This is a genomic window from Streptomyces sp. NPDC043996 (genome assembly GCF_056435225.1).
The window spans coordinates 57,672-173,014 of the sequence record NZ_JBWKEY010000019.1; the positions used below are offsets into that span (position 1 = coordinate 57,672).

Below are 115,343 nucleotides of genomic sequence, written 5' to 3' on the forward strand. Positions count from 1 at the left end.
AACACGCCGGTCGAGGTGGAGCGCGCCGTCGCCGGGTCGATGCCCGCCCGCTCGAACGCCTCCCAGGTGGTCTCCAGGAGGAGCCGCTGCTGGGGGTCGATGGACAGGCCCTCGCGCGGGGAGATGCCGAAGAACGCCGGGTCGAAGTCGGCGGCGTCGTACAGGAAGCCGCCCTCGCGCGTGTAGAACGAGCCGGGGCTCTCCGGGTCGGGGTCGTAGAGCGCGTCGATGTCCCAGCCCCGGTCGCCGGGCAGGTCGCCGATGGCGTCGACGCCGTCGGCGGCCAGGCGCCACAGGTCCTCGGGGGTGGTGACGCCGCCCGGGTAGCGGCAGCTCATGGAGACGATCACGATGGGGTCGTCGTCCTCGGCTGCGGCCGGTCCCGTGGCCTTGCGGGCCGTGCCCGCGGGCTGTGCCGCCGCGTCCGTGCCCAGGAGCTCTTCGAGGATGTGGCGGGCCAGGACGGTGGCGGCCGGGTAGTCGAAGGCGAGGGTCGCGGGCAGGCGCAGGCCGGTGGCGGCGGTGAGGCGGTTGCGCAGTTCGACGGCGGTGAGGGAGTCGAAGCCGACCTCGCGGAAGGCGCGGTCGGGCGCGATGGCATCGGCGGACGGGTAGCCGAGTACGGCGGCGGCGTGGCCGCGCACCAGCGTGAGGACCTCCTGCTCGCGGTCCTCCTGCGGCAGCGCCGCGACGCGCCGCGCGAGCGCGGAGCCCTCCTGCTTGTCCCCGGCGGCGGCGGTGCGCCGCCGCGGCGCGCGGACCAGGGTGCGCAGCAGCGGGGGCACGCCGTCGGAGGCGGCCCGGGCGCGCAGGCCCGCGAGGTCGAGGCGGACCGGCACGGTCAGGGCGTTGCCCGCCGCGTGGGCGGCGTCGAAGAGCGCGAGGCCCTCGTCGCTGGTGAGCGGGGCCGCTCCGGCGCGGGTCCTGCGGTCGAGTTCGGCCGTGCCCAGGTGGGCGGTCAGCTCGCTGGCCTGCTCCCACAGGCCCCAGGCGAGCGAGGCCGCCGGGAGGCCGTGGGCGCGGCGGCGCTGGGCCAGGGCGTCGAGGAAGGCGTTGGCGGCGGCGTAGTTGGCCTGGCCGGGGGTGCCGAAGACACCGGCGGCGGAGGAGAACAGGACGAACGCGGACAGGTCGAGGCCGGCGGTCAGCTCGTGCAGGTGCAGCGCCGCGTCCGCCTTCGGCCGCAGCACCGTGTCGATGCGCTCCGGCGTCAGGGCGGTGACCACGCCGTCGTCCAGGGCCCCGGCCACGTGCACGACCGCCGACAGTCCGGCGCCGGTGTCGGCGAGGAGCGCGGCGAGCGCGGCGCGGTCGGCCGTGTCGCAGGCGGCGACGCGGACGCGGGCGCCCGACTCCGCCAGCGCGGCGAGGAGTTCGGGGGCGCCGGGCGCTGCGTCGCCCCGGCGGGACACCAGGAGCAGGTCGCGCACGCCGTGCCGGGCCACCAGGTGGCGGGCCACGAGGCCGCCGAGGGTGCCGGTGCCGCCGGTGACGAGGACGGTGCCCTCGCCCCAGGCGGTGGCGTCGGGGGCGGTGTCCGGGAGCGGCACGCGGGTCAGCCGGGGCGCCCGCAGCGCGCCGTGGCGGAGCGCCAGCTCGGGCTCGTCTGTGGCGAGGGCGGCGGCGACCAGGGCGTCGGTCTCGGGCGTGTCGTTCGGGGCCGCGGGGTCGAGGTCGAGCAGCACGAACCGGTCCGGGTGCTCGGACTGCGCCGAGCGCAGCAGGCCCCACGCGGCGGCGGCCACGGGGTCCGGGTCGGTGTCGTGGGCGGCGACCGCGCCGCGCGTCACGACGGCGAGCCGGGACGCCTCGAACCGCTCGTCGCCCAGCCAGCCGCGCACGGCCTCCAGGGTCTGCTCCAGCAGGGGCCGGACGGCGTCGAGCGCGACCGGGGGCGCGCCGTCGGCGGACGGCGCGTCCGTCAGGAGCGGAAGGAGCGGAAGGAGCGGGAACAGCGGAAGGAGTACGGTCGCGGGCGTTTCGGCGCCTTCGTCGAGCGCGGCGGTGAGGGCGTCCAGGTCCGCGTACGCGCGCGGTACGGAGGTCAGGGCGCCGGTGGCGGTGCCGAGGAGCGCCGCCGACGCGAGCGGCGCGTCCGCGGTGGCCGGGGCGTCGACGGGCGTCCACTCCACCTGGAAGAGCGCGTCGAGGCGGGGGCCGCCGGTCAGCTGCTCCTCGGACAGGGCGCGCAGCGCGAGGGAGCCGACGGACACGACGGGCCGTCCGGTGGCGTCGGCGGCCAGCAGGGCCACGGTGTCCGTGCCCGCGGGGGTCACGCGCACCCGCAGGGTGGTGGCGCCGGTGGCGTGGAGGGTGACGTCGGACCAGGCGAAGGGCAGGTGCGCGCGGTCGGTGCGCGCGATGAAGTCGCCGAGGCCGATCGCGTGCAGCGCGGCGTCGAAGAGCGCCGGGTGCAGCCCGAAGGACTCGGTGTCGGCGCCCGCCTCCTGCGGGAGTCCGATCTCCGCGTAGACGTCGTCGCCCTGCCGCCAGGCGGCGCGCAGGCCCTGGAAGAGCGGGCCGTAGCCGTGTCCGTTGGCCGTCAGGCGCTCGTACAGGTCGGACACGTCGACGCGCTCGGCCCCCGCGGGCGGCCACGCGGCCAGGTCGGCGGTGTCGGCGCCCGTCTCCGCGGGGGCGGCGGGCAGCAGGGTGCCGGTGAAGTGCCGGGTCCAGGGGCGATCGTCGGTGTCGTCCTGGGGGCGTGCGAACAGGCTCAGCTCGCGGCGTCCGGTGCCGTCGGGGCCGCTCACCGAGATCTGGATCTGGACGGCGCCCTGCTCGGGTACGACGAGGGGGGCCTCCAGGGTCAGCTCTTCCAGGAAGCCGCAGCCGACCTCGTCGCCCGCGCGCAGGGCGAGTTCGACGTAGGCGGTGCCGGGCAGCAGGATCGCGCCGTCCACGGCGTGGTCGACGAGCCACGGGTGGGTCTGCGTCGAAAGGCGCCCCGTGAAGAGGTAGCCGTCGGCGTCCGCGAGGGCCACGGCGGCCCCGAGCAGCGGATGCCCGGCGGCGCGCAGCCCCGCGAAGACCACGTCTCCGGCACCCACCGGGGCCGCCTTCGGCCAGTAGCGCTCGCGCTGGAAGGGGTAGGTGGGCAGGTCGACGACGGTTCCGGCGCCCGGGAGGAACGCCTTCCAGTCCAGCTCGGCGCCGTAGGCGTGCGCTTCGGCGAGGGAGGCCGCGAGCCGGTCGGCGCCGCCTTCGTCGCGGCGCAGGGAGCCGAGGGTGGCGGCCGGGCTGTCGGTGGCGTCGATGGTGGCCTGCACGGGGACGGTGAGCACCGGGTGCGGGCTCATCTCGATGAACAGACCGTGGCCTTCGGCGAGGAGACCTCGGGTGGCGTGCTCGAAGAGGACCGTCTGGCGCAGGTTGCGGTACCAGTAGCCCGCGTCCATCGGCGTGTCCGCGTCCAGCCACGCCCCGGTCAGGGTCGAGAAGACCGGAACCTCGGCGGCCTGCGGGGTCACACCCGCAAGCGCCTCGCCGATCTGCGCCTCGATGTCTTCGACGTACGAGGAGTGCGAGGCGTAGTCGACAGGGATGGTGCGCGCCCGGATGTCCTTGGCCACGCACTGCGCGACCAGCTCTTCCAGCGCCTCCGGCTCACCCGAAACGACCACCTGGGCCGGGCCGTTGACGGCGGCCAGCTCGATGCGGCCCTGCCAGCCGGTGATCAGTTCGCGCACCTCGGCCTCGGGCAGCGGCACGGACACCATGCCGCCCTTGCCGGACAGCTCGCGGATCGCGATGCTGCGCAGGGCGACGACGCGAGCGGCGTCCTGGAGCGTGAGCGCGCCCGCGACGCACGCGGCAGCGATCTCACCCTGGCTGTGACCGACGACAGCAGCGGGCTTCACACCAGCCGCCTGCCACACCGCAGCCAGCGACACCATCACCGCGAAGAGAACCGGCTGAACGACATCGACACGGTCGAAGTGGTCGCCGCTCAGCTCCTCAAGGAGGTCCCACTCCACGAACTCCGCCAGCGCGTCCGCGCACTCCCGCATCCGCTCAGCGAACACGGGGCTGGAGTCGAGCAGTTCACGGGCCATGCCCGCCCACTGCGAACCCTGCCCCGGGAACACGAAGACGGGGCGGCCCGCACCGGTCACCGTGTGTCCGGTGACGGTGGCGGTGCCGGCCGCCGTGCCGTCGTTGTCGGCCAGGCCCGCGAGCCCGGCGATGAGTTCGTCGCGGCTCCGGCCGAGGACGACGCCCCGGTGCTCGAACCGGGAGCGTGCCACGGCCAGGGACCAGGCGACGTCGCCCGCCGCGAGGGCGGTGTCCGCGAGGAGGCGCTCGCGCAGCTGGGCGGCCTGGGCGCGGACGGCTTCGGGGGTCTTGGCCGACAGGGTGAGCGGGACCACGCCCGCGAGGACCGGGGCGGCGTCCGGGGCAGGCCGCTCGGCGGCGTCGGTGCGGGGCTCGGCCGCCGGTGCCTGCTCGACGATGACGTGGGCGTTGGTGCCGCTGACGCCGAAGGACGAGATGCCGGCGCGGCGCGGGGCCCCGCCCTCCCGCACGGTCCACTCGCGGGCCTCGGTCAGGAGTTCCACGGCGCCCGCCGACCAGTTGACCTCGGGGCTGGGCGCGTCGACGTGGAGGGTCTGCGGCAGGACGCCGTGGCGCATGGCGAGGACCATCTTCATGATGCCCGCGACCCCGGCGGCGGCCTGCGTGTGGCCGATGTTGGACTTGATGGAGCCGAGCCACAGCGGCTCGCCGTTCTCCGGGCGCTCCTGGCCGTACGTGGCGAGCAGCGCCTGCGCTTCGATGGGGTCGCCGAGCGTGGTGCCCGTACCGTGCGCCTCGACCGCGTCGACATCGGCCGCCGTGAGGCGGGCGTTGGCGAGGGCCTGCATGATGACGCGCTGCTGGGAGGGGCCGTTGGGGGCGGTCAGGCCGTTGCTGGCGCCGTCCTGGTTGATGGCCGAGCCGCGCACGACCGCGAGGACGGGGCGTCCGGCGCGGCGCGCGTCGGAGAGGCGCTCCACGAGGAGCATGCCGACGCCCTCGCCCCAGCCGGTGCCGTCGGCGGCGGCCGCGAAGGCCTTGCAGCGGCCGTCGGCGGCCAGGCCCTGCTGGCGGCTGAACTCGGTGAAGACACCGGGCGTGGAGATGACGGTGACGCCCGCCACCAGGGCCATGCCGCACTCGCCCTGGCGCAGCGCCTGCACCGCCAGGTGCAGCGCCACCAGGGACGAGGAGCAGGCCGTGTCGACGGTGAGGGCGGGGCCCTCAAGGCCGAGGGTGTAGGCGATGCGGCCGGACTCGACGGCGGCCGCGTTGCCGGTGCTCACATAGCCCTCGACGTCCTCCTCGGCTTCGAAGAGGAGCGGGGCGTAGTCCTGGCCGTTGGTGCCGACGAACACGCCGGTCCTGCTGCCGCGCACCGTCGCGGGGTCGAGGCCCGCGCGTTCGAACGCCTCCCACGCGGTCTCCAGGAGGAGCCGCTGCTGCGGGTCCATCGCGAGGGCCTCGCGCGGGGATATCCCGAAGAACGCGGCGTCGAATTCGGCGACGCCGTTCAGGAAGCCGCCGTGGGCGGTGGAGCTTGTGCCCTGCTTTCCAGCCGCGTCCGGGTCGTAGAGCGCGTCCAGATCCCAGTTGCGGTCGGTGGGGAGACCGGAAATAGCGTCGCGGCCTTCGGAAAGAAGGCGCCACAGATCTTCAGGACCGCCCACGCCGCCGGGGAAGCGGCAGCTCATCGCGGTTATCGCGATGGGCTCCTGAGCAGCGGCCTCGATGTCCTTCAGACGTTGCTGCGTCTGATGCAGGTCCGCCGAAACCCACTTGAGATAGTCGCGCAGCGTCTCTTCATTCGCCATCAAATGTCACCTGTTCAGGACGTGTGCCGCACCTGCTGGCATACAACGGACCTGTCCGCAGCCGTTTTCTCGATGACGCTATGAGGGCGCTATAAGACCAACAACCCCTACCCTCCCCCTACCCGCCCCTAGTGGATTCTCTTGGAATCCACCGCGGGTGGGCGTGCGATAAGGGGGGTGGGTAGGGGCTGTCGGTTCAATTAACTACCGTTACCTAAGACTCCTGTTCCTTTCAACCCCGGCCGAGCTGCTTTTTAATGAATTCGAGCATCTCGTCGTCGCTGGCGGCCGCGAGCTGCTCGCTGACGTCGCCGCTCTCGCCGCCTTCGGGGCCCGCCTCTGCGGGGTGCGCGGCGCCGTTCTTCCAGCGGTCGAGCGCGGCCTGGAGGCGTACCGCGACCTTCGTGCGGGTGATCTCGTCGGCCGTGCCGACCGCCGCGATGCTGCCTTCGAGCCGCTCCAGGTCGCCGAGGAGCAGGGTCGCCGGGTCGGCGGCGTCCGGGGCGAGTTCGGTGCGCAGGCAGTCGGCGAGGGCCGTGGGCGTCGGGTGGTCGAAGACCACCGTGGCGGGCAGGACCAGGCCGGTGAGCGCGTTGACGCGGTTGCGGAGCTCGACGGCGGTGAGGGAGTCGAAGCCCAGCTCGCGGAAGGCGCGGGTGGGTTCGACGGCCGCCGCGCCGCTGTAGCCGAGGACGGCGGCGACCTGTTCGCAGACCACGTCGAGAAGCAGCCGGTCCTGCTCGGGCCTGGCCAGCGGGGCGAGCCGCGCCGCCAGGTCGGGCGCCTGTCCGGCGGCCGTCGTGCCGCCCGCGTCGGCGGCCGCGGACAGCCTCCGCACCTCGGGCAGTTCGGCGTACAGCCTGCTCGGGCGGACCGTGGTGAAGGCGGGCGCGTACCGCGGCCAGTCGATGTCGGCGACCAGGGCGGCCGTGCGGTCGTGGGCGAGGAGCCGCTGGAGCGCGATGACGGCCTGGTCCGGGTCAAGGGGCGGGATCATGCCGCCGCGCAGCCGCTCGGCGACCGCTCCCCCGGCGGCCATGCCGCCGCCCGCCCACGGGCCCCAGGCCACGGCGGTGGCGGTGCGGCCCCGGGCGCGGCGGGCGTGCGCGAGCCCATCGAGGTAGGCGTTGGCGGCGGCGTAGCTGCCCTGTCCGGGGCCGCCCGCGACGCCCGCGAAGGACGAGAACAGGACGAACGCCGTCAGGTCGAGGCCGGAGGTCAGCTCGTCCAGGTTGCGGGCGGAGCGGGCCTTCGCGCGGAACACGGTGGCGATGCGCTCCGCGTTCATGCCGTCGAGTACGGCGTCGTCCAGAACGCCCGCCGCGTGGAACACGCCGGTCAGCGGGGCGTCTTCGGGGATCGTGCCGAGGAGCCGTGCCAGGGCGTCCCGGTCGGCGGCGTCGCAGGCGGCGAGGGTGACGCGGGTGCCCGACTCTTCCAGTTCCGCCTTGAGTTCGGCGGCGCCGGGCGCGTCGGGGCCCCTGCGGCTGGTGAGGACGAGGTGCTCGGCGCCCTCGCGGGCCAGCCAGCGCGCCAGGTGGCCGCCGAGCGCGCCGGTGCCGCCGGTGACGAGGACCGTGCCGCGCGGTGTCCACTCGGTGGCGCCGTCGCCGTCGAGGGGCGCCCGTGTCACGCGGCGCCCGAGGGCGCCGGAGCCGCGCACCGCGACCTGGTCCTCCCCGGCCCAGGCGCCGCCGAGGACGCGGGCGAGCCGGGACACGGCGGCGGAGTCCGCCGCCTCGGGCAGGTCGACGAGGCCGCCCCAGCGCTCGGGGTACTCCAGGGCGGCGACGCGGCCGAGGCCCCACAGGGCCGCCCGCTCGGGCGAGGTGGGCGCGTCGGCGTGGCCCACGGTGACGGCGGACCGGGTGGCGCACCACAGGGGCGCGCCGACGCCGGTGTCGCCGAGGGCCTGGATCAGCGCCAGGGTGAGCGTGACGTCCGCCGGTGCGGCGGACTCGCCGTCGTGGTCCTCGGGTGCGGTGGCCGCGAGCAGCGAGAGGACGCCGTCGTAGGCGGCGGGTCCGGCCGGGTCCGCGAGCGCCTCGCGGAGCAGTGCGGTGAACGCGTCGCGGCCGGTGGTGTGCGCGGGCACCGCCACCGTCGTGGCGCGCACGCCGCGCTCGCCCATCAGTGCGGCGACGGCGGTGCTCCAGGGGTCGTCCGCGCCGCCCTCGGGGACGAGGACGAGCCAGCTGCCGGACAGTTCCCCGGCGGCGGAGTCGGCGAGCGGCGTCCAGGACTCGCGGTAGCTCCAGCGGTCGATGGCGGAGCTCTCGCGGCGCTGCCTGCGCCAGGCCGTCAGCGCGGGCAGCACCTCGGCGAGCGGGGCGTCGTCCGGCACCGACAGGGTCTTGGCGAGTCCGGCGAGGTCCTCGCTCTCCACGGTCTCCCAGAACCGCGCCTCCACCTCGTCGGCGGGCACGCCGTTCGCCGTGGTGTCCGTCGACGCCTCCAGCCAGTAGTGCTGGTGCTGGAAGGCGTAGGTGGGCAGGTCGATGCGGCTGCGGTCCTCGACGGGCCCGTACAGCGGTGTCCAGTCGACGTCGACGCCGCGCACGTGGAGCCGTGCGAGCGCGGTCAGGAAGGCATCCGCTTCGGGGCGGTCCTTGCGGACGGCTCCGATCAGGCCCGCCTGTGCGGCCGGGTCGGTGACGGTGTCGTGGGCCATCGCGGTCAGGACGGAGTCCGGGCCGAGTTCGAGGAGCGTGGAGACGCCCTGCTCGGTGAAGGTGCCCACGCCGTCGTAGAAGCGGACGGCGGCGCGGATGTGTCGGACCCAGTAGTCGGGGTCCTTGAGCTCGTCGGGCCGCGCAAGCGCGCCGGTGAGGTTGGAGACGACGGGCAGCGCCGGGTCCTGGTAGGTCAGCTTCTCGGCGACCTTGCGGAAGTCCTCCAGGGCCGGGTCCATCAGCGGCGAGTGGAAGGCGTGGGACACCTTCAGCCAGCGGACCTTGCGGCCCTCGCCACGGAGGGTCTGCTCCAGGCCCTCCAGGACGGCGCGGTCACCGGAAAGGACGAGCTGCGCCGGGCCGTTGACCGCCGCCACGCCGATACGGTCGGACAGGCCCTCCAGCAGCGGAAGAACGTCCGCCTCCGATGCCTGCACGGCCAGCATCGCGCCGCCCTCGGGCAGCGCCTGCATCAACTGGCCGCGCGCGGCGACGAGTTGAGCCGCGTCCTCAAGGGACCACAGCCCGGCCACGTACGCGGCGGTCAGTTCGCCGATGGAGTGCCCGCCGACGATCTCCGGACGTACGCCGAAGGACTCGGCGAGGCGGTAGAGGGCGACCTCGACGGCGAACAGCGCGGGCTGCGCGTACCCCGTCTGCTCAAGGAGCTCCGCGTCGGTACCGAACATCACGCTCTGGAGCGAACGTTCTATCCACGGATCGATATGAGCACACACCTCGTCCAGCGCGTCCGCGAACACCGGGAAGGCCTCGTACAGCTCCTTGCCCATGCCGGTCCGCTGGCTGCCCTGGCCGGTGAAGACGACACCAAGGCGACCCTCGACGACCGATCCCGACACCGCGCCCGTACCGCCAGCCGTCAGCGTCTCGAGTCCGGCCAGGAACTCGTCCCGGTCCCGGCCGAGGAGCACGGCCCGGTGTTCGAGGAGGGAGCGGCCCTCGGCGAGGGACCAGCCCGCGTCGGCGAGCCCGGTGTGGTCCGTGGCGAGGGCGGGGTCGGCGAGCAGCCGCTCGCGCAGTCGGCCCGCCTGGGCCCGCAGGGCGTCGGCGCTGCGGGCCGACACCTGCCACGGCACGGTGGCCGTGGCGGCCGCGCGCGGGGCGGCGCCCGATCCGGCGGCCTTGGCGGTAGCGGGCCTGCCCCTGCGGGGCGCCTGTTCGACGACGACGTGCGCGTTGGTGCCGCTCACGCCGAACGAGGAGACACCGGCCCGGCGCGGCGAGCCGTCGCGGTCGGGCCAGGCGCGGGCCTCGGTCAGGAGCTCGACGGTGCCCGCCGACCAGTCGACGTGGGTGCTCGGCCGGTCGACGTGCAGGGTGCGCGGCAGCAGTCCGTGCCGCATGGCGAGCACCATCTTGATGACTCCGGCGACACCGGCGGCGGCCTGGGTGTGCCCGATGTTGGACTTCACGGAGCCGAGCAGCAGCGGCCGGTCGTCGGGCCGCTCCTTGCCGTACGTGGCGATGAGGGCCTGGGCCTCGATGGGGTCGCCGAGCGCGGTGCCCGTGCCGTGGCCCTCGACGGCGTCGATCTGCTCGGGCGCGAGGCGGGCGTTGGCGAGGGCCTGGGTGATGACGCGCTGCTGGGAAGGCCCGTTGGGGGCGGTGAGGCCGTTGCTGGCGCCGTCCTGGTTGACGGCGGAGCCACGCAGGACCGCGAGGATCTCGCGGCCGTTGCGGCGGGCGTCCGAGAGGCGCTCAAGGAGCAGCAGGCCCGCTCCTTCGCCCCAGCCGGTGCCGTCGGCGGCTTCCGCGTACGGCTTGCAGCGGCCGTCGGTCGCGAGGCCGCCCTGGCGGCTGAACTCGTCGAAGGCTCCCGCGGTCGCCATCACGGTGACGCCGCCCGCGAGGGCGAGGTCGCACTCGCCCTGGCGCAGGGCCTGCGCCGCCAGGTGCAGGGCGACCAGGGACGACGAGCAGGCCGTGTCGACGGTGACCGCCGGGCCCTCCAGGCCGAAGGCGTACGACAGGCGGCCGGAGATGACGCTGCCGGACGTGCCCGTCATGAGGTGGCCCTCGACGCCTTCGGGGACGCTGTCGAGGCCGGTCGCGTACCCCTGGAAGCCGGATCCGACGAATACGCCGGTCGGGGTGGAGCGCAGGGACTTGGGGGCGATGCCGACGCGTTCGAAGAGCTCCCAGGAGGTTTCAAGCAGGAGCCGCTGCTGCGGGTCCATGGCGAGGGCCTCGCGCGGGGAGATGCCGAAGAGAGGGGCGTCGAACTCGGAGGCGTCGTAGACGAAGCCGCCCTCGGGCTTGTAGCGGGCGTCGCCGTCGAGGTCCCAGCCGCGGTCGGAGGGGAAGACGGAGACGGCGTCCGTGCCGTCGACCAGGAGCCGCCAGAGCGCCTCGGGGGTGCTGGCGCCGCCGGGGAAGCGGCAGCTCATCGACACGATGGCGATGGGGTCGTCGGCGGTGTCGGCGGCCCGGACCACCGGCGCCGGTGCGGCCGTCGCGCCGGTGGTGGCGCCGGTGAGCTCGGCGAGGAGGTGGCGGGCGAGGACCTCGGGCGAGGGGTGGTCGAAGACGGCGGTCGCGGGCAGCTCGACCTCGGTGGCGGCGGTGAGCCGGTTGCGGAGTTCGACCGCGGTGAGCGAGTCGAAGCCCAGCTCGCGGAAGGCGCGGGCGGGTTCGACGGCTTCGGCGCCCGCGTAGCCGAGGGCGGCGGCGGCCTCGGCGCGCACCAGGTCGAGGACCAGGCGCTGGCGCTCGGCCTCCGGGTGGTCGGCCAGGCGCGCGGCCCACTGCGACAGGGGCGCGCCGGTGCCCGCGGCCTCGGCCTTCGGGCGGGGCTTTGGCCGCAGCTCGGGCAGGGCGGTGAGCAGGGCGCTCGGCCGGGCGGCGGTGAACGCGGGCGCGAAGCGCTCCCAGTCCACGTCGGCCACGGTCAGGCACGTCTCGTCGTGGGCGAGGGCCCGCGCGAGGGCGCCGACGGCGAGGTCGGGGTCGAGCAGCCGCACGCCGCGGCGGCGCAGGTGCTCCTCGGCCTCGGCGGTGGCCGCCATGCCGGTGCCGCCCCAGGCGCCCCAGGCGAGCGAGGTCGCGGGGAGGCCGCGGGCGCGGCGCCGCTCGGCGAGGGCGTCGAGGTAGGTGTTGGCGGCGGCGTATCCGGCCTGGCCGCCGCTGCCCCAGACGGCGGCGATGGACGAGAACAGGACGAACGCGTCGAGGTCGGCGCCCGCGAGGAGTTCGTCGAGGTGGGCGGCGCCCGCGGCCTTGGCGGCCAGGGCGTCGTCGAGGTCGGCGGGGGCCGTGCCAGCGAGGGCGAGGGCCGGGCTCACGCCGGCGGCGTGGAAGACGGCGCGCGGGGTGTGCCCGGCCGCCGCGAGCTCGTCGAGGAGGCGTACGACGGCCGCGCGGTCCGCGACGTCGCAGGCGGCGACCGTGACGGCGGTGCCAAGGCGCTCAAGCTCCGCCTTCAGTTCGGCGGCGCCGGGCGCGTCGAGGCCGCGGCGGCTGGTGAGGACGAGGTGGGCGGCGCCCTCGCGGGCCAGCCAGCGGGCGACGTGCGCGCCGAGCGCGCCGGTGCCGCCGGTGATCAGCACGGTGCCGCGCGGCGTGAACTCCGCCGCCGGGCGCTCGTCGAGCGGCGCGTGCGTGAGGCGGCGTACGAAGACGCCGGAGCCGCGCACGGCGAGCTGGTCCTCGAAGCCGGTGCCGCCGTCGACCGCCGCGTCGGCGGCGATGCCCGCGAGGGCTGTGGCGAGGCGGGCGCCCGCGCGGGCGTCGTACGCCGGCGGCAGGTCGACCAGGCCGCCCCACCGGTCGGGGTGCTCCAGGGCCACGACGCGGCCAAGTCCCCAGAGCTGGGCCTGCGCGGGGCTTGTCAGGCGGTCGCTGCGGCCGGTGGAGACGGCGCCTTGGGACAGCGCCCACAGGCGGGCGTCGACGGCGGCGAAGTCCAGGGCCTGGACGAGGGCGACGGTGCCCGCGAGCCCGGCGGTGACGGCGGGGTGGTCGGCGAGCGGCGCCTCGTCCAGGGCGAGCAGGGAGACGACACCGGCGAGCGCGGTGCCGTCGGCGGTCTGCTCGCGCAGGCGCCCGGCCAGGGCGTCACGGGTCAGCTCGGCGCCGGTGACGTGGAGTTCGACGGGCTCGGCTCCGGCGTGGGTGAGGGCGTCGGTGACGCCCGCCGTCCACGCGTGCGCGGCGGCCGCCTCGGGGACGACGACGAGCCAGCGGCCGGTGAGGGCCGGTGCGGGCAGGCCGCCCGGCAGGGGCTTGAAGGTGACCCGGTAGCGCCAGCCGTCGACGGTGGAGCGCTCACGGCGCCCGCGGCGCCACGAGGACAGGACGGGCAGGACGGCGCCGAGTTCGTCGGCGGAGCCGCCGGTCACGTCCAGTTCGGCGGCGAGCCGCTCAAGGTCCTCGCGCTCGACGGCCTCCCAGAACCGGGCGTCGGTGTCGTCGGCCGCGGTGGGGGTCGTCTCGCCCTGGGCGCGCCCGTCCACGAGCCAGAAGTGCTCGTGCTGGAAGGCGTACGTGGGCAGGTCGACGGTGGTGCGGGCGGCGGGGAACAGCGCGTCCCAGTCGAGTTCCACGCCGTGGACGTGGGCCTCGGCGACGGCGGCCATGAGCGCGTGCGCACCGGTCGTCTCGCCGTGGGCCTCGCTGTGTACGCCGAGCACGACCGCCGTGCTTCCGGCGGCGTCGACGGCCGCGCGAAGGGCGGTGGTGAGGGCGGCCCGCGGGCCGATCTCGATGAGCATGCCGTGCCCGGCGGCGAGCAGCGCGCCGACGGCCCGCTCGAACAGCGCGGGCTGCCGCAGGGCGCGGTGCCAGTACGCGGCGTCCATGGGGGTGGCGTCGTCGAGGCGCTCGCCGGTGAGCGTGGAGTACAGCGGCACCTCAGCCGGGAGCGGTGTCACGACGGCGGGCGCGCCGTCCTGGCCGCCCTCGGGCAGCGCCGCGACGCGGGCGGCGTCGCGCAGCGTCAGGGCACCGGCGACGTGCGCGGCGGCGATCTCGCCCGCGCCGTCACCGGCCACGGCGGCGGGCGTGACGCCCGCCGCGCGCCAGAGCGCGGCCAGGGACACCGTCACGGCGAACAGGGCGGGCCGGGCGACGTCCGCCCGCTCCAGCTGGCCGCCGTCCGCCGTGCGGAGTGCGTCGAGCAGGTCCCAGTCGACGAACTCCTTGAGGGCGTCGGCGCACTCGCGCATGCGGGCGGCGAACACCGGCGACTCGTCGAGGAGGGCGCGGGCGGTGGCGGCCCACCCTTCGGCCCGCGCGGGGAACACGAAGGCGGGGCGGACCGTGCCGTCGGCGGCGCGGCCTGACACGGCGTGCGGGGCGTCGGCACCGGCCGCGAGGCGGTCGAGCGCGGCGAGCGCCTCGTCGCGGTCCTGGCCGAGGGCCACGCCGCGGTGCTCGAAGCGGGAGCGGGTCAGGGCCAGGGAGCGGCCCACGTCGGCGAGGTCCAGGCTCTCGTCGGCGCGCAGGAGCGCGCGGAGGCGGTCCGCCTGGGCGCGCAGCGCCTGCGGGGTCTTCGCGGAGAGGGCGAGCAGCGCCACCGGCGTCGGCGGCTCGACGCCGTCCGCGCGGGCGGGCTCGGCCACCGGGGCGGGCGCCTGTTCCACGATGACGTGGGCGTTGGTGCCGCTCACGCCGAAGGCGGAGACACCGGCGCGGCGGGGGGTGCCGTCGTGGTGCGCGGGCCAGTCGCGGGCGTCGGTGAGGAGTTCCACGGCGCCCGCCGACCAGTCGACTTCGCCGCTCGGGGCGTCCACGTGGAGGGTGCGCGGCAGGACGCCGTGGCGCATGGCGAGGACCATCTTCATGATGCCCGCGACACCGGCGGCGGCCTGCGTGTGGCCGATGTTGGACTTGATGGAGCCGAGCCACAGGGGCGCGCCGCCGGGGCGGCCCTTGCCGTAGGTGGCGAGGAGGGCCTGGGCCTCGATGGGGTCGCCGAGGGTGGTGCCGGTGCCGTGCGCCTCGACGGCGTCGACGTCGGCGGGGGTGAGGCCCGCGCTGGCGAGGGCGGCCTGGATGACGCGGCGCTGGGAGGGGCCGTTGGGGGCGGTCAGGCCGTTGCTGGCGCCGTCCTGGTTGACGGCGGAGCCCCGTACGACCGCGAGGATCTTGTGGCCGTTGCGGCGGGCGTCGGAGAGGCGCTCCACGAGGAGCAGGCCGACGCCCTCGCCCCAGCCGGTGCCGTCGGCGGCGTCGGCGAAGGCCTTGCAGCGGCCGTCGGTCGCGAGGCCGCGCTGGCGGCTGAACTCCACGAAGGTGGCGGGCGTCGACATCACCGAGACGCCACCGGCCAGGGCCATGGTGCACTCGCCCTGGCGCAGCGCCTGCGCGGCCAGGTGCAGGGCCACGAGGGAGGACGAGCAGGCGGTGTCGACGGTGACGGCGGGGCCTTCGAGGCCGAAGGTGTACGAGATGCGGCCGGAGGCGACGCTCGCGGCGTTGCCGATGCCGAGGTAGCCCTCGACCTCGTCGGGGACGTGGTCGACTCCGGCGGTGTAGTCCTGGCCGTTGGTGCCCGCGAACACGCCGATCTGGCTGCCGCCGAGTGCGGTCGGGTCGATCCCGGCGCGCTCGAAGGCCTCCCACGCGGTCTCCAGGAGGAGCCGCTGCTGCGGGTCCATGGCGAGGGCCTCGCGCGGGTTCACGCCGAAGAACTTGGCGTCGAACTGCCCGGCGTCGTAGAGGAATCCGCCTTCGCGGACGTACGAGGTGCCGGTCTGTCCGGCGTCGGCGTGGTAGAGCGCCCCGGTGTCCCAGCCGCGGTCGGCGGGGAACTCGGCGATGGCGTCGACGCCGTCGGCGACGAGCCGCCACAGGTCCTCGGGGCTGGTGACGCCGCCGGGGAAGCGGCAGCTCATGCCGATGATGGCGAGGGGTTCGTCGCTGGCGGCGGCGCCGGTCGCGGCGGGCGAGGCGGCGGCGGTGTCGTCGCCGAACAGCTCCTCGCGCAGATGGGCGGCGAGGGCCGCGGGCGTGGGGTAGTCGAAGACGAGGGTGGTGGGGAGCTTGAGGCCGGTGGCGGCGCCGATCAGGTTGCGCAGTTCCACGGCGGTGAGCGAGTCGAAGCCGAGTTCGCGGAAGGCGCGCCCGACCTGGATGTCGTCGACGCCCGCGTAGCCGAGGACGTCGGCGGCCTGCTGGCGCACCAAGTCCAAGAGGGCGCTCTCGCGGTCGGCGGGGTCGAGGGCCGCGATGCGGTCGGCGAACGCGTTGGCCGGGGTGGCGGGCGCGGCCGTGGCCTGGCCCGCGGCCGGGGTGAGTGCCGCGTGCGCCTCCGGGACGTCCGCGAACAGGCGGCTGGGCCGGGTGGCGGTGAAGCCGGGCGCGTACTGGGTCCAGTCGATGTCCACGACGACGGCGAGCGTCTGGTCCTGGCCGAGTGCCTGGCGCAGGGCGGTGATCGCGAGGTCGGGGTCCATGGGCGGCATCACGCCGTGGCGGAGGCGCTCGGCGGCGGCGCCGTCGGCGGCCATGCCGCCGCCGCCCCAGGGGCCCCAGGCGACGGAGGTCGCGACGCGGCCCGCGGCGCGCCGGGTCTCGGCGAGGGCGTCGAGGGCGGCGTTGGCAGCGGCGTAGGTGCCCTGTCCCGAGCCGCCCGCGACACCGGCGAAGGACGAGAACAGGACGAACGCCGACAGGTCCAGGTCTGCGGTGAGCGCGTCGAGGTGGCGGGCCGACTCCAGCTTGGCCCGGAAGACGGTCGCGACGCGGTCCTCGGTCAGGCCGTCGATGACGCCGTCGTCGAGGACGCCCGCGGTGTGGAACACGCCGGTCAGCGGGGTGTCTTCGGGGATCGCGGCGAGGAGGTCGGCGAGCGCGCCGCGGTCGGAGGCGTCGCAGGCGGCGACGGTGACGCGGGCGCCCAGGTCCTCAAGTTCCGCGGCGAGTTCGGCGGCGCCGGGCGCTTCGGGGCCGCGGCGGCTGGTGAGGACGAGGTGGGCGGCGCCCTCGCGGGCCAGCCAGCGGGCGACGTGCGCGCCGAGCGCGCCGGTGCCGCCGGTGATCAGCGCGGTGCCGCGGGGGCTCCAGTCGCGCCCGGGCGTCTCGCCGGTGGCGGCGCGCACCAGGCGCCGGGCGAGGACGCCGGGGCCGCGCACGGCCAGCTGGTCCTCGCCGTCGGCGGTGAGCGCCTGGGTGAGGCCGGTGATCACGGCGGCGTCGGCGGCTTCGGGCAGGTCGACGAGGCCGCCCCAGGTCTGCGGGTATTCGAGGGCGGCGACACGGCCGAGGCCCCAGACGGTCGCCTGCGCCGGGTCGGCGGCGGCTTCGGAGGGCGTCGTCGACACGGCCCCGCGGGTGGCGGCCCAGACGGTGGCGGTGGAGCCCGCGTCGCCGAGGGCCTGGAGCAGGGTGGCGGTGCGCAGGACGGCGGTCGGGGCCACCCCGGTGCCGGTCGGCCCGGTCAGGGCGAGCAGTGACAGGGCGCCGTCCCAGGCGGCCGCCTCGTGCCGCAGGAGCAGCGCGGTGAGGGCGGCGCGGTCGGTGCTCTCGGCGGCCGGGACGCGGACGACGGTGACGCGGGCGCCGCCGCTCGTCAGGGCGCGCTCGGCGGCGGCGCTCCAGGCGTCACCGGCGGTGTCGGTGTCGTCGGCGGGCACCAGCAGGGCCCAGGTGCCGGTCAGGGCGGGGCCGCCCGCGGCGCGCGGCGGCAGCGGGTTCCAAGTGACGCGGTAGCGCCAGCTGTCGAGGGTGGAGGTGGTGCGCTGCTTGCGGCGCCAGGCCGTGAGGGCGGGCAGTACGGCGCTGAGGGGGGCGTCGTCGGCGACGTCGAGGGCGCCGGTGAGCTCCGCGAGGTCCTCGTGCTCGACGGCTTCCCAGAAGCGGGCTTCCCCGCCGCCGTCGGCGGACGCCGTGCCCGCGGCGGGTGCGGGCGTGCCGGGGGCGGTGTCCAGCCAGTAGCGCTGCTGCTGGAAGGCGTACGTGGGCAGGTCGAGGCGGCGGCGGGCGGTCAGCGGGGTGTAACGGGAGGTCCAGTCGACGGTGGTGCCGCGCACGTGGAGCCGGGCGAGCGCGGTCAGGAAGGTGTCGCTCTCGGCGCGGTCGCGGCGCAGGGCGGCGACGAGTCCGGCCTGGGCCTCCGGCCCGGTGAGGGTGTCGTGGGCCATGGCGGTGAGGACCGCGTCGGGGCCGAGTTCCAGGAGGGTGGTGGCGCCGAAGTCGGTGAGGGCGCCGAGGCCGTCGTGGAAGCGGACGGCCTCGCGGACGTGCCGGACCCAGTACTCGGGGTCCTTCAGCTCGTCCGCCGAGGCGAGCCGCCCGGTGACGTTCGAGACGACGGGCAGCGCCGGGTCCTGGTAGGTGAGGCCCTGGGCGACCTGCCGGAACGCGTCGAGCATGGGGGCCATGAGCGGCGAGTGGAAGGCGTGGCTGACCTTGAGCCAGCGGGTCTTGCGGCCTTCGGCGCGCAGCTGGGCGGCGAGGTCCTCCAGGACGCCGCGGTCGCCGGAGAGCACGACCTGGGCGGGGCCGTTGGCGGCGGCGAGGCCCGCCCACTCGGCGACCTCCTCAAGCAGCGGGGTGACCTCGGCCTCGGCGGCCTGGACGGCGAGCATGGCGCCGCCCCGGGGCAGCGCCTGCATCAACCGGCCGCGCGCGGCGACCAGTTGGGCGGCGTCCGCGAGGGACCACACTCCGGCGACGTGCGCGGCGGCCAGCTCGCCGATGGAGTGGCCGCCGACGATCTCGGGGCGTACGCCGAAGGACTCGGCGAGGCGGTAGAGGGCGACCTCGACGGCGAACAGCGCGGGCTGCGCGTACCCCGTCTGTTCCAGGACCTCGGCGTCGGCCCCGAACATGAGGTCCTTCAGGGGGCGGTCGAGGAGCGGGTCGAGGTGGGCGCACACCGCGTCGAGGGCGTCCGCGAAGGCGGGGAAGGCGGCGTACAGCTCCTTGCCCATGCCGGGGCGCTGGCTGCCCTGCCCGGTGAACAGGACGCCGAGGCGGCCCTCGGTGACGGAGCCGGTCACCGTGCCGGGGGCGGCGGGGCCTTCGGCGGCGAGGGCTTCGAGGGCGGTGAGGAGCTGCTCGCGGTCCTCGCCGAGGACGACGGCCCGGTGTTCGAAGGCGGAGCGGCCGGTGGCGAGGGTCCAGCCGAGGTCGAGGAGTCCTGCGCGGTCACCGGCGAGGGTGGTGTCGGCGAGGAGCCGTTCGCGCAGCCGGGCCGCCTGCGCCCGCAGTGCCTTGGGGGTGCGCCCTGACAGCGGCCAGGGCGTGGCGCCGATGGCGGCGGGCGCGTCGGTGTCCCCGGCGTCTCCGGTGTCCCCGGCGTCCTTGGCGGGGGCGTCCTGCGCTTCGGGCTCGGGGGCGGCGGGCGGTTCCTCGATGATGACGTGGGCGTTGGTGCCGCTGACGCCGAAGGAGGAGACGCCCGCGCGGCGCGGCGCGTCCTCGCGCCCGGGCCACTCCCGTGCCTCGGTGAGGAGTTCGACGGCGCCCGCGGACCAGTCGACGTGGGTGCTGGGCCGGTCGACGTGCAGCGTCTTCGGCAGGACGCCGTCGCGCATGGCCAGGACCATCTTCATGATGCCCGCGGCGCCCGCGGCGGCCTGGGTGTGCCCGATGTTGGACTTGACGGAGCCCAGCCACAGCGGCCGGGTGCGGGGCCGCCCCTGCCCGTAGGTGGCGAGCAGGGCCTGCGCCTCGATGGGGTCACCCAGCGTCGTGCCCGTACCGTGCGCCTCGACCACGTCGACATCCGCCGCCGTCAGGCGGGCGTTGGCGAGCGCGGCGCGGATCACGCGCTGCTGGGCGGGGCCGTTGGGGGCGGTCAGGCCATTGCTGGCGCCGTCCTGGTTGACGGCGGAACCCCGTACAACAGCGAGGACCTCATGCCCGTTACGGCGGGCGTCCGACAGACGCTCAAGCAGCAGCAGGCCGACGCCCTCGCCCCAGCCGGTGCCGTCGGCGGCGTCCGCGAAGGCCTTGCAGCGGCCGTCCTCGGCCATGCCGCGCTGGCGGCTGAACTCCACGAACGCGGTGGGCGTGGACATCAGGGACACGCCGCCCGCGAGCGCGAGGGAGCACTCGCCCTGCCGCAGGGCCTGCGCGGCCAGGTGCAGGGCCACCAGGGACGAGGAGCACGCGGTGTCGACGGTCACCGCGGGGCCTTCCAGGCCGAGGGTGTAGGACAGGCGGCCGGAGACGACGGCGGCGGTGTTGCCGGTGCCGGAGAAGCCCTCGACGCTGTCGGCGGCCTCGGCGACGACGGCCGTGTAGTCCTGGCCGTTGGTGCCGGTGAACACGCCGGTGCGGCTGCCGCGCAGGCTCAGCGGGTCGATGCCCGCGCGCTCGATGGCCTCCCACGCGGTCTCCAGGAGGAGCCGCTGCTGCGGGTCCATGGCGCGCGCCTCGCGCGGCGAGATCCCGAAGAAGCCCGCGTCGAACGCGTCGGCGTCGTACACGAACCCGCCCTCGCGGGTGTACGTGGTGCCCTGGTGGTCGGGGTCGGGGTGGTAGAGCCCGGCGACGTCCCAGCCGCGGTTCGCGGGGAACGCGGACACGGTGTCCACGCCGTCCTTGACCAGGTTCCACAGTTCTTCCGGGGTGCTCGCGCCACCGGGGAAACGGCAGCTCATGCCGACGATCGCGAGGGGCTCCGCGTCCTTCGACTCGAGTTCGCGCACTTTCCGACGAGTCGTGTGCAGATCCGCCGTCACCTGCTTGAGAAGGCGGCGGATTTTGTCGTCGTTCACCATCTGGCCTAGCTCCTAGAGACAAGTCGGGGAGAGCGGTGCGCCCGCGTACCGCGGCGGGTCCTGCGCGTGGGGGAAGAGCGGGGGCGGCCCATCAGGAGATCCCGAACTCTTTGCTGATGAAGTCGAACATCTCGTCGTCCGTGGCGGACTCCAGCTCCTCGGCGACCTGGGTGTCGTCCTCGTCGGCCGCGCCGGGGGCGCACCGGTCGAGCAGGACCCGCAGCCGCTCGGCGATCGTCGCGAGCTCCTCGCCGGACGGGGCGCCCGCGGTGAGGCCCGCCTCCAGGGAGTCGAGTTGCGCGAGCAGGCCCGCCGACTCTCCCGCGCCCGGTGCCAGTTCGCCCTTGAGGTACGCGGCGAGGGCGGCGGGGGTGGGGTGGTCGAAGACGAGGGTGGTCGGCAGGGGCAGGCCGGTGGCCGCGCCGAGCGCGTTGCGCAGTTCGACGGCGGTGAGGGAGTCGAAGCCCAGCTCCCGGAAGGCCCGGGTGGGTTCGACGCGCTCGGGTCCCGGGTAGCCGAGGACCGTCGCCGCGTGGGTGCGCACCAGGTCCTCGAGGAACCGGTCGCGCTCGGGCCCGGACAGCGCGGCGAGCCGCGCCGCCAGGTCGGGGCCCGTGCCGTCGGCGCCGCCGCTGTCCGTGCGGGTCGCGCGCTCGGCGAGGGCGCGGGCCTCGGGCAGGTCGGCGAAGAGCGCGTTGGGGGCGAGTGCCGGGCCTGCGGCCAGGTACTGCTCCCAGTCGACGTCGGCGATCACCGTGGCCGCCGGGCCGTGGCCGATGGCCCCTCGCAGGGCGGCGACGGCGAGCTTCGGGTCCATGGGCGGCACCGCGCCGCCCCGGCCCCGGTCGGCGGCCATGCCGCCGCCGTCCCAGGCGCCCCAGGCGACGGAGGTCGCGGGCAGGCCGCGCGCCGCGCGGGCCGCGGCGAGCGCGTCGAGGGCGGCGTTGGCGGCGGCGTAGCCGCCCTGTCCGGTGCCGCCGGACAGGCCCGCGAAGGACGAGAAGAGCACGAACGCCGTCAGGTCCAGGCCGGAGGTCAGCTCGTCCAGGTGGCGGGCGGACTCGACCTTCGCGCGGAACACGGTGGCGAGCCGCTGGGCCGTGAGGCCGTCGATGACGCCGTCGTCGAGGACGCCCGCCGTGTGGAACACGCCGGTCAGGGGCGCCTCGTCGGGGATGTCCGCGAGGAGGCGCGCGAGGGCGTCCCGGTCGGCCGCGTCGCAGGCGGCGATGGCGACGTCGGCGCCCAACGCCTCCAGTTCGGCGCGGAGTTCGTCCGCGCCGGGGGCGTGGGGGCCGCGCCTGCTGGTCAGCAGGAGCCGCTGGGCTCCGTTCCGCGCGAGCCAGCGCGCGATGTGCCCGCCGATGGCTCCCGTGCCGCCGGTGACCAGGGCGGTCCCGTGCGGTGTCCACTCCCCCGCGCGTTCGGTGTCGAGCGGCGCGCGCTCCAGGCGGCGCGCGAACGCGCCGGAGCCGCGCACGGCGAGCTGGTCCTCACCGGTCCAGGTGCCGCCGATGGCCGCGGCGAGCCCGGTGAGGGCCCGTTCGTCGGCCGTGACGGGCAGGTCGACCAGGCCGCCCCACAGCCGCGGGTACTCCACGGCCACGACGCGGCCGAGCCCCCACAGCGAGGCCTGCGCGGGCCGGGGCGCCGGGTCGGCGGCGCCGACGGCGAGGGCGGACCTGCTGGCCAGCCACAGCGGCGCCCCCAGGTCCGCGGCGTGCAGGGCCTGCACCAGGGCGACGGTCGCCGCGAGGCCCCGGCCGACGCCGCCGCGCACGCTGTGCGGCTCCTCGTCGACGGCGAGCAGCGAGAGCACACCGGCGAGTTCACCGTCCGCGGCCGCCGCCTCCTTGCGCAGCCGCTCGGCGAGCTCCTCGCGCTCGATGCCTTCGGCGTCCGTCACGACGGTCCGCACGTCGCCGCCGTGCCCGCCGAGCGTGTCCGCCACGGCGGCGGCCCAGTCGGCGGCCTCCGTCGTGGCGTCCGGCACGACCAGGAGCCACGTCCCGTCGAGGCGCGCGGCGGGTGCCTGGCCCAGCGGCTTCCAGGCGACGCGGTAGCGCCAGCTGTCCAGCGTGGACGTCTCGCGCCGCTGGCGCCGCCACGACGACAGGGCGGGAAGGACCTCTCCCAGCGCCCCGCCGCCGACGCCGTCGCCCAGCTCCGCGCTCAGCGACTCCAGGTCCTCGCGCTCGACGGCCTCCCAGAACCGCGCCTCCACCTCGTCGACCGCCACAGCGCCCGCACGGGCGGCCGCCGGACCCGACTCCAGCCAGTAGCGCTCACGCTGGAAGGCGTACGTCGGCAGCTCGACCCGGTGCCGGGAGGCGATGGGCGCGTACAGCGGCGTCCAGTCGACCTCGACTCCGCGTACGTGCAACTGCGCGAGGGCGGTCAGGAAGGTGTCCGCTTCGGGCCGGTCCTTGCGGACAGCGGCGACGAGGCCCTTCTGCGCTGCCGGGTCGGTGAGCGTGTCGTGCGCCATCGCGGTCAGGACCGCGTCCGGGCCCAGCTCAAGGAGCGTGACCGCGCCGAAGCCGGTCAGCGCGCCAAGGCCGTCGTGGAAGCGAACCGCTTCACGGATGTGACGGACCCAGTACTCGGGGTCCTGCAGCTCCTGCGGCTCCGCCAGCTGGCCCGTCAGGTTGGACACCAGGGGAAGCGTCGGCTCCTGATAGGCCAGCCCCTCGGCGACCTTCCGGAAGTCCGCCAAAGCCGGGTCCATCAACGGCGAGTGGAAGGCGTGGCTGACCTTCAGCCAGCGGACCTTACGGCCCTCACCGCGCAGGGTCACCTCCAGTTCCTCCAGGGCCGTGCGCTCACCCGAGAGCACGATCTGGGAGGGGCCGTTCACGGCGGCCACGCCCACGCGGTCCGTCAGGCCGTTCAGCAGCGGAAGAACGTCGGCCTCCGCGACCTGCGCGGCCAGCATCGCGCCCCCGGCCGGGAGAGCCTGCATCAACCGGCCACGCGCGGCCACCAGTTGAGCCGCGTCCTCCAGGGACCACAGCCCGGCCACGTACGCGGCCGCCAGCTCACCGATCGAGTGACCGCCGACCACCTCAGGCCGCACCCCGAACGACTCGGCGAGACGGAACAGCGCCACTTCCACCGCGAACAACGCGGGCTGCGCATAGCCCGTCCGCTCCAACAGCTCGGCGTCCTCGCCGAACATCACGTCCTTCAACGGACGGTCGAGGAGCGGGTCCAGGTGCGCGCACACCTCGTCAAGGGCGTCCGCGAACACCGCGAACGTCTCGTACAACTCACGGCCCATGCCGATCCGCTGGCTGCCCTGGCCCGTGAAGACCACACCAAGGCGGCCCTCAACGACCGCCCCGGACACCGGCGTGTCCAGACCGGTCAGGAAGTCCTCGCGGTCGCGGCCGAAGACCACGGCACGGTGCTCCAGGGGCGAGCGGCCGGAAAGCAGCGACCAGCCGACGTCCACCGCGTCCAGACCGGCGTCGGCGGCGACGTGGTCCCGCAGCTGGGCGACCTGGTCCCGCAGGGCCTCCGCGCCGCGCGCGGACACCAGCCAGGGCACGGCGGTCGCGGGGGCGGGCGAAGGACCGTCCTGGACGGGCTCCGCCACCGGCGCGTGCTCGACGATGACGTGGGCGTTGGTGCCGCTGACGCCGAAGGAGGAGACACCGGCGCGGCGCGGACCGCCGTCCTCGCGCTCCGACCAGGCGCGCGACCGCGCCAGGAGCTCGACCGCCCCGGCGGACCAGTCCACGTGCGTGCTCGGCTCGTCCACGTGCAGGGACTGCGGCAGGACGCCCTCGCGCATGGCGAGGACCATCTTGATGACGCCCGCCACACCGGAGGCGGCCTGCGTGTGGCCGATGTTGGACTTGATGGAGCCCAGCCACAGCGGCTCGCCGTTCTCAGGGCGTTCTTGCCCGTACGTGGCGAGCAGCGCCTGCGCCTCGATCGGGTCGCCCAGCGTCGTACCCGTACCGTGCGCCTCCACCGCGTCGACATCCGCCGCCGTCAGACGGGCGTTGGCGAGCGCGGCACGGATCACACGCTGCTGGGACGGGCCGTTGGGCGCGGTCAGGCCGTTGCTCGCGCCGTCCTGGTTGACGGCGGAGCCACGGACGACCGCCAGGACCTCGTGGCCGTTGCGGCGCGCGTCGGAGAGCCGCTCCAGGAGCACCAGGCCGACGCCCTCGCCCCAGCCGGTGCCGTCGGCGGCCTCCGCGAACGGCTTGCAGCGGCCGTCGGCGGCGAGGCCCTGCTGCTTGCTGAACTCGTCGAAGGCGGTGGGCGTCGACATGACGGTGACGCCACCGGCGAGGGCCATGTCGCACTCGCCCTGCCGCAGGGCCTGCGCCGCGAGGTGCAGCGCGACCAGGGACGACGAGCACGCGGTGTCCACCGTCACGGCCGGGCCCTCCAGGCCGAACGCGTACGACAGGCGGCCGGAGACCACCGCCCCGGCGGTGCCGGTGAGCAGGTAGCCCTCGACGCCCTCCGGCGGCTCCTGGACGCCTTCGCCGTAGCCCTGGTAGCCGGAGCCGATGAAGACGCCGGTCTGGTGGCCGCGCACGGAGGCGGGGGCGATGCCCGCGCGCTCGAACAGCTCCCAGGAGGCTTCCAGGAGGAGCCGCTGCTGCGGGTCGATGGACAGCGCCTCGCGCGGTGAGATGCCGAAGAACGCGGCGTCGAACTCGGCGGCGTCGTAGAGGAATCCTCCTTCGGCGCGGTACGCGCCCGCGCTGGTGTTCTCCCAGCCCCGGTCGGCGGGGAACACCGAGATCGCGTCGGTGCCCTCCGAGACCAGGCGCCACAGCGCTTCGGGGCTGGTGGCGCCGCCGGGGTAGCGGCAGCTCATCGACACGATCGCGATCGGGTCGTCGTCCACGGCGCCGGCGGGCGCGACCGTGCCCGTGGCGGCGGGCTCGTCCCCGAGCGCCTCGCGGCGCAGGTGGGCGGCGAGGACGCGCGCGTTGGGGTAGTCGAAGACGAGGGTCGTGGGCAGCTTGAGGCCGGTGGCCGCCGTGAGGCGGTTGCGGACCTCGACGGCCGTCAGCGAGTCGAAGCCCAGCTCGCGGAAGGCGCGGCCGGGTTCGACGGCTTCGGGCCCGGTGTAGCCGAGTACGGCGGCCGCGTGGGCCCGCACCAGGTCGAGGGCCGCCCGCTCCCGCTCGGCCGTGGGCAGGGCGGCGAGGCGCCCGGCCCACTCGGAGCCGGTGTCGGTGCTGCGCGCGGTGGGCGCGGTGGCCGTCTCCGGTCCCGCGAGGGCGCGCCGCACCTCCGGCAGGTCGCCGATGAGGGCGCTGGGGCGCACGGAGGTGAAGGCGGGCGCGAACCGCTCCCAGTCGACGTCGGCGACGGCGACGAACGTCTCGTCGTACGCCACCGCCTCGGCCAGGGCCGCGATGGCGCGGCCGGGCTCCATGGCCGCCACGCCGATGCGGCGCAGGGCGTCCTCGGCGTCGGCTCCGGCCATGTCGCTGTCGCCGCCCCACAGGCCCCAGGCGACGGACGTCGCGGTCAGGCCGCGGGCGCGGCGCTGCTCGGCGAGCGCGTCCAGGTGCGCGTTGGCGGCGGCGTACGCGCCCTGGCTGCCGCTGCCCCACACGCCCGCGTTGGACGAGAACAGCACGAACGCGTCCAGCGCCCCGGTGTCGAGGAGCGCGTCCAGGTGCGCGGCACCGGCGACCTTCGCCTCAAGGACGGCGGCGATGTCGGCGGCTGACATGTCGGCCAGCGGCTGCTCCTGGCCGACGCCCGCGGCGTGGAAGACGGAGCGCAGGGCGCGCCCGTCGGCCGCGAGTTCGTCCAGGAGTCCCGCGACCGCGTCCCAGTCGGCCACGTCGCAGGCCGCGACGGTGACTTCGGCGCCGAGTTCCTCCAGCTCCGCCTTCAGTTCGGCGGCGCCGGGCGCGTCCAGGCCACGGCGGCTGGTGAGCACCAGGTGCTCGGCGCCCTCGCGGGCCAGCCAGCGCGCCACGTGCCCGCCGATCGCACCGGTACCGCCGGTGATCAGGGCGGTGCCGCGCGGCGTCCAGTCCGGCTCCGCGGCCCGGTCGTCCTCCAGCGGCGCGTGTGCGAAGCGCCGTACGAACAGGCCCGTGTCGCGCACGGCGAGCTGGTCCTCGTCACCGACTCCGGCGAGGGCGGCGGCGAACCGCGCGCCCGCACGGGTGTCGTACGCCGACGGCAGGTCGATCAGGCCGCCCCAGCGGTCCGGGTGCTCCAGGGCCACGACCCGGCCGAGGCCCCACAGCTGCGCCTGCACGGGGTTCACGGCCCGGTCGCCGCGGCCGGTGGCGACGGCGCCACGGGAGGCCGTCCACAGCCGGGCGCCGATCCCGGCGTCGCCGAGGGCCTGCACGAGCGCGACGGTGCCCGCGAGCCCGGCGGACACGGCCTCGTGCGCGTCGAGCGGGGTCTCGTCGAGGCCGAGCAGCGAGAGGACTCCCGCGGGCTCGGCGACGGCGGCGTCCCGCAGCCGGGCGGCCAGCGCCGCACGCGTCACCTCGCCGTCCGGCACGACCAGTTCGTGGATCTCCGCACCGGCCGCCGCGAGCGCCTCGACGGCGCCCGTCGCCCACGGGTGGTCCCCGGCGCTCTCCGGAAGGACCAGCAGCCACCGCCCGGTGAGCCCCGCTGCCGACAGCGTGCTGCTCGGCACGGGCTTCCAGGTCACGCGGTAGCGCCAGCCGTCGAGCGTCGAGCGCTCGCGGCGCTGCCGCCGCCACGACGAGAGGACGGGCAGCACGGCGCCGAGTCCGGCGGCGGACTCCTCCGCGATCTCCAGTTCGGCGGTGAGCCCCGCCAGGTCCTCGCGCTCCACGGCCTCCCAGAAGCGCGCCTCGACCTCGTCCACGCCCAGGACGGGCCCGAGGCCCGAGGTCCGCTCCTCCGTCAGCCAGTAGTGCTCGCGCTGGAAGGCGTACGTGGGCAGGTCGACGACGGTTCCGGCGCCCGGGTAGAGCGCCTTCCAGTCCAGCTCAGCGCCGTACGCGTGCGCCGTGGCGACCGAGGCGAGCAGCCGCTCGGCCCCGCCTTCGTCGCGGCGCAGCGAGCCGAGCGCGGCGGCGGCTCCCTCGCGTCCGGCGGCGTCGATGGTGGCCTGCACGGGGACGGTGAGCACCGGATGCGGGCTCATCTCGATGAACAGACCGTGGCCTTCGGCGAGGAGACCTCGGGTGGCGTGCTCGAAGAGGACGGTCTGGCGCAGGTTGCGGTACCAGTAGCCCGCGTCCATCGGCGTGTCCGCGTCCAGCCAGGCGCCGGTCAGGGTCGAGAAGACCGGAACCTCGGCAGGCTGCGGGGTCACACCCGCAAGCGCCTCGCCGATCTGCGCCTCGATCTGCTCGACGTACGAGGAGTGCGAGGCGTAGTCGACGGGGATGGTGCGGGCGCGGACATCGCGGGCCACACACTGGGCGACCAGTTCCTCCAGCGCCTCCGGCTCACCCGAAACGACCACCTGGGCCGGGCCATTGACCGCCGCGACCTCGATACGGCCATCCCAAGCACCGATCAGCTCCCGCACCTCAGCCTCAGGCAGCGGCACGGACACCATGCCGCCCTTACCCGACAGCTCACGAATCGCCAGGCTCCGCAGGGCGACCACACGGGCCGCGTCCCGCAGAGACAGCGCACCCGCCACACACGCGGCGGCAATCTCGCCTTGACTGTGACCCACCACAGCGGCGGGCTTCACCCCGGCCGCCTCCCACGTGGCCGCCAGCGACACCATCACCGCGAACAGCACCGGCTGAACCACATCGACACGGTCGAAGTGGTCCCCGCTCAGCTCCTCAAGGAGATCCCACTCCACGAACTCCGACAGGGCCTCCGCACACTCCCGCATCCGGGCCGCGAACACCGGGCTGGAGTCGAAGAGTTCGACCGCCATCCCGGCCCACTGGGAGCCCTGGCCGGGGAAGACGAACACCGCGCGGCCCGCGCCGCTGACGGTGCGGCCGGTGACCACGCCGCCCGCCGTGCCGTCGCTCTCGGCGAGGCCCGTGAGTGCGGCGATGAGCTGGTCGCGGTCCCGGCCGAGGACGACGCCCCGGTGCTCGAACCGCGACCGCGACACGGTCAGCGACCAGCCGACGTCGGTCAGGCCGACCCCGGTGTCCGCGTCCGCGAGCAGCCGCTCGCGCAGCCGCGCCGCCTGTGCGCGCAGCGCGTTCTCGTTCTTCGCCGACAGGGCCAGCGGGATCAGGCCCGGGACCACCGACGGAGCGGCGGCCTGCTCGGGCTTGTCTCCAGCGTCGGCGCGCAGTGGTTCCTCCACCGGTGCCTGCTCCACGATCACGTGCGCGTTGGTGCCGCTCATGCCGAAGGAGGAGACGCCCGCGCGACGCGGCCGTCCCGGCTCCGGCGCGGACCACTCGCGCGCCTCGGTCAACAGCTCGACGGTCCCCTCGGACCAGTCGACCTCGGTCGTCGGCGCCTGGGCGTACAGAGTCCGCGGCAGGACGCCGTGCCGCATCGCCATGACCATCTTGATGACACCGGCGACACCGGCGGCGGCCTGCGCGTGCCCGATGTTGGACTTCACCGAGCCGAGCCACAGCGGCGCGCCGCCCTCGGGGCGGTCCTTGCCGTAGGTGGCGATCAGGGCCTGGGCCTCGATGGGGTCGCCCAGGGACGTGCCGGTGCCGTGCGCCTCCACGACGTCCACGTCGGCGGCCGTGAGGCGCGCGCTGGCGAGGGCGGCGCGGATGACGCGCTGCTGGGAGGGGCCGTTGGGGGCGGTCAGGCCGTTGCTGGCGCCGTCCTGGTTGATGGCGGAGCCCCGTACGACGGCGAGCACGCGGTGGCCGTTGCGGCGGGCGTCGGACAGCCGTTCCAGGACGAGCATGCCGACGCCCTCACCGACGCCGAAGCCGTCGGCGCCCTCGGCGAACGGCTTGCAGCGGCCGTCGGCGGCGAGGCCGCGCTGACGGCTGAACGCGACGAGGGTGTCGGGGGTGGACATGACGGTCGCGCCGCCCGCGAGGGCCAGCGAGCACTCGCCCTGCCGCAGGGCCTGCGCCGCGAGGTGCAGGGCGACGAGGGACGACGAGCAGGCCGTGTCGACGGTGACCGCCGGGCCTTCGAGGCCGAAGGAGTAGGCGAGGCGGCCGGAGATGACGCTGGTGGAGTTGCCGGTCATCAGATGGCCTTCGAGGCCTTCGGGGACTTCCCGCAGGCTTTCGCCGTAGCCCTGCGCGGAGGCGCCGACGAAGACGCCGCCCGCGCTGCCGCGCAGCGCGGCCGGGTCGATCCCGGCGCGCTCGAAGGCCTCCCACGCGGTTTCGAGGAGGAGCCGCTGCTGCGGGTCCATGGCGAGGGCCTCGCGCGGCGATATCCCGAAGAACGCGGCGTCGAAGTCGCCCGCGTCGTGCAGGAAGCCGCCGCCGCGCGAGTACGTGGTGCCCTGGTGGTCGGGGTCGGGGTCGTAGAGCGAGGCGGTGTCCCAGCCTCGGCCCTCGGGCAGGCCCGAGGTGGCGTCGGCGCCGTCGGCGACAAGCCGCCACAGGGTCTCGGGGCTCGCCACGCCGCCGGGGAAGCGGCAGCTCATGGCAACGATGGCGATCGGCTCGTCGGTGGCCGCCGCGACCGGGGCGACGGCGGCGGGGGCCGCGGTCGCGCCGGTGGTGTCGCCGCCGGTGAGCTCGGCGGTGAGGTGGCGGGCCAGGGCGTGCGGGTTGGCGTAGTCGAAGACGAGGGTGGCGGGAAGGCGCAGGCCGCTCGTCTCGCCCAGGCGGTTGCGCAGCTCGACGGCGGTGAGGGAGTCGAAGCCCAGGTCGCGGAAGGCGCGTTCGGCGTCCACGTCGTCGCCGGAGGCGTAGCCGAGCACGGCGGCCGCCTGCCCGCGCACGTGGTCCAGGAGCGCCCGCTCGCGCTCCCCGTCGGGCAGCTCGCGCAGTCGGCGCACCAGGGCGGGCGTGTCGCCGCCGGATCCTTCACGGTCGGTGACCGCGCGCCGGGCGGGGCCTTGCACGAGGGTGCCGAGCAGCGGCGGCAGGTTGCGGCCGTGCGTGGTGCGCAGGGCGGTGGTGTCGAGGCGTACGGGGACCAGGGCGGGGGCGTCGAGGCCGAGCACGGCGTCGAACAGGCCGAGGCCCTGCTCGGTGGTGAGGGGCGCGATGCCGGAGCGCGTCATGCGGTCCAGGTCGCCTTCGGTGATCTGCCCGGCCATGCCGCCGCGTTCGGCCCACAGTCCCCAGGCCAGCGAGGTGGCGGGCACGCCCTGGCCGCGCAGGTGCTGCGCGTAGGCGTCGAGGAAGGTGTTGCCCGCCGCGTAGTTGCCCTGTCCGGCGCCGCCGAGGACGCCCGCGACGGAGGAGAACAGGACGAAGGCGGCGAGGTCGGCGCCCGCGGTGAGGGCGTGCAGGTTGACGGCGGCGTCGACCTTGGGCCGCAGCACGCGGTCCAGCTGTCCGGCGGTGAGCGAGGAGGTGATGCCGTCGTCGAAGACGCCCGCGGTGTGCACGACCGCGGTGAGCGGGTGTGCTTCGGGTACGCGGGCGAGTGCCGCCGCGAGCGCGTCGCGGTCGGCGGCGTCGCAGGCGACGACGTCGACGGTGGCGCCCGACTCCTCGATGTGCGCGGCGAGTTCGGCGGCGCCGGGCGCGTCCGGGCCGCGGCGGCCGAGGAACAGCAGGTGCCGGATGCCGTGGGCGGCGACGAGGTGGCGGGCGACGAGGCCGCCGAGGCCGCCGGGCGCGCCGGTGACCAGGGCGGTGCCGGAGGGGTTCAGGGCGGCCGGGGTCCCGGCGGGCTCGCCGAGGTCGCGGGTGAGACGGGGGACGAGGACGGCTCCGGCGCGGATCGCGCACTCCGGTTCGCCGTGCGCGTACGCGGTGGGCAGGGCCCGCAGCGACGCGGCGTCGGCGTCCGTGTCGACGAGGACGAACCGGCCGGGCTCCTCGGACTGCGCGGAGCGCAGCAGGCCGAGCACGGCGGTGTGGGCGAGGCCGGGCACCGGCTCGTCGGCGGTGACGGCGGCGGCGCCGCGCGTCAGGACGACCAGGCGCGCGTCGGCGAGACGGTCCTCGGCGAGCCACGCCTGCACCAGCGCGAGCGCGTCACGCGTGGTGACGTGCACGGCCTCCGCGGTGGCGGCGTGCTCGGTGTGCTCAGCGTGCTCGGTGTCCGTCTCATACTGCCCGGCCGCGACGACGACGTCGGGCACGGTCGCGGTGCCGTCGGCGAGGGCCGTGGTCAGGTCGGTGAGGGTGGGGTACGCGGTGACGTCGACGCCCTCGCCGCCTTCGCTCAGGAGACGGCACATATCGTCCGCGCCGGTACCGAGTACGGCCCAGGCGCGGGCCGTGGCCCCCGTCGTCCGCTCGGCGGCGGCCGTCTGCGGCGCCGCCCAGGTGACGCGGTGCAGGTGTGCCACGCGGGTGCGGCGCGCGGCGATGCTCTGACGCGCGTCGACGGTGCGGGACACCAGCGCGCCGATGCGGGCGACGGGCGTCCCGGAGTCGTCGGCGAGCACCACGGAGACGGTGTCGCCGCCGCTGCCGGACCGGGCCAGGCGGACCCGCAGCGCCTTCGCGCCGGTGGCGTACAGCGCCACGTCGGTCCAGGAGAACGGCAGTCGGGGCGCGCCGCCCTCGTCGCCGTCCGCGGGGTCGTGCGCCAGGTGTGCCGCCTGGAGTGCGGCGTCGAGGAGCACGGGGTGCAGGCCGAACCGGCCCGCCTCGTCGCGCCGCTCCTCGGGGATGGCCACCTCGGCGAACACCTCGTCGCCGCGCCGCCAGGCGGCGCGCAGCCCTTGGAAGGCGGGGCCGTACTGGACGTCCGCCGCGGCGAATTCCTCGTACAGGCCGTCCACGCCGACCGCTTCCGCGTCGCGCGGCGGCCACTGGGCCAGGTCGAACTCGGCCGCCTCGGGGGCCGCCGTGGTCACGTCGCTCGTGGCGAGCGTGCCGGTGGCGTGCCGGGTCCACGGCTCCGGCTCCGCGCCGTCCGCGTCGGGCCCCGCCTCCGGCCGGGAGTGGAAGGCCAGCGACCGCCGCCCGGAGGCGTCGGCACTGCCCACGGTCAGCTGCAGCTGGATGCCGCCCGTCTCCGGGACGACCAGCGGCGCCTCCATCGTGAGCTCGTCGACGAGGTCGCAGCCGACCTGGTCACCGGCGCGCGTAGCCAGCTCCACGTAAGCGGTCGCGGGCAGCAGCACGGCCCCCGCCACGGCGTGGTCGGCCAGCCAGGGGTGGGTGCGCAGCGAGAGCCGCCCGGTGAACAGGTGCCCGTCGCCGTCCGCCAGCGGCACCGCGGCGCCGAGCAGCGGATGCCCCGCGTCGTCGAGCCCGGCCGCGGTGACATCACCGGCGGAGGGGTCCGCGCGCAGCCAGTAGTGCTGACGTTGGAAGGGGTAGGTGGGCAGGTCGACGACCGTCCCGGCGCCTAGATAGAACGTCCATTCTAGTTCCGCACCATAAGCGTGCGCCTCGGCGAGGGAGGCCGCGAGCCGGTCGGCGCCGCCCTCGTCGCGACGCAGGGAGCCGAGGGTGGCGGCCGGGCTGTCGGTGGCGTCGATCGTCGCCTGCACGGGGACGGTGAGGACCGGGTGCGGGCTCATCTCGATGAACAGGCCATGGCCTTCGGCGAGCAGCCCGCGCGTGGCGTGCTCGAAGAGGACCGTCTGGCGCAGGTTGCGGTACCAGTAGCCCGCGTCCATCGGCGTATCGGCGTCCAGCCACGCCCCGGTCAGGGTCGAGTACAGCGGCACCTCGGCGGCCTGCGGGGTCACACCCGCCAGCGCCTCGCCAATCTGCGCCTCGATCTGCTCGACGTACGAGGAGTGCGACGCGTAGTCGACGGGGATCGTGCGCGCCCGGATGTCCTGCCCGGTGCACTGCGCGACCAGCTCCTCCAGCGCCTCCGGCTCACCGGAAACGACCACCTGGGCCGGGCCGTTGACAGCCGCGACCTCGATGCGACCGTCCCAACCGGTGATCAGCTCACGCACCTCGGCCTCAGGCAGCGGCACAGAGACCATGCCGCCCTTACCCGACAGCTCACGAATCGCGATGCTCCGCAGGGCGACCACACGGGCCGCGTCCCGCAGAGACAGCGCACCCGCCACACACGCGGCAGCAATCTCGCCCTGGCTGTGACCGACCACAGCGGCAGGCTTCACACCAGCCGCCTCCCACGTGGCAGCCAGCGACACCATCACCGCGAACAGCACCGGTTGAACGACATCGACACGGTCGAAGTGGTCCCCGCTCAGCTCCTCGAACAGATCCCAGTCCACGAACTCCGCCAGCGCGTCCGCGCACTCCCGCATCCGCTCCGCGAACACCGGCGAGTCAGTGAGCAGTTCACGGGCCATCCCGGCCCACTGCGAGCCCTGGCCCGGGAACACGAACACCGGTCGGACCGTGCCGCCCAGGGCGCGGCCCGTCACCACTCCCCGCGCCGTCGAATCGCCCTCCGCCAGGCCCGCGAGCCCGGCGAGGAGCTCGTCCCGGTTCCGGCCGAGGACGACCGCGCGCTGCTCGAACCGCGAGCGGGCCACCGCCAGCGACCAGGCCACGTCGCCGACGGCCAGTTCGGGGTCGGAAAGGAGGAGCTCCTGGAGGAGTGCCGCCTGGTCGCGCAGCGCGCCGTCGCTCTTCGCGGACAGCGGCAGCGGGATCACGCCGGGCACGACCTGTGCCGGGGCGTCCGTCGGCTCCTCATCGGCGGTGGTTTCCTCCGCCGACGGCGCCTGCTCCACGATGACGTGCGCGTTCGTGCCGCTCATGCCGAAGGAGGAGACGCCCGCGCGCCGGGGCGCGCCCTCGTGTCCGGTCCACTCACGGGCCTCCGTGAGCAGTTCGACACCCCCTGCCGACCAGTCCACTTCGGCGGTCGGGGCATCCACGTGCAGCGTCTGCGGGAGGACACCGTTCCGCATCGCCATGACCATCTTGATGACACCGGCGACACCGGCGGCGGCCTGCGTGTGCCCGATGTTCGACTTCAGGGAGCCCAGCCACAGCGGCCGCTCGGTCGAGTGCTCCTTGCCGTACGTGGCGATCACGGCCTGCGCCTCGATCGGGTCACCGAGAGTGGTACCCGTACCGTGCGCCTCGACCGCGTCGACGTCCGCCGCCGTCAGGCCCGCGTTCGCGAGCGCCGCGCGGATCACGCGGCGCTGGGAGGGGCCATTGGGGGCGGTCAGGCCGTTGCTGGCGCCGTCCTGGTTGACGGCGGAGCCGCGTATCACCGCGAGGACCTTGTGGCCGTTGCGGCGGGCGTCGGAGAGCCGCTCAACGAGGAGCATGCCGACGCCCTCGCCCCAGCCGGTGCCGTCGGCGGCGTCCGCGAAGGCCTTGCAGCGGCCGTCGACGGCGAGGCCGCGCTGGCGGCTGAACTCGACGAACGTCTCCGGCGACGACATCACCGTCACGCCGCCCGCGAGCGCCATCGTGCACTCGCCCTGACGCAGCGCCTGCGCCGCCAGGTGCAGCGCCACCAGGGACGACGAGCACGCCGTGTCCACCGTCACGGCGGGGCCCTGGAGGCCGAGGACGTAGGACAGGCGCCCGGACATGACGCTGGTGGTGTTGCCGGTCAGCAGGTGTCCCTCGACGCCTTCGGGGGCCTGGCGTACGCCTTCCCCGTAGCCCTGGTAGCCGGAGCCGACGAACACTCCGGCGCGGGTGCCGCGCAGGGTCGCCGGATCGATCCCGGCGCGCTCGAAGGCCTCCCAGGCGGTCTCCAGGAGGAGTCGCTGCTGGGGGTCCATGGCGAGGGCCTCGCGCGGCGAGATGCCGAAGAAGGAGGCGTCGAACTCGCCCGCGTCGCGCAGGAATCCACCCTTGCGGGCGTAGAAGGTGCCGCGCTTCTCCGGGTCGGGGTCGTAGAGCGCCTCGACGTCCCAGCCGCGGTCGTCGGGGAGGTCGCCGATGGCGTCGGCGCCGTCGGCGACGAGCCGCCACAGGTCCTCGGGGCTCGCCACACCGCCGGGGAAGCGGCAGCTCATGCCGACGATCGCGAGCGGCTCCCGGGCGGCCGCCGCGAGCTGCTGGTTCTGGCGTCGCAGCCGCTCGGTCTCCTTCAGAGACGCGCGCAGCGCATCGACGACCGTGTCCGAAGGCCTCGTCATGTCCGGCTCCACATTTCGTGCTGCGGCAGCATCTGCGATGGCTGCGTCAGGAAGGGCGTCTGGAGGTTCTGCGCCTGGAGGGGCTGCGTCTCGAAGGGCTGTGCGTGGAAGGGCTGTTGGGGCGGCTCTGGGGAGAGCTGGTGGTAGGGCCGCATCATGAATCGCCGTTGTCCAGGGCCATTTGGATCAGGTTGGCCACGTCCATGGCGTCGATCGACGCGTCGGCGTCATCGTCGGCCTCGGCGGCCGTGGCGGTGGCTACGGCCCCGTCCGGTGCGGCGAGGCTCAGCAGGGCGTCGAGGAGGCCCGCCTCGCGGATGCGGGCGACCGGGAGGGCGGCCAGAGCCCTGCGGACGTCGGCGTCCGCGAGGTGGCCGGCCGTACCGGCGTGGACGGCGGCGTCGTCGTCCAGGTCGCCGTCGACAGTGTCGGGCAGGAGTTCCGCGAGCAGCTGGCGGGCCAGCTCCCCGGGGGTGGGGTGGTCGAAGACGAGGGTGCTGGGCAGGCTGAGGCCGGTCGCGGTGTTCAGGCGGGTGCGCAGCTCGACCGCGGTGAGCGAGTCGAAGCCGAACTCCTTGAAGGCGCGGTCCTCGCGGACGGCCGCCGTGCCCGTGTGTCCGAGGACGGCGGCGACCTCCGTGCGCACCAGTTCCAGGACGGTCCGCTCGCGCTCGGCGGGCGAGGCGGCGGTGAGGCGGTCGCGCAGGGTGGCCGCCGCGCCTTCGGTGGCGCCCCCGGTGCCCGTGTCCGCCGCGGCGTCGAGGGCGCGCCGTGCCTCCGGCAGGTCGTCGAGCAGCGGGCTCGGCCGCCGCACGGTGAACGCCGGGGCGAACCGCTCCCAGTCGACGTCGGCGACGGTGACCAGCGCGTCGCGCCCGTCGATGGCGCGCCGCAGCGCGGCGACCGCCACCTCGGGCCGCATGACGGGCAGGCCCCGCTTGCGCAGGTGCGCGGCGGCTTCGTCGTCCCCGGCCATGCCCGAGCCCGCCCACGGACCCCAGGCGACCGACGTCACGGCGCGCCCGTGCGCCCTGCGGCGCTCGGCGAGCCCGTCGAGGTAGGCGTTGGCGGCGGCGTAGGCGGCCTGGCCGCCGCTGCCCCACACCCCGGCGATGGACGAGAAGAGCACGAAGGCGTCCAGCGGTGTGTCGCCGAGCAGGTCGTCCAGGTGCGCGGCGCCCGCGGTCTTCGCGGTCACGATGTCCGCGAAGTCACGGGGTGCCGTCTCGCCGATCATCAGGTCCTGGCCGACGCCCGCCGCGTGGACGACGGCGCGCAGCGGCGCGTCGGCGGGGATCGTGCCGAGCAGCCCTGCGACGGCGTCCCGGTCGGCGACGTCACAGGCGACGACGCTGACCGCAGCCCCCAACTCCTTCAGCTCCGCCGTCAGTTCGGCGGCGCCGGGCGCGTCGGGGCCCCGGCGGCTGGTGAGCACGAGGTGCTCGGCGCCCTCGCGGGCCAGCCAGCGCGCCACATGGCCGCCGAGCGCGCCGGTGCCGCCGGTGACGAGCACGGTGCCGCGGGGCCGCCAGGGCTCCGTGGGCGCGGTGCCGCCGCCGGGCGCACGCGTGAGGCGGCGCACCTGGATGCCCGAGGGGCGCAGGGCCAGTTGGTCCTCGATGAAGTCCTCCGCGCCCGTACGGGACAGGAGGGAGCCGAGGAGGGCGCGGGCGCGGTCCGGTACGGGGCCGTCGGAGGCGTCCGGCAGGTCGATGAGGCCGCCCCACACCTCCGGGTGCTCCAGGCCGACGACCCGCCCGAAGCCCCAGATCTGCGACTGGGCGGTGCCGTGCTGCGGGTCGGCGGTGCCCGTGGACACCGCGCCGGACGTCGCCAGCCACAGCCGTCCGCCGAGCTCGGCGTCGACGACGGCCTGCGTCAGGGCGAGGGTCGTGGACATGCCCCACGTCAGGGCGGGGTCGGGGGTGTCGCTCCCCGGGTGGTGGTACGGCCGCTCGTCCAGGGCCAACAGGGACAGCACTCCGGCGACGGCGGGGCCGTCGGAACGGTCCGATGCCTGCCCTGCGAGCTCCCGCAGGAGTCCCGTCAGCGCGGCGCGGTCGGCGACGCCGTCCTCGACGTCGAGGCGACGTACGTCCGCACCGGCCGCCGCGAGCGCCTCCTCGGCGGCCGCGCACCAGGGGTGCCCGGCGGCGGAGGCCGGGACCACCAGCATCCAGACGCCCTCAGCGCCGCCGGTCGCGGGGGTACCGCCACCGGCCAGCGGCTTCCAGGAGACCTGGTACCGCAGGGCGTCGAGCTCGTGCCGCTCCCGCTGCCTGCGCCGCCACGACGCCAGCGCCGGAAGCACCGACTTCAGCGGCGCCTCCTGGTCAAGCTCCAGCGCTCCGGCGAGACCTTCGAGGTCCTCGCGCCGTACGACGTCCCAGAACTCGGCGTCCACGGCGCCGACTTCGCTGTCGTGAGCGTTGGTGTCGGTGGGCTGCGGCCAGTAGGTCTGACGCTGGAAGGCGTAGGTGGGCAGGTCGACGCGGCGGCGGTCGGCGACCGGGGCGTACAGCGGCGTCCAGTCGACGTCGGCGCCGCGTATGTGCAGCTGCGCGAGGGCGGTCAGGAAGGTGTCCGCTTCGGGGCGGTCCTTGCGCACGGCGGCGACGAGGCCCTGCTGGGCGGCCGGGTCGGTGAGCGTGTCATGGGCCATCGCGGTCAGGACCGCGTCCGGGCCGAGTTCGAGGAGCGTGACCGCGCCGAAGCCGGTCAGGGCGCCGAGCCCGTCGTGGAAGCGGACCGCCTCACGGATGTGGCGGACCCAGTACTCGGGGTCCGTCAGCGAGGCGGGATCGGCCAGTTCACCGGTGACGTTGGAGACGACCGGGAGCATCGGGTCCTGATAGGTCAGCCCCTCGGCGACCTTCCGGAAGTCGTCCAGGGCCGGGTCCATCAGCGGCGAGTGGAAGGCATGGGACACCTTCAGCCAGCGGACCTTACGGCCCTCACCGCGCAGGATCGCCTCGAGACCCTCCAGGGCCGTGCGCCCACCCGAGAGCACGGTCTGGGAGGGGCCGTTCACGGCAGCCACACCCACGCGGTCCGTGAGGCCTTCCAGCAGCGGCAGCACATCGGCCTCCGCCGCCTGCACGGCCAGCATCGCACCACCCTCAGGCAGCGCCTGCATCAACCGACCACGCGCAGCCACCAGCTGAGCCGCGTCCTCAAGCGACCACACACCAGCCACGTACGCGGCGGTCAGTTCGCCGATGGAGTGGCCGCCCACGATCTCGGGCCGCACCCCGAAGGACTCGGCCAGACGGAACAGCGCCACTTCCACCGCGAACAACGCAGGCTGCGCATACCCGGTCTGCTCCAACAGCTCGGCATCCTCGCCGAACATCACGTCCTTCAACGGACGGTCAAGCAGCGGATCCAGGTGGGCGCACACCTCGTCGAGCGCATCCGCGAACACCGCGAACGCCTCGTACAGCTCACGGCCCATACCGACCCGCTGACTGCCCTGACCGGTGAACACCACACCAAGACGGCCCTCCACCACCGACCCCGACAGCGGAGTGCCGAGACCAGTCAGGAAGTCCTCCCGGTCACGGCCAAAGACCACGGCCCGGTGCTCATGCAAGGCCCGCCCGGACAGCAGCGACCAGCCCACATCCACCACGCCCAGACCAGCGTCGGCGGCTACGTGCTCGCGCAGCCGCGCCGCCTGGTCCTGCAAGGCCTCCGGGGTCCGCCCGGACACCAGCCACGGCACAGCGGTCGCGGGGGCGGGCGACGGCTCGCCGGTGGCGGGCTCCGCCACCGGCGCGTGCTCCACGATGACGTGGGCGTTCGTGCCGCTGATGCCAAACGAGGAGACGCCCGCGCGACGCGGAGCGTCCTGCCGGTCGGGCCACGCGCGGGACTCGGTCACGAGCTCGACGGCCCCGTCCGACCAGTCGACGTGCGTGCTCGGCCGGTCCACGTGCAGGGTCGGCGGCAGGACGCCCGCGCGCATCGCCATGACCATCTTGATGACACCGGCGACACCGGCGGCGGCCTGCGTGTGCCCGATGTTGGACTTGATGGAGCCCAGCCACAGCGGCTCGCCGCTCTCCGGGCGCTCCTGGCCGTACGTGGCGAGCAGCGCCTGCGCCTCGATCGGGTCGCCCAGGGCCGTGCCCGTGCCGTGCGCCTCCACCGCGTCGACGTCCGTGGCCGCGAGTCCGGCGTTCGCCAGGGCCGCGCGAATCACGCGCTGCTGGGAGGGGCCGTTGGGGGCGGTCAGGCCGTTGCTCGCGCCATCCTGGTTGATCGCTGAACCTCGTACGACCGCGAGGACCTCGTGCCCGTTGCGGCGGGCGTCCGAGAGCCGCTCCAGGAGCAGCAGGCCCACGCCCTCGCCCCAGCCCGTGCCGTCCGCCGCCTCCGCGAAGGCCTTGCAACGGCCGTCCACGGCGAGGCCGCGCTGGCGGCTGAACTCGATGAAGGCGCTCGGCGTGGACATCACCGTGACGCCGCCCGCGAGGGCCAGGTCGCACTCGCCCTGGCGTAGGGCCTGTGCCGCGAGGTGCAGCGCCACCAGGGCCGAGGAGCAGGCCGTGTCGACGGTCATGGCGGGGCCCTCGAAGCCGAAGGCGTACGACAGGCGGCCGGAGACGACGCTCGCGGCGTTGCCGGTGCCGATGTAGCCCTCGGCGCCGTCGGGCGCGTCCTTGAGGAGGTCCAGGTAGTCCTGGCCGTTGGTGCCCGCGAAGACGCCGGTGCGGCTGCCGCGCAGCGACGCCGCGTCGACGCCCGCGCGCTCGAACAGCTCCCAGGTGGTTTCCAGCAGGAGCCGCTGCTGGGGGTCCATGGCGAGGGCCTCGCGCGGCGAGATGCCGAAGAAGTCCGCGTCGAACTCCCCGGCGTCCGGCAGGAACCCGCCCTGCCGGGCGTAGGTGGCGCCGGGCGTGCTGGGGTCGGGGTCGTACAGGGTCCGGGTGTCCCAGCCCCGTCCTGCGGGGAAGTCGCCCATGGCGTCGACGCCGTCCGCGACGAGCCGCCACAGGTCTTCGGGGCCGCGTACGCCGCCGGGGAAGCGGCAGCTCATCGAGACGACCGCGATGGGTTCGTCGTCGGCGCCCACGGGCGTGCGCCCGGTGGCCGCGTCGGTGCGGCCGTCGGGTGCGCCGCTGAGGAGCAGGCCGGACAGGTGGCCCGCGACGGCCTGCGGCGAGGGGTGGTCGAAGACGAGGGTCGCGGGCAAGGTGAGGCCGGTGGCCGCGCCGAGGCGGTTGCGGAACTCCACCGAGGTGAGCGAGTCGAAGCCGAGCCCCTTGAACGCCCCGTCGGCGGGCACGGCCGCCGCGCCGGAGTGCCCGAGGACGGTGGCGGCGTGGGTGCGTACGAGGTCGAGCAGGGCGCGCTCGGCGTCGGGGCGCGGCAGGGCCGCGAGCCTGCCCTGGAGGGCGGGCGCCTGGGGCTCGTCCGCGTGGTCGGCGGCGCGCGCCGCGCGGGCGGCGGCGGCCTCCGGCACGCCGTCGAAGAGGGTGCTCGCGCGGGCGGCGGTGAAGCCGTCGACGAAGCGGTCCCAGGTGATGTCGGCGACGACGAGCGCGGCGTCCCGGGCCGCTCCGTCGGCGGCGGGAAGGGCCGCGAGGCGCAGGGCCCGCGTCGCACGCACCGGGTCCATGACGGGCAGGCCCGCCTGGCGCATGCGCTCCTCGGAGCCGTCGTCGGCGGCCATGCCGCCGCCGCCCCACGGGCCCCAGGCGAGCGACGTGGCGGGCAGCCCGGCCGCGCGCCGCCGCTCGGCGAGCGCGTCCAGGAACGCGTTCGCGGCGGCGTAGTTGCCCTGGCCGGGCGCGCCCACGGTCCCGGTGAGGGAGGAGAACAGCACGAACGCCGTGAGGTGGGCGCTGTCCCGGGTCAGCTCGTCGAGGTTCAGGGCCGCTTGGACCTTCGGCCGGAACACAGTCGCGAAGCGCTCGGGGGTCAGTCCGTCGAGTACGCCGTCGTCGAGGACGCCCGCCGTGTGGAACACGCCGGTCAGCGGCGCGTCTTCGGGGATCTCCGCGAGGACTTGGGCCAGCGCGTCCCGGTCGGCCGTGTCGCAGGCGGCGATGGTGACCTTGGCGCCGAGTTCCTCCAGTGCGGTACGGAGTTCCGGCGCGCCGGGGGCCTGCGGGCCGCGCCTGCTGGTGAGCAGCAGGTGTCCGGCGCCCTCGGCGGCGAGCGTGCGGGCGATGTGCCCGCCGATGGCGCCCGTGCCGCCCGTGATGAGGACGGTCTGGTGCGGCGTCGGCTCGGTCGAGGAGCCGGTCGAGGAGTCGGTCGAGGGGGCGGTGTCGAGGGGTGCCCGCTCCAGACGGCGCCCGAAGACGCCCGAGCCGCGCACCGCGACCTGGTCCTCGCCCGTGGGGGCCGCGAGGACCTGGGTGAGGCGGGACACGGCGCGCGCGTCCGCCGTGTCGGGCAGGTCGACGAGGCCGCCCCAGCGGTCGGGGAGTTCGAGGGCCGCCACGCGTCCCAGGCCCCAGACGGCCGCGCCCGCCGCGTCGGCTTCGGCGTCCGAGGCGCCCACGGAGACGGCTCCCCGTGTCGCCACCCACAGCGGCGCCGCGACCTGGGCGTCGCCGAGGGCCTGGACGAGCGCGAGGGTCAGGAGCACCCCGGCCGGGGTCGCGTCGCCGTGCTCGGTTCCGGTGGCCGGGCCGGTGGCGGCGGGCGTGGCCGGGGGCGTCGGCGCGCAGGCCAGCAGCGACAGCACGCCGGTGACGGGTGCGCCACGGTCCTCGCCCTGGTCGGCGAGGGCGTAGTCGAGGAGCTGGCGCAAGGTGGCGCGGTCGGCGTCGCGGGCCTCCACGCGCAGGACGCGTGTGCGGGCGCCGCCCTGCTCAAGGGCCTGTACCGAGGCGTCGATCCAGGTGTCCTCGGCCGCTCCGGCCCCGGCTCCCGCGACGACGAGCCAGGTGCCCGTGAGCGTGCCCGGCGTGGTCTTGCCGAGGGGCTTCCAGGCGGTCCGGTAGCGCCAGCGGTCCAGTTCGTTCCGCTCGTGCCGCTGGCGCCGCCACGCGGTCAGGGCGGGCAGCACGGACCGGAACGGCGCTTCCCCGTCGACGTCCAGGGCACCGGTCAGCGCGTCGAGGTCCTCGGCCTCGACGGCCTCCCAGAACCGCGCGTCCACCGGGTCGGCGCCGTAGCCCGCGCCGCCGTCCTGCTCCAGGGGGTTGAGCCAGTACGTCTCGTGCTGGAAGGCGTAGGTGGGCAGGTCGACGCGGCTGCGGTCCTCGACGGGCGCGAACAGCGGCGCCCAGTCGACGTCGACGCCGCGCACGTGCAGCCGTGCGAGCGCGGTCAGGAAGGCATCCGCCTCGGGCCGGTCCTTGCGGACGGCTCCGATCAGGCCCGCCTGTGCGGCCGGGTCGGTGACCGTGTCATGCGCCATCGCCGTCAGGACGGAGTCCGGGCCCAGCTCCAGGAGCGTCGAGACGCCCTGCGCGATGAACGTGCCCACACCGTCGTGGAAGCGGACGGCCGCACGGATGTGCCGCACCCAGTACTCGGGGTCCTTCAGCTCGGCCGGGTCGGCCAGCTCACCCGTGAGGTTGGAGACCACGGGCAGCGTCGGGTCCTGATAGGTCAGTCCGGCCGCGACCTCGCGGAAGTCGTCCAGGGCGGGGTCCATGAGCGGCGAGTGGAAGGCGTGGGACACCTTCAGCCAGCGGACCTTGCGGCCCTCGCCGCGCAGGGTCGCCTCCAGGCCCTCCAGGACGGCGCGGTCACCGGAAAGCACGAGCTGCGACGGGCCGTTGACCGCCGCCACACCCACACGGTCCGTGAGTCCATCGAGCAGCGGAAGGACGTCCGCCTCGGTGGCCTGCACGGCGAGCATCGCGCCCCCGGCCGGGAGCGCCTGCATCAACCGGCCGCGCGCGGCGACCAGTCGGGCCGCGTCCTCAAGCGACCACAGCCCGGCCACGTGGGCGGCAGCCAGCTCGCCGACGGAGTGACCGCCGACGATCCGTGCCCGTACGCCGAAGGAGCGCAGCAGCCGGTAGAGGGCGACCTCGACGGCGAACAGCGCGGGCTGCGCGTACCCCGTCTGCTCAAGCAGGTCCGCGTCGGTACCGAACATCACGCTCTGGAGCGAACGTTCTATCCACGGATCAATATGAGCACACACCTCGTCCAGCGCGTCCGCGAACACCGGGAAGGCCTCGTACAACTCCTTGCCCATCCCGACCCGCTGGCTGCCCTGACCGGTGAAGACGACACCAAGGCGACCCTCGACGACCGAGCCGGACACCGCGCCCGTACCGCCAGCCGTCAGCGTCTCGAGTCCGGCCAGGAACTCGTCCCGGTCCCGGCCGAGGAGCACGGCCCGGTGCTCGTGCAGGGCGCGCCCCGAGAGCAGCGACCAGCCCACGTCCACGGAGTCCAGGCCCTCTTCGCCCGCGACGTGCGCGCGCAGCCGCTCGGCCTGCGCCGTCAGCGCCTGCGGGGTCCGCGCGGACACCAGCCACGGCACGGCGGTCGCGGGGGCGGCGGACGGGCTCGCGGGCTCGTCCGCGGCGGCCGGCACCGGCGCCTGCTCCACGATGACGTGCGCGTTCGTACCGCTCACGCCGAACGACGACACACCCGCCCGACGCGGCGCACCGCCGTCGCGCTCGGCCCACGTACGGGCTTCGGTCAGGAGCTCGACGGCCCCGTCCGACCAGTCCACGTGCGTGCTCGGCTCGTCGATGTGCAGGGTCCGCGGCAGGACGCCGTGCCGCATCGCCATGACCATCTTGATGACGCCCGCGACACCGGCGGCGGCCTGGGTGTGGCCCAGGTTCGACTTGATGGAGCCCAGCCAGAGGGGTTCCCCGCTCTCGGGCCGCTCCTGGCCGTACGTGGCGAGCAGGGCCTGCGCCTCGATGGGGTCGCCGAGCGTGGTGCCCGTGCCGTGGGCCTCGACGGCGTCGACGTCGGCGGCCGCGAGTCCGGCGTTCGTCAGGGCCGCGCGGATCACGCGCTGCTGCGCCGGGCCGTTGGGGGCGGTCAGGCCGCTGCTGGCGCCGTCCTGGTTGACGGCGGTGCCACGCACGACACCGAGGATCTTGTGCCCGTTGCGGCGGGCGTCCGAGAGCCGCTCCAGGAGCAGCAGGCCCACGCCCTCGCCCCAGCCGGTGCCGTCGGCGGCCTCCGCGAAGGCCTTGCAGCGGCCGTCCGCCGAGAGGCCGCGCTGGCGGCTGAACTCCACGAAGGTGTCCGGCGTTGACATGACGGTGACACCGCCCGCGAGGGCCAGCGAGCACTCGCCCGACCGCAGGGCCTGCGCCGCCAGGTGCAGCGCCACCAGGGACGAGGAGCAGGCCGTGTCGATGGTGACGGCGGGGCCTTCGAGGCCGAAGGTGTAGGAGACGCGGCCGGAGGCGATGCTGCCCGCGCTGCCGTTGCCGAGGTAGCCCTCGAACTCCTCCAGGCCCTGGGGGTTGCTGAGGATGCGGTTGCCGTAGTCGCCGTACATGACGCCGACGAACACACCGGTACGGGAGCCGCGCACCGACAGCGGGTCGACGCCCGCCCGCTCGAACGCCTCCCACGTCGCTTCCAGGAGGAGGCGCTGCTGCGGGTCGATGGCGAGGGCCTCGCGCGGCGATATGCCGAAGAAGGCGGGGTCGAACTCCGCGGCGTCGTGGAGGAAACCGCCCTCACGCGCGTAGCTCTTGCCGGGCCTGCCCGGGTCGGGGTCGTGCAGGTCCGCGTCCCAGCCCCGGTCGTCGGGGAACGGCGATACGGCGTCCCCGCCCTCGGCGACGAGCCGCCACAGGTCTTCCGGTCCGGCAACCCCGCCGGGGTAGCGGCAGCTCATCGCCACGATGGCGATGGGTTCCCGGCTGACGGACTCGGCGTCCTGTAGACGCTGCCGGGTCTGGTGCAGATCCGCGGTAACTCGCTTGAGGTACTCGCGGAGTTTCTGCTCGTTCGCCATTTCGGTGCGACTCCTTCAACGCAGAGGGCCGAAGCCATCACATCGGGGGGAGGGTAGGGCAACAACCCCTACCCTCCCCCTATGAACCCCTTGAGGAATTCACGCGCATTACCGTGACGCGGAGTGCGGCGCCGTCAGGAAACACCGAGTTCATTGTCGATGAAGTCGAACATGTCATCGTCGTCGGCGTCTTCCAGCTTTTCCGCGATGCCCGCCGCCGCGGCGTCGCCGGGCTCGGCCCCGTCAAGCCTGCCGAGCAGCACCCGCAGCCTGCCGCGCACGGCGGCCCGGTCGTCGTCGGCCAGCGGGCCCGCGGCCAGGGCCGCTTCGAGACCGGCGAGCTCGGCGTCGATCCCGCCCGCCCGGGGTCCCTCGGCTCCGTCCGCCGCGTCGCCGTCGTGCGGCAGGCTCTCGTCCAGATAGGAGGCGAGTGCCGTCGGCGAAGGGTAGTCGAAGATGAGGGTCGCCGGAAGGCGAAGTCCCGAAAGGGAGTTCAGCCTATTACGGAGTTCCACCGCGGTGAGCGAGTCGACGCCCAGTTCCAGGAATCCCCGGGTGGCTCCGATTGCCTCGGGGCCGGAATGCCCGAGCACCGTGGCCACATGGGTGCGCACCACTTCGAGCAGGGTCCGCTCCCGCTCCTCGGGGGAAAGACCCGCCAATTCCCTGACGAGGGCGGGGCCGCCCGTACCGTTCGCCTCCGCCGTGTTCCCGGCCCGGGCGAGGGCCCGGTCGACGCGGCGGACCGGGATGCGGACCAGCTCCGAGAAGACGGGCTGTACGCCGTCGGGTCCGGCCGAGGCCCGCAGGGACGCGGTGTCCAGGCGGAGTGGTACGAGGACGGCGGGCGCGCCGGGCATGGCGACGGCCGCGTCCAGGAGGGCCAGGCCCTCCTCCGTGGACAGCGGGGCGACGCCACCGCGCGCCATGCGGCGGCGGTCCGCGTCGCTCAGCTCGCCCGTCATGTCACTCTCCTGCGCCCACACGCCCCAGGCGAGCGAGGCCGCCGGGAGGCCCTGGGCGCGCCGGGAGGCCGCGAGACCGTCGAGGAAGCTGTTGGCGGCGGCGTAGTTCCCCTGCCCCGGGCTGCCCAGGACACCTGCGGCGGAGGAGAACAGGACGAAGGCGGACAGGTCCAGATCGGCGGTGAGCTCGTGCAGGTTGAGCGCCGCGTTGACCTTCGGCCGCAGCACCGTGTCGATGCGCTCCGGCGTCAGGGACGTGACGACACCGTCATCGAGTACGCCCGCTACATGCACGACCGCTGAGAGGCCCGCGCCCTTGTCCTTCAACAGCCCGGCCAGCGCGTCACGGTCGGCCACATCACACGCGGCGACCGTGACCGTCGTACCCAACGCGGACAGCTCATCGCGCAGTTCGACCGCACCCGAAGCCTCCAGGCCGCGACGCGAGACCAGCAGCAGGTCCCGTACGCCATGGCGCTCGGCCAGATGCCGGACCACCACACGCCCCAGACCGCCGAACGCGCCCGTCACGAGAACGGAACCCTCGCCCCACGGGGAGCCATCGTCCACGGCCTGGCCCGCCACACGGGCCAGACGCGGCACGAACACCGCACCCCCACGCACCGCCACCTCGGACTCACCCGAGGCCAGCACGGCTCCCAGAACCGACCCCTCCAGATCCGCGTCGGCGTCCACGAGGACGAAGTGGCCCGGGTTCTCCACCTGGGCGGACCGCACCAGGCCCCACACCGCCGTCGCCGACGGGTCGAGGTCGCCCGGGTCCCGCGCGTCCCCGACGGCGACCGCGTTCCTCGTCACCACGACGAGCCGCGAGGTCTCGTACCGCTCGTCGGCCAGCCAGTCCCGCACCACGTCCAGCGTCTCGGCCAGCCGCGCGGACACGGCCTCGGGGCTCAGCTCGGCCCCGGCCTCACCGGCGCGCCACACCACGGCGGCCGGAGGCTCCTCCACCGCGCTCAACTCGTCGTACGACACCGGCGATACGGGCTCAGCGGACGTCAGCTGCGGCTGCCTCCACTCCACCTGGAACATGGAGTCGTCGGCGGTGCCGCCGAGCTGGTCCACGGCGACCGGGCGGGACACCAGGGAGTCCACTGTGGCGACGACCTGGCCGGTCTCGTCCGCCAGCGTCAGGGTCACGGCGTCCGCCCCGGCGCTGCCCAGGCGGACGCGGACCGTCGCGGCGCCCGCGCGGCGAAGGCGGACTCCGGTCCAGGCGAAGGGCAGGCCAAGGCCCTGTCGTTCGGCGTCGCCGTCCTGGCTCCGGGGCAGCAGCGGCGTCGCATGCAGCGCGGCGTCGAGGACGGCGGGGTGCAGGGCGAAGGCCGCCGCGTCCTCGCGCTGTTCCTCCGGCAGGGCGACTTCGGCGAACACCTCGTCGCCGCGCCGCCAGGCGGCACGCAGCCCCTGGAACACCGGCCCGTAGCCGTAGCCGGTGTCGGCGAGCCTTTCGTACAGCGAGGCCGCGTCGTCGATGGGTTCGGCTCCGGGCGGCGGCCACGCGGTGAGGCCCTCGGGCTCCTGGTCGTCGTCGGCGGAGAGGAATCCGGCGGCGTGGCGGGTCCACGGCGCTTCGGGGTCCGCCTCGTCGCGGGAGTGCACGCCGACCGGGAAGCGGCCGCCGTCCTCCTCCGCTCCGACGTGGACTTGGAGCTGTACGGCTCCGCGCTCGGGGAGCACCAGGGGCGAGGCGAGGGTCAGCTCTTCGAGGACTCCGCAGCCGACCTCGTCACCGGCGCGCACGGCGAGCTCGACGAACGCGGTGCCGGGCAGGAGCACCCGGCCCGCGACGGCGTGGTCCGCGAGCCACGGGTGGGTGGTGAGCGACAGACGGCCGGTCAGCAGGTATCCGTCGGCTCCCGCGAGCGGCACGGCCGCGCCGAGCAGTGGATGCCCGGCGGCGTTCAGGCCCGTCGCGGACACATCGCCCGCCGCGCCCGCGCCCGCGCGCGGCCAGTAGCGCCGGTGCTGGAAGGCGTACGTCGGCAGGTCGACGCGGCGGCGGTCGGCGACCGGCGCGTACAGCGGCGTCCAGTCCACGTCGGCGCCGCGCACGTGCAGGCGCGCGAGGGCGGTCAGGAAGGTGTCTGCCTCGGGGCGGTCCTTGCGGACGGCCGCGACGAGGCCGGACTGCTGCTCGGGTTCGGTGAGCGTGTCGTGGGCCATCGCGGTGAGGACCGCGTCCGGGCCGAGTTCGAGGAGGGTCACCGCGCCGAAGCTGGTGAGCGCGCCGAGCCCGTCGTGGAAGCGGACGGCCTCGCGGATGTGCCGGACCCAGTACTCGGGGTCCGTCAGCAGCCCCGGCTCCGCCAGCTCACCGGTGACGTTGGAGACGACGGGCAGCGTCGGGTCCTGATAGGTCAGCCCCTCGGCGACCTTCCGGAAGTCGTCCAGAGCCGGGTCCATCAGCGGCGAGTGGAAGGCATGCGACACCTTCAGCCACTTCACCTTGCGGCCATCGCCCCGAAGGGTCTCCTCCAGGCCCTCCAGGGCCGTGCGCTCACCCGAGAGCACAATCTGAGACGGCCCGTTGACGGCCGCCACACCCACGCGACCCGTGAGGCCTTCCAGCAGCGGCAGCACATCGGCCTCCGCCACCTGCGCGGCCAGCATCGCGCCCCCGGCGGGCAGTGCCTGCATCAACCGGCCGCGCGCGGCGACCAGTTGAGCCGCGTCCTCAAGCGACCACACACCAGCCACGTACGCGGCCGCCAGCTCACCGATGGAGTGCCCGCCGACGACCTCCGGACGTACGCCGAAGGACTCGGCGAGGCGGAACAGCGCCACTTCCATGGCGAACAGCGCGGGCTGCGCGTACCCCGTCTGCTCAAGCAGGTCCGCGTCGGTACCGAACATCACGCTCTGGAGCGAACGTTCTATCCACGGATCAATATGAGCACACACCTCGTCCAGCGCGTCCGCGAACACCGGGAAGGCCTCGTACAACTCCTTGCCCATACCGACCCGCTGACTGCCCTGACCGGTGAAGACCACCCCAAGGCGACCCTCCACCACCGAACCCGACAGAGGAGTGTCGAGACCGGTGAGGAAGCCCTCCCGGTCACGGCCGAAGACCACGGCCCGGTGCTCATGCAAGGCCCGCCCCGAGAGCAGCGACCAGCCCACATCCACCGCGTCCAGACCAGCGTCGGCAGCGACATGGTCACGCAGCCGCTCGACCTGCGCCGTCAGCGCCTCCGCGCTCCAGCCGGACACCAGCCACGGCACGGCGGTCGCGGGCGGCACCGGGTGCGGCCTCGCGGGCTCCGCCACGGGGGCGTGCTCCACGATGACGTGCGCGTTGGTGCCGCTCACGCCGAAGGAGGAGACGCCCGCGCGACGCGGAGCGTCCTGACGGTCGGGCCACGCGCGCGCCTCAGTGAGGAGGGCGACCGCACCGGCCGACCAGTCCACGTGACTGCTCGGCTCGTCCACGTGCAGCGTCGGCGGCAGGACACCCTGACGCATCGCCATGACCATCTTGATGACACCGGCGACACCGGCGGCGGCCTGCGTGTGCCCGATGTTGGACTTGATGGAGCCCAGCCACAGCGGCTCGCCGCTCTCCGGGCGCTCCTGGCCGTACGTGGCGAGCAGGGCCTGCGCTTCGATGGGGTCGCCGAGGGTGGTGCCCGTGCCGTGCGCTTCCACGGCGTCGACATCGCCGGGCCGCAGCCCTCCGCTCGCCAGGGCGGCGCGGATGACGCGCTGCTGGGACGGACCGTTGGGCGCGGTCAGGCCGTTGCTCGCACCGTCCTGGTTGACGGCGGAACCCCGTACGACCGCCAGAACCTCGTGCCCATTGCGGCGCGCGTCCGACAGACGCTCAAGGAGCAGCAGGCCCACGCCCTCACCCCAGCTCGTGCCGTCGGCGGCCTCCGCGAAGGCCTTGCAGCGGCCGTCGGCAGCGAGGCCGCGCTGGCGGCTGAACTCGATGAACGTGTCGGGCGTGGACATGACGGTGACGCCGCCCGCGAGCGCGAGGTCGCACTCGCCCTGGCGCAGGGCCTGCGCCGCCAGGTGCATCGCCACCAGGGACGACGAGCAGGCCGTGTCGACGGTGACCGCCGGGCCCTCCAGGCCGAAGCTGTAGGAGAGGCGGCCGGAGACGACGCTCGCCGCGTTGCCGGTGCCGAGGTAGCCCTCGCCGCCGTCCGCCGCGGTGCGCAGGACGTTCTCGTAGTCCTGGCCGTTGGTGCCGGAGAAGACGCCGGTGCGGCTGCCGCGCAGGGTGGCCGGGTCGATGGCCGCCCGCTCGAAGGCCTCCCACGCGGTCTCCAGGAGGAGCCGCTGCTGGGGGTCCATGGCGAGGGCCTCGCGCGGTGAGATGCCGAAGAAGTCGGCGTCGAAGTCCGCCATGCCGGGCAGGAACCCGCCCTCGCGGACATAGCTCGTCCCGGCGCGGCCGGGCTCCGGGTCGTAGAGGGCGTCGACGTTCCAGCCGCGGTCGTCCGGCATGTCGCCGATGGCGTCCACGCCGTCGCTCAGCAGCCGCCACAGGTCCTCCGGCGACCGTACGCCGCCGGGGAAGCGGCAGCTCATGGCCACGATGGCGATCGCGTCGCCGTCGTCTGGCGCGTCGGCAGCGGTGGGCGTCGGGGCGGCGTCGGCCGCGAGGTCCTGGCCGCCGCCGAGGAGTTCGCCGCGCAGGTAGGTGGCGAGCGCCGCCGGGGTCGGATGGTCGAAGACGAGCGTCGCGGGCAGGTGGAGTCCGCTGGCGGCGCCGAGCAGGTTCCGCAGCTCGACCGCCGTCAGCGAGTCGAAGCCGAGGTCCTTGAAGGGGCGGGCGGGGTCGACGGTCTTGGTGGCGGGATAGCCGAGGACGGCGGCCACCCGGTCGCGGACGAGGTCGAGGAGCGCGCGCTCCCGCTCCGCCGCCGGGAGCGCGGCGAGCCGCTCGGCGAGGGACGCGTCGTCCGCCCCGGCGTCCCGTGCCCGCCGCGCGCCCGCCGCCGGGGCCTTCGCCGCGTCGGCGGCGGTGAGCTGGTCGAACAGATGGCAGGGGCGTGCCAGGGCGTACGTCGGCGCGCACTCGTCCCAGACGACGTCGGCGAGCGTCACCGCGGCGGCGCCGCCGGGCGTGCCCGGCTCGCCCGCGGCCGCCAGGGCGGCGGCCATCGCGGCGACGGCAAGGTCCGGCTCCATCGCGGGCATGCCGCTGTCCCGTACGCGCTGCTCCACGACGCCGCCGTCGGCCGCCATGCCGCCGCCCGCCCACGGGCCCCAGGCCAGGGAAAGGGCGGGCAGGCCGAGCGACCTGCGGTGCCCGGCGAAGGCGTCGAGGAAGGCGTTGGCCGACGCGTAGTTGCCCTGTCCGCCGATGCCCATGGAGCCAGCGACGGACGAGAACAGCACGAACGCCGTCAGGTGGGCGCTGTCCCGGGTCAGCTCGTCCAGGTTCAGGGCCGCTTGGACCTTCGGCCGGAACACGGTCGCGAAGCGCTCGGGGGTCAGTGCGTCGAGTACGCCGTCGTCGAGGACGCCCGCCGTGTGGAAGACGCCGGTCAGGGGCACCTCGTCCGGGATCTCCGCGAGGAGGCGGGCGAGGGCGTCGCGGTCGGCGACGTCGCAGGCCGCGACCGTCACCCGTACCCCGAACTCCTCCAGTTCCGCCGCCAGTTCGGCGGCGCCGGGTGCTTCAGGGCCCCGGCGGCTGGTCAGGACGAGGTGTTCGGCGCCGGTGCGCGCCAGCCAGCGCGCCACATGCCCGCCGAGGGCGCCGGTGCCACCGGTGACGAGGACCGTGCCGCGCGGCGTCCACTCCCCCGCCGGGCCTGCGGCGGCCGTCACGCGCGTAAGGCGTCGTACGAAGACGCCGGAGCCGCGCACCGCGACCTGGTCCTCTCCCGCCGGGGCGCCGAGGGCGTCGGCGAGCCGCAGGCGGGCCCGTTCGTCGGGGTGCTCCGGCAGGTCGACCAGGCCGCCCCAGCGCTGCGGCTGCTCCAGAGCGGCGACGCGGCCGAGGCCCCACACCGCCGCCTGCCGGGGCGCCGCGAGGCGGTCCGAGCGTCCGGTGCTCACCGCGCCGCGCGTGGCGGCCCACAGGGGTGCCGCCACGTCGGCGTCACCGAGGGCCTGGAGGAGCGCGAGGGCTCCCGTGAGGGCGAGGGGCACCGCCGAGCCCCCGGCGTCGTCGAGGGCGAGGAGCGAGAGCACGCCCTGGGGCGCCCCGGCGCCGGACTCGCGCCGCGCGTCGAGGAGTTCGCGCAGCTTCGCGGCGAGCGCGTCCCGGTCGGCCTCGTCGCGGCCGACGGCGACCTGGACCACGTCCGCGCCGCGCTCCCGCAGCCCGGCGGCCGCCGCCGCCACCCACGGGTGGGCGGCGTCGTCCGCCGGTGCGACCACCCACCAGGTGCCGTCGACGGCGGCCGCGGCGAGCCCCGTCCGGGGCTTCCACGACTCCTGGTAGAGCCACCGTCCGACCGTGGAGGACTCGCGCCGCTGGCGCCGCCACGACTTCAGGACCGGCAGGATCTCCCCCAGGGCCGCGCCACGGGCGTCCGTGTCGGCGCCCAGCTCGACGCTCAGCGACTCCAGGTCCTCCCGCTCGACGGCCTCCCAGAACCGCGCCTCCACCTCGTCCGCGTCCCCGGCCCGACCGTCGACGGCCGTGGGCAGCCGCAGGTCCAGCCAGTAGTGGTCGCGCTGGAAGGCGTACGTCGGCAGCTCGACGCGCTGCCGGGAGGCGACCGGCGCGTACAGCGGCGTCCAGTCCACGTCGGCGCCGCGTACGTGCAGGTGCGCGAGGGCGGTCAGGAAGGTGTCCGCTTCGGGGCGGTCCTTGCGCGTGGCCGCGATCAGGCCCGCTTGCGCGGCCGGGTCGGTGAGCGTGTCGTGCGCCATCGCGGTCAGAACCGCGTCCGGGCCCAGCTCAAGGAGGGTCACCGCGCCGAAGCCGGTCAGCGCGCCGAGCCCGTCGTGGAAACGGACCGCCTCACGGATGTGCCGCACCCAGTACTCGGGGTCCATCAACAGCCCCGGCTCCGCCAGCTCACCGGTGACATTGGAGACCACCGGCAGCGTCGGCTCCTGATAGGCCAGCCCCTCGGCGACCTTGCGGAAGTCGTCCAGGGCGGGGTCCATGAGCGGCGAGTGGAAGGCATGGGACACCTTCAGCCAGCGGACCTTACGGCCCTCGCCACGAAGCGTCTGCTCCAGGTCTTCCAGGGCCGTGCGCTCACCAGAGAGCACGATCTGGGACGGCCCGTTGACCGCCGCCACACCCACACGGTCAGACAGCCCCTCCAGCAGCGGCAGCACATCCGCCTCCGCCACCTGCGCGGCCAGCATCGCACCACCCTCAGGCAGCGCCTGCATCAACCGACCACGCGCGGCGACGAGTCGGGTGGCGTCCTCCAGGGACCACAGTCCGGCCACGTACGCCGCTGCCAGCTCACCAATGGAGTGACCGCCGACGATCTCCGGACGTACACCGAAGGACTCAGCAAGCCGGAACAGCGCCACTTCCACCGCGAACAACGCGGGCTGCGCGTAACCCGTCCGCTCCAACACCTCCGCGTCCGCGCCGAACATCACGTCCTTCAGCGGACGGTCAAGGAGCGGGTCGAAGTGGGCGCACACCTCATCCAGCGCGTCCGCGAACACCTCGAACGCCTCGTACAGCTCACGGCCCATACCGACCCGCTGGCTGCCCTGACCGGTGAAGACGACACCGAGGCGGCCCTCCACCACCGAACCCGACACCACGCCCCGGCCGCCGTCGGCGAGGGCTCCCAGGCCCGCCAGGAACTCGTCCCGCTCGCGCCCGAAGACCACGGATCGGTGCTCGTGCAGGGCCCGCCCGGACAGCAGCGACCAGCCCACGTCCACCGCGTCCAGGCCGTCGGCGTCGGCCTCGGCTATGCGGTCCCGCAGCCGTCCGGCCTGCGCCCGCAGGGCCTCCGTGCTGCGCGCGGACACCAGCCACGGCACAGCGTTCGCAGGAGCGACGGACGGGCTCGCGGGCTCGTGCACCGGTGCGTGCTCCACGATGACGTGCGCGTTGGTGCCGCTCACGCCGAAGGAGGAGACGCCCGCGCGACGCGGAGCGTCCTGACGATCGGGCCACTCACGCGCCTCGGTGAGCAGCGCGACCGCACCCGCCGACCAGTCCACATGGCTGCTCGGCTCGTCCACGTGCAGCGTCGGCGGCAGGACACCCTGACGCATCGCCATGACCATCTTGATGACACCGGCGACACCGGCGGCGGCCTGCGTGTGCCCGATGTTCGACTTCACCGAGCCGAGCCACAGCGGCTGGTCCTCGGGACGCTCCTGACCGTACGTGGCGAGCAGGGCCTGCGCTTCGATGGGGTCGCCGAGCGTGGTGCCCGTACCGTGCGCCTCCACCGCGTCGACGTCCGTGGCGGCGAGGCCGGCGTTCGCCAGGGCGGCGCGGATGACGCGCTGCTGGGACGGGCCGTTAGGCGCGGTGAGGCCGTTGCTCGCGCCGTCCTGGTTGACGGCGGAACCCCGTACGACCGCCAGAACCTCGTGCCCGTTGCGGCGCGCGTCCGACAGGCGCTCAAGGAGGAGAAGGCCCACGCCTTCGCCCCAGCTCGTGCCGTCGGCGGCCTCCGCGAAGGCCTTGCAGCGGCCGTCGGCAGCGAGGCCGCGCTGGCGGCTGAACTGGACGAACGTGTCGGGCGACGACATGACGGTCACGCCGCCCGCGAGGGCCATGTCGCACTCGCCCTGCCGCAGGGCCTGCGCCGCCAGGTGCAGCGCCACCAGGGAGGCCGAGCACGCCGTGTCGACGGTGACCGCCGGGCCTTCGAGGCCGAAGGCGTACGACAGGCGGCCGGACATGACGCTCACGGCGTTGCCGGTGAGGACGTGGCTCTCGATGTCCTGGGGGACGGGGGCCATGCGGGAGATGTAGTCGTCGCCGTTGGAGCCGACGAAGACGCCCGCGCGGGTGCCGCGCAGCGTCGTCGGGTCGATGCCCGCGCGCTCGAACAGCTCCCAGGAGGTCTCAAGGAGCTGGCGCTGCTGGGGGTCCATGGCGAGGGCCTCGCGCGGCGAGATGCCGAAGAAGTCCGCGTCGAACTCCCCGGCGTCCGGCAGGAACCCGCCCTCGCGGACGTAGCTCTTGCCCGCCCGGTCGGGGTCGGGGTCGTACAGCTCGGCTAGGTCCCAGCCCCGGTCGGCGGGGAACTCGCCCATGGCGTCGACGCCGTCGGCGACCAGGTGCCACAGGTCCTCCGGCGAGCGCACGTCGCCGGGGAAGCGGCAGCTCATCGCGACGATCGCGATGGGGTCGCCGTCGTCGGGCGCGGCGGCGGCCGCGGGCACCGGCGCGGTGGCGCTGGTGGCGGGCGCGGCGCCGAACGCCTCCTGGGCCAAGTGGTCGGCGAGGACGGCGGAGTTGGGGTAGTCGAAGACCAGTGAGGCGGGCAGGCGCAGGCCGGTGGCGGCCTGTACGCGGTTGCGCAGTTCGACGGCGGTGAGCGAGTCGAAGCCGAGGTCGCGGAAGGCGCGGGCCGGGTCGACGGCGTCGGGCGTGGCGTGGCCGAGGACGGCGGCCGCCTGCGCGCGGACGAAGGTGACGAGGGCCGCGGCGCGCTCGTCGGCGGGCTGCGCGGCGAGCCGCCGTATCCAGTCGGGTCCGGTGGCGGCGTGGCCGCCGGGCGCCGCGGCGGCGGTGTCCGTCGGGGCGGCGGAGCGCTCGCGGACCTCGGGGAGCGTGGCGAAGAGCTGGTTGGGGCGGGCCGCGAGGAAGCCCGGCAGGAAGGTGTCCCAGTCGACGGCGGCGATGACCGCGCCCGCGTCGCCCCGGTCGACGGCGTCGCGCAGCGCGGCCACGGCGAGCTCGGGCGGCATCGGCGGCATGCCGTCGCGGCGCGTGCGCTCGGAGCGCACGGCGGTGTCGGCGAGCCCGGCGCCCTGCCAGGTGCCCCAGGCGACGGAGGTGGCGGGCAGGCCGTCGGCGCGGCGCTGCTCGGCGAGCGCGTCGAGGTAGGCGTTGGCGGCGGCGTAGTTGGCCTGGCCCGCGTTGCCGAGCGCGCCGGACGCCGACGAGTACAGGACGAACGCGTCCAGGTCCAGGTCGCGGGTGAGGTCGTGGAGGGCGGCCGCCGCCGGGGACTTGGGGCGCAGGACGCCGTCGAGGCGTGCGGGGGTGAGGGCGTCGACGACGCCGTCGTCGAGGACGCCCGCCGTGTGCAGGACGGCCGTCAGGGGCGCGTCCGCGGGGATCTCGGCCAGGAGGCGGGCGAGGGCGTCGCGGTCGGCGACGTCGCAGGCCGCGAGGGTCACCCGGGCGCCGAGCGCCTCGAGTTCCGCCGTGAGGTCGGCGGCGCCGGGCGCTTCGGGGCCCCGGCGGCTGGTCAGGACGAGGTGCTCGGCGCCCTCGCGGGCCAGCCAGCGGGCCGCGTGCCCGCCGAGCGCGCCGGTGCCGCCGGTGACGAGGACCGTGCCGCGCGGCGTCCACCGGGCGGGCCGCGCCAGGTCGGCGCCCGTGGCCTCGCCGCGCACGAGGCGGCGTACGAAGACGCCGGAGCCGCGCACGGCGAGCTGGTCCTCCGCGCCGGGAGCGGAGGTGGCGGCACTGCCGTCGGTGCCGTCGGTGGCGGCGGTCGAGGCGAGGATCGCGGCGAGCCGGGTTCCCGCCCGCGTGTCGGGGGTCGCGGGCAGGTCGACGAGGCCGCCCCAGCGGTCGGGGTGTTCGAGGGCGACGACACGGCCAAGGCCCCACAAGTGGGCCTGCGCCGGGTGCTCCAGGCGGTCGCTGCGCCCGGTGGAGACGGCGCCCCGGGTCAGCGCCCACAGCCGTGCCGTGCCACCGGTGTCACCGAGGGCCTGGACGAGGGCGAGGGTGGCGGCGAGCCCGGCGGGCACGGCGTCGTGCCCGCCGAGGGCGGACTCGTCCAGGCCCAGGAGCGAGACGACACCGGCGGGCCGCGCGGCGTCGTCGGCCGCCGTCGCGCGCAGCCGCTCGGCCAGGAGTTCACGCGTGGCCTCACCGGCGGTCAGGCGCAGCTCGACCGGTTCGGCGCCGGCCGCGGTCAGCGCCTCGGTGACTCCGTCGGCCCACGGGTGGCGGGGGCCGCTCTCGGGGAGCACGACCAGCCAGCGGCCGGTCAGACGGGGGGCGGGCAGCTGGCCGCCGGGCAGGGGCTGCCAGACGGCGCGGTAGCGCCAGCTGTCGATGACGGCGCGCTCGCGGCGCTGGCGGCGCCACGCGGACAGGCCGGGCAGGACCTCGCTGAGCGCGCCCGGGGCCACGTCCTCACCGAGGGTGGACGACAGCTCGTCCACGTCCTCGCGCTCCACGGCCTCCCAGAAGCGCGCCTCCACCGCGTCCGCGGCCAGGGGGGCGCTTTCGGGGGTCCGCTCCTCGGTCAGCCAGTAGTGGCGGCGCTGGAAGGGGTAGGTGGGCAGGTCGACGATCGTCCCGGCTTCTAGATAGAACGTCCACTCTAGTTCCGCACCATAAGCGTGCGCCTCGGCGAGCGAGGCCGCGAGGCGGTCCGCGCCGCCCTCGTCGCGGCGCAGGGAGCCGAGGGTGGCGGCCTCGCTGTCGGTGGCGTCGATGGTCGCCTGCACCGGGACGGTGAGGACCGGGTGCGGGCTCATCTCGATGAACAGGCCGTGGCCTTCGGCGAGGAGGCCTCGGGTGGCGTGCTCGAAGAGGACCGTCTGGCGCAGGTTGCGGTACCAGTAGTCCGCGTCCATGAGGGTGTCGTCGGTGAGCCAGTCACCGGTGAGCGTGGAGAACAGCGGCACGTCGGGCGTGCGGGGCGCGACGGGGGCGAGGACCCGGGACAGGTGGTCCTCGATGGCCTCCACGTGGGCGGAGTGCGAGGCGTAGTCGACGGGGATGGTGCGGGCGCGGATGTCGCGGGCCACGCACTGGGCGACGAGTTCCTCCAGGGCGGCCGCGGCGCCGGAGACCACGACGTGCGCGGGGCCGTTGACCGCCGCCACGGACAGGTCGTCGCCCCACGGGGCGAGCATCTCGCGCACCTGCCGCTCGGGCAGCGGCACGGACACCATGCCGCCACGGCCCGAGAGTTCGATGATGGCCTGGCTGCGCAGGGCCACCACCCAGGCCGCGTCCTCCAGGGACAGCGCGCCCGCCACGCAGGCGGCGGCGATCTCGCCCTGGCTGTGGCCGACGACGGCGGCGGGCTCCACGCCGGCGGCGCGCCACACGGCGGCCAGCGACACCATCACGGCGAACAGTACGGGCTGGACGACGTCGACGCGGTCGAAGTGGTCGCCGCTGAGCTCGTCGAACAGGTCCCAGTCGACGAACGGGCCGAGCGCGTCGGCGCACTCGCCCATCCGCTCGGCGAACACCGGGGATGAGTCGAGGAGTTCGCGGGCCATGCCCGCCCACTGCGAGCCCTGGCCGGGGAAGACGAACACGGGGCGGGCCGCGCCGCCCAGGGCGCGGCCCGTCACGACGTCCTTGGCGGCCGCGTCGGCGTCGGCGAGGCCGCCGAGCCCGGCGAGCAGGCTCTCCCTGTCCCGCCCGAGGACGACGCCCCGGTGCTCGAACCGCGACCGCGTCATCGCGAGCGACCAGGCCACGTCCGCCGGTTCGAGAGCGGGGTCCGCGAGCAGCCGCGCGCGCAGCCGCTCGGCCTGCGCCCGCAGCGCCTCGGGGGTCTTCGCCGACAGGGCGAGGGGGACGACGCCGGGGACGGCCGTCCGCGGCTCGACGCCAGAGGCTTCGGTCGGTGTGTCCACGGCGTCGGCCGGTGCGTCGGCGTCGGCGGGCGCCTGCTCCAGGATCAGGTGGGCGTTGGTGCCGCTCATGCCGAACGAGGACACGCCCGCGCGGCGGGGCGCGCCGTCCTCGCGTCCGGGCCAGTCACGGGCCTCGGTGAGGAGCTCCACCGCCCCGGCCGACCAGTCGACGTGGCTGCTCGGCTCGTCGATGTGCAGGGTCTTCGGCAGCACGCCCGCGCGCATCGCGAGGACCATCTTGATGACTCCGGCGACACCGGCGGCGGCCTGCGTGTGGCCGACGTTCGACTTCAGGGAGCCCAGCCACAGCGGCTGGTCTTCGGGGCGCTCCTTGCCGTACGTGGCGAGCAGCGCCTGTGCCTCGATGGGGTCGCCGAGCGTGGTGCCCGTGCCGTGCGCCTCGACCGCGTCGACGTCGGCGGCCGTGAGGCCCGCGTCGGCGAGCGCGGCGCGGATCACGCGCTGCTGGGAGGGGCCGTTGGGGGCGGTCAGGCCGTTGCTGGCGCCGTCCTGGTTGACGGCGGAACCCCGTACGACCGCGAGGACCTCGTGCCCGTTGCGGCGCGCGTCGGAGAGGCGCTCCAGGACGAGCATGCCGACGCCCTCGCCCCAGGCCGTGCCGTCGGCGCCCTGCGCGAACGGCTTGCAGCGGCCGTCGGGGGCGAGGCCCCGCTGGCGGCTGAAGGCGAGGAACGAGCCGGGCGACGCCATGACGACGACGCCGCCCGCGAGGGCGAGGGCGCACTCGCCCTGCCGCAGCGCCTGCACGGCCAGGTGCAGGGCGACCAGCGAAGAGGAGCAGGCGGTGTCGACCGTCATGGTCGGGCCCTGCAGGCCGAGGGTGTAGGCGATGCGGCCGGAGGCGACGCTGGCGGCGGTGCCGGTGACCAGATAGCCCTCCATGCCCTCGGCGGCGTCGCTGAGGCGGGGGCCGTACTCCTGGGTCTCGGCGCCGACGAACACGCCGGTGCCGGAGTCGCGCAGGGCGGCCGGGTCGATGCCCGCGCGCTCCAGGGCCTCCCAGGACGTTTCGAGGAGGAGCCGCTGCTGCGGGTCCGTGGCGAGGGCCTCGCGGGGCGAGAGGCCGAAGAAGTCCGCGTCGAACTCCCCCGCGTCGTGCAGGAATCCGCCCTCGCGGACGTAGGAGGTGCCGGGCCGGTCGGGGTCGGCGTCGTACAGGGCGGCGAGGTCCCAGCCGCGGTCGGCGGGGAAGCCGGAGATGGCGTCCACGCCGTCGGCGACCAACTGCCAGAGCTCTTCGGGGGTCTCGACGCCGCCGGGCAGGCGGCAGCTCATGGCGACCACGGCGATGGGCTCGTCGTCGGCGCGCCGGGCGGCGGGGACGTAGCTGTCGTCGGCACTGTCGAAGAGCTCGGCGCGCAGGTGCCGGGCGAGGGCGTCGGCGCTGGGGTAGTCGAAGACGGCGGTGACGGGCAGCCTCAGGCCGGTGGCCCGCTGGAGGCGGCGGTGCAGCTCCACCGCGGTCAGGGAGTCGAGCCCCAGGTCGAGGAAGGGGCGGGACAGATCACCGGAGGGGCCGCCGCCGTCGGCGCCGCCGAGGACCGCCGCCACTTCCCCGGCGACGACGGCCCGCAGCCGCCGCTCCTGCTCCGCGCGCGGACGCCCTTCGAGGGCGGCGCGCAGGGTGTCGGCAGGCTCCTGGTCCGCGGTCTGGTTCTCCGCGGCCTGGTTCTCCGCGTTCGGGTTCTCCGCGGCCTGGCTCTCCGCGTTCGGGTTCTCCGGGTGCGGCCGGGCCTCCGGGTGAGAATGGGCTGCGAATTCCTCGAAGTCGCTCAATGTTCCACTCCGTAGCACCGGCCGTGATGGCTTCAGAAATGCCCTGACTGTACGTCGGGCGATTACCCTTGCTGTGTATGCGGGGCGAACTCAGGGAACGCGCACCAGAGTTACCGGAAGCGTTTCCTATAAATGTGCCCACAATACGGTCGCAGAGTAACAGCGACTTCTTTGGAGCCCCACCCCTAATAAACCCCTACTAGCCTTGTGCGTCCGCCAGATACAGGGGTGTTCCCGGTGCTCTTTCGACCATAGGGTCGGCGCCGTGGAATACGCTGTCCGGGTTGAGAATCTGGTGAAACAGTACGCGTCCAACGCACGCCGCGTGGTCGACGGCCTGAGCTTCGACGTGCATCGGGGCGAGGTGTTCGGACTGCTCGGCCCCAATGGCGCGGGCAAAAGCACGACGGTGGGCATGATGACCACCCGCGTGCGTCCCACCTCGGGCAGCGTCGTGATCGACGGCGTGGACGTGGTGCGGCGGCCGAGAGAGGCGAAGCGGGTGCTCGCGGTGGTGCCGCAGCGCAACAACCTCGACCGCTCGCTGTCCGTGCGGCAGAACCTCCTCTTCCACGCCACCTACCACGGCATCCCCCGCGCCGACCGGCGCCGCCGGGCCGATGAGCTCCTGGAGCAGATGGGCCTGGCCGACTACCGCAAGTCCAAGGTCGACGACATGTCCGGCGGGCAGGTGCAGCGGGTGATGATCGCCCGTGCGCTGATCCACCGGCCGAGCGTGCTGTTCCTGGACGAGCCCGCGACCGGACTCGACCCGCAGGCCCGGCTCTTCGTGCACGAGCGGGTCGCCGAACTCACCGAGAGCGGCGTGACGGTGGTCGTCACCACCCACGACATGGACGAGGCCACCAAGCTGTGCGACCGCGTCGGCATCGTCGACCGCGGCACGCTGCTCGCCCTGGACACCCCGACGGGCCTCGGCAAGCTGCTGCCCGCGCACTCGACGCTCGCCCTGTCCGTGGAGTCCCCGCAAGGGGCCCTGCCGGTGGTGAAGCTCCTTTCCGACCTGCCGGGCGTACGACAGGTCGACGAGGTCGACGCGCAGACACCGCCCGCGGACTCCTGCCATCTGCGCGTCTACACCGACACCGACCCCGTGGAGGCGCTCCAGCCGGCGCTCGCGGCGCTCTCCGCCCAGGACTACCGGGTCACGGACGTCGGCGTCGGAAAGGTGTCCCTGGAAGACGTCTTCCTCCACCTCACCGGAAAGAATCTGCGATGACCGCCACGATCACCGAGCGCCCGGCACCCCTTGCCACGGGGCAGTTGCGGACCTTCGGCGCCATCATGTGGCGCGATGTCTTCGTCGCCCTGCGGCAGTTCCCGACCTTCATCGGGCAGGCCATCATCCAGCCGTTCTTCACGCTGTTCGTGTTCGGCGTGCTGCTGAGCGACGCGGGCTATGTCGACGGCGACTACAGCGCCGTCCTGCTGCCCGGCGTGCTCGCCCTGAACGGATTCCTCGGCGGCATGCAGAACACGGCACTGCCGCTCGTCGTCGACTTCTCGTACACGCGTGAGATCGAGGACCGCCTTCTTTCGCCCATCTCGCTGCGCCTGGTGGCCGTGGAGAAGATTCTCTTCGGCGCCCTGTACGGCTTTGTGGCGTCGCTGATGATGACTCCGGTCGGCATGGTGCTCCTGGACCTGTCCTGGCCCCTCAGCAAGACCGTGCCCGCCCTCGGGATCGCCGCGCTCGGCGCGCTTGCGGGGGCGTCGATCGGCCTGTGCCTGGGCACGTCCGTCAGCAGCGACAAGGTGGACGTGATGTTCACGCTGGTCCTGATGCCGCTGCTGTTCACGGGCTCGACGCAGTTCCCGCTCGTGGCCCTGGACGAGGTGCGCTGGTTCCAGGTGATCTGCGGCGCCAACCCGCTGTCGTACGCCAGTGAGGGCATGCGGGCCGTGACGTCGCCCGACGTGGAGCACGTGCCGCTGCCGATCACGCTCATCGTGCTCGTCGGGGCGATCACGCTGTTCGCCCTGGTGGGCATCCGCGGCTTCCTGCGGCGCGCGCAGTCGTGACCTGAGGCCGTACACATCACCTGAGGCCATACACATCATGGGGAAGGGCCCCGGAGCGAATGCTCCGGGGCCCTTCCCCATGATGTGTGCTGCCGTTCGCGCTCAGTCCTCGGGCAGGTCGATCGGCGCGAGCGAGGAGAACAGGTCGCCGGGGCCCGGGTTCAACGGCTGGGTGGCGCCCCCGAGGTGGCGCTGGACGCCCCACAGGGCGTTGAGCCCGGTCGTCACGGCGCCCTCCGCGAAGCCCGCGGTCCAGGAGACGTCGTCGCCCGCGAGGAAGAGCCCCTGCTGGCGGGGCGCGAGACCGTCCTGCATGAAGTGCGTGAACAGCCGCCGCTGGTAGCGGTAGTGGCCCGGCAGGTTCGCCTTGAAGGCGCCCTGGAAGAGGGGCTCGCTCTCCCAGGTCACCGTGCGCGGGGGCGCGATGACGCGGGAGCGGATGTCGACACCGGGATAGATCTCCGCGAGGGCGTCGAGGACCCCCTCCAGGCGCTCCTCGGCGCTCAGCGGGGCCATCTTCAGGGAGTCGTCGTTCCAGGTGTACGACAGGCACATCACGCCGGGGCGGTCCGGTCCGTCGTCGAAGAGGTAGACGCCCCGGGGCATGCGGTCGGTGAGGGTCGTACTCATCACCTCGCGGCCCGTCAGCGGGTCGCGCTCGCGCCAGAAGGGGCGGTCGACGAGGACGAACAGCTTGGACGAGCCCATGTAGTGGCTGCGCTCCACCGCCGTCCACACGGGCGTGGGCAGCAGCGCCGGATCGCAGCGCACGTTGGTGACCAGCGTGCGCTTGTGCGGCGTGAACACGACGGCCGCGTAGGTGGCCGACGAGCCGTCCCGCTCGTGCACCGTGATGCCGCGCGCGGTGCGCTCCAGGCGGGCCACGCCACCCCGGGGACCGCCCCGGTGCAGCGACTCCAGGGAGGTGCCCCGGGGCCAGTGGACGAGCTCGTCGGGGGCGTGGGACCACAGCCCCAGGGGCAGCTGCTGGGAGCCGCCCACCACGAGCTGGTGGTCGTCCTCGGCGCCGGTGTAGACGACGCGCAGGATCTCCAGGATCGAGTTGGGGAAATCGGTGTCCCAGCCGCCCGCGCCAAAGCCGACCTGCCCGAATATCTCCCGGTACTTGAAGGACTGGAAGGCGGGTGACTGCGCGATGAAACCGTAGAACGACTGGTCGTCCAGGGCGCGCACCAGCGGGTTCCAGATGGCCTTGATGGCGGCGGTGTCGCGGCGGCGGATCGCGTCGTCCATCGCGAACAGCTCGGCGTGCTCCTGGAGGGCCTTGTTCCAGGCCATGCCGACTTCCTGATAGATGTCGGGCAGTTCCTCGGGGCTGCGCGCGTAGTGCCGGTCGCCGCCCAGGGCGACGACGGTGCTGCCGCTCGCGGACGTCAGGGGGTTGGGGAACGGGCGCGTCTGGACCCCGACCAGGTCCATGTAGTGCCGCAGCGCGGTCGCCGACGCGGGGAAGCGCATGGCGCCGAGCTCGGCCACCGCGTCCGGGCGTCTTTCGAAGGCGGGCGAGCGCATGCGGCCGCCCATGTGCCCGGCCTCGTGGACCACCGGGCGCAGCCCGAGCCGCATGAGCTCGTACGCGGTGACGAGGCCCGAAATCCCGGCCCCGATGACCGCGACGGGAGTGCCGAACTCCGCGTCCGGAATTTCTCCGAGGCCGTGCGGACTCGACAGCCATTCGTCGTAGGCGAAGGGAAAGTCCGGGCCCAGCATCGTTAGGGAATCAGCTGTCCCGAGACGTGAACTACCGTTGAGGGCAACCAACGGATACTCCTCTGACCGTGGTGGAGGCCGGCCCGGCGGTACGTTCCAGACGGCCGCGGTGAGCCGGGCTGCGGCAGCAGGAGGAAGGTCCGCGATCAGCACGGCCCGCACCCCGCCCCACGGGGGCCGGTCGGTCGGGCCCGCGAATCGCCTCCGATACACGGCACGTCTGACGGTGCCCTTGATTATGAAGGCGAAGGCAGGGGTGGCGGAAACCCCTCAACGTCCCCTTACGCCTCCTAGATGCAGGGGCCCGTGTACCGCACACCCGGGCGCTGGCCTGCCTGTTCACGATCCGTCACGCCACGGTCGCGTTCACGATCGCATCCAGAGATCACACAGCCGGCCGCGGGTTCTCCTGGGCAGGAAATGCCGGGCCGTACACAATGGGTACTTTAGTAGCGCGACTTCGATCCTGAAGGCTGTACGAAAGTCAGGAGAAGCCTTGAAATGCTCTATGGTGACCGCACCACGCGCCCGGAGCAGTTACTACGTCCCCGAACTGTTCATCATTCACTGTGAGGAGGAGGCTTCATGCAACCAGGGTCGGACGGCCGAAGGTTCGCGGTGCATGATCACCGCCCGAACGGCACGCCCGGCGGAGGCCGGCGGGAGCCAGTAGCCCTGGAGGTACGGCACACGACGGCCGAGGGAGCCCGGCAGAGCGACGGTCGTGCGGGGGACCACGACTGCGTGCTGCGGATCGAGCGACACGCGTGTGTCGCCGCCGTGTCGGACGACGACTCCGCGGACAGGTTCCTGGCCCGGCTGCTCCTCGAGGGCAGACCGGGCCGTTCCGTCTGTGTCTACGGCCACGACACGGATGCCGAACACGCCGCCGTGGAACGGCTCGTCGGAGTCGTGCCGCCGGGCATGCCGCTGCCGGAGGAGGCCTCCGTGCACGACGCGCTGGTGACGGCCGCCGAGGACAGGGGCCTGGCCCCGGATACGGCGGCCGAGCGCGCGACGGACTTAACCGACGCCCTTGACCTCAGGACCGTCGAGCACACGCCGGTGGCCGAACTCACCCCCGGCCAGCGCTCGCGCACCGCCCTCGGGTGCGCGCTGCCGCACGTGCCGGGGCTGCTCCTGCTGAGCCTGCCGCTCGACGACGTGGACAGCGTGTCGGAGAAGATCCTCTCCCGCGCCCTGAGCCGGTACACGGCGTCGACCGGGTCCGTGCTGTTCTCCACCCGTTCCCAGGACGTGGCACACCGCGTCGCGGACCGTCAGTTCACGGTCCGCGACGGTGAGGTGTCCTGCGGCTGCCGGACGGGCGACGACTGACCCGGACGCGTTTCATCGTCCCGCGCCGATCCGGCGTCGGCTCCGGCCGACACCGCTCGCCGGTCGTCGCGGCACCGTGCACAACGTTGTCAACGAGCCCGCGGCCGGGTCAGCACGCCGTATCGGCGAGCAGGTCGTGCGGCAGGTCCTTTCTTCGAGAGACGTTCAACTTCCGGTAGACCCTGGTCAGATGCTGCTCGACGGTACTGACCGTGATGAACAGCTTCCGCGCTATCTCGCGGTTGCTGTGGCCGAAGGAGGCCAGGGACGCCACGCGCCGCTCCGCGTCGGTCAGTTCCTCCGAGGGGCAGCCGTCGGCCGCCCGTGCCGGACGGTCGCCCGCGCCCGCCTCGCCGTCGCCGTACGGCAGGAGCTGTTCGCACAGCGTCTCCGCCTGGACGTCCCGTGCGATGCGCCAGGCCCGCCGCGCCATCATGCGTGCCTGCCCCAGTTCACCGAGGGCGTGGTGCGAGCGGCTCAGCGCCCCCAGGACCCGCACCAGTTCGATGCGGTCCTCGCACTTCTCCAGTTCCTCGATCGCCTCGTGCAGCGCGTGGTGGTGCCGCCGCAGTCCGGCCACCTCGGCGAGGACCCGCAGGGTCTGGGCGCGGGTGCGGGACTGGCCGGGACCGCACTTGGCCAGCTGCTCCCTGACGAGCCGGTCGGCCTCGGCCTCGCCGCCGGTGCGCAGGTGCATCTCCGCGGCCGCCGACCGCCACGGCACGAGCGCGGGCTGGTCGACGCCCCAGCGCGTCATCAGCTCCCCGCAGGTGAGGAACGCCTCCAGGGCCGGCCGCACCCGCCCCATGGCCGCGTAGAGCTCGCCCTTGGCGTGGGTCAGCTCAAGGCCGTAGCGGGTCTCCGCGATGCCGTCCGGGACGTGGTGGTCCAGGTACGTCATAGCCTGCTCGTACTGGCCCATCGCGGTGTGCGCGGAGATCAGCGTGGCCAGGACGGAGCCGATGCCGACGCCCCAGCCCTGCGGGGACAGCCACGCGAGCGCGGTGCCCGCGTAGCGGACGGCGTCCGGCGCGTTCCCCTGCCGCAGCGCGATCTTGGCCTTGAGCGCCGTGAGGGGCGCCTGCCAGCCGGGACCGCCGAGGCGGGTGGCCTCGCGCAGGAGCGCGTCGCACCAGTGGGCGGCGCGGCCGAGCCGGTCGCTGTAGATCAGTACGGACAGCGAGGAGGTGAGCGCCTCCAGGGTGGCGTCGCTCAGCCGGGTGCTCTGCAAGACGGTCTCGGCCTGGTCGGCGGCGTGCTGGTCGGTGCCGCGGGTCAGGACCGTGTTCAGCGCGGTGCCGACGCGGCCGCGCGGGTCGGCCGCGCGCGCCGCCGCCGTGTCCGAAGGCCCCTGAGGAGCGGGCCAGTTCTCGGCGCCGACGCGCTCGCGCAGGGCCGGGTAGGTGGTGCGCACCGCGCCGGTCGCGAGGTACGTGGAGACCGCCGCGCTCTGGTCGTACGCCGCCTGCCCCTTGCGGGCGACCTCGGCGGCCTCCTCGAACCGGCCCTGCCACAGCAGGCCGGAGAGGAGCACGGGCACCGTCTGCTCCGCGAGCCAGCCCTCGTCGAAGGCGGTCCGCAGCGCGCGCAGGTGGGGCCCGATGGTGGACGGGCGCACGCGCCAGGCCAGGCGGGTGAGCTCGGCCAGGATCTCGCTGCGCCGGGGGCCTCGCGGGCAGGCCTGGTCGGCCAGGTGGAGGCAGGCGATGGCGAGGGAGACGTCCTCGTCGCGCCGGGCGCGCGTGGCCGTCTCCCACAGCACGTCGAGGGCCTCGCCGTCCATGACCTCGCCACCGGCGACGATGTGCCGGGCGACGACGGGCGGTTCGGCCCCGGTGCGGCGCAGCAGGTCCGCGGCGCGCCGGTGCAGCGCGAGCTGCTCCTCGCGGGGCAGGTCGTCGAGGACGGCGGTCCGCGCCACCGGATGGCGGAAGGACCCCTCGTCGGTGAGACCGGCCGCCTCCAGCGCGCGCAGGCCGAGCGCGACGGTCTCGTGGTCGAGTTCGAGCAGCCCGGCGAGCGCCGCCTGGCTGGCGGCTTCGTCCAGGATCGCCAGGCCTCTGGCGACGGCGAGGACGACGTCGTCGCCGCGGTGCAGACAGCTGAGCAGGGACTGCCGGTAGGCGTCGCCCACGGGCAGGTTCTTGGCGGCGGGCAGGGGGGTTTCGGTTTCGGGCTCGTGGGCGAGCAGGTCGTGGATCAGGGCCCGGACCAGGAGGGGGTTGCCGCCGCTGGCCCGCTGGACGTCGGGGGCGAGGCGGTGGGCGGTGGTGTCGTCGACGTCCTCGCGAAGCAGCTCGGCCGTGGCCCGCTCGCCGAGGGTGGTGAGCCGCAGCTGGGTCAGGCGCGGATGGCGCAGCAGTTCGGCGCTGAACAGGGGCCGCTCCGCGTGCGGTCCGGTGCGCAGGCCGAGGACGAACACCACGGGCTTGGCCCGCAGTTCCCGCATCGCGTACTGCAGGCACTGCAGGGAGGGGATGTCGGCGTACTGGACGTCGTCGACGAGCACGACCAGCGGCCGTCCTCGCGCGAGGGTGGTCAGGGCGGCGGTCAGGGACCGCATGACGTGGGCGCGGACGTGCTCCTCGCGTTCGCTGTCGGGGTCGCGCAGCATGGCCGTGAACCTGGCGTCGTCGAGCAGTCGCCCCACACGGGCGGCCGTCTCGTCCCCTCCTTCCTCCAACTGGTCAAGGTGGAGCAGGAGTTGCCCGAAGGCCGCCATGGGCGTCCGGCGCTCCGCTCGTAAACCCGTCGCGGTCAGGACCGCGAGTCCCCGGGCCTGAGCCCGCTCGGCGACGGAGTTCATCAACTCACTCTTACCGGTCGCTACCGGACCTCTTATCACCACAACACGGGAAGGCCTCTCCCCGCTCTTCGTCAGAACATCCTCCAGAAGAGCCCATTCATCGACTCGCTCGACCAGGCTCATAGTGCGGTTTCCTCCCCGTAAGAAATTATCGCAAACTGCACTGGGCGCCTTATTCCCATTTCGCACTCATCAAGTAGCCACCGGAGCCTGGAGCAGGATAGCAGGGCATATTCCAGATATCTCTGCCGGACCTCTTCGGGGGCTCATGCAACAACACAACTATGACTGAAAGTTGACGACGAGGTAGCCCCGAAAGAAGTGAGCCCACCCCCCAAATCCACGGTGACTCGCAACGTTCAGCCCTCCCCGCTCGGGCCATCGGTGTGATATAGGACGTGGCGGCAACCCGGTCCGATACGGAGGTCTTAACTCCATTTGTGAGAATGGAGAACGCTCAACTGGCCATGCCGCCGCGACACGGTGATCATCAAGCCACACTGTCCGGAAACATGCCTGCCTAGAGTGCATGTCAAGGGCGCGTCAGCGCCCAACCGGTACCCCGGTCCCCCCTCCCCCGCGGCGCCCCGAACCCGCCTGGTTGCCCGGAAGTACACGCTCGAACGCCGTCTCGGGCAGCCCATCGGGCACTCTTCCCGCAGCCCGCGGGGGCCGTCCGCTCCCGCTCACCCCGTGGTCGACGTTAAGGATGCGTTAGGCGAATGTGTCGCCGGGGAAGCCCGCATTGGGGTCTCCCTGAGGGAAACCGGAGACAATCCAACGGCAATCCGAGAGCAAAATTCCTTAAGAAAGTCCCAGTAGTTCGCGCGGCCTCGCCCTCCGCCCTCACGGAGTCGCCGCCCGACACACACCCGCGCGGCCGCGGGCGCCGCCCGCCGGATGCAAGCTGCGTCACATTGTTACGCCATGGTTTCAGGCCACCTTCCACTTTGGCAGAGCGAACGTCCGCGCACCTTGCGGCGCGTGTGCGCGAACTCCTCGGGGCGCCGTCCCCATGGGTTCTTTGAGGTTCCTATGAGGTTCCTAGGTGCAGTAGCCACGCTGTTCCCGCCCGCATGGCCAACAGACTTTGCAAGCGTTACCAAATGGCGAACTTTTGATGCGGTCCACGAACACAGTTCCCCCGCGCGCCGCCCGCATATCGGAGCCGACTCCCTGCCAAAAGGACGCGGTGCCGTGCGGACCCCGCGCCTGAGGCGGCCGCCCGCCAGCGGAGCCCTAGGGGACGGATAGGGGTGGAGGCACGCACAGGCCGCGGATAGCCTCCGGCGGGAGGAATCACCGGTACAGCAGCGGCGTCATCGCTCGTCGGCGACCACGCCCTCTCCGAGCCGGATGGTCGCGGCACAGCGGCAGGGCGGCACGGCGGGGCGTCACCCGTGACCCTCCCGGAACGCGGCCCGGCTCCCCGAACGACGGCCACTTCCCCGCCCGGCCGCCGACGTTCCCGTGCACCAGCAGACAGGATCACCGCCCGCCGGCGCCTGCCGGCCAGGGCACGCCGATGTGACGCGCACGCGCGCAGACCGTAGAGGACGACGATGGTGAGAATGCACACCGCGGGCTCCGGCACCTCGATGCCGCGACGCGATCCGGCAGCGGGCGGCGACGCGCGGCCGGACCTGGCGCCGGGCGCGGGCCGGCACGGGAGCGTGCCCCGATGACCGGGCCGGGACCCGACGCCGAGGGAGCCGAAGAGCCCGGCCGCACCGCCCCGGACGGCGCGCGGACCACGGTCACCGTGATCATCCCGACCTTCAACGAGGCCGAGAACATCGAGGAGTTGCTGGCGCGGCTCGCGGCCGGCCTGCCCGCGCACCTCGACTGCGAGGCCCTGTTCGTCGACGACAGCACCGACGACACCCCGGCCGCGATCGAACGCGCCGCCCTCACCTGCCCGTTCCCCGTGAACGTCATCCACCGCGAGGTCGCGACGGGCGGTCTGAGCGGGGCCGTGGTGGAGGGCATGAAGGCCGCCGCGTCGGAGTGGATGGTCGTCATGGACGCCGATCTCCAGCACCCGCCGTCCCTCATGCCCGAGCTGATCGAGACGGGGCGCCGCACGGAGGCCGACCTCGTCGTCGCCAGCCGGTACGCGGGCGGCGGCAGCCACGCCGGGCTCTCCGGGCGCTACCGCGTCGCGGTGTCCCGCGCCTCCACGCTGGTCACCAAAGGCCTGTTCCCGACGGCGCTGCGCGGCATCAGCGACCCGATGAGCGGCTTCTTCGCGATCCGCCGCAGCGTCGTGCACGCGCAGGCCGACATCCTCAAGCCGCTCGGCTACAAGATCCTCCTCGAGCTGGCCATCCGCTGCCGCCCGCGCACGGTCGCCGAGGTGCCGTTCTCCTTCCAGGAGCGGTACGCGGGCGAGTCGAAGTCGACCGTGCGCGAGGGCCTGCGCTTCCTGAACCACCTGGTGTCCCTGCGCACCGCGACGCCGGTGGCGCGCATCGTCGCGTTCGGCGTCATCGGCCTGTCCGGCTTCGTGCCGAACCTCCTCGGCCTGTCCGCGCTCACGTCCGCGGGCCTGCACTACCTCCCCGCCGAGATCGTGGCCAACCAGTTCGGCGTGCTGTGGAACTTCGTCCTCATCGACCTGCTGCTCTTCCGCGGCAGACGGGAGCACCGCCACTGGGCCGACCGCCTCGGCCGGTTCGCGCTGCTCGCCAACGCCGACCTGGTGCTGCGCATCCCCCTGATCGCCCTGCTCGTCGACGGCGTGGGCATGTCGGTCATGCCCGCCACCGCGCTCGCCCTCCTGACGACGTTCGTCGTCCGCTTCGTGGCCACCGAGCTGCTGGTCTATCTGCCCCGGCGCGGCAAGGCGGAGGACACCGGCACCGCGGTGGAGCGCGAGAAGGAAGGCACACCGTGAACGTCGGTACGCGTCACGACGGTACGCACGCCATCGGTGCGCGGCACGACGGTTCGCTCCCCGCGGGGCCGCACTCCGGTGCGGCCCCGCGGGGCCCGCTGGCGCGGATCCTCCCCGAGGACGTCGTCTGCCACGCGTACGCGGGCGACCCGGACGGCGTCGTCCTGCACCCCGACGAGGAGGCGATGGTCGCGCGGTCCGTGGAGAGCCGCCGCCGCGAGTTCGCCACCGGCCGCTACTGCGCCCACCGCGCCCTGGAGGAGCTCGGGCACCCCACCGACGCCCTGCTCGCCGACCCCAGGGGCGGCCCGCTCTGGCCCTCCGGTGTCGTCGGCAGCATCACGCACTGCGACGGCTACCGGGCGGCCGTGGTCGCACGGAGCGCGAGCGTCCGGTCGGTGGGCATCGACGCCACGCCGAACGACCCGCTGCCGGAGGGGGTGCTCGAAGCCATCGGCCTGCCCGCCGAGCGGCGGCGCGTCGGGGAGCACCTGGGGCGGTGGCCCGCGGTGCGCTGGGACCGCGTCCTGTTCAGCGCCAAGGAGAGCATCTACAAGACCTGGTATCCGCTCACCCGCCGCCCCCTCGGATTCGAGGAGGCCGACGTCACGATCCACCGGTCCGCGGACCCCGGCACCGGCTCGTTCACGGCGAGGATCCTGCCGCCCGTGGGCGCGCTCGGCTTCCCGCAGGAGCTCGAGGGGCGCTGGCTGGCGCTGCACGGCCTGGTCCTCACGGCGATCGCGCTGCGGCCGGGGGCGAACTGACCGCTAGAGCGACACCAGGGGCGAAGGAGAACAAGGCACGGCACGAGCGCCGTTCCGGACCGGGGGGAGCACCGGTCCGGAACGGCGCTTTCCGTCACGGGGGACGTTGACGGGAAGCGCCGTTCCGGTTCCGGCAGGCCGGAAGGGCCCCGCAGCACGCAGATGGAGCGTGTAGCCCTTCCGTGCTCCACCGTAGGGCGGCGACGCGGCGCCCGCGTACCCCTACCCCGCCCCGCCGAACCCGTATCCGCGCCCTGTCCGTCAGGGCAGCAGGCGCTGTGAGAGGTCCTCGATGAGCTTGTCGACGGAGAACGGCGCGAGCAGGTCCGGCACCGTCAGGTCGTCCACGATCAGGCCGAGCATGGCGAGGTAGAGCAGGACCACGCTGGTGCGGTCGCCCGGCAGGCCCGCGGTCAGGTGGAAGTCGATGTTCGCCTCCAGCTGCTCGGTCATGAAGCGGCTCAGCTCGGCGTGGAGTTCGGGGCGGCGGGTGGCTTCCAGGCGCATCTCGAGGAGCGCGAGGTGGCTGCTGCGGTCGGCGCGCATGCGCTCGAGGAGCTGCTTGAGGAGCGTGACGACCAGCTCCCTGGACGGCGCCTCGCGCATGGTGTCGGCGAGCTCGGCCTCCTTGGGCGTGAGCCGCTCCTGGACCCGGCGCATGACCTGGGCCAGGAGGTCGGCGCGGTTGCTGAAGTAGTTGCTGGCGGTGCCCTTGGGGACGGCCGCCTCCGTGTCGAGCGCGCGCAGCGTCAGGCCGCGCGACCCTTCGCGGGCGAGCACCTCGATGGCGGCGTCGAGGAGGGCGGTGCGGCGGGCGGGGTTCTGCCTCATGACGGTCTCGGGGGTCCTCTCGGTCTAACCACTTCATTCAGAGTACACCGCTTGACGTACCCTCAGAGGAGTCCTGATGCGAGCCCCCTCCCACTCCGCCCGCGTCGGAGGGGCACCCACGCCCACCTGACAAGGCCGCGAGTAACGGGCGGGCGGGTGGGAGACATCCCGCCGCGAAGCGGCGGGCACATGCGCGACAAGCCGCACCCGACAACCGGCCGGACGGCAGCCGGTCGAGCTGCTGGACAGCCGCCCACCCGCCCCGGGTCCAGGGCGAGCGGGCGGCGGAGGGGGCGGCGGCGCTACGCGGCGGGCACGGCGTCCGGCGTGGCGAACTGCGTGCGGTACAGCTCCGCGTAGCGCCCGCTCTCGGCGAGCAGCGTCTCGTGCGTACCGCGCTCCACGATCCGCCCGTCCTCGACCACCAGGATCAGATCGGCGGACCGCACGGTCGACAGGCGGTGGGCGATGACCACGGCGGTGCGCCCGGCGAGCGCCTCGCCGAGGGCCTCCTGGACGGCCGCCTCGGAGGTGTTGTCCAGGTGCGCGGTCGCCTCGTCGAGGATGACGACCCGCTGGCGGGCGAGGAGCAGCCGCGCGATGGTCATCCGCTGGCGCTCGCCGCCCGAGAGCCGGTAGCCGCGCTCGCCGACGACGGTGTCGAGGCCGTCGGGCAAGGACGCGACGAGCTCGGCGAGGCGGGCCCTGCGCAGCACGTCCCACAGCTCGTCCTCGCTCGCGCCGGGCCGGGCGAGCAGCAGGTTCGCGCGGACGGACTCGTGGAACAGGTGGCCGTCCTGGGTGACCATGCCGATGGTGTCGCGCAGGGAGTCGGCGGACAGGTCGCGGACGTCCACGCCCCCGACGCGGACGCTGCCCTCGTCGGTGTCGTACAGGCGCGGCAGGAGCTGCGCGACCGTCGACTTGCCCGCACCGGAGGAGCCGACGAGCGCGACGGTCTGGCCGGGCTCGGCCCGGAAGGACAGGCCGTGCAGGACCTCAGCGCCGCCGCGCCCGTCAAGCGCGGCGACCTCCTCCAGGGAGGCGAGGGAGACCTTGTCGGCGGCGGGGTAGCCGAAGCGGACGTCCTCGAACTCGACGGCGACGGGGCCCTCGGGCACGTCCCGTGCGTCCGGCTTCTCGTCGATCAGCGGCTTCAGGTCGAGCACTTCGAAGACCCGCTCGAAGCTGACGAGTGCGCTCATCACCTCCACGCGGGCGCCCGCGAGCGCGGTCAGCGGCGCGTACAGGCGGGTCAGGAGCAGCGCGAGGGAGACGACGGCGCCCGCTTCCAGGGTGCCTTCGAGGGCGAAGTAGCCGCCGAGGCCGTAGACGAGGGCGAGCGCGAGGGCCGACACGAGGGTGAGGGCGGTGATGAACGCCGACTGGGCCATGGCCGTGCGCACTCCGATGTCCCGCACCCGGCGGGCCCGGGCCGCGAACTCGGCGGACTCGTCGGCGGGCCGCCCGAAGAGCTTGATGAGGGTGGCGCCGGGCGCCGAGAAGCGCTCCGTCATCCGGGTGCCCATGGCGGCGTTGTGGTGCGCGGCCTCGCGCTGGAGCCGTGCCATCCGGGTGCCCATGCGCCGCGCGGGCAGCACGAACACCGGCAGGAGCACCAGGGCGAGCAGGGTGATCTGCCAGGAGAGCGCGAGCATCACGCCGAGCGTGAGGAGCAGCGTGACGAGGTTGGAGACCACACCCGAAAGAGTGTTGCTGAAGGCGCGTTGGGCGCCGATCACGTCGTTGTTGAGGCGGCTGACGAGCGCTCCGGTGCGGGTGCGCGTGAAGAACGCGACGGGCATGCGCTGTACGTGGTCGAAGACGGCGGTGCGCAGGTCGAGGATCAGGCCTTCGCCGAGGGTCGCCGACAGCCAGCGGCTGAGGATGCCGAAGCCCGCCTCGGCCACCGCGATGACGGCGATGAGCAGGGCGTACCGCACGACGAGCGAGGACTCGGCGCCGGAGACGACGGCCTCCACCACGCGCCCGGCGAGGATCGGGGTCGCCACGGCGAGCATCGCGGTGACGACGCTCAGGACGACGAACTGCGTGATGCGGCGGCGGTGCGGGCGGGCGAAGACGGCGATGCGCCGCAGGGTCGCGCGGGCGAAGGGGCGGCGTTCCTGCTGGGCGTTCATGACGCTGTACATCTGCGTCCACGCGGTGGTTTCCATGCTCATGGAGAGAACCGTAAGACCTCAAGTAATGTTGAGGTCAAGCGCGGAGCCGAAGCACTCGACTGCCTCTGTCGCCTCTCTTGACCCTCCTGTACCCGCCACGTACTTTCGCTTCAATTCTTGTGGCCACTCCCTCGATTGCCCCCACTTTGACGTGAGAAGGCGAACACATGCGAGAGCTGCGAAGGCGCACTGTGCTGTCAGGGCTGTCCGGATTGCCAGCGATGGGTGGCGCGGCCGTCGCGGGCACCGCCCTCACCTCCCCCGTCGCCGAGGCCGCGCCCCGGCACGGCCGCCGGGGCCAGGAGGTCGAGAAGCTGCTCGACCGTATGACTGTCGAAGAGAAGCTGGGGCAGCTCCAGCAGCTCGCGTGGGCCTGGGACACTGGTCCCGGCGGCGGCGCGACCAAGGACGTGGAGGACGCGGCGCGCGCGGGCCGCCTCGGGTCCGTGCTCTCGGTCTTCGGGGCGAAGACCACCAACGCCCTGCAGCGCATCGCGGTCGAGGAGTCCCGGCTCGGGATTCCGCTGCTGTTCGGCCTGGACGTGATCCACGGTTTGTGGACCACGTTCCCGATCCCGCTGGCGCAGGCCGCGAGCTTCGACCCGCGGGTCACGCGGTCCGACGCGGAGGTCTCCGCGAAGGAGGCCCGCTCCCAGGGCGTGCACTGGACCTTCTCGCCGATGATGGACGTCACGCGCGAGCCGCGCTGGGGCCGGATCGCCGAGAGCTGCGGCGAGGACCCGTATCTGACGGCCGAGTTCGCGGCCGCGAAGGTCAAGGGCTACCAGGGCCGGGACGTCCGGGCCAAGGACCGCGTCGCCGCCTGCGCCAAGCACTTCGTGGCGTACGGCGGGGCCGAGGGCGGCCGCGACTACAACACCGTGGACGTGTCCGAGTCCCGGCTGCGCGAGCTGTACCTGCCGCCGTTCAAGGCGGCCCTGGACGCGGGCGTCGCCACCGTCATGGCGTCGTTCAACACGATCAGCGGCGTCCCCGCGCACGGCAACACCCACACCCTCACCGACATCCTCAAGAAGGAGTGGGGCTTCGACGGCTTCGTCGTCAGCGACTGGACGGGCGTCGCCGAGCTGATCGCGCACGGCTTCGCCGAGGACGGCGCGGCGGCGGCCGGTCTTGCCCTGACCGCGGGCGTCGACATGGAGATGGTCAGCACCCATCTGCGCGAGAACGGCAAGCGGCTGCTGCGCGAGGGGACGATCGACGAACGGCGCCTGGACGACGCGGTGGCGCGGATCCTGCGCCTGAAGTTCGCGCTCGGCCTGTTCGACGATCCGTACGTCGACGAGGGCGCCGCCATCGAGGGGCCGACGCGCGCCGCGCGCGCGGCGGCCCGCACGGCCGCGGCCCGCTCCATGGTGCTCCTGAAGAACGCCAAGGGCGCGCTGCCGCTGCGGAAGTCCGTCGCGTCCCTCGCCGTCGTCGGCCCGTTCGGCGACTCCGACGACCTGCTCGGCACCTGGGTGGTCCCGGCCGCGGCGAAGAAGTACCCGTCGGTGAAGGTCCTGGACGCGATCCGGCGGGTGGCGCCGGGCGCGAAGGTGACGTACGCGCGCGGCGTCAGCGCCGAGGGCCCCGCGGACGGCGGTGGCGGGGGCATCGCGGAGGCGGTCGCCGCCGCGCGGGCCGCCGACGTGACGGTCGTCGTCGTGGGCGAGCCCCCGGCGCTGAGCGGGGAGGCGGCGGCGCGCAGCGACATCGGGCTGCCCGGCGCGCAGGAGAAGCTGATCGAGGCGATCGCGGGGACGGGCAAGCCGTTCGTGGTGGTCCTCGTCAACGGCCGCCCCCTGACGCTCGGCGCCTGGCTGGAGCGGACGCCCGCCGTCCTGGAGGCCTGGCACCCGGGCGTGGAGGCGGGCAACGCCATCGCCGACGTGCTGTTTGGCGAAGTCAACCCGGGCGGCAAGCTGCCCGCGTCGTTCCCGCGGTCGGTCGGCCAGATCCCCGTCCACTACAACCACGAGTCGACGGGCCGCCCGTACGCCGCGGACAACAAGTACACCTCCAAGTACCTGGACCTGCCGCCGGGCCCGCGGTTCGCCTTCGGCCACGGCCTGAGCTACACGGACTTCGAGATCGGCGCGCCCCGCCTCGCCCGCACCAGCGTCGCGGCCCGCGCGCTGCGCGCGGGCGACACCGTCGAGGTGTCGGTGTCCGTCACCAACACCGGGGCGCGCGCGGGCGACGAGGTGGTGCAGCTGTACGTCCACGACATCGCGGCGAGCATCACCCAGCCGGTGCGCAGGCTGCGCGGCTTCCGGCGGGTGACGCTCGCCGCGGGCGCCTCGCGGACCGTCCGCTTCCGGCTCGGCGCGCGGGACCTCGGCTTCTGGACCAACGATCCCAGCGGTGAGTTCCTCCTTGAGGAGGGCGCGTTCGACCTCTACGTGGGCGCCAGCTCCACCACCGAGAACAAACGGCGGCTCACGGTGACGTGAGCCGCCGCCCGCGCGCCCGTCAGCCCAGCTCCAGGGTGGTGATCCCGAACACCTTGTCCCGCGCGAACTCCCGCACGGGCCCGGTGTACATACGGGCCGTCGCGAACGACGGCTTCATGCCGCGGCCCTCCACCAGGGCCACGGCGGGCGCGTTCGTCTCGGGTACGTCGATGGCGAAGGCCGCCCCGTCCAGGTCGGCGGTCAGCGCGTCGAGGAGCGCCTCTGCGTCCGCGCGGGTGTCCGCGAACAGCGGGCCGACCCGCGCCGAGTCGCGGGCCGGGCGCAGCACCCCGTACCCGGTGACCCGGCCGTCGACGACGCTCGCGACGGCGCGGTGGCCGGGCGTGGTCAGCCACGCGTCGAGGAACCGCGGCCGCGCGGCGGGGTGACAGGAGCTGTCGTACGCCGCCACGGCCTCCCTCAGCGCCGCGTCGACGGGCCGCACGTGCGCGGGCACCGGCCCCGGCGGCGTCGCGGGACCGACGTAGCGCATGGAGTCGTGGCGGTGCTCGAAGCCGGAGCGCCGGTAGTTGTCCTGCTGCGCCGGTACGCCGTCCAGGCCGACCGTGCGCTTCCCGGCGTGCGCGAGCGCGGCGCGCCAGGTGGCGCGGCCGTGACCGTGGCCGCGCAGGTCGGGGCGGACGAGGTAGAAGCCGAGGAACGCGTACGACGCGTCGTAGTTGACCACGGAGATCGCCGACACCGGCTCACCGTCGACGCGCCCCACGAAGAAGCCCTCCGGGTCCTGGGCGAAGAAGCATTCGCTGTCCCTCAGCCCCGGGTTCCAGCCCTCCTGCGCCGCCCAGGCGGTGACGACGCGCCAGTCCTCGCGGGTGGCGGTGGTGACGGCGAGTTGCCCGGGGGCGGGGTGCCCGGGGCCGGGGCGCTCAGGGCCGGGGCCCTCGGGGACGGGGTGCCCAGGGGCGGGCTGTTCGGGGGTGGGCCGTCCGGGGGCCGAATTCTCCATCGCCGCACCTTCCTTGAGTGTGCGCGCCGTGCGCGCGGCTCCCCCATCCTGCCCCGCGCGACCCCGCGCTCAACGCTCCGGCCCCGCGAGCCCCATCTGGTCGGCGAGCGCGTCCATCTCGGCGCGCAGCAGCGTGCCCGCCCGGTGCCCCATCCCCGTGAACAGGCCCTGCGCCTCAAGGCTGACCACGCCGTGCAGCCGGACCCACGCGGTGACGGTGCCCGCGAGCGCGGTGGCGGGGTCGGCCCGTGGCGCGTGGCTCCTGACCCACTCCTCCACGGGAGGGCTCTGGTTCAGCCAGAACCGCATCTCGGCGCGCAGTTCCAGGGCGGCGCCCCGGCAGTCACCCTGCCCCAGGACGCCGAGCAGCGGGCCGAGCACCGCCCGCGCGCGGTCGACGGTCTCCGGGGGCGCGTGGTAGCCGGGCGACGGCGTGCCCGCCAGGAGCAGATAGACGTGCGGCGCCGCGACGGCCCAGGCCCGGAAGGCCTCACCGAGGGCGAGGAGCTGACGGCGGGGCGGGGCACCGGCGACGCGGTCGGCGGCCGAGCGCAGGGCGGCGGCAGCGTCGTCGTAGCCGTCGCTGATGAGCTCGGTGAGCAGGTCGTCGCGCTTGCGGAAGTACTTGTAGAGGGCCGGTCCCGTGAGGCCGAGCCGCTTGGCGACGGCGTTGAGGCTGAGCGCGGGGGCGCCGCCCGCGCGGATCTGCTCCAGGGCGGCCTCTTTGATCTCGGCGCGCACCTGGTCGCGGTAGCGCTGGCGGGGGGTGGTGGCGCTGCTCGTTGGGTCCGGCATGGGCATGGCGGGGTCCCTCCTGCTGGATCGATGGGCCATCGCTGTGGTTAGTGATTCTAACTGGAGCAAGAGGGGCCTTGACGAGGGAGGAGGGTGAGATGCATGCTCGAGTTAGAGCTTCTAACTCACACGTGAAGCTCACTCGCCCGAGAGAGGACCGACCATGCGCCACACCCCTTCGCCCCAGCGGCACACCTCGGCCACCGCGACGCCGAGTCCGGCCCCCGCCGAGACCGTCACCGAAGTCGTCCTGCCCGGCGTCGTCGAGCCCGAGGGCCTCGCGGTGCGCCACCGCCCCGCCCCGGCCCCCGCGCCCGGCGAGGTGCTGCTCGCCATGGAGGCCACCGGCGTCTCCTTCGCCGAGCAGCAGATGCGGCGCGGCAAGTACTTCGACCAGCCGCCGTTCCCCTTCGTGCCGGGCTATGACCTGGTGGGCCGCGTGGCCGCCACGGGCGCGGGCGTCGACCCGGCGCTCGTCGGGCGGCGGTTCGCCGCGCTCACCAAGACCGGCGCCTGGGCGAGCCACACCCTCGTGCCCGCCGCGGACCTCGTCGCCGTGCCGGAGTCCGTCGCCCCACAGGACGCCGAGACGCTCGTGGTGAACGGCATCACGGCCTGGCAGATGCTGCACCGCACGGCGAAGGTCGAGGCGGGCGACACCATCGTGGTCCTCGGCGCGAACGGCGGCGTGGGCTCCGCACTCGTCCAGCTCGCCCGCGTCGCGGGCGTGCGCGTGCTCGGCACCGCGTCGCCCCGCCACCACGACCGGCTGCGCGCGCTCGGCGTCACCCCCGTCGACTACCGCGACCCCGAGCTGTACGGACGGCTGCGCGGACTCGCCCCGAACGGGGTGCGGGCGGTCTTCGACCACGTGGGCGGCGAGGGCGTGGTGGAGTCGTTCCGGCTGCTCGCGCCGGGCGGCACGCTGGTGTCGTACGGAACGGCCTCCACCCGCGACGTGACCGGCTCGTCGAAGGCCCCCGTCCTGAAGCTGTTCGCGCGCCTCGCGCTGTGGAACGCCCTGCCGAACGCGCGGCGCGCGCACTTCTACAACATCTGGGCCGGGCGGCGGCGCACGGATGCCTTCCGCGCGCGGCTGCGCGAGGACCTCGGGCAGGTCCTCGCCCTGCTCGCCGAGGGCCGCCTCACGGCGCAGGTCGCCGCGCGCGTCCCGCTGTCGCGCGCGGCCGAGGCCCTGCGGCTCGCGGAGTCCGGCACGGTCGCTGGCAAGGTGGTTCTCGTCCCGGACGGACCGGAGTACACCGCAGGCACGGACGGCGCAGACGGCACGGACGGCACGGACGGCACGGAGCGCACCGGGGGTACGGACGGCGCCGGGTACACCGAGGGCACGGACGGCCCGGCGAGCGGTTCCGCCGGCTCCGGCGCGTGAGCGGGCCACCGCTCTCACCTGCCGCCATTCCAGGACGATTTCACCCCATCCCGCGCGGAATTCGCCTGTACCGCCCCCGAGTGGCCGCTCTCCGGAGAAGGTGGTGCGAGCACTCATCCGAACCGCCGTCACCTGGGAGGCACCCGTGCAGCAGCACCATCCATCAGGAGCCCGCGCGCGCAAGCGGCGTCGCGGCCGGGCGGGCGGGGCCTTCGCCTCGCCTCCCGAACAGCTGCTCTTCGGGGGGCGGTTGCGGGGTTCCTGGGGGTGGACCGTGCACGAGGGGGCGGGGCCGCGGTCGTCGTTCCTGACGATCCTGCGGCAGATCCCCTCGCTCGCCGGACACACCGCGTCCCTCGCCTGGCGCGCCGACCCCGTGGCCCTGGTGGTCGTGGCCGTGGCACAGCTCGGGCAGGCCGCCGCCACCGCGTTCGGCCTGCTGGCCACCAACCGCGTCCTGGTGTCGCTGTTCGCCGCGGGCCCGACCGCGGACCGCGTGCGGGACGCGCTGCCTTCCCTCCTCTGGGTCGCCGCCGCCAGCGCGCTCGCGGCGACGCTGCGGGCCGTGTCCTTCGCGGCCTCCGGCAGGCTCGGGCCGAAGGTGGAGCGCATCGCGGGTCTCTCCATGCTGGAGCCGGTCATCCGGGTGGAGATGGAGCACATGGAGCGCGCCGACTTCCACGCCGCCCTTGACTCCGGGCAGCACGGCCAGACCGCGGCGCGCCGCCTGATCGAGCACACCCTCGGGATCGTCGAGGCCCTGATGGCGCTGCTCGCGGTCAGCGGGGTCCTCGCCGTGCTGCACCCGGCGCTGCTTCCGCTGCTCGTCGCCGTGATCGTGCCGAAGGCGTGGGGCACCGTGCGGGCGGCGCGCAGGACGTATGAGTCGGTGCAGGTGTGGCTGGAGCACGTACGCCAACTGGGGGCGCTGCGGCGGTTGTTGATCTCGCAGGACGCGGCGCCGGAGCTGCGGGTGCACGGCGCGGGTCCGTTCCTGCTCGACCAGTTCGACCGCATGGCCGCGCAGGCGGCGGACGAGCAGACCCGGCTCGCGCGCCTGGAGGCCCGCACCGACCTGGCCACGTCGGCGGTGTCGGGGGTGACGGCGGCGGGCACGTACGCCCTGCTGGCCTGGCTCCTCACGCAGGGGCACATGCCGCTCGCGTCGGGCGCGACGGCCGTGCTCGCGATGACGAGCGGCACGGCGGGCCTGCGCCGTCTGGTGACGAACATTCACCATCTGTACGAGCAGAGCCTGTTCATGACGGATCTGATGCGGGCCCGCGACGAGGCCCGCAAGCGCGCCATCCCGTCCGACGGGACACCGGTGCCCGAGCCGCCCGCCGAGATCGTCTTCGACAAGGTGACGTTCCGCTACCCCGGGCGGGAGCGGCCCGCGCTCGACGACGTGTCCCTGACCGTCCGCAAGGGCCAGGTGATCGCCCTGGTCGGCGCGAACGGCTCGGGCAAGACGACGCTCAGCAAGCTCCTCGCGGGCCTGTACCTGCCCTCGCGCGGCACCGTGTCCTGGGACGGCGCCGACCTGCGGACGCTGTGCAGGGACGAGGTGTTCGGGCACATGGCGCTCGTGCCGCAGGACTTCCAGCGGTGGCCGTTCACGGCCCGCGCGAACGTGGCGATCAGCCGCCCGGGCGCGATCCACGACGCCGAGCGCCTGGACGCGGCCGCCGCGTACGCCGACGCGCACCGCGTCCTTGACGAACTCCCGCACGGCTGGGACACCTTGTGCGAGAAGGGGTACGTGGGCGGCGTCGACCTGTCCGGCGGCCAGTGGCAGCGCATCGCCCTGGCGCGCGCCTACTTCCGTGACGCGGCGGTCCTCATCTGCGACGAGCCCACCAGCAGCATGGACCCGGCGGCCGAGATCGACGCGTTCGACAAGATCCGCGCCCTCGCCGCGGCCGAGCAGACGATCGTGCTCGTGACGCACCGGCTGCACAGCGTCAAGGAGGCCGACGTCATCTACGTCCTGGACGAGGGCAGGCTCGTCGAGCACGGCGACTTCGCGACGCTCATGGCCACCGAGGGGCCGGGGGTGTTCCGGCGGCTCTTCGAGCTCCAGTCGCACCAGTACCGCACGGACCCGGTCGAGGGCCCGGACGCCCCGCCGGTGCCGCCGCCCGCCACCGGCACCCTGGACGGCGTGCCCGCGCAGTCCCGCGGGTCCCGTCGCGCCCCCGGCGCTACTCCTGCGGGCGGTTCGAGCTCAGGCGGTTGACGCGCAGGGCCAGTTGGATCTCCAGGGCGCGTTCGGGCGCGTTCCAGTCCGCGCCCAGGAGGCGGGCGGTGCGGTCCAGGCGCTGGACGACGGTGTTCACGTGGACGTGCAGCACGTCCTTGGCGCGGACCGGGCTCGCGCCCTGGTCGAAGTAGGCCTCCAGGGTGCGGACGAGGTCGGTGCCGCGCCGCGCGTCGTAGTCGAGGACGGGGCCGAGGACGCGCCGGACGTATCCGGCGACGTCGGTCCGCTCGCCGAGGAGCACCCCGACGAAGCCGAGGTCCGCCAGGCTCGCGCCCGCCCCGGTGCGGCCGAGCGCGGTCAGCGCCCGCAGACAGCGCAGGGCCTCGGTGTGGGCGGCGGGCAGCAGGGCCGCTCCCGCGGCGGGGCCCGCGGCGCCGACGGTGACCTCGGTGCCGAGGGCCTCGCCGAGCTCGGCGGCCAGGCGCGCGGCGAGCGGTCCTGGCTCGGCGGTGGGGGCGAGCAGGACGACGTGGCCGCCGTGCGGGCCCGCGAGGCCGCGCAGGGTGCGGGCGCGGCGGGTCGCGTGGAAGGCCAGGCGGGTGCGCAGGTCCGGCTCGCAGTGCAGGACGAGGACGCTGGCCGCCTCGGTGAGGTCCACGCCGAGGCGGCGGGCGCGCAGGGCGAGGCTGCCCGCGCGGCGCGGGTCGGTGGCGTGGGCCTCGGTGAGCAGGTCGTCGAGGAGCTCCCCGCGTACCCGGTCCTCGGCCTCGGCCACCGAGCGGCGCAGGAGCAGCAGCAGTGCCGTGTCGAGGCTGGCGCGTTCGAACAGGCGCCGGTCGCTGTCGGTCAGGTCGGGGCGTCCGCTCAGGGCGATGCTGCCGAGGAGTTCGGGCCCGGCGAGGACGGCGGAGACCCAGATGCCGTCGACGGGCACGGCGCGCCCGCCGGAGCGGGAGGCGGCGACGCCGCGCTCGGGCGCGGTGGGCGTGGCGGCGCCGACGCGGGCGAGTTCCTGTCCTTCGGCGTCCTGGATGACGAGGCCGCCGTCGAGGAGCGCGGCGATCTCGGCGGCGACGTCGGCGACGTCGCCGCCGCGCAGCACGATGTCGGTGAGCCGGTCGTGGGTCTCGGCGGCGCGGCGCATGGCCTCGCTCTGCGCGTGCGCGGTGGCCGTCGCGGTGTTGAGCTCGACGAGCGCGGCGCGGGTCTCCTCCAGGCGGCGCGCGCTGTCGATGGCGACGGCGGCGTGGTCGGCGAGCGAGGCGAGGAGCGCGATCTGGTCGGGGGCGAAGTCGCGCGGGGCGCGGTCGGCGGCGTAAAGGACGCCGATGACGCGGCTGCCCACGCGCAGCGGCACTCCGAGGATGCCGCGCAGGCCCTCCTCGCCGACGCCGGTGTCGATGGCGGCGGTGTGCTTGAAGCGGGTGTCGACGCGGTAGTCGGCGCTGGCGTAGGGGCGGGCGGTCTGGGCGACGAGGCCGCCGAGGCCCTCGCCCATGCCGAGCCGCAGCTGCTGGAAGGTGGCGGAGGCGCAGCCGTCGGTGACGCGCATGAACGTGTCGCCCGCGCCGGGGTCGTTGAGCGTCAGGTACGCCACGTCGGTGCGCAGGAGCAGCCGGGCGCGGCGCACGATGGCGCGGAGCACCGCGTCGGGGTCGGTGAGGGCGGCCAGGTCGCTGGCGGTGTCGAACAGCGCGGACAGTTCGGCCTCGCGGCGCCGGTGCTGGTCGAGGGTGCGGCGGACGGCGAGGGCCGCCTCGGTGGCCTCGTCGATGAGGGCGAGGTCCGACCGGCCCGCCCCGGCCGCCCGCGCGGCGGCCGCGGGGCGGGCGAAGTGCTCGGCCGGGGCGTGCCGCCCGAGCAGGGCGAGCAGCTCCCGCAGGGCCGCGGCGGCGTCACCGCGGCCCGGCGCGGCGCCGCCACCGGCGGGGTGGGCGTGGGCGGTTGCCATGGGCGGCTGCCTTCCGGGGACTTCACGGGGTACGGGGCACGGAGCACGGGGCACGAGCGCGGGCCCGTGGTCCTCACGCGCGTTCGCCGGAGCGTACCGGCGCGGGCGCGGGCGGGGCCTGGCGCGCGGGCGCCGGCCCTTCGGGGCGGGCGAGGTCGCGGCCCCGGGTCTCGCGGGCTAGCGCCACCGTCACGGTGGTGACCACGGCGGCCAGGCACACGTACAGGGCCACGGGCGTCGAGGAGTCGTACTCCTTGAGGAGCTCCACGGCGATGATCGGCGCGAGGGCGCCCGCGACGATGGAGGCGAGCTGTGAGCCCATCGAGGCGCCGGAGTAGCGCACCTTGGTGTCGAACATCTCGGAGATGAAGGCGGCCTGCGGCCCGTACATGGCGCCGTGCAGGAGCAGTCCCACGGTCACCGCCGCCGTGATCACGGCGAACGACTCGGAGTCGACGAGCGCGAAGAACGCGAACGCCCACAGGGACATGCCCACAGAGCCGATGAGCGTCACCGGGCGCCGCCCGATCCGGTCGGAGAGGGCGCCCCAGGCGGGGATGGCGGCGAAGTGCACGGCCGAGGCGATCAGGACGGCGTTCAGCGCGGTGCTCTTGGGCAGGTCCAGGTGCTTGGTGACGTACACGAGGACGAAGGAGGTGAGGACGTAGTACGAGATGTTCTCGCCGAAGCGCGTGCCGATCGCCGTGAGGACCTGGCGCCAGCTGTCGCGGAACACCTGGACGACGGGCGCCTGTTCCTTCTCCCCCTCGACGGCGGCGGCCTTGGCCTGTGCTTCGAGGAACAGCGGCGACTCGCTGACGGAGATGCGGATCCACAGCCCGATCATCACGAGGACGCCGGACAGCAGGAACGGGATGCGCCAGCCCCAGGCCTCGAAGGCGGCTTCGGACTGCACGGCGGCGAGGAGCGCGAGCACGCCGGTGGCGAGGAGGTTGCCGCCGGGTGCGCCCGACTGCGGCCAGGACGCCCAGAATCCGCGGTGCTCGGGGCCGCCGTGCTCGGAGACGATCAGGACGGCGCCGCCCCATTCACCGCCGAGCGCGAAGCCCTGCACCAGGCGCAGCACGGTGAGCAGGATGGGCGCGCCCACGCCGATGGCGGCGTAGGTGGGCAGCAGGCCCATCGCGAACGTGGAGCCGCCCATCAGGAGCAGGCTGAGGACGAGGAGCTTCTTGCGTCCGACCTTGTCGCCGAAGTGCCCGAACACGACGCCGCCGAGCGGGCGGGCGAGGAAGCCGATGGCGTAGGTGACGAAGGCGATGAGGGTGCCGGTGAGCGGGTCGGCGGTGGGGAAGAACAGCTCGTTGAACACGAGCGCGGCGGCGGAGCCATAGAGGAAGAAGTCGTACCACTCGATGGTGGTGCCGATGAGGCTGGCGGCGACGATGCGCCGCAGCTTCGCGGGGGCGGTGGCGGCCGGGGCGGCCGAAGGGGGCGGTGGAGCCGCTGCGGGGGAGGCCATCTGCACCACTTCCAGGTGTCGCGCGGGGACGGTTTCGTCGCCACACCGTAGGAAGGCGCAGGTCACCTGCGTATGTGAAGGGGCACCACAGTTTCGACGGCCGAGGTGGGCGTGGCCACCATGGGGCGCTCGGCCGCTCGCCTCAGTCGCCGGGGCGGTCCGCGCGGCTGCCGTCGACCTTGACGACGACGGTGTCGTCCGGGGCCACGACGCGGCCGTCGTCGGCGTGCACCCGCAAGGGCCCGAGGGGGCGTGCGTCGCGACGGTCCACCAGGCGGGAGTGCGGCTCGCCGGGGGTGAAGGAGTGGGCCTCGCCCCACTGCCGGAGCGCGACGACGACCGGGAAGAGGTCCTGGCCCTTGGGCGTCAGGACGTACTCGCGGTAGGCGCTGCCGTCGGACGCGGGCACCTGGTCGAGGATGCCGCTGGCGACGAGGGCGCGCAGCCGGGCGGTGAGGATGTTCTTCGCGACGCCGAGGCCGCGCTGGAACTCGCCGAAGCGCCGCTTGCCGTCGAAGGCGTCACGCACGATCAGCAGGGACCACCAGTCCCCCACGGCGTCCACCGAGCGGGCCACCGGGCAGTCGCTGTCGTCGAAGCTGGTCCGTTTCACCATGGTCGCCGCCTTCCCGGGCCCCACCTCATCTGGTTGCAACATGCTACCAGTCGGGCTTACGGTCATCTGGTATCAACTTGAAACCACTTTGGGGGTACGGATGGCTGTCGAGCACCAGAAGACCGACCACGCGAGCGGCGCGCGGGGCGCGGGCCCCTCGCGCGCCACGGTCCTGCTGTTCGCCGTCGCCAGCGGCTCGGCGGTGGCGAACGTGTACTTCGCCCAGCCGCTCCTGGCCACGCTCGGCCAGAGCTTCGGCGTCGGCCAGGGCGCGGTCGGCGCCGTGGTGACGGCCACGCAGATCGGTTACGGCCTCGGCCTGTTCCTGCTCGTGCCGCTCGGCGACAGGATCGACCGCAGAAAGCTGATCACCGCGCAGTCGGCGCTGCTCGCGGCCGCCCTGGTGGCCCTCGGCACGGCGAGCGGCGTGCCCGTGCTGCTCGCGGCGGCCGCCTCGGTGGGCTTCCTCGCCGTCGTCACCCAGTCCCTGGTCGCCTACGCGGCCGCCCTGGCCGGGCCCGAGCGGCGCGGCACGGTCGTCGGCCAGGTCACCAGCGGCGTCGTCCTCGGCATCCTGCTCGCCCGCACCGTCTCGGGCCTGCTTTCCGACCTCGCGGGCTGGCGCTCCGTCTACCTCGGCTCCGCGGCCCTGACCCTGCTCCTGGCCGCCGCCCTGCACCGCGCCCTGCCGCGCGAGGCCGCGCCGCGCGAGCGGCTGCCCTACCTCAGCCTGCTGCGCTCCACGCTCGGCCTCTTCCTGCGCGAACCGGCCCTGCGCACCCGGGCCTTGTTCGCGCTGCTCGTCTTCGCCGCGTTCAGCACCCTGTGGAGCGGCGTCGCCCTGCCGCTCAGCGCCGAGCCGTACTCCCTGTCGCACACCGCCATCGGCGCGTTCGGCCTCGTCGGCGCGGCGGGCGCGCTCGCCGCCGCGCCCGCCGGGCGCCTGCACGACCGGGGGCACGCGGACGCGACCACGGGCGCCGCGCTCGCGCTGCTGCTCCTGTCGTGGATTCCCCTCGCCCTGACCGGCCGGTCCCTGTGGGCGCTCGCGGTGGGCGCGGTCCTGCTCGACCTGGCCGTGCAGGCCGTCCACGTCACCAACCAGAGCGTCATCTACGCCCTCAGGCCCGACGCGGGCAGCCGGGTCATCGGCGGCTACATGATGTTCTACTCCGCGGGCAGCGCCGTCGGCGCCCTCGCCTCGACGAGCCTGTACGCGGCGGCGGGCTGGGGGGCGGTGTGCGTGCTCGGCGCCGCATTCAGCGTCCTGGCCCTCGCGCTGTGGGCGGGCGGGCGGCGGCGGGTCAGGTAGCGGTCCAGCCGCCGTCCAGGCTCAGGGAGGCGCCGGTGACGTAGCCGGAGTGCGGGCCGCACAGCCACAGGGCCGCGGCGGCGACCTCCTCCGGCTCGGCGAGGCGCTTGAGCGGGGAGCGGGCGAGGAGCACGTCGGCGACCACCTCGTCCGGGGCGATGCCATGGGCGCGGGCCTGGTCGTGGATCTGGCCCTCGACCAGGGGGGTGCGGACATAGCCGGGGCTGACGCAGTTGCTGGTGACGCCGTGCGGGGCGCCCTCGACGGCGGTGACCTTGCTGAGGCCTTCGAGGGCGTGCTTGGCGGCGACGTACGCCGATTTGTACGCGCTGGCGCGGGTGCCGTGGACGCTGGAGATGTTGACGACGCGGCCCCAGCCCCGCGCGTACATGTGCGGCAGGGTCCGCCGCAGGAGCAGGAACGGGGCGGTGACCATCACCCGCTGGATGAGGGCGAAGCGCTCGGGCGGGAAGTCCGTGAGCGGCGCCACGTGCTGGAGCCCGGCGCTGTTCACCAGGATGTCGACGGCTGCGGGGAGCCCCGCGATCGCCTCGGCGTCGGCGAGGTCCGCGGTGTGCGCGTGCCCGCCGATCGCGTCGGCGACGGCCTTGGCACCGGCCGCGTCGACGTCGACGACGTGCGTGTCGGCCCCGGCCGCCGCGAGCGCCGTCGCGCAGGCCCGGCCGATGCCGCTGCCGCCGCCGGTGACGAGGGCGGTACGGCCCCGCAGGCCGGGCGAGCCGAGGTGGGGAGCGTGGGACGCGAAGGGAGGGGTTCCGCTGGTCATGGCCGGAAAGATAGGAGCGGTGCGCGGCCGCGCCCATGGGACCGGACGCCACACTCGCGGCCGCTCGCGTGGTGTCCAGCCCCATGGGGGCGGCGTCAGGTGTCGAGCCCCCAGGCAACGCCGAGCCGATGGGCCGCGCACAGGCCGACGTCCAGGAGGTGGGCGCCTGCCGTGCCGCACCGCTCGCCGCCGCTGCCCGGGGCGACGGGCTGGCCGTGTGCCATGCCGGTGATGGCGTACGTCTCCACCACGGGCTCGCCCCGCGGCGAGCGGTAGACGGCGTGCGGGTACCCGGCGACGGTGCCGGTGGCGTCGGGCGTCTGGTCGGCGCCGTGCACGTCGGTCCACTGCTCCATCAGGTCGGTCATGTTGACGACGCCCACCTTGGCGTCGGCGGTGCCGTGCAGGACGGTCAGGCGCGGCCAGGGGCCGCCGTAGCCGGGCCGCGCGGCCCGCACCCGCTCGCCCCACTGCCGGGGCCCGAGCCCGCCGCCCACGCTCATGCACACCCATGGCGAGAGGGCGGCCTCCGCGCAGCCGTAGGGCAGGCCCGCGACCACGCCGCCCGCCGCGAACTTCTCGGGGTACGCCGCCATCATCACGGAGGTCATCCCGCCGCCCGCGGAGAGCCCGGTGACGTACACCCGCCGGGAGTCCCCCGCGGTGTCGAGGACGTGCCGGTCCACCATCTGCGCGACGGACGCGGCCTCGCCGCGGCCGCGCGCGGTGTCGGCGGCCTGGAACCAGTTGAAGCACGACGAGAGGTTGTTGGCGGTCTGCTGCTGGGGCAGGACGAGGGAGAAACCCCACCGCTCCGCGAGCTCGGTCCAGCCGCTGCCGGTGCCGTATCCGGCGGCGTTCTGGGTGCAGCCGTGCAGGGCGACGACCACCGGCCGCCCGGCGGGCAGCCCGTCCGGCACGTACCGGAACATCCTCAGCTGGCCGGGGTTGGTGCCGAATCCGGTGACTTCCTGGACGGGCGCCGCCGCCCGGCCGGGTGCCGCGCCGGTCACGGGCGGGGCCGCGGTGGCGCGGGGCGCCGCGACCAAGGGCAGGGCGACAAGGAGGGCGTAGAGGGCGGCGGCGAGGGCGCGCCCGCCCCGGCGGCGGCGGTCGTGGGGTGCGGCTCTGGTCTTCGTCATGCGCTGGGACTGTAGGAGCCGGTGCGGGCGGCCCCTATGGCGCTCGGGGCCACAACCGGGCCGCCGCCCCTGTGGGCAGGGACCGGAGGTCAGCCCTGCCCCGGGTCCCCGAGCAGGTCGCGGCAGTGCGCGCGGGCCGGCTCGGAAAGGAGCGGCCGCCACCGGGTGAACAGCGCGAGCAGGTCCGCCCCGTACCGGTCACGGGCCTCGGGGTTGACCGCGACGATGTCCAGTTCGTTGGCGACGGTGAGCTCGGCGAAGTCCCGGCGCTCCGCCGGGCCCGGGTGCACCCGGCCGCCGGTGAAGCGGTCGACGAACGTCCCCTCGTCGTCGGCCAGTTCGGGGTGGGAGGCGTCCCGGTCGCACGAGGCGTACAGGTGCACGAGCGCTTCGGCCTCGACGCCGATCGCCGCCGCGAGCTCCGCCCTGCGCCCCACGTCGAGGAGGACCACCGGGAATCCGTCGGTGCCGTAGAACGCGTGGCACAGACCGGCCGACACCAGGGCCGGGCGGGCGCCCCAGGCGGCGAGGAGGTCGCTGACGCGCACCAGATGCGCGAAGAGCGTGCCCCCGGGGTGCTCGACGCCTTCGGCACCGGCCGCGCGCAACATCGCGAGCGCCCGCTCCCGGGCCCGCTCCGCTGGCTGTTCCGTCATCCCACTCCCCTGCCCCGGGGCGTCTTGGCGCCCCGTCAGGTCCTATGGTCCGTCAGGAGAGCCGCGCCCGCGCGCCCTTATGTGCGCGCACTTCGTGGCGTCGGCGGGGAAGGCCACCTCGGTCTCCTCCTCCATGGTGGCGAAGAAGCCGCGCCCGTCGCGGGTCTGCCGGGTGGTGGACCAGGAGTAGTCGCCGCCGCAGGCCTGGGCGAGCAGCACGTGCAGGGTCTCGCGGGCGACGCCCTGGTCCCGCCAGCGGACCACGACGTCGATGGTGTGGATGAGGCCGCGGCGGCAGACGTGGCAGATCTGGAAGTCCAGCCTGCCGACGGTGCGGCCGCCGGGGTCGAGGGCGGCGAGGGTCTGGCGGGCCGCACCGTCGTCCTTCGCGGGCGCGTCGCGCACGAAGTGGACCACGGGCGGCTCCGCCGAACCGTTCATGCCGTTCGTCGGGCCCTTCGGGGTCCGCCCGCGTGCCTGCCGCCCCTGGTGCGGCGCTCCTTGAACGCCCACTCCAGCTTCGGCTCCATGGCGAAGCGGAAGGCGCGTTGCACGGGCGGGGTGCACAGCAGCGTGACGACGGTGGCCGCGGCGAGGGTCACCGCGACCTCGCCGAGCGGCTGGTGGATCCAGTCGTGCTCGTACCAGTCCCAGAAGCGGGAGCCCTTGGCGAGGAAGCCGTGCAGGAGGTAGCCGTACAGGGTGCCCGCGCCGAGCGCGGTGAACCACAGGGTCCGGCCCGGCACCCACGCGAAGAAGCACGCCACCAGGATCATCGAGCAGCCGAACAGGGCCAGCGTCATCAGCGGGCCCGTCCAGGCGGGGGCGGCCAGTTCCTGCGCGGCGTCGCGGCGGTAGAACCAGGCCGCGTTCATCCGGGGCGCCGCCCAGTAGGCGCACACCAGGGCCGCGGCGCCGATCGGCAGGGCCAGCAGGCGCGCCTCGCGCCGCCGCACCATCTGGAAGTGCTCCGGCTTCAGGCACACGCCGAGGACGAAGAACGGCAGGAACTGCAGGACGCGCTGGAAGTCGACGTCGTCGCCGATGTGCGGGGACACCGAGGCGAGGGCGGCGACGGCGAGCGCGACCGGCACCGGCCACCGCAGCACCTTCCACAGCGGGGTGGTCAGGCGCCAGATGAACAGGGCCGCCAGGAACCAGGTGAGGTACCAGGGGTCGAGCAGGCTGATGGGCTGGGCCGGGTCGTCGTCCGCCCACCGCTTGAACAGCGTGTACGCGATCTCGAAGAGCACGTAGGGAACGGCGATGCCGGTGACGAGGCGCCGCATCCGGCCGGGCGCGGCGTCGAAGCTCTTGGAGAAGTAGCCAGAGATCACGATGAACGCCGGCATGTGGAAGGTGTAGACGCTGATGTAGAGCGCGGCGGCCGCCCGGCTGTCGTCGCGCAGGGGCTCCCAGGCGTGGCCCATCGCCACCAGGACGATGGCCAGGTACTTGGCGTTGTCGAAGAACGAGTCGCGCTTGGGCACCGGCTTGGGCGCGGGGGCGGCGGGCCCCGGCTGCCGTTCGACCGGCGGCCGCGCGGGAACCTGCCCCAGCGAGGGCGGGACCGCGAGCTTCAAGGTGTCACTGTGCACGGCGCCTCCCTGAGGAACGCGTGGAACGCGCGTCCTCGTTTATGCGTCTTAGGGAGGTTGGGAGCGGCGTGCTGTGACTGGACATCGCGAGCACACTCTCATTTCTCGTGCGCCCCGAACAACCCTCCAGCGTGTGAGGCTTCGCATGCGCATGCGCCCCGCGCGGGGGGTGGTTCGCGCGGGGCGCAGGACGGGCGGCCGTCCGGCCGGGTGTGCTACGCGGCGGCGGGCTGCGGATCCGGGTCCGGGGCGGGCCCGACCAGTTCGGACAGGACGTCCTCCATCGTCACGAAGCCGATGACGGTGCCCTTGTCGCCCGTGACGGCGGCGAGATGGCCGCCCATGGCGCGCAGCGCGGTGAGCGTGTCGTCGAGCGGGGTGTCGATGCCGACGCGCGTCAGCGGGTGCAGCGCGGCGCGCGGGAAGGGCTGCTCGCGGTCGGTGACGCCGAGGGTGTCCTTGATGTGCAGATAGCCGAGCAGCGTCTGGTCGGCGGCGGTGACCGGGAAGCGGGAGAAGCCAGCCCGGGCCGCGACGCGCTCCAACTGGGCGGGGGTGACGGCCTCGTCGACGGTGCGCATGCGCGCGGCCGGGACGAGGATCTCGCCGACGGGCCGGGTGCCCAGCTCCAGGGCGTCCCGCAGCCGCTCGCCGTCCAAGCCCGCGAGCAGGCCCGCCTGGCTGGAGTCCATGACCATGCGGGCGAGCTGGTCGTCGGTGAAGACGGCCTCGACCTCGTCCTTCGGTTCGACCTTCAGGAGTCTCAGCAACGCGTTCGCGAACGCGTTGACGCCGAAGACCAGGGGCCGCAGGGCGCGGGTGAGCGCGACCAGGGGCGGCCCGAGGACCAGCGCGGTCGCCTCGGGGGCGGCGAGCGCGAGGTTCTTGGGCACCATCTCGCCGACCAGCATGTGCAGATACGTCGCCGCCGCCAGGGCGATGACGAAGGCGATGGGGTGGACGAGCGCGCCGGGGACGTGGGCCGCCTGGAAGGCGGGCTCGAGGAGGTGGGCGATGGCGGGCTCGGCGACCGCGCCGAGCACCAGCGAGGACACGGTGATGCCGAGTTGGGCGGTCGCCATCATCGCGGAGATGTGCTCGATGCCCCACAGGGTGATCCGGGCCCGGCTCTCGCCCCGCTGCGCCCGGGGTTCGATCTGGCTGCGGCGCACGGAGATCAGGGCGAACTCGGCGCCGACGAAGAAGGCGTTCGTCAGCAGCGTCAGGGCGCCGACGAGGAGCTGCACGGTGGTCATCGGACGTCCTCCAGGACCGGCCGCGCCACCGGCGCGGTGACGCGGACCCGGTCGGCGCGGTGGTGCTCGACGGCCTCGACGGCCAGCGTCCAGCCGTCGAGGTCGACGGTGTCGCCGACGTCCGGGATGCGGGCCAGGCGGGTGGCGATGAGCCCGGCGACGGTCTCGTACGGGCCTTCGGGCGCCGTCAGGCCGATCCGGGTGAGCTGGTCGATGCGGACGCCGCCGTCGGCCTCCCACACCGCCGTGCCGTCCTCGCGCCCGGCGGCGGGCCACAGGTCGGGGGCCTCTTCGGGGTCGTGCTCGTCGCGGACCTCCCCCACCACCTCCTCGACGATGTCCTCGACGGTGGCGACGCCCGCCGTGCCGCCGTACTCGTCGATGACGACGGCCATGGTGCGGGTCGCCCGCAGGCGCTCAAGGAGCCGGTCGGCGGGCAGGGAGTCGGGCACCAGGAGCGGTTCGCTGGCGAGGTCGGTGACGGGGGTGAGGCGGCGCGCGTCCGGGTCGAGGGCGAGCACGTCGCGGATGTGGACGGTGCCGATGACCTCGTCGAGGCTGTGGCGGTAGACGGGGAACCGGGACAGGCCGGTGGCGTAGGTGAGGTTGGCCGCGTCCTGCGCCGTGGCGTGGGCCTCCAGGGCCCGCACGTCCACGCGCGGGGTCATGACGTTCTCGGCGGTCAGCTCGCTCAGGTGCAGGGTGCGCACGAACAGTTCGGCCGAGTCCGCCTCCAGGGCGCCCTCGGCGGCCGAGTGCCGGGCAAGGGCGACCAGTTCGTCGGGGGTGCGGGCGGAGGCAAGCTCCTCGGCGGGCTCCAGGCCGAGGCGCCGCACGAACCGGTTCGCGGTGTTGTTCAGGTGCCGGATGAAGGGCCCGAACGCGGCGGTGAAGCCGCGCTGGGGGCCCGCGACGACCTTGGCGACGGCCAGCGGGCGCGAGATCGCCCAGTTCTTGGGCACCAGTTCGCCGACGACCATCAGGACGACGGTGGAGAGCGTGACCCCGAGGACGGTGGCGACGGCGGGGGCCGCGCCGCCGAGCCCGGCCGCGGTCAGCGGCCCGCGCAGGAGCACGGCGAGGGACGGCTCGGCGAGCATGCCGATCACCAGCGAGGTGACGGTGATGCCGAGCTGCGCGCCGGACAGCTGGAACGTCAGGCGGCGCACCGCCTTCAGGGCGCCGGGCGCGCCCCGCTCGCCCGCGTCGGCGGCGCGCTGGAGGTCACCGCGCTCGACGGTGGTCAGGGAGAACTCGGCGGCCACGAACACGGCGCAGGCCAGCGTGAGCAGCAGGGCCAGGAGCAGCAGCAGGACCTCGGTCACCGTGCCACCCCCGATCCCTGGCGCGTGGGCTGCGGGCGGGGAATGGCACGGCTGGTACTGGGAGGCTCACCCATCGCGGGTCCGTGGCTCCTTGTCGAGGGTCGGTGAACGCGCCGGGGGTACCGGCGCGAGCGGGTGGGGGAGGCGGCCGGCGCCGCCTCTACACCCACTGTAAAGGAATCGCAAAGCACGCCCTATGGCCGGGACCACACCCGGTCGCTCCGGCGGGCGCGGAGCGGCGGCCGCGCCCCGGGCGCGGTCCGCCCGCGCGTGCGCCGTCGGATCGCGGGGCCCGGCGGCGCAACCTCTCCGCGGCGCCGGGCGTCCTTGACCCCGGGCGTCCTTGCCCCGGGCCTCCTCGCCCACGGACAGGGCGCGCGGACACGACGCGACGAGCGATGGAGGGTGCAGTGGGAGTTTCCCTGAACAAGGGCGGCAACGTTTCGCTGAGCAAGGAGGCCCCCGGCCTCACCGCCGTACTGATAGGCCTCGGCTGGGACGTCCGCACCACCACCGGCACCGACTACGACCTCGACGCCAGCGCCCTGCTCTGCGACGCCTCCGGCAAGGTCGTCTCCGACCAGCACTTCGTCTTCTACAACAACCTCACCAGCCCCGACGGCTCCGTCGAACACACCGGAGACAACCTCACCGGCGAAGGCGAAGGCGACGACGAAAGCGTCAAGGTCAACCTCGCCGGCGTCCCCGCCACCATCACCAAAATCGTCTTCCCCGTCTCCATCCACGACGCCGAGACCCGCGGCCAGAGCTTCGGCCAGGTCCGCAACGCGTTCATCCGCGTCGTCAACCAGGCCGACCACCAGGAAATCGCCCGCTACGACCTCTCCGAAGACGCCTCCACCGAAACCGCCATGGTCTTCGGCGAGCTCTACCGCCACGGCACCGAATGGAAGTTCCGCGCCGTCGGCCAGGGCTACGCCAGCGGCCTGCGCGGCATCGCCTCCGACTACGGCGTCAACGTCTGAACACCTGAAGGCGGCGCCCCGTCTCACAGCGGGGTGGCGGCGTGCAGGATGAGGACCATCGTCACCGCCGAGTTCGCCGATGACATGGCGGAGGCGATGGTCCCGGCCGCCGCGGCCCAGGCCGCGAGCCCCACGGACGTGAACAGCGAGGGCCAGCTGCGCGCCAGCGGCGCCGGGACGAGGAGCGCGGCCACGCGGCGCGGCACCGGGCCCGTGGCGGCGAGCCCCGCGAAGGTCGGCGCGGGTGCCCCCGTGGAGACAAGGGCGGCCGTGCCGATGGCGAGGGCCACCGTCCTGCGGTCGCCGACGGCCCCCGCCGCCTCCTCGTCGGCCCACCGCTCGGTGGTGTACGCCACGGCCGTGCGCAGCGGGCGCAGGAAGGGGTTGGCGCGGGCCGCGAGCCGCACCGCGAGGAGATGGCGGTGGTGGCCCGCCGCGAGGTGGGCCCGCTCGTGGGCGAACAGGGCCCGGCGCTGCGGGGCCTGGAGGCAGGACAGCATGCCCGCGGACACCACGATCCGGTCCCGCGCCCGGCCGCCGGGAAGCGCGTACGCGTAGGGGACGGTGTCGTCGAGGACCACGACCGTCGCGCCGGGCAGCCCCGCGACGGCCCGGTGGGCGCGCTCGCGCACCCGGCGGTGGCGCCACAGCACCCGCCCGCACCCCACGGCCACGGTGAGCAGCACGGGGATGGCCACCTTGCCGACGACCTCCTCGCCCGGGACGGCCTCGCGGACCTCGGGGTCGGACCAGCCGTCGGGCAGCGGGTTGCCGGGGAGCTGGGCGGTGCCCACGACCATCAGCAGGCCGAGGCTCACCGTGCTGCAGGCGGCCATCACCACGGCGACCCCGGTGAGCAGGCGCGTGGCGAGCCTTGGATGCAGGCGCTGTTCGGCCAGGCGCGCCACCGGCCACGCCGTCAGGGGCAGCACCAGCGGCAGGAAGATGAAGACCCCCATGCGGCGTCAGTCGTCCCGCCCCGCCTCGGCGTCGCGCAGCAGCTCCCGCAGCAGCCGCTCGTCGTCGCGCGACAGGGCGGTGACGAAGCTGGCGAGGACCGCCTCGCGGTCGCGCTCGCCGTCGAGCACCTTGCGCATCCGGTGCGCGGCGAGACCGGCCTCGTCGGAGGCCGCGGTCCAGGCGAACGAGCGGCCCACGCGCTCGCGGGTGACCGCGCCCTTGGCGAGGAGCCGGGTGAGGATCGTGATGACGGTCGTGTACGCGAGGTCGCCGCCGAGGCGGTCCTTGACCCAGGCCGCGCTGACCGCCTCGCCCGCCTCGTGCAGGGACGCGAGGACGAGCGCTTCCAACTCGCCCTGCCCGCGCCTGCGGTGCCGCGCCCCGGGTCGGCCGCGTCCGCCGTCCGCCATGCCCCGCTCCCTCCGGTCCGGTCCGCGCCCGTACGACGCGCGCCACATCGTACTGATCCCGTTTCGGGCGGCAGGGACCCAGCAAGATCGAATTCACCCGCACGTGACCGGGAATCGCCCCCGCCAGGCCTCTACATTGCTGTAGATTCTAGTGCCCGAGCGCCACGCGGCCGACGTCGCTCCCCCGCGACTCGGGGGGAGCGCACGGCAGTTGCGCCGCCGGTACCCGACCACCACGAGCGCCAGGAAGAAGACGTGACGAGCCCACGACACCTACGCCCTGAGGACCGGGCCGACTTCGAGTGGGTCCTGAACCTGGCCCTGGACGTCACGGACGTCCGCACCGCCCTGGAGCGGGGCCCGATGGGCCACGACCGCCAGCGGCTGCGGGCCCAGGCGTGGGCGGCGGCCGCCGAGATAACCGCGGCCGCCGCCCCCGAGTACCGGCTGTACCTGCGGGCCCGCGCCTCCGTGGTGCCCGGGCCCCGCGCCGCCGAAGGGACGTTCCCGGTGCGGCCCAAGGCGCGGTCCGGGCTCCTGCTGCCCTCGCTCGCCGTCCTGACGCCGCTGCTCTCCGCCATCGCCGCCGTGGTGTTCCTGCTGCTCGGGTACGGCATCCAACTGGTCACACCCCAGAGCCAGTTGGGCGCCTCACTGGTGAGCGCCGGGTGGATCAGCGCCGTGCTCACGGCCGTCAGCACGGCCGTGGGCCTGTCCGGCCTGCTGACCACGGCGCTGCGCCACCACACCGCGCGGAGCGGGCGCCTGAGGGTCCGCAACCCGGCGGCCGAGCGCGCCCGCGACGCCTGGCAGCAGGCTCTTCTGGAGCGCGGCATGCTCCCGTATCTGCGCGGGCGCCTCGCGCGCGCCCACACGCCCGGCGAGTTCCCCGGCTGACGGCGCCGGTCAGCGCCCCGCGCGCGGGCGGGGACCGGCGTGGGCGAGGACCGCGGCGCAGGCCGGGACCGCCGCGCAGGCGCGGCCCGGGTCCGCGGGCGCCAGCGCGGTGTTGTCCGTGAAGGTCAGCCGGGCGGGGTCGCCGCAGCCGTCGGCGGCGGTGGGCCAGGCGCCTGGGTAGGAGCGGCGGGGGATGGCGTCGGGGACGGCGTCGTCCCAGAAGTTGCGCAGGTAGCGCAGGTCGCGCACGGGTCGTCCGGGCTCGTCGCAGCCCCCGATCGACGCCGGGTAGGAGTGCGCGACGTTCTCCCGCACGGTCACGAAGCGGCTCGCGTCGTCCGTGTACAGGCCGATGGCGAAGTCGCTGCCGCGCGCGTCGGTGACGACGTTGCCCTGGACGAGGGCGCCGTCGGCGTACGACCGGCCCTGGACGCCGCGCAGATACACGCCGCCGCCGTCGGCGAGGACCCGGTTCGTGCGGAAGACGCGGTTGCCGACGATCCGGGTGCGGTGCGCGACGCCGGGCACATCGGTCTCCGCGCCGGACAGGATGCCCGTGTAGGGCACGTCGTTGACCTGGTTGTGGGCGAGGGTGGTGTCCTGCGTGGCGGTGTTCCAGATGCCGGCGGCGCCCCGGTACTCCGCGCCGACGTGGTGCACCCGGTTGTCCGTGACGCGGTTGCCCCGGTGCACGCCCCGGACGTCGGGCGGGAGCACGCCGAGGAGGACGCCGCCGCCGGAGACGTCGGTGAACTCGTTGGCCACGACCGTGTTGTGCGAGCTGCCCCGCGACAGCTCCAGGGCCTGCGCCCCCAGGTGCGTGAAGCGGTTGCCCGCGAGGGTCACGCGCTCGGCGCCCCGCAGGACGACGTTCCCCGGCATGGTCAGCCAGGTGCGCACCCCGGGCCGCTTGTACAGCGTCCACGCGGAGACGAACCCGCCGGGCTCGTCGGGGGCGAGCCAGGTGGCGTGCGCGAAGGTCAGCCCGCGGAAGGCGACGTCCCGCAGCCCCGTCCCGCTCACCAGGGTCCGCAGGACGGGGGCGATCACCTCCGCGCGCCGCATGTCCTCGCCGCGCCGCGGCTGGTAGTGCAGCACGTGGTGGCCCGGGCGCGAGCGGTCCAGGTGCCAACTGCCGCCCGCACGCAGGAAGCTGGGGCTGGCCACGATGTCCGTCGGCCCGCCGAGCGGCTCGCCGTCCTCCTCGTACAGCGCGCGGGCCATGCGCCAGCACGGCTGGTCCATGGTGATCTCGGTGCGCCGCCCCGATCCCTCGATGCCCGCGACGCCGCAGCGGGCGTCCACCCACAGCGGCAGGGTGTAGACGAACTCGATGTCCCGCGCGCCGCGCCACGAGCGGGGTACGGGGCTGTCGGTGACGTATCCCGACGCCGTCTCCCGCACGGTGCCGGGCAGGCCCTTGCCGAGGGCGGCGCGCGGGGCGCGGCGTCCTTCGACGTACAGCTGACGGGTGTGGAGGTTCCCGACGTCGGCGCGCCAGGCGCCGCCCGGCCGCGCCGGAGGCCGCCAGGCGCCGACGCGGCGGCCGCCGCTGAGGGTGACGCGCTCCTGGTGCGACGTGCCGTAGCCGTACGCCTGGTACACCACGCGGTGGCCGCCGCGCCCGGAGTCGGCGCGGCCGTGCAGGCGCAGCGTTTCGCGCAGCCGGTAGGTGCCGCCGCGCAGGTTCACCACCAGGTCCCGCTCGGCGTCCGGCGCCCGCTCGCGCACCGCGCGCTGGGCCCGGGGCAGGGTCGCGAAGGGGCGCTCGGCGGTGCCGGGCCAGGAGTCGCGGCCCCACGGGGCGACGTACAGCTGCTCGGGCCCGGGGTCTGGAGGTCCCGGCGGCGGGGCGGCGCCGGTGGTGAGCGCCGCCGCGAGGGCGCACAGCGCGGCCGCCGTCCGCCGCCCGAGCCGTCCGTGTCGCCCGAGCCGTCCGTGTCGCCCGCGTCGCCCGCGGCCATCCCTGGTTCGTCTCATCCGGCTGTCCCCGCTCCTGGCTCACTGGTGTGGTCGTCGGGACCACGCTGTCCTTCGGGGCGGGGCGTGCGCATCGGCTCATCGGCGCCGGGCGGGGTCATCCTCAGGTAGCACGCGTGACGACCATCGGCCGATGTGCCGCCCGGGGGCGGCTTCCTAGACTTCCGGCGTGAACTTCGGCGAGGCGGTGGCGGCGCCGGTCCCCCTCAAGGCGGCGCGGGGCGCGGACGCGTCCGTGGCGTGGGTGAGCGGCGTCGCGATGTTCGCGGTGACGCTGGTCTTCTACTCCGACGCGGCGGGCGGGTCCGGCGGCTTCGGCCGCGGTGCGGCGATCGTGGCCTGCGCCGCCGTGTCCGCGCTGGCCACGGGGGTGGCGCGACGCGGCACCTGGCCGCTGTTCGCGGCGACCGCGGCGGGCGCGCTGCTCTTCTCCACCTGGCCCGGCTTCCTCGCCGCGTCCTACTACGCGGGCACCACGCTGCGGCGCGGCGGCCACATCGCCCTGTTCGCGGCGGTGGGCGGCGCGTTGCTTGTCGGGGTGCCCGCGCTGCACCGCGCGCTCGGCACCGACTTCGCGCTCGGGCCCGACCACGCGATCACGCCCGTGGAGCGGGGCGTCTCGCCGCTGTTCGTCATCGGCACGCCGCTGGTGGTCGGCCTGTGGGTGCGGGCCCGGCGGCAGGTCGTGGCCGCGCTCGCGGAGCGCGCGGGGCGCCTGGAGCGCGAGCACGCCGCGCTGGCCAGGGAGCACGCGGCCCTGGAGCGCGAGCAGGCCGCCCGCGCCGAGCAGGCGCGCGCCGCCGAACGCGCCCGGATCGCCCGGGAGATGCATGACGTCGTGGCCCACAAGGTGTCCCTGATGGTGCTGCACGCGGGGGTCCTGGAGGTCGCGGCCCGCGACGGCGAGACCGTCCGCACGGCGGAGCTGATCCGCGGCACCGGGCGCGAGGCGCTCACCGAGCTCAGGGAGGTCCTCGGCGTGCTCCGCTCCCCCGACACCGCGCCCGACCCGGCTGACCCGGCCGACCCCTCCGGCCTGTCTGACCTGTCTGACCTGTCTGACCTGTCCGGCCTGTCCGGCCTGTCCGGCCCGCCCGACCCGCGCGCCCCGGCCCCCGGCCTGACGGAGCTCGACCGGCTGCTCGACGCGTCCCGCGCGGCGGGCCTCGCCGTCGAGCTGCGGCGGGAGGGCGCGCCCCGGCCGCTGCCCGGCGCGGTGGAGCGGGCCGCGCACCGTGTGGTGCGGGAGGCCCTGACGAACGTGCACAAGCACGCCGGGCGGGCCTCCGTCGTGGTGACCGTGCGCTATCGCCCGGACAGCCTGGAGGTGGTCGTGTCCGACTCCGCCCCGCCCGGCGCGCCGACGGCGTCCCTGCCGGGCAGCGGCCTCGGCCTGGTGGGGCTGCGGGAGCGCCTGGAGCTGATGGGCGGCAGGCTGCGGGCGGGTCCTGGGCCGGGCGGCGGGTTCGTGGTGCGGGCCCTCGTCCCGGCCGCGGCGCGCCGGGAGGCGCCGTGAGCGGGGCCGGGGCGGGCGCCGGGGACGCGGCGGTCCGCGTACTGATCGCCGACGACGAGGCGTTGGTGCGCGCCGGGCTTCGCCGCATCGTGGAGACCTCGCCCGCGCTGACCGTGGTCGGCGAGGCCGCCGACGGCGCCGACGCGGTGCGGGCGGTCGCGCGGTGGCGCCCCGACGTGGTGCTCATGGACGTCCGGATGCCCGGCGTGGACGGGATCGCGGCCGCCGCCCGCGTGACGGCGGCGGCGGGGGCGCCGAAGGTCGTCATGCTGACCACGTTCGACCTGGACGCGTACGTGCTCGACGCGCTGCGCGCGGGCGCCGTCGGCTTCCTGCTCAAGGACACGCCGCCGCGCGATCTGATCGCCGCCGTCGCCACGGTGGCCGCCGGGGGCGCCATGCTCGCGCCCACCGTGACCCGGCGGCTCATCCACCGCTACGCGACGAGGGGCCCCTCGCGCCGCGCGCGGGCCCGCGAGCGGCTCGCCTCGCTCACCGGCCGCGAGCGCGAGGTGCTGTGCGCCGTGGCCGACGGCCTGTCCAACGCGGAGGTCGGGCGTGACCTGTTCATGAGCGGGGCCACGGTGAAGGCCCATGTCAGCCGCGTCCTGGCCAAGTTGGGCGTGGCCAACCGCGTCCAGGCGGCGATCGTGGCGCACGAGGCGGGGCTGCTCGCCCCCGAGACGGGCCCGCTCGGCCATGAGGCGGGGCTGCTCGGCCACGAGGAGGGCGGGGGCGCCGTGCGGCGCCCCCGCCCCTCACCGTGACGGATCAGGCGGCGTTCTTCTCGCCCTGCGGGGCGACCTTGCCGAGCTTGTCGACGGCCTGGTAGTACGTCCAGGCCAGCGCGTCGCAGGAGACCTTCTTCGCACCGCTGTAGGCGGCGCAGACGCGCTTCAGGTCGGCGTAGAAGGCGCTGTCGACACGGGCCTTGTTGGCGCTGAAGGTGCCCATCTCCTTGTAGTTGCGGTAGCCGAAGTCGTGGCGCGCGCAAGCCGTCTGGAACGGGAAGCCGAACGGGTTGTCCGGGGACGAGGAACAGTAGTCCGTGGACCAGTTGAACTGGTAGGCGCTCCAGGCGCCCTGGTTGTTGCGGGCCGAGACCCAGGTGTTGTAGCTGCCCGCGTCGGTCTGGGTCCAGCGGCTGAGCACCTGCGCCTTGTCCGCGGGGACGGCGGACGCGGGCGCGGCGGCGAGGCCGGTGGTGAGGGTGACGGCGGCGGCGCCCACGGCGAACGCGGCGAATCGTCTGCGCATGAGGGGTTCCTCCTAGTGCGGGGCTCTCGCGAACCCGTTGTGGGGGTCGTGGGGCGGACCGCGCGGGTGCGCGGTCCACGCCCTCCAGTGATCAGCACCGGCCTGACGGCCGGTGAACGTACGCACCGCGCGAGGCTTGCGGCCCGGTGACGGCTTCGGACTCGGCGGCATCTCACCTCTACGCCACCGGAGTTGGCCTGAAACCTCGGTGTCGGCGAAACGAGGAGGCGCGCGCGGAAATCGCATGCGCCCCTCAACTTCGGTGCCGGACTCGCGTAGAGCCGCCCGGAGGCCGCGAGCGGAACTGTCCTGCGACAGGACAGGATTCAGCCGCCGCGACGTGAAAGACCGACGCCGTGACGCGAAAGACCGACTGGTTGGTATGCAAGGTCCCGGCCGGAGGCGGTAGTGCTGGCACTACCCGCGACGCACGCGCCAGCACGCTCGGAGCGGCCCCACCGCCCTGCCTAAGATCAACCGGACCGAGACCGGAGGGGGCGTCATGAGGCCGAGACCACCGCGCGTGCTGGCCGCCCTGCGCCGCTTCGCCCGGGGGCCGTTGCGCAAGGGGCCGTTCAGCCGGGAGACGCTCGACTGCCAGCTGCAGGTGCTGACGACGCTGGCGCTGACCCCCCCTGTACGCCGTGCCCGTCACCGTGTTCTGCCTCGGCGCCGCCCTCACCCCGGTGCTGCTGCTCGGCCTGCCGCTGCTGCCCCTGGCGATGCGGCTCGCGGCCCTGGCCGCGCGGGCCGACCGCCGGCGCCTGTTCCTCCTGCGGGACGTGGCCGTCGAGGAGCCCGCCGCCGTGCCCGGCAAGGGGTGGAAGGAGCGCCTGGAGCGGCTCTTCGGCGCCCGCGCCTGGCGGGAGTTGGGCTACACCGCCGTCATGACCCTGTGGGGCCTCGGCGTGGGCGGGCTCCTCGCGGGGCTCCTCTCGGCGGGCCTGCTGCTCGCGCTCCTTCCCCTCCTCGCGCCCTTCCTGCCCGACGGCTCCGCGCTGCTCGGCGTCCGCGTCGGGTCCCCGGCCCCGGCCCTCGCCTGCGGCGCCCTCGGTGTCGCGGCGCTCGGCTGCGCGCTGTGGCTCGGCGGGCCGCTGGCGCGGGCGGAGTCCGCGCTCATCGAGCGGCTGCTCGGCGCGGGCCGCGTCGAGCACCTCGTACGCCGGATGACGGACCTGGAGGACAGCCGCTCGCGGATGGTCGACGCCGCCGAGCGCGAGCGGCGGCGCATCGAGCGGGACCTGCACGACGGGGCGCAGCAGCGGCTCCTGTCCGTCGCCATGACCCTCGGCCGGGCCAGGTCCCGCTTCGACCGGGACCCCGACAAGGCGCGCGATCTCGTGCTCGCCGCGCACCAGGAGGCCAAGGAGGCCATGCGGGAACTGCGCGACGTCGCCCGCGGCCTGCACCCGGCGATCCTCACCGAACAGGGCATCGAGCCCGCCCTGAGCGCGATCGCGGCCCGCTGCCCGGTCCCCGTCGAGCTGTCCGCGCGGCTCGCGGAACGCCCCACTCCGCGGGCCGAGTCGATCGCGTACTACGTGGTCTGCGAACTGCTCACCAACATCGCCAAGCACGCCGCCGCGAGCCGGGCGGAGGTCGTCGTCGCCCGCGACGCCGACCGCTTGCGCGTGCGCGTCAGCGACGACGGGACCGGCGGCGCCGACCCCGCGCGGGGCTCAGGCCTCAGCGGGCTGCGGGACCGGGTGCGGGCGGTCGACGGGCACCTCGCCCTGTCCAGCCCCGACGGCGGCCCCACCGTCGTCGACGTCACGCTTCCCTGGAGGGCGTAAGGACATGCTGCGCGTCGTGATCGCCGAGGACTCCGTGCTGCTGCGCGGCGGCCTCGCCAAGCTGCTCGCGGACGAGGACATCGACGTGGTGGGGCAGGCGGGGGACGCCGACGAACTGCTCGCGCTTGTCGCCGACACCGCCCCTGACCTGTGCCTGGTGGATGTGCGCATGCCGCCGACGCACACCGACGAGGGGCTGCGCGCCGCCCTCGCCATCCGGGCGGCCGACCCCGGGCGGCCCGTCCTCGTCCTCTCCCAGTACGTGGAGGCGCGCTACGCCGCCAAGCTCCTCGCGCACGGCGGCGTGGGCCTCGGCTATCTGCTCAAGGACCGCGTCGCCGACGTCGACGAGTTCGTGGCCGCGCTGCGCCGGGTCGCCGCGGGCGGCACCGCCCTCGACGCCGAGGTGGTCAGCCAGATCTTCGCCGAGCGGCACCGGCACGACGCCCTGGCGGCCTTGAGCCCGCGTGAGCGCGAGGTGCTCGCGCTGATGGCGGAGGGGCTCAGCAACGGCGGCCTCGCGGAACGCCTGTTCATCTCCGAGCGCGCCGTGGAGAAGCACATCCGCTCCCTGTTCACCAAGCTCGGCCTGCTCCCCGACGACCAGGGCCACCGGCGCGTGCGCGCGGTCCTGCGGTACCTCGAATCGCTGACCGGCACCCCGCTCCCACCGGACTGAGACCTGCCGCTGCCCCGCCCGCCCCGCCCACCGCAGACAGGAGTTCGGACATGCACGAGACCCTCGCCCCTCCCGGCACGGCCGGGCGCCCCCCGGCCCGCCCCGCGCGCCCCGCCCGCTCCCCGCTGCGCCGCGCCGTCCGCGTCCTCGCGCTCCTGACCGCGCTCACGCTGGTCGGCGGCGGCGCCTGGTACCTGTTCCTGTTCCTGGTCACCCGCACCGAGACCGGCACCACCGCGATCGGCCCCGGGGTGCGCGCCGTGGTGGTCGAGATCGACAGCGGCGACGTCCGCGTCGACGTCGCGGGCCGGGGCGAGAGGACCGAGCTGCGCAAGAAGCTCACCTCGTCGCTGCGCTCGCCCGACGAGCGGATCGAGCGGATCGGCCGGGGCGGGCGCACCCTGCGCGTCACCGCCGACTGCGGCGAGGGCATGGGCAGATGCGGGTCCGACTACCGCCTCACGGTCAGGGCCGGCACCCGCGTGCGGGTCGTGACGCGGCTCGGCGACGTGTCGGTGACGGGCGTGCGCGGCTCCGTCGAGGCCCGTACCAAGATCGGCGGGGTCCGCATCGAACACGTCGACGGCGACCGGCTCGTCGGCGCCAGCAAGACCGGCGCGGTCACCCTGAACGACGTCACCTTCGACACCGCCGCTGCCACGTCCAAGCTGGGCGACGTCCGCGTCTCGCGGACCGGCCCGTTCACCCGCCTTCGGGCCGTCACCAAGACGGGCGACGTGGAGCTGCGCCTGCCGCGGACGTCAGGACCGTACGACGTCACCGCCCACACCAAGATCGGGGACCGGAGGGTGGCCGTGGCCCTGGACGACGCGGCGGACACCGCGGTGGAGGCCCGTACCAAGATCGGCGACGTCACGGTCCGCGACGACTGACCCCCGGGGCCTCTCCCCCTGTCTCCGCCCGGTCTCCGCCTTGTCTTCCCCCTGCCTCCCCCTGCCTCCCCCCTTTCTCCGCCCCTTCGCCGCCCCCGCCACCCCGATCTCACCCGCCGTCGACCGCCAACTCGTGGCGGGAATCAGGCGACTGCCTTACGCTCCGCGCCACAGGCGCCCCACACTGGGGCTCCACGACCGAGGTCCGGCGAGAGACGAGGAGTTGGTGAGATGTCCCCGCACTCCCCCGAGGCATCCGCGCAGACCACCCGAGGAGTGATCGACGCCTATCTGAACCGGCTCGCCGAGCGCGACCTGGACGGGGCGGTGCGGCTGTTCGCGGAGTCCGCCGAGTTCCTCGCCCCCGGCTCCCCGCAGGTGCCGTGGTCGGGGAACCACACCGGGCAGAAGGGCGTCATGACGTTCTTCACCACGCTCCACGCGTACCTGCGGCCGGAGGAGTTCACCGTCACGCACATCGTGGTCGACGGCGAGCAGGGCGTGATCATCGGTCATCTACGGGACACCGTCAAAGCCACCGGCAAGCCGCTGACCACGCCCTTCGCCGCCCATCTCACGGTCGTCGACGGCCAGGTCACGCGCTACCACCTGTTCGAGGACACCTACGCCCTGCACCGGGCCGCGACCGGCGACTGACCGCCGCACCCCCGGGCCCCGACCCCCCAGGCCCTCAGGAACACACCCCAGGAGAGGTACGAGAGATGACTGCCGGCGGCATGCCGTCCCACCCGGCCGTACGCGCCTTCGTCGACGCCGTCAACGCCCAGGACCAGGTGGCCCTGTGGGCCGTCCTCGCCAAGGACGCCACCGTCGTCGACGTGGGAACCGAACGCGAGCTCGAGGCGTGGGTGGAGAGAGAGCTGCTCTCCTCCCACGCCCGGATGGAGGTCGTGGGCGAGTCCCCCGACGGCCTGTCGGTGACCGCCCGCTTCCACAACGACATCTGGGGCGACATCGGCACCGCGTGGGAGTTCACCGTCTCCGGCGGGGTGATCCGGGGCTTCGTCACCGGCCCCGGATGAACGCGCGGCGATGACCACCGGACGGGGGAGGACACGCGACTAGGGCAGCACCTGGCACAGGGAAGCAGAGGGAAGAGCGTGAGCCGCACCTCGGGCCCCGAGGAGTCACCGGCACCGAAGGAATCGGTGCGCGTCCGGCTCCTGGGCCCGGTGAGCGTGGAGGTCCAGGGCCGCCACGTCGGCCTCGGGCCGCAGCAGCGCGCGCTCGTCGCCGCCCTCGCGCTCGCCCGCGGCCGCCCCGTCAGCACCTCACGCCTCGCCGAACTGCTGTGGGAGGGCGACCCCCCGGACGGCGCCGTCAGCTCCCTGCGCACCCATGTGCTGCACCTGCGCCGCATCCTGGAGCCCGGCCGCCGCGCCACCTCCGGCTTCGAGGTCCTGGTCAGCGCGGGCGCCCGCAGCAACACCAGCTACACCCTCCAGGTCAGCGACCAGCAGATCGACGCCCTGCGCTTCGTGCACCTGACCGACCAGGCCCACAAGGCCGCCGCCGACAACGACGCCGACGCCGTCGTCGCCCTCCTCGATGAGGCCCTCGCCCTGTGGACCGGGCCCGCACTCGAAGGGGTCAGCGACCGCGGCTTCGCCCTGGCCGAGGCGGACCGCCTCGAAGAGCTGCGCCTGGTGGCCAGGGAGGACCGCCTCGACGCGCTCATCGACCTCGGCCGGTACGAGACTTCCGTGGCCGAACTGACCACGCTGGTCAGCGAGTTCCCGCTGCGCGAACGGCTGCGGAGCCAACTCATGCTGGCGCTGTACCGCTCGGGCCGCCAGGCGGACGCGCTCACCGCGTACCGCGACTTCTACCAGCTCCTCGACGACGAGGTGGGCATCGAGCCGGGCCGCCCGCTCAAGGAGCTCCACCAGCGCGTCCTCACCGGCGACCCCGGCCTGTTCCCCAGGCCCGCGCCCGGCCTTGACCCCGCGCCCGCCGCCCGCCCGGTGCCCCGTCAGCTCCCGCCCGACGTCGCCAGCTTCACCGGCCGCACCGCCTGTCTGCGCGAGCTCGACGCCCTGCTCGCGCAGCTCGACGCGGGCCCCGGGCAGACCCTGGTGATCTCCTCGGTCTCCGGCATGGCGGGCGTCGGCAAGACCGCGCTCGCCGTGCACTGGATGCACCGGGTGGCCGACCGCTTCCCCGACGGCCAGCTCTATGTGAATCTGCGCGGCCACACCCCCGCTGCCCCCACCACCGCCGACGAGGCCCTCGGGCAGCTCCTGCGGGCCCTCGGCGTGGGCGCCGGGCACCTGCCGGAGAGCACCGACGAGAAGGCCGCCCTGTACCGCTCGCTCCTCGCGGGCAAGCGCGTGCTCGTCCTGCTCGACGACGCGGCCGGGCTCGAACAGGTGCGGCCGCTGCTGCCCGGCTCTCCCTCCTGCTTCGTGGTCGTCACCAGCCGCAACGACCTGCGCGGCCTCACCGCCTTCCACGACGCGCACCGGGTGAGCCTCGCCGTCCTCGGCGAGGAGGAGGCGCTCGCGCTGCTCGGCCGCGTCATCGGCGCCGACCGCGTCCGCGACGAGCCGGAGGCGGCCGCCGAGGCCGTCCGGCTCTGCGGGCGGCTGCCGCTGGCCCTGCGGATCGTCGCGGCGCACCTCATCGGCGACCCGTACCTGCCGCTCGCCGAGGTCGTCAGCGACCTGCGCGGCACCGACCGCCTGGACCGGCTCACGCTCGACGGCGAGGAGCACACCGGCGTCCGCAGCGCCCTCGCCCTCTCCTACCGGACCCTGCCCGCCCCGGAACAGGACCTCCTGCGGCTCCTCTCCCTCGCCCCCGGACCCGCGGTCTCCGCCCCGGCCGCCGCCGCCCTCGCCGGGGCCAGCGGGCCCGCCACGTTCCGGGCACTGCACCAGCTGGTCGCCCGCGGCCTCCTGGAGTCGCCCCGGCCCGGACGGTTCGAACTGCACCCCCTGGTCCGCCTGTTCGCCCGCGAGCGGGCCAGGGAGACCGACAGCACGGCGGCCCGCGAAAGCGCCGTCGGCCGCCTCCTCACCTGGTACCTGGGCACCGCCGAGCAGGCCGCCCACCTGCTGTACGGCACGTTCTACTCCTGGTACGCCGCCCGCCCGCCGGAGCCGGACGGCTCCCCCACCACGCCGCTGGTCTTCGCGGGCCGCGCCGCCGCGCTCGCCTGGCTGGAGGACGAGCGCCCGGCGCTGCTCGCCTGCGCGCGGTACGCCGTCGAGCACGGGCCCCGCCCCTTCGCCTGGAAGGCCGCGCTCGCCCTCCACGGCCACCTGATGGAGCACGGCCAGCGCACCGACTGGCTGCGCGCCGCGCAGACCGGGCTGCGGGCCGCCGAGGCCGCACACGACGACCACGCGCGGGCGGTGATGCACTGGAGCCTGTGCTACGTCCTGTGGGAACTGGCCCGGCACGAGGAGGCGCTGCGGCACAGCGCCGACGCCGACGCCCTGTTCGCGCGGGCCGGGGTCCCGATGGAGCGGGCCGGAGCCGTGCTCGGCCTCGCCGCCTCGCACCGCGAGCGCGGAGCGCTGGAGCGGGCCGCCCGCGACGCCGAGCGGGCCCTGGAGCTGTACCGGCGGGACGAGCAGCCCGCCGGGGAGGCGTGGGCGCTGTTCCTGCTCGGCCGCGTCCGCCTCGACCAAGGACGCCTGGACGCCGCGCACCGGCACTTCACCGAGGCCCACGAGCGCGCCGAGGCCTCCGCCGACGAGCACACCGTGATGCTGTCCCTGTGGGGCCTCGGCGCCGCGCACCACGCGCTCGGCGCGCTCGACGAGGCACAGGACCTGCTCACCCGGGCCCTCGCCGCCGACGGCAGGCTGCTGTCCACGTACGCGGCGGAGGGCGCGCTGAACGCCCTCGCGGCGGTGTGCCGGGACAGCGGCGACCCCCGGCTCGCCCTCAAGTACGCCGTGGACGCCCTCAGCGTCACCCACCGCACCCACCGCCGCCTGGTGGAGCCGGACGCCCTCAACACCCTCGGCACGGTGCTGCTGCGCCTGGACGACGTGCCGGGCGCGCTCGACCACCACCGCCGCGCCCTGGCGGCGGCCCGCGCGGCGGGCTGCCGCCGCGCCGAGGCCGAGGCCTGCACCGGCCTCGCCGCCGCGCACCGGCACCTGGGCGAGAACCGGGACGCCCTCACGCACAACCGGCGGGCGCTGAGCACCGCGCGCCAGGCGGGGCTCGTGCTCACCGAGGGCGAGGCGCAGACGGAGCTCGCCCGGGTGCACCTGGCGCTCGGCCAGCACGACAAGGCGGCCCGCGCGATCGAGCGGGCCCTGCGGCTGCACCGGACCGCCGGGCACAGGACCGGCGTGGACCGCGCCCTGGACGTCGCCGCCGCCGTGCGGCACGCGGCCGCCGGGGTCAGCCCACGGCGCGTACCGCCGCCGTGACCGCGGCGGCCACCAGGACGACGAGCGGTACGGGTGCCTTGAGCCGCCAGGCGACGAGGGCCCCGGCGAAGCCCGCGATCCGGGCGTCGAAGGTCATGCCGTGCGCGCCCGCCGAGCCCACCAGCTGGGTGACGACCAGGACGGCGAGCAGCGCGGGCGTCAGATACTCCACGAACCGCGGGAACCAGCCCGGCAGTTCGCGGTCGCCCAGCACCAGCGAACCGGCGCCCTTGATGAGGAACGTGGTCACCACCAGGGCGCCGACGACGATCCACGGGTCGCTGCTCAACGCTTCCTCCCGGTGCGCCAGGTCCAGCCGACGGCGATGAGACAGGCCACGGCGATGGCCGCGTCGGGCACGGCCACGGCTGTGAGGACGGCGGCGCACACCGCCGCGGTGGCGGCCGCCGTCCGCTTCGGCGCGGTGCCCAGATGGGGTGCGAGCAGCAGGAAGAACAGGACCGGCGAGACGGCGTCCAGGCCGTAGTTGAGGATGTCGACCGCCTTGAACGGGCCGATCGCGCCGAGCAGGGTGCCCAGGACCCAGCCGAGCCAGAGCACAACGCCGGAGGACAGCAGCCGCACCCGGTCGAAGCGGCCGTCCGCGTCGCTCGCGATGGCCCAGGACTCCTCGATGACCAGCTGGGACTCGACCGCGCGGCGGGCCCGGCCGCCGCGCAGGGCGGGCAGGATCGCGAAGCCCATCACCAGATAGCGCAGGTTCAGCAGCGTCCCGGCCACGGCCGCGGCCGCCCAGCCGCCGCCGTTGACGATCACCGAGACCGCGGCGAACTGCGAGGAGCCCACGAAGACCAGGCCGGACATGGAGGTCGCGGCGAGCGCGCCGAAGCCCGCGCCCTTGGCGAGCACGCCGAAGGAGATGCCGAACGCGAAGATCGCGACGGTGAAGGGCACGGCCGCCCGGGCGCCGGCCACCCAGGCCGCGCGCCTGCCGCCCTCCGGGGCCGTCCTGGTCATCCCACCGGGCGTGGCGGGGTCGCCGCGGCCGCCTCGTCAAGGGCCGGTGTCCGCTCCGGGCCGGAGCCGCCCCGTACGATCCGCGCGTAGGCGGCGGCGAGGGCCGTGCCGACCTCGCCGACGGGGAACCGGTGGCCGTCGACGGCGGCCACCGGCTGGACCTCGTACGCGGTGCCGGTGAGGAACACCTCGTCGGCGCGGCCCAGTTCGTCGGGCCACAGGTGGCGCTCGACGACGGTGAGGCCGAGGCCCCGTGCGGCCTCGATGACGGTGCGGCGGGTGATGCCGTCGAGGACGCACTCCGGTGGCGGGGTGTGCAGCGCGCCGTCGATGACCAGGAAGAGGTTGGCGCCGGTGGCCTCCGCGAGCCGCCCCTGGTGGTCCAGGAGCAGCGCGTCGTCGCAGCCCGCCGCCTCCGCCTCCTGCCCGGCGAGCGCGCCGATGGCGTACAGCGCCGCGGTCTTGGCGCGCACCGGGGCCGTCGAAGGGGCCGGGCGCCGCCAGCGCGAGGTGCGAAGGCGGATGCCGCGCGGCCCGTCGGCGAAGATCCGGGGCCAGGGCCAGGCGGCGACGGCGACGTGCACCGTGGTGTCCGGGGCGACCAGGCGCAGCGAGTCGCTGCCGCGCCAGGCGACGGGCCGTACGTAGCCGTCGCCGATGCCCGCCGCGGCCACCACCCCGCGGGTGGCCGCGTCCAGGTCCGCGGCCGTGTACGGCAGCGCGAAGCCCATCTCGCGGGCCGACGCCAGGAGCCGGTCGCTGTGCGCGCGCAGCGCGAAGACCCGCCCTTCGTAGGCCCGTTCGCCCTCGAAGACGCTGCCGCCGTAGTGCAGTCCGTGGCTGAGGACGTGCAGCGTGGCCTCGCGCCAGGGCACGAAATCGCCGTCGAGCCAGATGACGCCGTCCCGGTCGTCCAGGGGCGGGGCGGCGCGGGTCATGTGGAAAACCCCCGCTCGGCGTAGGGATAGCCCTGTAGTTCGTTGGCGTCGACGGTGTCGTCGCGCCGGGACGCGTAGTAGATGCGTACCTCGTCGATCAGGCCCAAGTCGTCGAAGCGGTAGACCTCCGCGCCGCGCAGGACCTTGTTCAGGCGCGGCTTGAAGGCGGTCCACTCGCAGACGGCGGCGCGGGTGTGCTCGTCGGCGTAGACGGCGTCGACGGCCCAGTGGGAGCCGTTGGCGCGCACGTCGGCGCCCCAGCGCTCCACGATCGGGTCGATGCCGTGGACGGGCCCGGACATGCCGTGGGCCAGATAGTGCACGACCTGTTCGGACAGCACGCTCGCGAACAGGTCGCGGTCCACTGTGTTGCACGCCTCGAAGTACCGCCGCACCGCGGCGTCCATCGTGGCCCGGTCCAGGCTCCCCATGGCTGCGAGTCCCTTCTTGTCGTTCACAGTTCCGCCGGTACGAAGCCCAGCGGCGGCACGGCGGCGAGGTCCGCTCGTGCGCGCACGAGCGTCCGCTGGTCGTCGGTGAAGGCGTACCGGTCGCCCGCGTCCTCGTCGCCCGCGCGCAGCTGCGTCCGTACGAGCGCCTTGGCGGCCGCGCGGTACTCCGCGGGGGTGCTGACGGCCGCTTCCATGCCCTCGATCGTCTCGACCAGGTCCCGCAGTCCGTCGAGGACCAGGTCGGCGTCCAGGCGCAGGCATCCGTCGCAGGTCTCGGCGAGGGCGTCGCGCTCGCGCAGCCAGGAGTAGAGGAACACGCCGGTGCCCGCGTCGAAGTTGCGGACGGCGTGGGCGTCGAGCGGATAGCGGAACATACGCTCCAGGAGGATCATCGCGATCTGCTCGTCCGCGTAGGGGACGGCGCTGTCGGTGTGGCAGGCGAGCACGGTCTTGGCGTCGACCTTCGTCTCCTCCAGCAAACCGATGAACCAGTTCATCTTGAGTTTGACGTGGCGGTCGAGCGGCCACCGCCCTTGGTGGTGGAAGTAGTCGTGCAGATATCCCCAGACGGAGCGCGCTTGATAACACGCCTCGGGGTCGAGTCCGGTGGAGGCAAGCGGCACGGAATCGGGGGTGAGTACGGAGCGCGCGGACGGCACGGCGAACGTCTCGTGAATCCTGCGGAATTTGCTGAAGAAGAAGATCGCGTAGCTCTGTTCGGTCACCTTGTCGTGGGCCGCGACATTCTCCGGGAAGAAGACGATGCAGTTTCCCTTGGTGAGCCCTTCGCTGCCCGCGAGCAGCACGGTGGCCTGGCAGTTGTTCTTGGGGTGCGGATAGTGCTCCGCGAGGGCGGGCAGGGCGTCGGGCTCCTTGCGGCGCACGAGGAAGAACTCCAGGCGCTTGCCGACCGGGGGGACGCTGTTGGTGGTCTGTACGGGGGCGAGGAACGCCGCCCAGTCGCCGTCGGCCGGGGCGGTGAGGGCGTCGCGGCTGCGGGCGAAGTGCGGCGGCGCGTCGAGCCCGGCGGCCAGCCAGTCGTCGACGTCGGCGGCGAGGGCGTCGGCCTGCGGGGTCCTGCCGTGTCCCGCGAACCAGCGGACGGCCTCGCCCTTGATGGCGAGCAGGGCCTCGCGGTCCTCGGGGCCGGGCGCGGGGACGGTGCCGTCGTCGCGCTGGCGGGTGCGGAACGCGTCGATGCGGGGAAGCAGGCCGCGGCCGAGGAGCGCGGCCTCGCCGAGCATGTCGTCGTGCAGTCGGTGGGCACCGTCCACGGCGCTCACCGGGCGTTCTCCCGGACGCGGTGGACGGTGTACACCATCGGCACCTCGCCGAAGTCGCGGATGACCCGCAGGCCGTGGGCCCGCGCCGCGACGACGGTGGTGACGCACCCCTCGGCCTTGCCGTCGGCGCAGTCGATGGCGGCCTGCGCGTTGCTGGTCACCCACCGGGCCTCGCTCGCGGCCGGTACGAGACCGGCCGGGGCGGGGTGCGTGGCCACGGTGCGGGGCTCGGCGCCGGTGTCCGGTGCGACGGCGAGCACCATCGCGTGCGTGGGCCACAGGAAGCAGTCGACCATGTGGCAGCTGTGCAGGTTGCCGAAGACGAGCGTGTGCAGCTCCGGGTAGACGGCGCAGGCGAGCAGGGCGTGTTCGCCGGTCCTCGGGACGCTCGCCATCGCGTCCTCCAGGGAGGTGTGCAGGACGACCCGTCCCTCGTCCGTGAGGCCGCGCCGCCTAAACCACTGGTGGGCCGCCGCCTCCAGATTGGTTCCGGTCGGGCCCAGGGTGTGCACGTACCGTATGCCGCTGACCTGAGCGGCGGATAAGGAATCCGCGCGCGGATTTTCCCCCGTCATTTCTTCTCCCCCTTGTGTCCCCGTCTTGTGTCCCCGTGAATTTCCCTCGCGGCGTTCAAGGTGTGCCCGTCCGGTGCGGGCGGCGCGAGCGATTCAGCGGCCCCGCCGCCGTGGCCGCGGTCCGCGTCGGCGATCCTAGGCGGC

General features: G+C 74.5%; 50 protein-coding genes (1 of these 50 only partly in view). 19 read left to right on the plus strand and 31 right to left on the minus strand.

The features are described from left to right. From AC07A4_RS37285 to AC07A4_RS37305, 5 genes are all read right to left on the minus strand, one after another. A protein-coding gene (locus AC07A4_RS37285) for a type I polyketide synthase (RefSeq protein ID WP_478607883.1) crosses the window boundary here: on the minus strand, positions 1-5,831 show its 5' end (the start). It extends 9,820 nt beyond the left edge of the window; only the first 5,831 of its 15,651 coding nucleotides appear in the window; the start codon lies at positions 5,829-5,831; its stop codon lies beyond the left edge, outside the window. A gap of 232 nt (positions 5,832-6,063) precedes the next feature. Beyond that, positions 6,064-20,190 (minus strand): type I polyketide synthase, encoded by a 14,127-nt coding sequence (locus AC07A4_RS37290; RefSeq protein WP_478608072.1) that lies wholly within the window; start codon positions 20,188-20,190, stop codon positions 6,064-6,066. Between the two features lie 94 nt (positions 20,191-20,284). Continuing rightward, positions 20,285-35,263: a type I polyketide synthase gene (locus AC07A4_RS37295; protein WP_478607886.1), complete on the minus strand. Its 14,979-nt coding sequence runs from the start codon at positions 35,261-35,263 to the stop codon at positions 20,285-20,287. Positions 35,264-35,417: 154 nt separating this feature from the next. Next, positions 35,418-45,176, minus strand: a complete 9,759-nt coding sequence (locus tag AC07A4_RS37300) for a type I polyketide synthase (RefSeq protein WP_478607889.1) — start codon at positions 45,174-45,176, stop codon at positions 35,418-35,420. A gap of 134 nt (positions 45,177-45,310) precedes the next feature. Next, positions 45,311-60,655 (minus strand): type I polyketide synthase, encoded by a 15,345-nt coding sequence (locus AC07A4_RS37305; protein ID WP_478607892.1) that lies wholly within the window; start codon positions 60,653-60,655, stop codon positions 45,311-45,313. Positions 60,656-60,950: 295 nt separating this feature from the next. On the opposite strand from AC07A4_RS37305, the gene AC07A4_RS37310 reads away from it, so the two are divergent. After that, the gene (locus AC07A4_RS37310; protein ID WP_478607895.1) at positions 60,951-61,895 is read left to right on the plus strand and encodes an ABC transporter ATP-binding protein; all 945 of its coding nucleotides are present in this window, start codon (positions 60,951-60,953) and stop codon (positions 61,893-61,895) included. Continuing rightward, positions 61,892-62,698, plus strand: coding sequence for an ABC transporter permease (locus tag AC07A4_RS37315; RefSeq protein WP_478607898.1), 807 nt, complete (start codon positions 61,892-61,894; stop codon positions 62,696-62,698). The genes AC07A4_RS37310 and AC07A4_RS37315 overlap by 4 nt, the downstream gene beginning before the upstream one ends. A 102-nt stretch (positions 62,699-62,800) precedes the next feature. Here AC07A4_RS37315 and AC07A4_RS37320 read toward each other — a convergent pair whose 3' ends face one another. Beyond that, positions 62,801-64,429, minus strand: a complete 1,629-nt coding sequence (locus AC07A4_RS37320) for a flavin monoamine oxidase family protein (protein ID WP_478607901.1) — start codon at positions 64,427-64,429, stop codon at positions 62,801-62,803. 585 nt (positions 64,430-65,014) lie between these two features. Between AC07A4_RS37320 and AC07A4_RS37325 the strand changes: the two genes are divergently transcribed. Further along, positions 65,015-65,767, plus strand: a complete 753-nt coding sequence (locus AC07A4_RS37325) for a P-loop NTPase family protein (RefSeq protein WP_478607904.1) — start codon at positions 65,015-65,017, stop codon at positions 65,765-65,767. 109 nt (positions 65,768-65,876) lie between these two features. Here AC07A4_RS37325 and AC07A4_RS37330 read toward each other — a convergent pair whose 3' ends face one another. Next, positions 65,877-68,696, minus strand: coding sequence for a helix-turn-helix transcriptional regulator (locus AC07A4_RS37330; RefSeq protein WP_478607906.1), 2,820 nt, complete (start codon positions 68,694-68,696; stop codon positions 65,877-65,879). Positions 68,697-70,254: 1,558 nt separating this feature from the next. On the opposite strand from AC07A4_RS37330, the gene AC07A4_RS37335 reads away from it, so the two are divergent. After that, positions 70,255-71,469 carry a glycosyltransferase gene (locus tag AC07A4_RS37335; protein WP_478607908.1) on the plus strand — a complete coding sequence of 405 codons (1,215 nt, stop codon included), beginning with the start codon at positions 70,255-70,257 and terminating at the stop codon, positions 71,467-71,469. Further along, complete coding sequence (locus AC07A4_RS37340) at positions 71,466-72,236, plus strand: 4'-phosphopantetheinyl transferase family protein (RefSeq protein ID WP_478607910.1); 771 nt, start codon at positions 71,466-71,468, stop codon at positions 72,234-72,236. The genes AC07A4_RS37335 and AC07A4_RS37340 overlap by 4 nt, the downstream gene beginning before the upstream one ends. A 261-nt stretch (positions 72,237-72,497) precedes the next feature. Here the strand turns inward: AC07A4_RS37340 and AC07A4_RS37345 are convergent, their stop codons facing one another. Together AC07A4_RS37345 and AC07A4_RS37350 are read right to left on the minus strand one after the other, a co-directional pair. After that, on the minus strand, positions 72,498-73,067 hold the full coding sequence (locus AC07A4_RS37345) for a TetR/AcrR family transcriptional regulator (RefSeq protein ID WP_478607912.1): 570 nt from the start codon (positions 73,065-73,067) through the stop codon (positions 72,498-72,500). Positions 73,068-73,369: 302 nt separating this feature from the next. Then, positions 73,370-75,250, minus strand: a complete 1,881-nt coding sequence (locus tag AC07A4_RS37350; protein ID WP_478607915.1) for an ABC transporter ATP-binding protein — start codon at positions 75,248-75,250, stop codon at positions 73,370-73,372. Positions 75,251-75,471: 221 nt separating this feature from the next. Here AC07A4_RS37350 and AC07A4_RS37355 point away from each other — a divergent pair, with 221 nt between their 5' ends. Beyond that, entirely contained in the window at positions 75,472-77,706 is a 2,235-nt protein-coding gene (locus AC07A4_RS37355) for a glycoside hydrolase family 3 N-terminal domain-containing protein (RefSeq protein ID WP_478607918.1), read from the plus strand. A 19-nt stretch (positions 77,707-77,725) separates the two neighbouring features. Here AC07A4_RS37355 and AC07A4_RS37360 read toward each other — a convergent pair whose 3' ends face one another. Both AC07A4_RS37360 and AC07A4_RS37365 read right to left on the minus strand, forming a co-directional pair. Continuing rightward, on the minus strand, positions 77,726-78,673 hold the full coding sequence (locus AC07A4_RS37360; RefSeq protein ID WP_478607919.1) for a GNAT family N-acetyltransferase: 948 nt from the start codon (positions 78,671-78,673) through the stop codon (positions 77,726-77,728). A gap of 69 nt (positions 78,674-78,742) precedes the next feature. Further along, a complete protein-coding gene (locus AC07A4_RS37365) occupies positions 78,743-79,474 on the minus strand; it encodes a TetR/AcrR family transcriptional regulator (protein WP_478607922.1) in 732 nt (243 codons plus the stop codon). Positions 79,475-79,631: 157 nt separating this feature from the next. Between AC07A4_RS37365 and AC07A4_RS37370 the strand changes: the two genes are divergently transcribed. Then, entirely contained in the window at positions 79,632-80,861 is a 1,230-nt protein-coding gene (locus AC07A4_RS37370; protein WP_478607925.1) for a medium chain dehydrogenase/reductase family protein, read from the plus strand. A gap of 103 nt (positions 80,862-80,964) precedes the next feature. Continuing rightward, positions 80,965-83,100: an ABC transporter ATP-binding protein gene (locus AC07A4_RS37375; protein ID WP_478607928.1), complete on the plus strand. Its 2,136-nt coding sequence runs from the start codon at positions 80,965-80,967 to the stop codon at positions 83,098-83,100. Here the strand turns inward: AC07A4_RS37375 and AC07A4_RS37380 are convergent. The 3 genes from AC07A4_RS37380 to AC07A4_RS37390 form a co-directional block, all read right to left on the minus strand. Continuing rightward, positions 83,066-85,015: a helix-turn-helix domain-containing protein gene (locus AC07A4_RS37380; protein WP_478607931.1), complete on the minus strand. Its 1,950-nt coding sequence runs from the start codon at positions 85,013-85,015 to the stop codon at positions 83,066-83,068. The two genes, AC07A4_RS37375 and AC07A4_RS37380, sit on opposite strands and share 35 nt — an antisense overlap. Positions 85,016-85,088: 73 nt before the next feature. Further along, positions 85,089-86,498, minus strand: coding sequence for an MFS transporter (locus AC07A4_RS37385; protein WP_478607933.1), 1,410 nt, complete (start codon positions 86,496-86,498; stop codon positions 85,089-85,091). A 142-nt stretch (positions 86,499-86,640) separates the two neighbouring features. Then, positions 86,641-87,114, minus strand: a complete 474-nt coding sequence (locus tag AC07A4_RS37390; protein WP_478607935.1) for a winged helix-turn-helix transcriptional regulator — start codon at positions 87,112-87,114, stop codon at positions 86,641-86,643. 100 nt (positions 87,115-87,214) lie between these two features. Here AC07A4_RS37390 and AC07A4_RS37395 point away from each other — a divergent pair, with 100 nt between their 5' ends. Continuing rightward, on the plus strand, positions 87,215-88,426 hold the full coding sequence (locus AC07A4_RS37395; protein ID WP_478607938.1) for an MFS transporter: 1,212 nt from the start codon (positions 87,215-87,217) through the stop codon (positions 88,424-88,426). Here the strand turns inward: AC07A4_RS37395 and AC07A4_RS37400 are convergent. From AC07A4_RS37400 to AC07A4_RS37430, 7 genes are all read right to left on the minus strand, one after another. Continuing rightward, positions 88,419-89,213, minus strand: a complete 795-nt coding sequence (locus AC07A4_RS37400) for a 3-hydroxybutyrate dehydrogenase (RefSeq protein WP_478607940.1) — start codon at positions 89,211-89,213, stop codon at positions 88,419-88,421. The two genes, AC07A4_RS37395 and AC07A4_RS37400, sit on opposite strands and share 8 nt — an antisense overlap. A gap of 95 nt (positions 89,214-89,308) precedes the next feature. Then, positions 89,309-90,355 carry an extracellular catalytic domain type 1 short-chain-length polyhydroxyalkanoate depolymerase gene (locus AC07A4_RS37405; protein WP_478607942.1) on the minus strand — a complete coding sequence of 349 codons (1,047 nt, stop codon included), beginning with the start codon at positions 90,353-90,355 and terminating at the stop codon, positions 89,309-89,311. 89 nt (positions 90,356-90,444) lie between these two features. Then, a complete protein-coding gene (locus AC07A4_RS37410) occupies positions 90,445-91,011 on the minus strand; it encodes a DUF6817 domain-containing protein (protein ID WP_478607944.1) in 567 nt (188 codons plus the stop codon). Positions 91,012-91,053: 42 nt separating this feature from the next. Beyond that, on the minus strand, positions 91,054-91,452 hold the full coding sequence (locus AC07A4_RS37415; protein WP_478607946.1) for a hypothetical protein: 399 nt from the start codon (positions 91,450-91,452) through the stop codon (positions 91,054-91,056). Continuing rightward, the gene (locus AC07A4_RS37420) at positions 91,449-92,570 is read right to left on the minus strand and encodes an acyltransferase family protein (protein WP_478608074.1); all 1,122 of its coding nucleotides are present in this window, start codon (positions 92,568-92,570) and stop codon (positions 91,449-91,451) included. The genes AC07A4_RS37415 and AC07A4_RS37420 overlap by 4 nt, the downstream gene beginning before the upstream one ends. Positions 92,571-92,824: 254 nt before the next feature. After that, the gene (locus tag AC07A4_RS37425) at positions 92,825-93,865 is read right to left on the minus strand and encodes a hemolysin family protein (protein WP_478607949.1); all 1,041 of its coding nucleotides are present in this window, start codon (positions 93,863-93,865) and stop codon (positions 92,825-92,827) included. Then, a complete protein-coding gene (locus tag AC07A4_RS37430; protein WP_478607951.1) occupies positions 93,862-95,190 on the minus strand; it encodes a hemolysin family protein in 1,329 nt (442 codons plus the stop codon). Before AC07A4_RS37430 ends, AC07A4_RS37425 begins: the two co-directional genes overlap by 4 nt. Positions 95,191-95,600: 410 nt before the next feature. Here AC07A4_RS37430 and AC07A4_RS37435 point away from each other — a divergent pair, with 410 nt between their 5' ends. After that, the gene (locus tag AC07A4_RS37435) at positions 95,601-96,176 is read left to right on the plus strand and encodes a TerD family protein (protein ID WP_478607953.1); all 576 of its coding nucleotides are present in this window, start codon (positions 95,601-95,603) and stop codon (positions 96,174-96,176) included. A 23-nt stretch (positions 96,177-96,199) separates the two neighbouring features. Here the strand turns inward: AC07A4_RS37435 and AC07A4_RS37440 are convergent, their stop codons facing one another. Then, positions 96,200-97,135 (minus strand): M56 family metallopeptidase, encoded by a 936-nt coding sequence (locus AC07A4_RS37440; RefSeq protein WP_478607956.1) that lies wholly within the window; start codon positions 97,133-97,135, stop codon positions 96,200-96,202. 6 nt (positions 97,136-97,141) lie between these two features. Then, positions 97,142-97,546 (minus strand): BlaI/MecI/CopY family transcriptional regulator, encoded by a 405-nt coding sequence (locus AC07A4_RS37445; RefSeq protein ID WP_478607958.1) that lies wholly within the window; start codon positions 97,544-97,546, stop codon positions 97,142-97,144. Positions 97,547-97,801: 255 nt separating this feature from the next. Here AC07A4_RS37445 and AC07A4_RS37450 point away from each other — a divergent pair, with 255 nt between their 5' ends. Next, positions 97,802-98,443 (plus strand): hypothetical protein, encoded by a 642-nt coding sequence (locus AC07A4_RS37450; RefSeq protein WP_478607961.1) that lies wholly within the window; start codon positions 97,802-97,804, stop codon positions 98,441-98,443. A 9-nt stretch (positions 98,444-98,452) separates the two neighbouring features. On the opposite strand, the gene AC07A4_RS37455 is transcribed toward AC07A4_RS37450, so the two are convergent. Then, on the minus strand, positions 98,453-100,423 hold the full coding sequence (locus AC07A4_RS37455; protein WP_478607963.1) for a right-handed parallel beta-helix repeat-containing protein: 1,971 nt from the start codon (positions 100,421-100,423) through the stop codon (positions 98,453-98,455). A gap of 169 nt (positions 100,424-100,592) precedes the next feature. Here AC07A4_RS37455 and AC07A4_RS37460 point away from each other — a divergent pair, with 169 nt between their 5' ends. After that, positions 100,593-101,939: a sensor histidine kinase gene (locus AC07A4_RS37460; RefSeq protein ID WP_478607966.1), complete on the plus strand. Its 1,347-nt coding sequence runs from the start codon at positions 100,593-100,595 to the stop codon at positions 101,937-101,939. Next, a complete protein-coding gene (locus AC07A4_RS37465; protein WP_478607969.1) occupies positions 101,936-102,706 on the plus strand; it encodes a response regulator in 771 nt (256 codons plus the stop codon). The genes AC07A4_RS37460 and AC07A4_RS37465 overlap by 4 nt, the downstream gene beginning before the upstream one ends. 4 nt (positions 102,707-102,710) lie before the next feature. Here AC07A4_RS37465 and AC07A4_RS37470 read toward each other — a convergent pair whose 3' ends face one another. Next, complete coding sequence (locus AC07A4_RS37470) at positions 102,711-103,196, minus strand: phospholipase (protein ID WP_478607970.1); 486 nt, start codon at positions 103,194-103,196, stop codon at positions 102,711-102,713. Between the two features lie 644 nt (positions 103,197-103,840). Here AC07A4_RS37470 and AC07A4_RS37475 point away from each other — a divergent pair. The 6 genes from AC07A4_RS37475 to AC07A4_RS37500 all read left to right on the plus strand — a co-directional run bounded on the left by AC07A4_RS37475 (position 103,841) and on the right by AC07A4_RS37500 (position 110,973). Next, on the plus strand, positions 103,841-104,989 hold the full coding sequence (locus AC07A4_RS37475; RefSeq protein ID WP_478607972.1) for a sensor histidine kinase: 1,149 nt from the start codon (positions 103,841-103,843) through the stop codon (positions 104,987-104,989). Between the two features lie 4 nt (positions 104,990-104,993). After that, entirely contained in the window at positions 104,994-105,668 is a 675-nt protein-coding gene (locus AC07A4_RS37480) for a response regulator transcription factor (protein WP_478607975.1), read from the plus strand. Between the two features lie 50 nt (positions 105,669-105,718). Further along, entirely contained in the window at positions 105,719-106,561 is an 843-nt protein-coding gene (locus AC07A4_RS37485) for a DUF4097 family beta strand repeat-containing protein (RefSeq protein WP_478607978.1), read from the plus strand. 231 nt (positions 106,562-106,792) lie between these two features. Beyond that, positions 106,793-107,218, plus strand: a complete 426-nt coding sequence (locus tag AC07A4_RS37490; RefSeq protein WP_478607980.1) for a nuclear transport factor 2 family protein — start codon at positions 106,793-106,795, stop codon at positions 107,216-107,218. Positions 107,219-107,283: 65 nt separating this feature from the next. Beyond that, positions 107,284-107,604, plus strand: coding sequence for a nuclear transport factor 2 family protein (locus AC07A4_RS37495; RefSeq protein WP_478607983.1), 321 nt, complete (start codon positions 107,284-107,286; stop codon positions 107,602-107,604). 78 nt (positions 107,605-107,682) lie between these two features. Further along, on the plus strand, positions 107,683-110,973 hold the full coding sequence (locus AC07A4_RS37500; RefSeq protein ID WP_478607986.1) for an AfsR/SARP family transcriptional regulator: 3,291 nt from the start codon (positions 107,683-107,685) through the stop codon (positions 110,971-110,973). On the opposite strand, the gene AC07A4_RS37505 is transcribed toward AC07A4_RS37500, so the two are convergent. From AC07A4_RS37505 to AC07A4_RS37530, 6 genes are read right to left on the minus strand one after another with little or no spacing between them, the layout of a single operon-like run. Further along, complete coding sequence (locus AC07A4_RS37505) at positions 110,945-111,262, minus strand: AzlD domain-containing protein (protein WP_478607987.1); 318 nt, start codon at positions 111,260-111,262, stop codon at positions 110,945-110,947. The genes AC07A4_RS37500 and AC07A4_RS37505 overlap by 29 nt on opposite strands. Then, positions 111,259-111,951: an AzlC family ABC transporter permease gene (locus AC07A4_RS37510; RefSeq protein ID WP_478607989.1), complete on the minus strand. Its 693-nt coding sequence runs from the start codon at positions 111,949-111,951 to the stop codon at positions 111,259-111,261. The genes AC07A4_RS37505 and AC07A4_RS37510 overlap by 4 nt, the downstream gene beginning before the upstream one ends. After that, complete coding sequence (locus AC07A4_RS37515; protein WP_478607991.1) at positions 111,948-112,889, minus strand: branched-chain amino acid transaminase; 942 nt, start codon at positions 112,887-112,889, stop codon at positions 111,948-111,950. Before AC07A4_RS37515 ends, AC07A4_RS37510 begins: the two co-directional genes overlap by 4 nt. Continuing rightward, positions 112,886-113,347 (minus strand): nuclear transport factor 2 family protein, encoded by a 462-nt coding sequence (locus tag AC07A4_RS37520; RefSeq protein ID WP_478607994.1) that lies wholly within the window; start codon positions 113,345-113,347, stop codon positions 112,886-112,888. Before AC07A4_RS37520 ends, AC07A4_RS37515 begins: the two co-directional genes overlap by 4 nt. Further along, entirely contained in the window at positions 113,344-114,624 is a 1,281-nt protein-coding gene (locus tag AC07A4_RS37525; RefSeq protein WP_478607997.1) for a DUF6421 family protein, read from the minus strand. The genes AC07A4_RS37520 and AC07A4_RS37525 overlap by 4 nt, the downstream gene beginning before the upstream one ends. Next, entirely contained in the window at positions 114,621-115,136 is a 516-nt protein-coding gene (locus tag AC07A4_RS37530) for a type 2 periplasmic-binding domain-containing protein (RefSeq protein WP_478607999.1), read from the minus strand. The genes AC07A4_RS37525 and AC07A4_RS37530 overlap by 4 nt, the downstream gene beginning before the upstream one ends. Positions 115,137-115,343: the final 207 nt, after the last annotated feature.

What these genes read in the sequence shown, in the direction of transcription:
- AC07A4_RS37385 (WP_478607933.1), bottom strand. Translation starts at nt 86,498, where the DNA reads ATGGCCTCCCCCGCAGCGGCTCCACCGCCCCCTTCGGCCGCCCCGGCC.
- AC07A4_RS37300 (WP_478607889.1), bottom strand. Translation starts at nt 45,176, where the DNA reads ATGGCGAACGAGCAGAAACTCCGCGAGTACCTCAAGCGAGTTACCGCG.
- AC07A4_RS37345 (WP_478607912.1), bottom strand. Translation starts at nt 73,067, where the DNA reads ATGAGGCAGAACCCCGCCCGCCGCACCGCCCTCCTCGACGCCGCCATC.
- AC07A4_RS37325 (WP_478607904.1), top strand. Translation starts at nt 65,015, where the DNA reads ATGCAACCAGGGTCGGACGGCCGAAGGTTCGCGGTGCATGATCACCGC.
- AC07A4_RS37485 (WP_478607978.1), top strand. Translation starts at nt 105,719, where the DNA reads ATGCACGAGACCCTCGCCCCTCCCGGCACGGCCGGGCGCCCCCCGGCC.
- AC07A4_RS37365 (WP_478607922.1), bottom strand. Translation starts at nt 79,474, where the DNA reads ATGCCCATGCCGGACCCAACGAGCAGCGCCACCACCCCCCGCCAGCGC.
- AC07A4_RS37415 (WP_478607946.1), bottom strand. Translation starts at nt 91,452, where the DNA reads ATGAACGGTTCGGCGGAGCCGCCCGTGGTCCACTTCGTGCGCGACGCG.
- AC07A4_RS37355 (WP_478607918.1), top strand. Translation starts at nt 75,472, where the DNA reads ATGGGTGGCGCGGCCGTCGCGGGCACCGCCCTCACCTCCCCCGTCGCC.
- AC07A4_RS37360 (WP_478607919.1), bottom strand. Translation starts at nt 78,673, where the DNA reads ATGGAGAATTCGGCCCCCGGACGGCCCACCCCCGAACAGCCCGCCCCT.
- AC07A4_RS37405 (WP_478607942.1), bottom strand. Translation starts at nt 90,355, where the DNA reads ATGACGAAGACCAGAGCCGCACCCCACGACCGCCGCCGCCGGGGCGGG.
- AC07A4_RS37395 (WP_478607938.1), top strand. Translation starts at nt 87,215, where the DNA reads ATGGCTGTCGAGCACCAGAAGACCGACCACGCGAGCGGCGCGCGGGGC.
- AC07A4_RS37470 (WP_478607970.1), bottom strand. Translation starts at nt 103,196, where the DNA reads ATGCGCAGACGATTCGCCGCGTTCGCCGTGGGCGCCGCCGCCGTCACC.
- AC07A4_RS37440 (WP_478607956.1), bottom strand. Translation starts at nt 97,135, where the DNA reads ATGGGGGTCTTCATCTTCCTGCCGCTGGTGCTGCCCCTGACGGCGTGG.
- AC07A4_RS37380 (WP_478607931.1), bottom strand. Translation starts at nt 85,015, where the DNA reads ATGGCAACCGCCCACGCCCACCCCGCCGGTGGCGGCGCCGCGCCGGGC.
- AC07A4_RS37495 (WP_478607983.1), top strand. Translation starts at nt 107,284, where the DNA reads ATGACTGCCGGCGGCATGCCGTCCCACCCGGCCGTACGCGCCTTCGTC.
- AC07A4_RS37480 (WP_478607975.1), top strand. Translation starts at nt 104,994, where the DNA reads ATGCTGCGCGTCGTGATCGCCGAGGACTCCGTGCTGCTGCGCGGCGGC.
- AC07A4_RS37335 (WP_478607908.1), top strand. Translation starts at nt 70,255, where the DNA reads ATGACCGGGCCGGGACCCGACGCCGAGGGAGCCGAAGAGCCCGGCCGC.
- AC07A4_RS37370 (WP_478607925.1), top strand. Translation starts at nt 79,632, where the DNA reads ATGCGCCACACCCCTTCGCCCCAGCGGCACACCTCGGCCACCGCGACG.
- AC07A4_RS37315 (WP_478607898.1), top strand. Translation starts at nt 61,892, where the DNA reads ATGACCGCCACGATCACCGAGCGCCCGGCACCCCTTGCCACGGGGCAG.
- AC07A4_RS37390 (WP_478607935.1), bottom strand. Translation starts at nt 87,114, where the DNA reads ATGGTGAAACGGACCAGCTTCGACGACAGCGACTGCCCGGTGGCCCGC.
- AC07A4_RS37350 (WP_478607915.1), bottom strand. Translation starts at nt 75,250, where the DNA reads ATGAGCATGGAAACCACCGCGTGGACGCAGATGTACAGCGTCATGAAC.
- AC07A4_RS37330 (WP_478607906.1), bottom strand. Translation starts at nt 68,696, where the DNA reads ATGAGCCTGGTCGAGCGAGTCGATGAATGGGCTCTTCTGGAGGATGTT.
- AC07A4_RS37295 (WP_478607886.1), bottom strand. Translation starts at nt 35,263, where the DNA reads ATGACGAGGCCTTCGGACACGGTCGTCGATGCGCTGCGCGCGTCTCTG.
- AC07A4_RS37400 (WP_478607940.1), bottom strand. Translation starts at nt 89,213, where the DNA reads ATGACCAGCGGAACCCCTCCCTTCGCGTCCCACGCTCCCCACCTCGGC.
- AC07A4_RS37510 (WP_478607989.1), bottom strand. Translation starts at nt 111,951, where the DNA reads ATGACCAGGACGGCCCCGGAGGGCGGCAGGCGCGCGGCCTGGGTGGCC.
- AC07A4_RS37455 (WP_478607963.1), bottom strand. Translation starts at nt 100,423, where the DNA reads ATGAGACGAACCAGGGATGGCCGCGGGCGACGCGGGCGACACGGACGG.
- AC07A4_RS37410 (WP_478607944.1), bottom strand. Translation starts at nt 91,011, where the DNA reads ATGACGGAACAGCCAGCGGAGCGGGCCCGGGAGCGGGCGCTCGCGATG.
- AC07A4_RS37320 (WP_478607901.1), bottom strand. Translation starts at nt 64,429, where the DNA reads ATGCTGGGCCCGGACTTTCCCTTCGCCTACGACGAATGGCTGTCGAGT.
- AC07A4_RS37515 (WP_478607991.1), bottom strand. Translation starts at nt 112,889, where the DNA reads ATGACCCGCGCCGCCCCGCCCCTGGACGACCGGGACGGCGTCATCTGG.
- AC07A4_RS37425 (WP_478607949.1), bottom strand. Translation starts at nt 93,865, where the DNA reads ATGACCACCGTGCAGCTCCTCGTCGGCGCCCTGACGCTGCTGACGAAC.
- AC07A4_RS37445 (WP_478607958.1), bottom strand. Translation starts at nt 97,546, where the DNA reads ATGGCGGACGGCGGACGCGGCCGACCCGGGGCGCGGCACCGCAGGCGC.
- AC07A4_RS37490 (WP_478607980.1), top strand. Translation starts at nt 106,793, where the DNA reads ATGTCCCCGCACTCCCCCGAGGCATCCGCGCAGACCACCCGAGGAGTG.